Source organism: Vibrio lamellibrachiae, from assembly GCF_050337265.1.
In the GTDB taxonomy this organism is placed as follows: domain Bacteria; phylum Pseudomonadota; class Gammaproteobacteria; order Enterobacterales; family Vibrionaceae; genus Vibrio; species Vibrio kyushuensis.
In genome coordinates this window covers 403,701-519,043 of record NZ_JAKJSU010000005.1, presented here as the reverse complement: position 1 = coordinate 519,043, position 115,343 = coordinate 403,701, and the positions used below count along the sequence as shown (strand labels likewise).

At 42.3% G+C, this 115,343-nt stretch carries 106 protein-coding genes (2 of these 106 cut by a window edge); 77 read left to right on the top strand and 29 right to left on the bottom strand.

Annotated features, from left to right (window positions below):
• Positions 1-717, bottom strand: partial view of a PEGA domain-containing protein gene (locus L4C54_RS07915; RefSeq protein WP_428807738.1) — the 5' portion only. 387 nt of this gene lie to the left of the window's left edge; 717 of the gene's 1,104 nt are visible here — the first part of the coding sequence; the start codon lies at positions 715-717; the stop codon falls past the left edge of the window.
• 427 nt (positions 718-1,144) lie between these two features.
• On the opposite strand from L4C54_RS07915, the gene L4C54_RS07910 reads away from it, so the two are divergent.
• The 6 genes from L4C54_RS07910 (at position 1,145) to L4C54_RS07885 (ending at position 8,646) form a co-directional block, all read left to right on the top strand.
• Positions 1,145-1,972: an AraC family transcriptional regulator gene (locus L4C54_RS07910; RefSeq protein ID WP_428807737.1), complete on the top strand. Its 828-nt coding sequence runs from the start codon at positions 1,145-1,147 to the stop codon at positions 1,970-1,972.
• Positions 1,973-2,156: 184 nt separating this feature from the next.
• Positions 2,157-5,270 carry a bifunctional proline dehydrogenase/L-glutamate gamma-semialdehyde dehydrogenase PutA gene (putA, locus tag L4C54_RS07905; protein ID WP_428807736.1) on the top strand — a complete coding sequence of 1,038 codons (3,114 nt, stop codon included), beginning with the start codon at positions 2,157-2,159 and terminating at the stop codon, positions 5,268-5,270.
• Between the two features lie 10 nt (positions 5,271-5,280).
• On the top strand, positions 5,281-5,979 hold the full coding sequence (locus tag L4C54_RS07900; RefSeq protein ID WP_428807735.1) for a 1-pyrroline-5-carboxylate dehydrogenase: 699 nt from the start codon (positions 5,281-5,283) through the stop codon (positions 5,977-5,979).
• Between the two features lie 88 nt (positions 5,980-6,067).
• The gene (gene putP / locus L4C54_RS07895; protein ID WP_428807734.1) at positions 6,068-7,558 is read left to right on the top strand and encodes a sodium/proline symporter PutP; all 1,491 of its coding nucleotides are present in this window, start codon (positions 6,068-6,070) and stop codon (positions 7,556-7,558) included.
• A 286-nt stretch (positions 7,559-7,844) separates the two neighbouring features.
• On the top strand, positions 7,845-8,075 hold the full coding sequence (locus L4C54_RS07890; RefSeq protein ID WP_428799753.1) for a hypothetical protein: 231 nt from the start codon (positions 7,845-7,847) through the stop codon (positions 8,073-8,075).
• 94 nt (positions 8,076-8,169) lie between these two features.
• Complete coding sequence (locus L4C54_RS07885) at positions 8,170-8,646, top strand: Lrp/AsnC family transcriptional regulator (RefSeq protein WP_428800730.1); 477 nt, start codon at positions 8,170-8,172, stop codon at positions 8,644-8,646.
• A gap of 101 nt (positions 8,647-8,747) precedes the next feature.
• Here the strand turns inward: L4C54_RS07885 and L4C54_RS07880 are convergent, their stop codons facing one another.
• On the bottom strand, positions 8,748-9,452 hold the full coding sequence (locus L4C54_RS07880; RefSeq protein WP_428807733.1) for a DUF445 domain-containing protein: 705 nt from the start codon (positions 9,450-9,452) through the stop codon (positions 8,748-8,750).
• A 270-nt stretch (positions 9,453-9,722) separates the two neighbouring features.
• Between L4C54_RS07880 and L4C54_RS07875 the strand changes: the two genes are divergently transcribed.
• The 3 genes from L4C54_RS07875 (at position 9,723) to L4C54_RS07865 (ending at position 12,495) form a co-directional block, all read left to right on the top strand.
• A complete protein-coding gene (locus L4C54_RS07875; RefSeq protein ID WP_428799755.1) occupies positions 9,723-10,676 on the top strand; it encodes a M23 family metallopeptidase in 954 nt (317 codons plus the stop codon).
• Positions 10,580-11,095: a bactofilin family protein gene (locus tag L4C54_RS07870; RefSeq protein WP_428799756.1), complete on the top strand. Its 516-nt coding sequence runs from the start codon at positions 10,580-10,582 to the stop codon at positions 11,093-11,095. Before L4C54_RS07875 ends, L4C54_RS07870 begins: the two co-directional genes overlap by 97 nt.
• Positions 11,096-11,325: 230 nt before the next feature.
• On the top strand, positions 11,326-12,495 hold the full coding sequence (locus L4C54_RS07865; protein WP_428807732.1) for a tetratricopeptide repeat protein: 1,170 nt from the start codon (positions 11,326-11,328) through the stop codon (positions 12,493-12,495).
• Positions 12,496-12,576: 81 nt separating this feature from the next.
• On the opposite strand, the gene L4C54_RS07860 is transcribed toward L4C54_RS07865, so the two are convergent.
• The 4 genes from L4C54_RS07860 to L4C54_RS07845 all read right to left on the bottom strand — a co-directional run bounded on the left by L4C54_RS07860 (position 12,577) and on the right by L4C54_RS07845 (position 19,390).
• Positions 12,577-13,035, bottom strand: coding sequence for a CopD family protein (locus tag L4C54_RS07860; RefSeq protein ID WP_428807731.1), 459 nt, complete (start codon positions 13,033-13,035; stop codon positions 12,577-12,579).
• A gap of 5 nt (positions 13,036-13,040) precedes the next feature.
• A complete protein-coding gene (locus L4C54_RS07855; RefSeq protein ID WP_428807730.1) occupies positions 13,041-14,372 on the bottom strand; it encodes a sigma-54-dependent transcriptional regulator in 1,332 nt (443 codons plus the stop codon).
• Positions 14,373-14,404: 32 nt separating this feature from the next.
• A complete protein-coding gene (locus L4C54_RS07850; protein WP_428807729.1) occupies positions 14,405-16,930 on the bottom strand; it encodes a PAS domain S-box protein in 2,526 nt (841 codons plus the stop codon).
• Between the two features lie 111 nt (positions 16,931-17,041).
• Positions 17,042-19,390: a HEAT repeat domain-containing protein gene (locus tag L4C54_RS07845; protein WP_428807728.1), complete on the bottom strand. Its 2,349-nt coding sequence runs from the start codon at positions 19,388-19,390 to the stop codon at positions 17,042-17,044.
• 390 nt (positions 19,391-19,780) lie between these two features.
• Here L4C54_RS07845 and L4C54_RS07840 point away from each other — a divergent pair, with 390 nt between their 5' ends.
• The 6 genes from L4C54_RS07840 to L4C54_RS07815 all read left to right on the top strand — a co-directional run bounded on the left by L4C54_RS07840 (position 19,781) and on the right by L4C54_RS07815 (position 26,544).
• Positions 19,781-20,872, top strand: a complete 1,092-nt coding sequence (locus L4C54_RS07840; protein WP_428807727.1) for a cytochrome-c peroxidase — start codon at positions 19,781-19,783, stop codon at positions 20,870-20,872.
• A gap of 10 nt (positions 20,873-20,882) precedes the next feature.
• Positions 20,883-22,127: a cytochrome-c peroxidase gene (locus tag L4C54_RS07835; RefSeq protein ID WP_428807726.1), complete on the top strand. Its 1,245-nt coding sequence runs from the start codon at positions 20,883-20,885 to the stop codon at positions 22,125-22,127.
• Positions 22,124-22,723, top strand: coding sequence for an arsenate reductase (azurin) small subunit (locus tag L4C54_RS07830; protein ID WP_428807725.1), 600 nt, complete (start codon positions 22,124-22,126; stop codon positions 22,721-22,723). The genes L4C54_RS07835 and L4C54_RS07830 overlap by 4 nt, the downstream gene beginning before the upstream one ends.
• Before the next feature lie 2 nt (positions 22,724-22,725).
• Positions 22,726-25,422, top strand: coding sequence for an arsenate reductase (azurin) large subunit (locus L4C54_RS07825; RefSeq protein ID WP_428807724.1), 2,697 nt, complete (start codon positions 22,726-22,728; stop codon positions 25,420-25,422).
• Between the two features lie 114 nt (positions 25,423-25,536).
• On the top strand, positions 25,537-25,848 hold the full coding sequence (locus L4C54_RS07820) for a c-type cytochrome (RefSeq protein ID WP_428807723.1): 312 nt from the start codon (positions 25,537-25,539) through the stop codon (positions 25,846-25,848).
• Positions 25,849-26,034: 186 nt separating this feature from the next.
• Positions 26,035-26,544: an RNA methyltransferase gene (locus tag L4C54_RS07815; protein WP_428807722.1), complete on the top strand. Its 510-nt coding sequence runs from the start codon at positions 26,035-26,037 to the stop codon at positions 26,542-26,544.
• A 48-nt stretch (positions 26,545-26,592) separates the two neighbouring features.
• Here L4C54_RS07815 and L4C54_RS07810 read toward each other — a convergent pair whose 3' ends face one another.
• Positions 26,593-27,492 (bottom strand): LysR family transcriptional regulator, encoded by a 900-nt coding sequence (locus tag L4C54_RS07810; protein WP_428807721.1) that lies wholly within the window; start codon positions 27,490-27,492, stop codon positions 26,593-26,595.
• Between the two features lie 104 nt (positions 27,493-27,596).
• On the opposite strand from L4C54_RS07810, the gene L4C54_RS07805 reads away from it, so the two are divergent.
• Both L4C54_RS07805 and L4C54_RS07800 read left to right on the top strand, forming a co-directional pair.
• Positions 27,597-28,979, top strand: a complete 1,383-nt coding sequence (locus L4C54_RS07805; RefSeq protein WP_428807720.1) for an MATE family efflux transporter — start codon at positions 27,597-27,599, stop codon at positions 28,977-28,979.
• A gap of 50 nt (positions 28,980-29,029) precedes the next feature.
• On the top strand, positions 29,030-29,257 hold the full coding sequence (locus L4C54_RS07800; protein ID WP_428807719.1) for a hypothetical protein: 228 nt from the start codon (positions 29,030-29,032) through the stop codon (positions 29,255-29,257).
• 78 nt (positions 29,258-29,335) lie between these two features.
• On the opposite strand, the gene L4C54_RS07795 is transcribed toward L4C54_RS07800, so the two are convergent.
• Positions 29,336-29,686 (bottom strand): DUF3316 domain-containing protein, encoded by a 351-nt coding sequence (locus tag L4C54_RS07795; RefSeq protein ID WP_428807718.1) that lies wholly within the window; start codon positions 29,684-29,686, stop codon positions 29,336-29,338.
• 516 nt (positions 29,687-30,202) lie between these two features.
• On the opposite strand from L4C54_RS07795, the gene thrS reads away from it, so the two are divergent.
• The 4 genes from thrS to rplT all read left to right on the top strand — a co-directional run bounded on the left by thrS (position 30,203) and on the right by rplT (position 33,381).
• A complete protein-coding gene (gene thrS, locus L4C54_RS07790; RefSeq protein ID WP_428807717.1) occupies positions 30,203-32,131 on the top strand; it encodes a threonine--tRNA ligase in 1,929 nt (642 codons plus the stop codon).
• On the top strand, positions 32,128-32,685 hold the full coding sequence (gene infC / locus L4C54_RS07785; RefSeq protein ID WP_428807955.1) for a translation initiation factor IF-3: 558 nt from the start codon (positions 32,128-32,130) through the stop codon (positions 32,683-32,685). The genes thrS and infC overlap by 4 nt, the downstream gene beginning before the upstream one ends.
• Positions 32,686-32,792: 107 nt before the next feature.
• Positions 32,793-32,987 carry a 50S ribosomal protein L35 gene (rpmI, locus tag L4C54_RS07780; RefSeq protein WP_428799773.1) on the top strand — a complete coding sequence of 65 codons (195 nt, stop codon included), beginning with the start codon at positions 32,793-32,795 and terminating at the stop codon, positions 32,985-32,987.
• Between the two features lie 40 nt (positions 32,988-33,027).
• Complete coding sequence (gene rplT / locus L4C54_RS07775) at positions 33,028-33,381, top strand: 50S ribosomal protein L20 (RefSeq protein ID WP_017034714.1); 354 nt, start codon at positions 33,028-33,030, stop codon at positions 33,379-33,381.
• Between the two features lie 65 nt (positions 33,382-33,446).
• Here rplT and L4C54_RS07770 read toward each other — a convergent pair whose 3' ends face one another.
• The gene (locus L4C54_RS07770; protein ID WP_428807716.1) at positions 33,447-33,608 is read right to left on the bottom strand and encodes a CCGSCS motif protein; all 162 of its coding nucleotides are present in this window, start codon (positions 33,606-33,608) and stop codon (positions 33,447-33,449) included.
• 212 nt (positions 33,609-33,820) lie between these two features.
• On the opposite strand from L4C54_RS07770, the gene L4C54_RS07765 reads away from it, so the two are divergent.
• The 4 genes from L4C54_RS07765 to L4C54_RS07750 all read left to right on the top strand — a co-directional run bounded on the left by L4C54_RS07765 (position 33,821) and on the right by L4C54_RS07750 (position 36,133).
• Positions 33,821-34,519: a pseudouridine synthase gene (locus L4C54_RS07765; protein ID WP_428807715.1), complete on the top strand. Its 699-nt coding sequence runs from the start codon at positions 33,821-33,823 to the stop codon at positions 34,517-34,519.
• Between the two features lie 81 nt (positions 34,520-34,600).
• Complete coding sequence (locus L4C54_RS07760; protein ID WP_428799776.1) at positions 34,601-34,915, top strand: YkgJ family cysteine cluster protein; 315 nt, start codon at positions 34,601-34,603, stop codon at positions 34,913-34,915.
• A gap of 145 nt (positions 34,916-35,060) precedes the next feature.
• Entirely contained in the window at positions 35,061-35,543 is a 483-nt protein-coding gene (locus tag L4C54_RS07755; RefSeq protein WP_428807714.1) for a YehS family protein, read from the top strand.
• A 164-nt stretch (positions 35,544-35,707) separates the two neighbouring features.
• Positions 35,708-36,133, top strand: a complete 426-nt coding sequence (locus tag L4C54_RS07750; RefSeq protein ID WP_428807713.1) for a nuclear transport factor 2 family protein — start codon at positions 35,708-35,710, stop codon at positions 36,131-36,133.
• A 4-nt stretch (positions 36,134-36,137) separates the two neighbouring features.
• Here the strand turns inward: L4C54_RS07750 and L4C54_RS07745 are convergent, their stop codons facing one another.
• Positions 36,138-36,419 carry a hypothetical protein gene (locus L4C54_RS07745; protein ID WP_428799779.1) on the bottom strand — a complete coding sequence of 94 codons (282 nt, stop codon included), beginning with the start codon at positions 36,417-36,419 and terminating at the stop codon, positions 36,138-36,140.
• Positions 36,420-36,553: 134 nt separating this feature from the next.
• Here L4C54_RS07745 and L4C54_RS07740 point away from each other — a divergent pair, with 134 nt between their 5' ends.
• Together L4C54_RS07740 and L4C54_RS07735 are read left to right on the top strand one after the other, a co-directional pair.
• Positions 36,554-36,781, top strand: a complete 228-nt coding sequence (locus L4C54_RS07740) for a DUF1289 domain-containing protein (RefSeq protein WP_428807712.1) — start codon at positions 36,554-36,556, stop codon at positions 36,779-36,781.
• A gap of 365 nt (positions 36,782-37,146) precedes the next feature.
• Entirely contained in the window at positions 37,147-38,889 is a 1,743-nt protein-coding gene (locus L4C54_RS07735; protein ID WP_428807711.1) for an Ig-like domain-containing protein, read from the top strand.
• Positions 38,890-38,941: 52 nt separating this feature from the next.
• Here the strand turns inward: L4C54_RS07735 and L4C54_RS07730 are convergent, their stop codons facing one another.
• Together L4C54_RS07730 and L4C54_RS07725 are read right to left on the bottom strand one after the other, a co-directional pair.
• Entirely contained in the window at positions 38,942-40,048 is a 1,107-nt protein-coding gene (locus L4C54_RS07730) for a mechanosensitive ion channel family protein (protein ID WP_428807710.1), read from the bottom strand.
• A gap of 219 nt (positions 40,049-40,267) precedes the next feature.
• Positions 40,268-40,711, bottom strand: coding sequence for a DUF2850 domain-containing protein (locus L4C54_RS07725; RefSeq protein WP_428800731.1), 444 nt, complete (start codon positions 40,709-40,711; stop codon positions 40,268-40,270).
• A 367-nt stretch (positions 40,712-41,078) separates the two neighbouring features.
• Between L4C54_RS07725 and ppnP the strand changes: the two genes are divergently transcribed.
• Entirely contained in the window at positions 41,079-41,375 is a 297-nt protein-coding gene (gene ppnP / locus L4C54_RS07720) for a pyrimidine/purine nucleoside phosphorylase (RefSeq protein WP_428807709.1), read from the top strand.
• Between the two features lie 224 nt (positions 41,376-41,599).
• The gene (locus tag L4C54_RS07715; RefSeq protein ID WP_428799784.1) at positions 41,600-41,875 is read left to right on the top strand and encodes a hypothetical protein; all 276 of its coding nucleotides are present in this window, start codon (positions 41,600-41,602) and stop codon (positions 41,873-41,875) included.
• Here the strand turns inward: L4C54_RS07715 and L4C54_RS07710 are convergent.
• A complete protein-coding gene (locus tag L4C54_RS07710) occupies positions 41,872-43,044 on the bottom strand; it encodes a diguanylate cyclase (RefSeq protein ID WP_428807708.1) in 1,173 nt (390 codons plus the stop codon). The genes L4C54_RS07715 and L4C54_RS07710 overlap by 4 nt on opposite strands.
• Before the next feature lie 148 nt (positions 43,045-43,192).
• Positions 43,193-44,356: a DUF3541 domain-containing protein gene (locus L4C54_RS07705; RefSeq protein WP_428807707.1), complete on the bottom strand. Its 1,164-nt coding sequence runs from the start codon at positions 44,354-44,356 to the stop codon at positions 43,193-43,195.
• Between the two features lie 297 nt (positions 44,357-44,653).
• Here L4C54_RS07705 and L4C54_RS07700 point away from each other — a divergent pair, with 297 nt between their 5' ends.
• Positions 44,654-46,018 (top strand): diguanylate cyclase, encoded by a 1,365-nt coding sequence (locus tag L4C54_RS07700; RefSeq protein ID WP_428807706.1) that lies wholly within the window; start codon positions 44,654-44,656, stop codon positions 46,016-46,018.
• A gap of 51 nt (positions 46,019-46,069) precedes the next feature.
• Here L4C54_RS07700 and L4C54_RS07695 read toward each other — a convergent pair whose 3' ends face one another.
• Both L4C54_RS07695 and L4C54_RS07690 read right to left on the bottom strand, forming a co-directional pair.
• Entirely contained in the window at positions 46,070-46,588 is a 519-nt protein-coding gene (locus L4C54_RS07695) for a GNAT family N-acetyltransferase (RefSeq protein ID WP_428807705.1), read from the bottom strand.
• Positions 46,589-46,986: 398 nt separating this feature from the next.
• Complete coding sequence (locus L4C54_RS07690; protein WP_428799789.1) at positions 46,987-48,501, bottom strand: DUF3612 domain-containing protein; 1,515 nt, start codon at positions 48,499-48,501, stop codon at positions 46,987-46,989.
• A gap of 246 nt (positions 48,502-48,747) precedes the next feature.
• Between L4C54_RS07690 and L4C54_RS07685 the strand changes: the two genes are divergently transcribed.
• Together L4C54_RS07685 and L4C54_RS07680 are read left to right on the top strand one after the other, a co-directional pair.
• Entirely contained in the window at positions 48,748-49,308 is a 561-nt protein-coding gene (locus L4C54_RS07685) for an aldolase/citrate lyase/malate synthase family protein (RefSeq protein ID WP_428799790.1), read from the top strand.
• 84 nt (positions 49,309-49,392) lie between these two features.
• Complete coding sequence (locus L4C54_RS07680) at positions 49,393-49,926, top strand: ATP:cob(I)alamin adenosyltransferase (RefSeq protein WP_428807704.1); 534 nt, start codon at positions 49,393-49,395, stop codon at positions 49,924-49,926.
• Between the two features lie 167 nt (positions 49,927-50,093).
• Here L4C54_RS07680 and malK read toward each other — a convergent pair whose 3' ends face one another.
• Positions 50,094-51,215 carry a maltose/maltodextrin ABC transporter ATP-binding protein MalK gene (malK, locus tag L4C54_RS07675; RefSeq protein WP_428799792.1) on the bottom strand — a complete coding sequence of 374 codons (1,122 nt, stop codon included), beginning with the start codon at positions 51,213-51,215 and terminating at the stop codon, positions 50,094-50,096.
• 789 nt (positions 51,216-52,004) lie between these two features.
• Here malK and malE point away from each other — a divergent pair.
• From malE to malG, 3 genes are all read left to right on the top strand, one after another.
• Positions 52,005-53,186: a maltose/maltodextrin ABC transporter substrate-binding protein MalE gene (malE, locus tag L4C54_RS07670; protein ID WP_428799793.1), complete on the top strand. Its 1,182-nt coding sequence runs from the start codon at positions 52,005-52,007 to the stop codon at positions 53,184-53,186.
• Between the two features lie 82 nt (positions 53,187-53,268).
• The gene (gene malF / locus L4C54_RS07665) at positions 53,269-54,843 is read left to right on the top strand and encodes a maltose ABC transporter permease MalF (RefSeq protein WP_428799794.1); all 1,575 of its coding nucleotides are present in this window, start codon (positions 53,269-53,271) and stop codon (positions 54,841-54,843) included.
• A gap of 11 nt (positions 54,844-54,854) precedes the next feature.
• Positions 54,855-55,745 (top strand): maltose ABC transporter permease MalG, encoded by an 891-nt coding sequence (gene malG / locus L4C54_RS07660; RefSeq protein ID WP_428807703.1) that lies wholly within the window; start codon positions 54,855-54,857, stop codon positions 55,743-55,745.
• Positions 55,746-56,212: 467 nt separating this feature from the next.
• On the opposite strand, the gene L4C54_RS07655 is transcribed toward malG, so the two are convergent.
• From L4C54_RS07655 to L4C54_RS07645, 3 genes are all read right to left on the bottom strand, one after another.
• The gene (locus L4C54_RS07655) at positions 56,213-56,458 is read right to left on the bottom strand and encodes a hypothetical protein (RefSeq protein ID WP_428799796.1); all 246 of its coding nucleotides are present in this window, start codon (positions 56,456-56,458) and stop codon (positions 56,213-56,215) included.
• A 189-nt stretch (positions 56,459-56,647) separates the two neighbouring features.
• Entirely contained in the window at positions 56,648-57,133 is a 486-nt protein-coding gene (locus L4C54_RS07650; protein ID WP_428799797.1) for an acyl-CoA thioesterase, read from the bottom strand.
• A gap of 294 nt (positions 57,134-57,427) precedes the next feature.
• Positions 57,428-57,703: an FxsA family protein gene (locus L4C54_RS07645; RefSeq protein ID WP_428807702.1), complete on the bottom strand. Its 276-nt coding sequence runs from the start codon at positions 57,701-57,703 to the stop codon at positions 57,428-57,430.
• 283 nt (positions 57,704-57,986) lie between these two features.
• On the opposite strand from L4C54_RS07645, the gene hcp reads away from it, so the two are divergent.
• The 17 genes from hcp (at position 57,987) to L4C54_RS07560 (ending at position 74,159) form a co-directional block, all read left to right on the top strand.
• Positions 57,987-59,654 carry a hydroxylamine reductase gene (hcp, locus tag L4C54_RS07640; RefSeq protein ID WP_428807701.1) on the top strand — a complete coding sequence of 556 codons (1,668 nt, stop codon included), beginning with the start codon at positions 57,987-57,989 and terminating at the stop codon, positions 59,652-59,654.
• A gap of 80 nt (positions 59,655-59,734) precedes the next feature.
• Positions 59,735-60,784 (top strand): FAD-binding oxidoreductase, encoded by a 1,050-nt coding sequence (locus L4C54_RS07635; RefSeq protein ID WP_428807954.1) that lies wholly within the window; start codon positions 59,735-59,737, stop codon positions 60,782-60,784.
• 385 nt (positions 60,785-61,169) lie between these two features.
• On the top strand, positions 61,170-62,009 hold the full coding sequence (phnC, locus tag L4C54_RS07630) for a phosphonate ABC transporter ATP-binding protein (RefSeq protein WP_428807700.1): 840 nt from the start codon (positions 61,170-61,172) through the stop codon (positions 62,007-62,009).
• A gap of 52 nt (positions 62,010-62,061) precedes the next feature.
• Complete coding sequence (gene phnD, locus L4C54_RS07625) at positions 62,062-62,985, top strand: phosphonate ABC transporter substrate-binding protein (protein ID WP_428807699.1); 924 nt, start codon at positions 62,062-62,064, stop codon at positions 62,983-62,985.
• Between the two features lie 79 nt (positions 62,986-63,064).
• A complete protein-coding gene (phnE, locus tag L4C54_RS07620) occupies positions 63,065-63,940 on the top strand; it encodes a phosphonate ABC transporter, permease protein PhnE (RefSeq protein ID WP_428807698.1) in 876 nt (291 codons plus the stop codon).
• Positions 63,937-64,803, top strand: a complete 867-nt coding sequence (gene phnE, locus L4C54_RS07615) for a phosphonate ABC transporter, permease protein PhnE (protein WP_428799803.1) — start codon at positions 63,937-63,939, stop codon at positions 64,801-64,803. Before phnE (L4C54_RS07620) ends, phnE (L4C54_RS07615) begins: the two co-directional genes overlap by 4 nt.
• A 572-nt stretch (positions 64,804-65,375) precedes the next feature.
• The gene (gene phnF, locus L4C54_RS07610) at positions 65,376-66,071 is read left to right on the top strand and encodes a phosphonate metabolism transcriptional regulator PhnF (protein ID WP_428807697.1); all 696 of its coding nucleotides are present in this window, start codon (positions 65,376-65,378) and stop codon (positions 66,069-66,071) included.
• Positions 66,072-66,518 carry a phosphonate C-P lyase system protein PhnG gene (gene phnG / locus L4C54_RS07605; RefSeq protein WP_428807696.1) on the top strand — a complete coding sequence of 149 codons (447 nt, stop codon included), beginning with the start codon at positions 66,072-66,074 and terminating at the stop codon, positions 66,516-66,518. It abuts the gene before it with no gap.
• A gap of 119 nt (positions 66,519-66,637) precedes the next feature.
• The gene (gene phnH, locus L4C54_RS07600) at positions 66,638-67,258 is read left to right on the top strand and encodes a phosphonate C-P lyase system protein PhnH (protein ID WP_428807695.1); all 621 of its coding nucleotides are present in this window, start codon (positions 66,638-66,640) and stop codon (positions 67,256-67,258) included.
• Complete coding sequence (locus tag L4C54_RS07595) at positions 67,243-68,355, top strand: carbon-phosphorus lyase complex subunit (RefSeq protein WP_428807694.1); 1,113 nt, start codon at positions 67,243-67,245, stop codon at positions 68,353-68,355. Before phnH ends, L4C54_RS07595 begins: the two co-directional genes overlap by 16 nt.
• Positions 68,352-69,287 carry an alpha-D-ribose 1-methylphosphonate 5-phosphate C-P-lyase PhnJ gene (locus tag L4C54_RS07590; RefSeq protein ID WP_428807693.1) on the top strand — a complete coding sequence of 312 codons (936 nt, stop codon included), beginning with the start codon at positions 68,352-68,354 and terminating at the stop codon, positions 69,285-69,287. Before L4C54_RS07595 ends, L4C54_RS07590 begins: the two co-directional genes overlap by 4 nt.
• Positions 69,284-70,096 carry a phosphonate C-P lyase system protein PhnK gene (phnK, locus tag L4C54_RS07585; RefSeq protein ID WP_428807692.1) on the top strand — a complete coding sequence of 271 codons (813 nt, stop codon included), beginning with the start codon at positions 69,284-69,286 and terminating at the stop codon, positions 70,094-70,096. Before L4C54_RS07590 ends, phnK begins: the two co-directional genes overlap by 4 nt.
• An 83-nt stretch (positions 70,097-70,179) precedes the next feature.
• Positions 70,180-70,911 (top strand): phosphonate C-P lyase system protein PhnL, encoded by a 732-nt coding sequence (gene phnL, locus L4C54_RS07580; RefSeq protein ID WP_428807953.1) that lies wholly within the window; start codon positions 70,180-70,182, stop codon positions 70,909-70,911.
• Between the two features lie 12 nt (positions 70,912-70,923).
• On the top strand, positions 70,924-72,057 hold the full coding sequence (phnM, locus tag L4C54_RS07575) for an alpha-D-ribose 1-methylphosphonate 5-triphosphate diphosphatase (RefSeq protein ID WP_428799810.1): 1,134 nt from the start codon (positions 70,924-70,926) through the stop codon (positions 72,055-72,057).
• 2 nt (positions 72,058-72,059) lie between these two features.
• Complete coding sequence (gene phnN, locus L4C54_RS07570; protein WP_428807691.1) at positions 72,060-72,752, top strand: ribose 1,5-bisphosphokinase; 693 nt, start codon at positions 72,060-72,062, stop codon at positions 72,750-72,752.
• Position 72,753: 1 nt separating this feature from the next.
• Positions 72,754-73,518 carry a phosphonate metabolism protein PhnP gene (phnP, locus tag L4C54_RS07565; protein ID WP_428807690.1) on the top strand — a complete coding sequence of 255 codons (765 nt, stop codon included), beginning with the start codon at positions 72,754-72,756 and terminating at the stop codon, positions 73,516-73,518.
• Positions 73,515-74,159 (top strand): DapH/DapD/GlmU-related protein, encoded by a 645-nt coding sequence (locus L4C54_RS07560; protein WP_428807689.1) that lies wholly within the window; start codon positions 73,515-73,517, stop codon positions 74,157-74,159. Before phnP ends, L4C54_RS07560 begins: the two co-directional genes overlap by 4 nt.
• Positions 74,160-74,275: 116 nt before the next feature.
• Here L4C54_RS07560 and L4C54_RS07555 read toward each other — a convergent pair whose 3' ends face one another.
• Positions 74,276-75,139, bottom strand: a complete 864-nt coding sequence (locus tag L4C54_RS07555; RefSeq protein WP_428799814.1) for a MurR/RpiR family transcriptional regulator — start codon at positions 75,137-75,139, stop codon at positions 74,276-74,278.
• Between the two features lie 79 nt (positions 75,140-75,218).
• Entirely contained in the window at positions 75,219-76,472 is a 1,254-nt protein-coding gene (locus L4C54_RS07550) for an amino acid deaminase (RefSeq protein WP_428807688.1), read from the bottom strand.
• A 196-nt stretch (positions 76,473-76,668) separates the two neighbouring features.
• On the opposite strand from L4C54_RS07550, the gene L4C54_RS07545 reads away from it, so the two are divergent.
• From L4C54_RS07545 to L4C54_RS07515, 7 genes are all read left to right on the top strand, one after another.
• Complete coding sequence (locus L4C54_RS07545; RefSeq protein WP_428807687.1) at positions 76,669-78,105, top strand: N-acyl-D-amino-acid deacylase family protein; 1,437 nt, start codon at positions 76,669-76,671, stop codon at positions 78,103-78,105.
• A gap of 66 nt (positions 78,106-78,171) precedes the next feature.
• A complete protein-coding gene (locus tag L4C54_RS07540; protein WP_428799817.1) occupies positions 78,172-78,564 on the top strand; it encodes a RidA family protein in 393 nt (130 codons plus the stop codon).
• A 190-nt stretch (positions 78,565-78,754) separates the two neighbouring features.
• Positions 78,755-80,272 (top strand): sodium:solute symporter family protein, encoded by a 1,518-nt coding sequence (locus L4C54_RS07535; RefSeq protein ID WP_428799818.1) that lies wholly within the window; start codon positions 78,755-78,757, stop codon positions 80,270-80,272.
• Positions 80,273-80,345: 73 nt separating this feature from the next.
• Positions 80,346-81,299, top strand: a complete 954-nt coding sequence (locus L4C54_RS07530; RefSeq protein WP_428807686.1) for a sugar kinase — start codon at positions 80,346-80,348, stop codon at positions 81,297-81,299.
• A gap of 90 nt (positions 81,300-81,389) precedes the next feature.
• A complete protein-coding gene (locus L4C54_RS07525) occupies positions 81,390-82,019 on the top strand; it encodes a bifunctional 4-hydroxy-2-oxoglutarate aldolase/2-dehydro-3-deoxy-phosphogluconate aldolase (RefSeq protein WP_428799820.1) in 630 nt (209 codons plus the stop codon).
• A gap of 174 nt (positions 82,020-82,193) precedes the next feature.
• On the top strand, positions 82,194-82,889 hold the full coding sequence (locus L4C54_RS07520; protein ID WP_428807685.1) for an oligogalacturonate-specific porin KdgM family protein: 696 nt from the start codon (positions 82,194-82,196) through the stop codon (positions 82,887-82,889).
• A 92-nt stretch (positions 82,890-82,981) separates the two neighbouring features.
• Positions 82,982-85,432: a family 20 glycosylhydrolase gene (locus L4C54_RS07515; RefSeq protein ID WP_428807684.1), complete on the top strand. Its 2,451-nt coding sequence runs from the start codon at positions 82,982-82,984 to the stop codon at positions 85,430-85,432.
• 196 nt (positions 85,433-85,628) lie between these two features.
• On the opposite strand, the gene L4C54_RS07510 is transcribed toward L4C54_RS07515, so the two are convergent.
• The 3 genes from L4C54_RS07510 to L4C54_RS07500 all read right to left on the bottom strand — a co-directional run bounded on the left by L4C54_RS07510 (position 85,629) and on the right by L4C54_RS07500 (position 88,925).
• Positions 85,629-87,083: a glyceraldehyde-3-phosphate dehydrogenase gene (locus tag L4C54_RS07510; protein WP_428807683.1), complete on the bottom strand. Its 1,455-nt coding sequence runs from the start codon at positions 87,081-87,083 to the stop codon at positions 85,629-85,631.
• A gap of 366 nt (positions 87,084-87,449) precedes the next feature.
• Complete coding sequence (locus tag L4C54_RS07505) at positions 87,450-88,493, bottom strand: porin (RefSeq protein ID WP_428799824.1); 1,044 nt, start codon at positions 88,491-88,493, stop codon at positions 87,450-87,452.
• A gap of 9 nt (positions 88,494-88,502) precedes the next feature.
• Positions 88,503-88,925, bottom strand: coding sequence for a hypothetical protein (locus L4C54_RS07500; protein ID WP_428807682.1), 423 nt, complete (start codon positions 88,923-88,925; stop codon positions 88,503-88,505).
• A 116-nt stretch (positions 88,926-89,041) separates the two neighbouring features.
• Here L4C54_RS07500 and L4C54_RS07495 point away from each other — a divergent pair, with 116 nt between their 5' ends.
• On the top strand, positions 89,042-91,690 hold the full coding sequence (locus L4C54_RS07495) for a hybrid sensor histidine kinase/response regulator (RefSeq protein WP_428807681.1): 2,649 nt from the start codon (positions 89,042-89,044) through the stop codon (positions 91,688-91,690).
• Between the two features lie 125 nt (positions 91,691-91,815).
• On the opposite strand, the gene L4C54_RS07490 is transcribed toward L4C54_RS07495, so the two are convergent.
• Positions 91,816-92,259 (bottom strand): dCMP deaminase family protein, encoded by a 444-nt coding sequence (locus L4C54_RS07490; RefSeq protein WP_428807680.1) that lies wholly within the window; start codon positions 92,257-92,259, stop codon positions 91,816-91,818.
• A 937-nt stretch (positions 92,260-93,196) separates the two neighbouring features.
• Between L4C54_RS07490 and L4C54_RS07485 the strand changes: the two genes are divergently transcribed.
• Positions 93,197-94,216, top strand: a complete 1,020-nt coding sequence (locus tag L4C54_RS07485) for a lactonase family protein (protein WP_428807679.1) — start codon at positions 93,197-93,199, stop codon at positions 94,214-94,216.
• A 107-nt stretch (positions 94,217-94,323) separates the two neighbouring features.
• On the opposite strand, the gene L4C54_RS07480 is transcribed toward L4C54_RS07485, so the two are convergent.
• Positions 94,324-95,517, bottom strand: coding sequence for a DEAD/DEAH box helicase (locus L4C54_RS07480; protein ID WP_428807678.1), 1,194 nt, complete (start codon positions 95,515-95,517; stop codon positions 94,324-94,326).
• A gap of 147 nt (positions 95,518-95,664) precedes the next feature.
• Positions 95,665-96,285 carry a 3'-5' exonuclease gene (locus L4C54_RS07475; RefSeq protein ID WP_428807677.1) on the bottom strand — a complete coding sequence of 207 codons (621 nt, stop codon included), beginning with the start codon at positions 96,283-96,285 and terminating at the stop codon, positions 95,665-95,667.
• A 143-nt stretch (positions 96,286-96,428) separates the two neighbouring features.
• Here L4C54_RS07475 and L4C54_RS07470 point away from each other — a divergent pair, with 143 nt between their 5' ends.
• The 13 genes from L4C54_RS07470 to citC all read left to right on the top strand — a co-directional run bounded on the left by L4C54_RS07470 (position 96,429) and on the right by citC (position 111,901).
• Positions 96,429-97,352: an arginase family protein gene (locus tag L4C54_RS07470; protein ID WP_428807676.1), complete on the top strand. Its 924-nt coding sequence runs from the start codon at positions 96,429-96,431 to the stop codon at positions 97,350-97,352.
• 95 nt (positions 97,353-97,447) lie between these two features.
• Entirely contained in the window at positions 97,448-97,882 is a 435-nt protein-coding gene (locus L4C54_RS07465; protein ID WP_428807675.1) for a hypothetical protein, read from the top strand.
• Between the two features lie 160 nt (positions 97,883-98,042).
• Entirely contained in the window at positions 98,043-99,695 is a 1,653-nt protein-coding gene (locus L4C54_RS07460) for a methyl-accepting chemotaxis protein (RefSeq protein WP_428807674.1), read from the top strand.
• 320 nt (positions 99,696-100,015) lie between these two features.
• Positions 100,016-101,899, top strand: a complete 1,884-nt coding sequence (locus L4C54_RS07455) for an ATP-binding protein (protein ID WP_428807673.1) — start codon at positions 100,016-100,018, stop codon at positions 101,897-101,899.
• Positions 101,892-103,247 (top strand): sigma-54-dependent transcriptional regulator, encoded by a 1,356-nt coding sequence (locus tag L4C54_RS07450; RefSeq protein WP_428807672.1) that lies wholly within the window; start codon positions 101,892-101,894, stop codon positions 103,245-103,247. The genes L4C54_RS07455 and L4C54_RS07450 overlap by 8 nt, the downstream gene beginning before the upstream one ends.
• Before the next feature lie 220 nt (positions 103,248-103,467).
• Complete coding sequence (gene phnD, locus L4C54_RS07445; protein WP_428807671.1) at positions 103,468-104,508, top strand: phosphate/phosphite/phosphonate ABC transporter substrate-binding protein; 1,041 nt, start codon at positions 103,468-103,470, stop codon at positions 104,506-104,508.
• A 102-nt stretch (positions 104,509-104,610) separates the two neighbouring features.
• Positions 104,611-105,381 carry a phosphonate ABC transporter ATP-binding protein gene (phnC, locus tag L4C54_RS07440; protein ID WP_428807670.1) on the top strand — a complete coding sequence of 257 codons (771 nt, stop codon included), beginning with the start codon at positions 104,611-104,613 and terminating at the stop codon, positions 105,379-105,381.
• Positions 105,369-106,184 (top strand): phosphonate ABC transporter, permease protein PhnE, encoded by an 816-nt coding sequence (gene phnE, locus L4C54_RS07435; protein WP_428807669.1) that lies wholly within the window; start codon positions 105,369-105,371, stop codon positions 106,182-106,184. Before phnC (L4C54_RS07440) ends, phnE (L4C54_RS07435) begins: the two co-directional genes overlap by 13 nt.
• Positions 106,184-106,987 (top strand): phosphonate ABC transporter, permease protein PhnE, encoded by an 804-nt coding sequence (phnE, locus tag L4C54_RS07430; RefSeq protein ID WP_428799839.1) that lies wholly within the window; start codon positions 106,184-106,186, stop codon positions 106,985-106,987. The genes phnE (L4C54_RS07435) and phnE (L4C54_RS07430) overlap by 1 nt, the downstream gene beginning before the upstream one ends.
• Positions 106,988-107,395: 408 nt before the next feature.
• Positions 107,396-108,385, top strand: a complete 990-nt coding sequence (locus L4C54_RS07425; protein WP_428799840.1) for a tripartite tricarboxylate transporter substrate binding protein — start codon at positions 107,396-107,398, stop codon at positions 108,383-108,385.
• A 101-nt stretch (positions 108,386-108,486) separates the two neighbouring features.
• Positions 108,487-108,981 carry a tripartite tricarboxylate transporter TctB family protein gene (locus tag L4C54_RS07420; RefSeq protein WP_428799841.1) on the top strand — a complete coding sequence of 165 codons (495 nt, stop codon included), beginning with the start codon at positions 108,487-108,489 and terminating at the stop codon, positions 108,979-108,981.
• Positions 108,982-108,993: 12 nt separating this feature from the next.
• Positions 108,994-110,505 carry a tripartite tricarboxylate transporter permease gene (locus L4C54_RS07415; protein ID WP_428807668.1) on the top strand — a complete coding sequence of 504 codons (1,512 nt, stop codon included), beginning with the start codon at positions 108,994-108,996 and terminating at the stop codon, positions 110,503-110,505.
• 310 nt (positions 110,506-110,815) lie between these two features.
• The gene (gene citC / locus L4C54_RS07410; protein WP_428807667.1) at positions 110,816-111,901 is read left to right on the top strand and encodes a [citrate (pro-3S)-lyase] ligase; all 1,086 of its coding nucleotides are present in this window, start codon (positions 110,816-110,818) and stop codon (positions 111,899-111,901) included.
• Positions 111,902-112,015: 114 nt separating this feature from the next.
• Here citC and citX read toward each other — a convergent pair whose 3' ends face one another.
• Complete coding sequence (citX, locus tag L4C54_RS07405) at positions 112,016-112,540, bottom strand: citrate lyase holo-[acyl-carrier protein] synthase (RefSeq protein WP_428807666.1); 525 nt, start codon at positions 112,538-112,540, stop codon at positions 112,016-112,018.
• A 320-nt stretch (positions 112,541-112,860) separates the two neighbouring features.
• On the opposite strand from citX, the gene L4C54_RS07400 reads away from it, so the two are divergent.
• The 3 genes in view from L4C54_RS07400 to L4C54_RS07390 are tightly spaced (at most 29 nt apart) and all read left to right on the top strand, a layout consistent with a single transcriptional unit that may run on beyond the window.
• Complete coding sequence (locus L4C54_RS07400) at positions 112,861-113,103, top strand: OadG family protein (RefSeq protein WP_428799845.1); 243 nt, start codon at positions 112,861-112,863, stop codon at positions 113,101-113,103.
• A gap of 29 nt (positions 113,104-113,132) precedes the next feature.
• The gene (oadA, locus tag L4C54_RS07395; protein ID WP_428807665.1) at positions 113,133-114,944 is read left to right on the top strand and encodes a sodium-extruding oxaloacetate decarboxylase subunit alpha; all 1,812 of its coding nucleotides are present in this window, start codon (positions 113,133-113,135) and stop codon (positions 114,942-114,944) included.
• Between the two features lie 9 nt (positions 114,945-114,953).
• Positions 114,954-115,343, top strand: partial view of a sodium ion-translocating decarboxylase subunit beta gene (locus tag L4C54_RS07390; RefSeq protein WP_428799847.1) — the start only. It continues 915 nt past the right edge of the window; 390 of the gene's 1,305 nt are visible here — the first part of the coding sequence; the start codon lies at positions 114,954-114,956; its stop codon lies beyond the right edge, outside the window.

Below are 115,343 nucleotides of genomic sequence, written 5' to 3'. Positions count from 1 at the left end.
TTGGATGTGAATATTAAGCTGAACACCTTTAAGGTTTTGTTTCGCGATCACTGATTCAGTTAGATTGCCAAGCAACTTAGCTCTAAACGATTTTACTGCCTTTTGTTTAGTTAAGTGGCTACCTTGATTTGCACATTCGCCAAGTGTCATTGTTGTTGAACAAGTAGTTTTATAACTTGTTTCAAGAACATCACTTTCACGAAGCTCTGACTGAATTCGCTTAACTCTCGCATCGACACGAAGTTCTCTCAAATTTGAAAACTCAGTATTAAGGCGAGCTTGCTTTTGTTTTACTTGAGAAAGACGCATTTCTGCTTCAGTTATGGCTTGCTCGTTTTCAAGCTTGCTCGATTGGTTTTCTTTAACCGCAGCCCAAGACTCCTGATACTTCTTCTGGAAAGAAATAAGATCAGTTTCAGGATCATCAAGCAAGCGACTGTATTGCTTGTCTAGCGCAGATTTAGCTCTGTTGCGCTTCGCATTAAGTTCTTTCTCATTGCGATTTAGACGAGCTTGCTCGTTTTTAAGCTGTTGAAGTTTGCTACCTTCAGCTTCAAACTCTGAAGAGATAGTATTCAGTTCGTTTTGCTTAATATTAATTTTTTCATCGATAGCGGCAACCGGATCGATCTGGTTGGCTTCTTCCGCGTTCACCGATAGAGATACCCAAAAAGGGATTAGCGCAAGCAATAGCGCTGGGATTCGACGTTTGATCATAGGTCCCTGCAACAAATTAACGTGTTAACCCACTTATTCATCAGTGGAAAAGACAAACTTTTGACGGGCTTTTGACTGCCTCATAACAAATATTTTGTTTCTATTTGTACGGAAAATTTATCAATAACAAGTCGATAGAAAAGTTTGGTAGATAAATTTTAAGTCGTACAACGTCCATTCTGGTCTTTATCTTAAAATATGCAAGCCTATAATTTGATGCAGCATCCATCTATATCGATTGAATAGACATGAACCGTAATTAATGTGCACTCGATCATTGTTCCTTTTACTGTGGTGCTCAAATAAACATCAATTCCTATTGTGAGTGTGCCTATGTGTTCATATTGTTATTCGTTAGCTACTCCTCATGCAATTTGCGATGGTTTTGCTGTAATATGCGATATAACTACAGAGTCGAAAGCCTTAAATGAAAGATAATAATAAGACGACCAAATCAGATTTAATTGGCAGAGCCAATCTTTTGTCGCCAAAGCCTGCGGAATTAGTCACTCTACCGTCGTATATGGACTGTCATGACCATCAATACACTCAAATTGTGATTGGGCTAAAAGGAAAAGCCGAGTTTGAAGTCGCCGGTAAAGGCAACCTAGTCGGCCCAGGACAAGGTTGTGTTGTGACATCAGGAAGTGATCATGCTTTTGGTGCTGTCGTTGGTAATTCACAAATATTGGTCTTGAATATGCCAATGCCTAGTGACGATGATCCTCTAATCTTGCAGAAGCTCAATCAACTGGCTAATTCGGACACCTATTTCCAGTTAGATGGGCAGATTCAAAAAATCATTCAAATGTTGACCGTCGAAATGCAGTTGAACCCCGATGACCAGTTATTAAGCAGAGCATGTAATGACACGGTCATTGCGCTATTTCAGCGCCATATTTCTCATTTTGAGCACTCTAAAAAAGACTCTCGCTTTGATTTGGACGCTATTGAACGTTATGTCGAACAGCACTTGACGCAAAAGATCTCGGTCGCTCAGCTCGCTGGCAGCGTGTTTTTAGCTGAAAGCCAATTCCATCATTTATTTAAGGAGCAGATGGGAATTACCCCTCATCAATACGTATTGGGTAAGCGAATTGATCGGGCCAAATCTCTAATTGAAAAAGGGCAATACTCTTTAGGACAAGTGGCAGAGCTATCTGGGTTTTCTGGGCAAAGTACCTTCACTCACAGCTTTTCAAGGTTGCAAGGTATGTCACCAAGACAATATAAAAATATACATAATGTTAAGTGAAGCCAAATAATCCGCACATTACATTGCTTAAATGAATGTGATTTTGTTTATGTTCTGTTAATTATCGTAGAAAACAGCAAAATACTCGGAGTTTTTGACAAGTAATCAACTCAAGCTCAAAATACACTGCCAGCCATGGTAGGAAATCTAAAGATTCTCTTTGGATGTGAGATTGAGGAAAACCATGTTTACAGCTACTGAAGTGTTGAAAGCAGAGTTTATAGATCAGCCACTTGATACTTTGTGGTCACTGATCTCGCCACTCTATATGGTCGATGAATCCCAATGGCTTGAGCAATTATTACCTCTAGCAACGTCTTCTAATAACGAAAAACAGCAAATTGAAGAAAAGACGACGCTGTTAATTGAAGCCATTCGTGCGGATAAAAAATCGATTCAAATGATTGATGCGTTGCTACTTGAGTACAGCTTAGATACTCATGAAGGCATTTTATTGATGTGTTTAGCTGAAGCTTTAATGCGCATCCCTGATAGCGCTACCGCTGATGCATTAATTAAAGACAAATTAAGTATTGCTGATTGGAAGTCACACTTAAAGAATTCAGACTCTGTCTTTGTTAATGCTTCTACATGGGGCTTGATGCTCACTGGTAAGGTTGTGGGATTATCTGGGAAAGAATCCAGTAGCCCGACCCAAGCGGTGAATCGCTTAGTGAATAAATTGTCAGAGCCGGTCATTCGCCAAGCCATGAATCAAGCCATGAAGATTATGGGGCATCAGTTTGTTCTTGGTCGAAGCATCGAGCAAGCACAGAAGAACGGCAAGCCACTGGTTGATAAAGGTTATAGTTACTCTTTTGATATGCTAGGTGAAGCCGCTCTAACCACAGCAGATGCGAATAAGTATTTCAAAAGCTACCTTATGGCAATCGAGTCTGTAGGGCGTCAAATACAGAGTCAAGCAAGCGGTTTACCTTCTTCTGTTTCGATCAAACTTTCAGCTCTTCACCCTCGATACGAAGTGGCTAATTCAGAACGTGTACTGACTGAGCTTTACGACACGGTCATGCAACTACTAGATCGCGCTGTTGAGCTAGACGTCGCTATATCGATTGATGCAGAAGAAGCCGACCGTTTAGAGTTATCACTGCACCTATTTAAAAAGCTGTATCAAAGTGACAAAGTAAAAGGCTGGGGTAAACTGGGGATCGTTGTTCAAGCTTACCAAAAGCGTGCATTGGCGGTTCTTGCGTGGTTAACGAAGCTTGCAAAAGATCAAGGCGATCTCATTCCACTTCGTCTGGTTAAAGGCGCGTACTGGGACACGGAAATTAAGTTGTCACAACAAGGTGGCTTTGCCAATTACCCAGTTTATACCCGTAAGGAAGCGACAGACGTTGCTTATTTAGCCTGTGCTCGCTTTTTATTAAGTGACACAGTGAAAGGCAATATTTTCCCTCAGTTTGCTAGTCACAACGCTCATACCGTTACCGCTATTTCAGTGATGGCGACTCATGATCAATTTGAGTATCAGCGACTGCATGGTATGGGTGACTCGCTTTATCATCATGCGAAAGAAGCTTATAAACAGTCTGTTCGTATTTATGCTCCCGTTGGCAGCCATAAAGATTTGTTGCCATATCTCGTTCGTCGATTGCTAGAAAATGGTGCCAACAGTTCTTTTGTCCACCGTCTGGTTGATGCTCGCTGCCCTGTTGAGAGTCTAACTCAGCACCCGGTTGATATGCTCCTTGCGTACGACTCTTTAGGTAACCATAGCATCCCACTGCCTGGTGATGTTTTCCCTGAAAGAAAGAACTCTGCGGGCGTCAATATTGATATCGAAAGCGAAGCTACTCTGTTTGATGAACAAGTTGCCTCATTCCTTGATAAACAGTGGCACGCTAGCCCAATCATTAACGGTGAGGATAAGAGTTCTATAGACGTTGTGACGGTTACTGCACCGTATGATCGCCGTATCGATGTCGGTAGTGTTGGTTATGCTAGCCTTGATCATGTTTCCGAGGCGATTGAGTGTGCCTCTGCTGCATTTAAAGGGTGGAATGAAACCGATGTAAGTGAGCGTGCTCAAGCGCTAGATACGCTTGCTGAACTGCTTGAAAGCAACCTTCTTGAACTTGTTGCACTTTGTCATAAAGAAGCGGGAAAAACGATTCATGATGGTATTGACGAAGTACGTGAAGCGGTTGATTTCTGTCGCTTCTACGCAAAACAAGTTGAGAAATTAGGTCCAATCCAAATCGAAGGATTTGACGGTACTCAGCAGATTGCTTCTAGAGAAGGCTTAGGCGTGTTTGTTTGTATCAGCCCTTGGAACTTCCCACTCGCAATATTCTTAGGCCAGATTACCGCGGCTTTGGTTGCTGGTAATACAGTGGTTGCAAAACCTGCGGAACAAACCAGTTTAATAGCAGATTTTGCGGTTAAATTGATGCATCAAGCAGGCTTTGCAAAAGACGCGATTCAATTGCTGCCAGGTAAGGGTAGTGAGATTGGTACTGCTCTAACCACGCACTCGGCCATTGCGGGGGTCGCGTTTACTGGTTCAACCATAACAGCCCAACGCATTAATCAATCTCTAGCAAAAAGAGATCAATCGCCAGTTCCATTTATCGCTGAAACCGGCGGCCAAAACTGCATGATTGTTGACAGTACGGCTCTGCCTGAGCAGGTGGTTCGTGATGTTATTCGTTCAGCATTTGCCTCTGCGGGTCAACGATGTTCAGCACTTCGCGTTTTATACGTTCAAGAAGACATTGCTGACCGTATCATTTCACTGATTCAAGGTGCGATGAATGAGCTCAGTGTTGGCGCTCCATATCTACACAGTACCGATGTTGGACCTGTCATTGACACCTTGGCTAAAGAGAAATTACAAGCTCATATCGATCAAATGATGGTGACGTCGAAAAAAGTTGCTCAATTAACACTGGATGAAACGTGTGAGTTTGGTGACTTCGTTGCGCCATGTGCATTTGAAATAGAGAATATTTCAATTTTGGATCAAGAGCACTTCGGGCCAATTTTGCATATCGTCCGCTATAAAGCGCAGGAGTTAGCTCAAGTGGTTGAACAAATCAATCAGACAGGCTTTGGTCTAACAATGGGTATCCATAGTCGAAATGAAACGACATATCGATGGATAGAAAACCACGCAAGGGTCGGAAACTGCTATATCAATCGAGATCAAGTTGGAGCTGTGGTAGGTGTGCAGCCTTTTGGTGGTCAGGGCCTTTCAGGTACTGGACCAAAGGCGGGTGGGCCTCATTACCTTTACCGCTATACACAATTGAAACTCACGGAAACGTCGGTTTAGGAGAAAGAACATGATGCATCAAATTACTCGTTACTCTGACTCCTATCTCGCGTGGGAAAGTTGGAACCAAGTCGATTATAAACTCAGAAGTGAGTACCTGCTATCAGCACAGGCAGAGATTGAAAAGGCAAAACCATCTCTGAGTGCTGTAATCAAGTTTCACGAACAACAAGCTGCTAACTTTCTAAGCCAGTCGCATCAGTTGGTGGGGCCAACTGGAGAAACAAACGAGCTATACACTTCTGGTCGTGGAGTGGCGCTTATCATCCATGACAGTACGATTGCCAATTCTCGACTAGCCGTTGTTGCGCAACTATCAGCAGCATTATTGGCTGGCAATAGTGTGATTATGTGTAGTGATGATATGGAGTTGGTGTCGCTGCTAGAAAAGTCGTTTAAAGCGGCATTACTGCCAAGTAACGTATTGCAGTTTGAATCGCTAGAAGCCTACCAACCGTTACTTGAGACCAATATTCGAAGTGTTGGGTACATTGGTTCCATTGATACTGAAATTGGGATTAATCGCAAGCTGACAGCCCAAGAAGGCGCGATTGTATTACTGACAACAGAAACGGACATGTCAAAGCTAACAAGTGCGCAAGATCCTGCTTTATGTTTGCGCTTTATTACCGAACGAACTCGAACCATCAATATCACCGCAGTGGGCGGCAACGCGACATTGCTTGAGCTTGGAAACGAAGCTCACTAATAACGACAAGCAACAAGCTCTTTCAAAATAGCGCCCCGAACTATTGGGGCGTTCATGGAAGATTATTTTTATATAAGAGGAACAAAACATGGAAAATAGCTTTGCTATTACGACCACTTTTATTGCATATCTGATCATGATGATGGCAATAGGAATCATTGCATACCAACGTACGAAAAATTCTACCGATTACTTTTTAGGTGGCCGTTCATTGGGGCCGTGGCCCGCTGCACTTTCTGCAGGCGCGTCGGATATGAGTGGTTGGTTATTGCTTGGGTTACCGGGCTATGCTTATGCCGCGGGTATCGAAGCGGTTTGGCTAGCGGGAGGCCTACTTCTAGGTACATGGGCTAACTGGTACATTAACGCTAAACGCCTTAGAACTTACAGCATCACAACTGATGCTCTTACATTACCTGAATTTTTATCGAGACGTTTTAACGATAACTCGAAGCTGATCCAGACTATATCTGCGTTTTTCATTTTGTTGTTTTTCCTTTTTTATACAAGTTCAGGTTTAGTAGCTGGCGGTAAATTATTCGAAACAGTATTTGGCTTAGATTACACCTACGCGGTGATTATCGGTACGTTATGTGTTGTTTCGTATACATTATTTGGCGGTTTCTTAGCAGTATCCTGGACCGACTTGGTGCAAGGGTTGTTAATGGCAGCAGCATTGATGATCGTTCCTGTAGCAGCTATGCAGGGTGGGATTGGTCAATTAACAACGGATCTATCTAATATCAACCCGGAGCTACTAACACTGTGGAATGACACGAAAGGAGAGCCACTGTCAGCCATTGCCATTATTTCATTGGTTGCGTGGGGCTTAGGTTACTTTGGTCAGCCGCATATTTTGGCTCGTTTCAAAGCGACTCGTTCAAATAAAGACCTGACTACAGCTCGCCGTATCGCAGTGTTATGGACAGCATTGTCGATGGTCGGCGCGTTACTTGTAGGGTTGGTTGGTCTTGTTTATGTAACAAACTCGCCAATGGAAACCTTAGCCGACGGTGAAACAATATTTATGCTTCTAGTCGATGCCATTTTCCACCCGGTTATTGCTGGTATGCTTCTCGCTGCGATTCTAGCGGCAATTATGAGTACTGCAGATTCACAATTATTGGTGTCATCTTCTGCTTTAGCCGAAGATTTCTATAAACAAATTATTAATAAACAAGCAACGTCTGAAGAAATTGTCCGTATTGGTCGTTTTGCTGTTGTAGGGATATCTCTAGTTGCTCTTTTCTTAGCAATGAATCCAGATAGCTCTGTGCTTGATTTAGTTTCTTACGCATGGGCAGGATTCGGTGCAGCATTTGGCCCTGCGGTTGTACTTAGCCTTTACTGGTCGAAAATGAACCGTAACGGCGCATTGGCCGGCATTATCGTTGGTGGTGTGACCATTGTAGTGTGGAAGCAAATAAGCGGTGGATGGTTCGATGTGTATGAGATTGTCCCAGGGATTATTCTTTCAACAATCAGTATTGTGGTTGTTAGCTTAATGAGCGGAGAGCCTGAAGAAGAAGTGGTTCAATTACACGCTAAATTTGAAAAACAGTTGCAAGAATTAGACTAATAAATGAATGAACTGACGGGCTATTGTCAAACTTGAAGAAACAATGACCACAGCCTGACTGTTTAGACCGTTTTGCGTTTTAGTATCCACAATGTCCTGTTTATAGCAGGACATTGTTGTATTAAATATGAGACCCAGACGGTTTAGTCATTGTAATTAACGAAAGTACGGATTTTCTTTTTGAACTTCGCTCACGTTTTTCAAACTAATGTTTGGGTCAATTGAACTTACACATACACAATGTGTCAATTATCAATAACCCTATTATTGTTCTGGAGAAATGAAAATGTCGAAGGTCTACTGCAATTGTTGTCGCAAGCCAACTCACCACAAAGTTGTTATGAAGCGTTGTCAGTCAGAGAAACAAGAATCGACATTTCAAGGAATTCAAATGCTGTTTACCAGCTTATTCCAAGGCGATCATTACGTAAAAATGGAAAAGCAGGGTTTTTGCCGTGACTGCAATAGTCGTTCAGAATTAACGGCTACCAATTTTTCAGATATAAGAGTGATCTAAGCCACGCTCTAACGCTGATTGTGCATGTGTTTAGCGTTAACTAGGTCTGCTTAGTATATTATCAAAATCAAGTTTGATAGATATGCGTATGAAAATGGACTTAGATCGAATTGACCGCGAAATATTAAGAACGCTTCACCTTAAGGGGCGTTTGTCGGTAGTAGAACTGGCAAAGCAAGTAAACCTCACCACCTCACCGTGTTCAGACCGTGTTAAGCGCCTTGAAAAAGAGGGCTATATAAACGGTTATCATGCTGAACTAAACCCTGAGAAACTGGGGTTAGATGTGCAAGTATTTATCCATATCCGTCTCGACCAGACAAGCTTCTCTATCTTTGAAAAGTTTTCAGATGCCGTATCCGTTATGCCTGAAATAGAAGAATGTTATTCGCTATCAGGTGATTTTGACACCATGATAAAAGTGCGTGTAAAAGACATGAAAGCATATCAAGTCTTTATGTCGAGCAAACTGGGGACTTTACCCGGAGTGATTCAAACACGAAGTGAAGTGGTTATTGAAGAGCATAAGCATGGCCTTGGTGTTAACCCTGAGCTGCTTTCGACGTTATAAGCCTTTAACTAAATAAACTCGTTTCGATATGAAAGAAAAAAGGAAAATACCTGAATATTTTCCTTTTTAAGTTTAAGTTGTTTTTTTGATTGGCCGTTTTGTTAAAGGACCAATGAAGAAATGATACCGATAAGACCACCAAAAATACCACCCCAAACGACAAGCCAACCTAAATGGGTTTTGATCATGGTTTGAACCATAGATTTAACCAGTTGAGGCGTGAGCTCATTAAGTCTTTGGTCGATGATATTTTCAATGTTGGTGGTGATCTCGCTCATCATTTCTGGTGATTCAAATTGTTCTTTAATAGCTTGCTTAACCGTATCGCTTTGGCTGATTTCAACAACCGATTGCTGCATTTTTTCAACAAACGGTTCTTTGAGTGGGACTAATGCTTCTGTACCACCAAACATCGCTAACATTCCGCCAAATGAAGAGTTTGCGATAACCTCAACGAGTGAATCAAATGTTGGGTTGAAGTCTATCTTCTCAAGTATTGGTTCGAGGTTTAGAGATTTATCTCCGGCCATCTCTTTATTCAAAAAGCGATCGATGTTCTCTTCTGTAAAAAACTGTTCCATCATGAGCGTTTTTATCGCAGCTTTAAATTCTTCAAAGCGAGCTGGGATGATACCTGAGCCATAAAGCCCGGGTACCTTTTCAAATAGCATGTGCACAGCGAGCCAGTTAGTGACTGCTCCAGAGAAGGCAAACAGCCCAGCAAAAAAGATGATGTCGTTATCGAAGTAGTAACCACCGATAAGAATAATCAGCGCGATTAGGTTAGTAAGTAAGCTTTTGTTCATAGTTTTCGCGAAAAAGTAAATTATGGGCCGATATTAAGAGATCTTTTACCAATAAAAAAGGGTAGAAGTGCTTTTGTCCCTAAAGGATGAAAAATAGTTAGAATTTATAAAAACTTATGTCAATTAAATGCAAAACTCGACTAGTAACAAGTCACATAGTTGGCAATAAAGCTGTGAGGTTGATGTAATCATAAACAGGACTTTGTTTTGTTAAGCTGACTTGTTTGCTAGAATCCTGATAATTTTTTAAGCAATTGCACTGATGGAAGTATGGAAGAAAGAGTAGTAGTTTCAGTTTCGTCTATTCACGGAACTCGACATTTTCATTTAGGAAAGTGGATCCGCCACTTTCTAAAAGGGCTAGGCTATTTCTCGTTAATTGCGATTGTAGTGACAGCAGGTGTGATCTATCACCTGGTAGATGAGGTCGACTTTGCTAAGCTTAAGCAACGTGAGCTAGAAACAAAGTCAATGTCATTGACGGAAGAGGTCTCATCTCTTCAAGAATTAAAGCTAAGTCTGGAGAGTGACCTAGTGGTTCGTGAAGAACGTATGAACTTGGTCTCAGATAGGTTGGGAGACTTGGAAAAGGTTCTCGGTATGAGTGATACTGAGAACGAATTTGAACTGGAGTCACGCTTAGACACAGCAGCGATTACATCTTCGGTCAGAATGGTGATGTTGACTCAGATTCCAAGCGGTGCGCCTGTTCATAACGCTCGAATTTCGTCAGGATACGGGAAACGAATACACCCAGTGACGGGTGTGGTTAAAACACACCGTGGACAAGATTTCGCTGTGAATACTGGAACGCCAGTTTACGCACCAGCTGACGGTGTCGTTGAGGTCACAAGACCAAGTAATAAAGGTTCGGGTAATTTTCTTCGACTTCAACACAGTTATGGATTTACCAGTTCTTATTCACATTTAAATAAATTTTTGGTTAAAAGTGGCGATTTTGTTCAGAAAGGGGACTTAATTGCTCATTCAGGAAATAGTGGATTGTCTTCAGGTCCACATTTACATTATGAAGTTAGATTTGTTGGTCGTGCATTAGATCCTAGGCCCTTCGTGGATTGGGGTGTGGATGAATTTGAGACCATATTCAGTAAAGTAAGAGGTATCCGATGGGAATCTTTAGTAAACAAGGTCGAGTTAAGAGTCAGCAGTCAGCTACAACTGTCATCGCAAAAGGCTGTTCGATTGAAGGACAACTCAGGCTAGAAAGTGATCTACAAGTTGATGGTGCTGTGGATGGTGAAATCCGTGCAGAGCATACATTAACAATTAGCGAAACGGGCATTGTTAGCGGAGAAGTCTACGCAGAACGTGTTCTAGTGAATGGAAAGTTTGAAGGTACTTGTCACGCTGAGACAATTGAAATCCTTGCTCGCGGTAGTGTCGTTGGTACCATTTACAGCGATAACCTCAGCATTCAACCTGGCGGTAAATTTACCGGTGTGACTCACGCGACACCTGAACAACAAGTTGTTGAGCTTAGCGATGCAAAAAAGTTGGCTGACAATAATGTTGTGGAAAACAAAGTTGTTGAGAATAAGCTAGCTGAAAAGAAAATCGCCGATAAAAAAATGGCTGAAAAAAAAATAGCTGAAAACACTCGTCAGTGCAGTAACGCTAAGTAATCGATCTTTTTACTACTCAATACTATCCAAACCTCGCATTTATGCGGGGTTTTTTGTTGAAATACCCCCTAGAAATTGTCTATGTGGTATTTTAAACGCAAGACTATAGATAAGGTTCTTTTTCATATATCTACGTATAATTGAATTAGAGAAAGTAAAAAGTGTCGGTATTTCTCAATATTTTCATCTAATGACCGATAACTAAGCATCATAATATAAGAATTCGACGTATGAGTATTATAGGGATTGCGATTGGCGCAACCGGTTTATCATTGATTCTAGCCTTTCTGTGGATGCTTTCACTATCACTTCGCAGGAAGAGACTAGACGAAGAAAGAAAGCAACGAGAAGTGGCTTATCGTAAAGCGCTAGAAAAGTCTCGCCAGCTAGAAAGACAAGAACGTTTAGGTAAAGCTGAAAATGGTCATATTCCCACTATTCTTTTTCTAGCGAAAGAAGCGGAAAGAACCAACGTAAAAGAAGCATTGTATTGGTACGATAAAGCCGCTGAACTTGATAACGTAACGGGCATGTACGGTGTTGTTCGAATAAGTCAAAAAATGCGTGAAGACCTTATTCTCAAAGAAAAATCGAAGTTTTGGCAAACTTGTATCACAGCACTAGAAGGCAGTACCAAAGCCAAATTTGATATGGGGATGGCCTTGTTGAAAGGTAAGGGGACAGCGATTAATGTAGATAAAGCTTTGGAGATGATTCGAAACTCGGCGGAAGACAAACACCTGCCTGCAATACTATTTATGGGGGATTGGTGTACTTCACCAACTAACCCAATGCCTAGCCCGAAAGATTCAAATTTCTGGTACACAAAAGCTTCAAAGTTAAATAGTTCAGAAGGGCGGATGAAACTTGGTCTTAACTATTTGAATGGCATTGGGGTCGGTGTAGATCATAGTAAAGGGTGTTATTGGCTAGAGCGCGCTGCTGAAAAGGGTCATGCCCAATCTATGTATCACGCAGGAGAGGCTTGGATTGATAGAGGAAAAACAGGCAACGCTATAGCCTATATTTGGTTGTTTTTGTCAGCGCACTTTGGATATGAACCTGCGAAAGTTTTGAGGGATAAAGTTGGAGGCAACATTGGTGTAGATTCAGTTGTTGGCCTTCAATCACTTGCTAAGCCATTGATCCAAAAGATCACCGCAAAGAAAGTGGGTAAACATTCAATCATTAAAGCTCTGAATAAACTGTATAAGCGCGGTGTCTACCTTCCTGAGAAGGCTGTTCGAGTTGGTGCAGAGACAGAAACTAACGATGTGAGTATGGCTGTTCCAGTCGAAAGTCATTCAGAAAAACTGGATGGAACAGAAAACAGCGCGAGCAGTGAGGTAAGTCATGATTTTGATTATTCTACGAATCAAATGGATAAACCAATAAACTAACGCTCACTGCGTATCGAGGGTAGATGAATTTAGATGCAATCGCGAGATTAAACTCGCGGTTGGTATTCGTATTTAAAACGGTTAATAGAACCACCCTGTCCTAAATGATACCCCGACTACTACAAATAAAATCGAAATTATGGTGACAGGAATGATATGCCATGCCATTAACGGCAGGATTTCTTTTCCTAATTTAGGGTCACTTAGTTTCGGAACAACACGAAATCGAGCGCTTAGAGCAAAACAGAAAGTAACGAGAAGCAGAGTTAGCTTTAGCCAGATGACATGAATCAATGGATTGGAAAAGTCGAGCCAAAGCATAAAGTCTGGCGCTTTTTGATAGGCAAGAGAAACCCCTGTCACTATTTGTATTATGAGTGCAGGCATGCCGATTTTTTCGAATACAGACTCGAACTTAAGCAGTTCTTCGGGGCTTTTTTCTTTGAGGATCCTTGGCAGAACGACGAATGCCAATACAATGTGCCCTCCAGTCCAAATGGTGGCACCTAAAATATGTAACAGTAATAAAAATCCAAACACCTGAGTTATCCTTCACTTTTTTCTAAAATTCGTTGCAGTCTTGGCCTGCTAATTTTGAGAATATCGCAAGCTTTCCCTTTATGACCAGAAACACTATTGAGCACACGTAATACGTGGTGGTATTCGTTATTTTGCAGGCTAAGGTTTGGTTCTTCAAATAGTTTATTCTGGTTTAGTTCAACTGTAGGTTTAAGTTCAGCAAATAGGTCAGCGCTAAGTCTATTACCCGGACACAGAGCTATCGCTTTGGTTAAGGTGTTTTCTAACTCTCGAACATTACCCGGCCAATGGTATTGGCATAGCAGCTCCATGGCATCAAGCGCAACTTTAGCCACTTTTGTACCCAGCTCTTTATTGGCGCGAGCGAGTAAGGCTGGAATGAGATCTTCTAGGTCTTCACGTCGATCTCTAAGTGGTGGAATGTGAATACGCACAACTTGTAGGCGGTAGAAGAGATCTTCTCGAAATTCTTTGTCTTTGATCGCTTGCTCAAAGTCAACATTGGTTGCCGAGATGATTCGAGCAGACGTTTTTACGGTTTGTTTAGCCCCAATTGGTGTGAACTCTTTCTCTTGTAACACTCGCAGTAATTTGGCCTGTATTTGCGGAGTCAATTCACCCACTTCATCGAGAAACAGTGTGCCCTTGTTGGCAAGTTCAAATTTACCGGGCTGGTCAGAAACTGCACCTGTAAACGCCCCTTTCTTATGGCCAAACATTTCTGACTCTAATAGGTTTTCAACTAGGGCTGCACAGTTGAGAGCAACAAAAGGTGAGGTGGTTAATCTTCCTGCATTGTGAATGGCTCTGGCGACCATCTCTTTGCCTGTACCTGATTCACCGGTGATCATAATTGAAGCGTTAGTTAAGGCGACACGGCCTATGGTCTTGTAGACCTCTTTCATTGCATGAGAAGACCCCACCATAGAGTGGCCAAAGGCTTCAGGTATAATGACGGCATCAAGGTCATTGGAGGCTTGATATTCAAGCGCTTTAATCACGGCCTGATCAAGCTCATCAATATCAATCGGCTTGTGGATATATTCATCCGCCCCTTTTTGCATTGCTTGAATGGTGCTGTCCATATCATGAAAGGCGGTGATCATGATCACTCGAGCTTCTGAGCATGCAGCCTTAAACTCGGGCAGTCCGTCAATCCCTGACTTTCCCTCCATGCGAATATCTAAAATAATCACATTTGGTTGCAGTGATAGCGCAAGTTTAACGCCGTCATCAACACAGTGTGCGATCTCAACGGTGTGTGATTGGCTTTGGTAATGGAGCTGTAAAGTTCTGCTAATACCAGAATCATCATCGACGATTAATATTTTACTCATGTCATTATTCTCGCAGTCCTTTGTTCATTAATTCATGCTTCTTGTACGTCTAAGCATTCTTGCTCATTTGTTGTTGGTGCAATTGTGGTTCGTGGTGGAGATGTTGGAATTCTAATTCTGGTTTGCGTGCCGGAAGGCATTATTGGACTTAAATGTATTTGCCCTTGGTGTGTGTCAATAATTCGTTTTACTATTGCGAGGCCAAGCCCAGTCCCTTTAGCTTTCGTAGTAAAAAAAGGTTCAAACACTTTTTCAGTTAAGCATGGATCAATGGATTGTCCGTTATTTTCGATGTCGATAAGAAGCTGAGTCGATGAATCTGTGATCATAATGTTAGTACAGACTTTCACCTGAGCTTTGTGCTTTGTGGTTGATTGCGAGGCTTGTATGGCATTGACCAAAACGTTTTGCATTGCTTGACGCAGTTTTATTGGGTCAGCATACACCGTGGGAAGGTTTGGTTGAAATAACAAAAGCAGTTCAACATTTGATTCTTGAGCCATCTTTTGCTGGCTTGCAATTAAGGTTTCCAAAAGCTTATTAATATCGATCCATTCTGGTTTGAATTGATCGGGGCGAGAATAAGTCAATAGCTCTTCAAGTATCGCTTCCATATAGCGTACTTGCTCCAATGAAATATCAAACATCTCATTTTTCTCGTTACGAGCATGGATCTGCAACACCATTTTAATGGAGCTGAGTGGATTTCTAAGGTCGTGGGCAATCATGTTCACTACCTTACCTACTACAGCGAGTTTTTCGTGTTGAATGCGCTCTTTAGTTTGTCTTTCTACCTCTTTCGCAAGTCGCTTCTCTTCAGTAATATCTTGTTTAACCGCAACGTAATAGAGTGGTCGACCTTCGACATCTTTTACTGGTGAAATGCGTGCTCGCTCCCAATAGAGTTCGCCATTTTGCTTTCGATTTTGAAACTCTCCACGCCATTCATTGCCGGTTTTGAGTGTTCGCCACAGTAATTCGTAACCTGAGTCAGGCATTTCCCCTGATTGTAAAAATTTCGGACTTCGACCTATCACTTCATCTCTTGAGTAACCAGTAAGTTCACAAAATACCGGGTTTACGTAGAGGATACTGCCATCAAGATCGGTCACCATCACAGAGTTTTGGCTTCTCTCCACAACATGGCTAAGCTGCTGTAATTGATCTTGGGCCATTTTTTGCTCAGTAACATCTTCCCCTAAAAGAGTGAGGCTTATAGATGCGTCATTGGATTCGGTAAAAGTCGATGTCCATGAGACCAGGTGTATCTCTCCTGATTTACTTAATACTACGCTTTCACTGTGCGGCTGATGAGCTTGATGGCGAATGGCTTCTGTTAGTGCTTCTTGAGCCTGAGCCTGAAGGCGTTTAGGGATAAATCGTTCAATCCAATTAAATCCAACTACCTCGTTTTTGCTGTACCCCACCATATTCAAAAAGAAATCATTACAGAAGGTTATGACTCCTTTATGGTTGATACTCACCGCTGCTAGTTGAATGTTTTCTAACGTGTGACGGAATTGCTGTTCATAGCGCTGTTGTTGTCTTAGGTATCGAGTATGCACTCGGTAACGGCTAAATGAGATCGTGGATATGGTGGCGATGAGCAAAGCCAAAGCGTATAGCAAGGAGTACTGATTGCTGAAGGCGAGGCGAGAAAGATTAAAGCGGGCTGTTGGAAAAACCGAAACGACGGTCCAGTTACCATTGTTAGGAGCACTTATCTGGGCGTAGGTGTAGTAATCGGTTTCAAATAGGTTCTGCCCTTCACCTCTTTGCTTTAAAAGCTCTAAGGCTTCTGTAGAGATATCTCGATTGGCATTAATGGCAAAGTTGGCTTGCCCATTGTCGCTAGGGTGAATAACAGCAACGCCCTGTGGATTATAGAGATAGACATGATTGGTAAAGCTCGGCGCGACAGTAAAAAGCTTATTGATTAACTGGCTCCCTTTATAGTTGAGGATAATAACGCCGAGTCTCTTTCCGTTATTGTCAAATACAGGAGTACCAACACGTATGGTTGGCTTTAACGGTTTTTGGATCTCTCCGCCTTCAATATTGAGGTCCATTGGAGAGATATAAACTTGACCAGAACCGAGCTTGCTTGAATGTTGCCAGTAATATCGGTGTGCTTTGTTTTGCAACAGTGCCTGAGGCACCAAATGGATCATGCCATCGACATTGTTAATGCGAAGCTTTTCATCACCGAAGCTATCAATGTAGCGAATTTGGTCGTAGTTATGGTTATTAGAGCTTAACTGGCTAAAAAACTCGGCTAATGCTTGAGTTTGATTGGAGTTGGTAGAGATCAGTTCACTGGTAATATACGACAGGTTTTTCGCATCGGCGCTCATTCTAACGAGAGTTTCACCAAGGACTTCTTTAATCAAGTCGACAATCACACGCTCATTATGTAGAGCGTATTGTTTGTCGTTCTCTACGCTAAGTAAGTAGTGAAAGCTCATAATTACAGCAAGAGCAATATACGCAGGGATCGCCCATATTAACCATTCGGTAATAAAAGCGCGTTTTGTTGGTACGTTGATATCGTTATCCATAACGTGAATCCCTGAGAATATAGCATTGATAATACTAATAAAACGGGAGGCGAACATCTGTGCCGTCTCCCATCTTTTTTGGATTTAAGTTACAAGTTTTTTGATTAAGATTTAGGTTAGCATTTCACCCAATAATTTAATGGCGTTAGGTTGTCTTTGATCGGCAAGCGTCATGAGCTTTTGATTAATTAACATTAAGATCGGCAATTTAAAGCGTTTAAACATCGTATTAGCAACGCTGTGTGACTCTTCATCATTTAATGCCAGATTTAATAAGGGTTCTAATTGCTCGGGTGTAATTATCTCGTCTTTTAACCTTAAGCAGCAAAGTCTCAAAGCCTGCTTTCTGACACCGCCCGCAGGGTCTTGAAGTGCTTTATAGATTGCTACTTTAACTTCGTCTCTGTGAGTGAGCTTGATTTTATCTAGATGTAACTCCAAAGAATTTAGACAGGTTAAGCGAACATGTTCATTGTCATCATTAAGGCCAACGAGTAGTAATGGAATCGCCTTACTGGTTGGCATGGTTGATAGAAAATGGCCAGCCGCCTGTTTGAGTAGTGGATCGCCGTGATGGATTGCATTACCCGCTGCCCCAATGCCGTTATCGATCTGTTTATCTTTCTTGTTACGTTTTTTTTGTAGCGTTAATGCTTGGAATATTTCACGCATTTCATTGGGCTCTGCCCCTAGAATAGATTCAACTAACCACCGGGTGGCAAGTGGGTGATGCGATTGACCGAGAGCTTTAATCCCAATTAAGCGATTGTCTAAGTTAGGCAGTTTGGCAATTTTTCTGCGGTTCATATCTAGGTGTTCTGCGCTATCAAAGTGCGCTTTCACAATGTTCGCATAGTTCTCTAGATCCCCGTCTAGCTCTTCGACCATCTCAACGATATTTTTTTGCTGATCTTCATGCTTCTTATCACTGCTTTGATTAGGCTGAACCAAAACAGACTCGACGTTTGCTTGCTGGATCATCCCCAGAGTTGAGGTCGGAGAGTTAGTATTACTCATCGGCTCAGCAAATTTTTCGTTGTGTTCATCGAGCAGTGCAGCTAACTCTGCTTGCTGCGCTTCTTCGGCTGAAGAGATTTCTGTTTCTTGTTTGTCGTCAACAACGGTAACGTCAATCGTATTTGGATAAGCTTGTGCACCAAAGAGTGTGGTTTTTAGCATATGTTCGCAGCTTGGATGAGCTGAATGGCTAAGGGTATCGAAACAAGCCTGTCGTATACTGGATTCGTAAAATGGATGGCCATTTTGTTCATCTTCACGATGAATGAACTTTTCTAGTAGAGTAAGTGAGTACTCTTCATGATCTTGAAATAGGGGAAGTTGACGAATGAGCTGGATCTGAACATGTGTTTCGGTTCTAAGGTCGGCTAAGTGAGTAATAAGACAATCAAGTAGTGTGCTTTTATGCTGGAAATTTAAGGTAATGCTATCCCAGTGTGATAAAAGAGCAGTGAGAGCGTGTGGGTTCGAACTGTTGGCTTTTTCTACTATTCGATCAATGTCATTCACACTAAGTTTCTGATTAAGGCACAGCTTTAATAGTTCTGGGTAGGCATTTGAAGAAGCATTTTCTAAATACCCAATGAGACGCCCGGTATCTAGGTTGTCTACTTGAGAAAAGCTATCCAAGGCCAAGATAGCTTGCTGTTGAACAAGTGTTGAGTCGTCTTGTAAGCATTTCACAATATCCCAGAAATACTCGCTCGCTTGTTTATTAGCTAGAGCAGCAATGGATGTTTTTCGAATAACAGCATCGTTATCGCGTAAATGTTTATACAGAAAAGCTCTCGCTATCTGGGCGTTGGAATGATTTAGTGACTTAAGCAATTTACGCTTTTTCATCAATGGAGCATTTGCTAGCTCTTCGATGATCCAGTCAGGATCTAGCTTCGCAATACCGTTGTAGATAAGCGCTTCAAGTTCCGGCTCTGGGTCAAGCTCAAGGATCTGTTTCAGTAACGGTAAGCTATTTTTCGTTGCATGTTCTACTAACACTGAGACTGCTTTTATTTGGATATCCCACCAATCGTCCCAATCACTTGCTAGCCCCCATTGGTCGTTTTGTTGTCTGCCAAGGGCAAAGTCCTCAAATAAGACTCTGACGCTTGCATTTGAAAAGTGGTGGCTAAGTGCATTCAACGCTGCTAGTCGAGCATCACCCTCTGGATGGTTTCTTGCTACATCTTCTAAAGCGGAAACATCACCACTATTTAGCTGGGCTAGCGCATTGACACAATCAACGACAACGTCTGGGTCGGCATGATATAAGCTCTTGTTAAGTTCTGCTTCGGCTGCTGTTATTTGACTTTGGCCAATTGCTCTTGCGCTGTAGCACTTCTGTGCTTCGTCACCGCTGGCGAGTAATTCGATGAGTAACGATTGAGATTTTTGGTTAGCGGCTTCGATTTCCACTTCTTTTAGTTCAACATCATGCATTCTCATATCCCTATACCTTGATTGGTCTGCTGTTACTTATATGTCACTAGCTCTCTTTGCTTATATGCATTTAAGCAGTTTCCATGCCTACTCTGTTGGTGGCTGTATATTTAAATGAAAACAACAACTTAGTTGGGTTCTGCTGCGTAATGGCATCGATACTGAAGCAAGATTTAACGTTTCGTTCAGATTCACTATTGAGAAATACCACAAAACGTTCAATTTCCACTGGTGAGATCTAGCTCACAGTGGCCGTAACTGGTTGTTTTTCCGGAATAAATGAGGCGATCAAAAGTTGGCTCAATTTATGCTCTAGCTAGCTTGGAAAAATATAAAAATGTTGCATAAGGAATTGGAACCGAGTGCAACGATAGCTGGAAGCTAAGGAGCATAACAATGAGAAAAATGCTAATCCTTGCTGCGACTGTAAGCCTCTCTTTTTCAACTTTAAGTCAAGCGGATACCAATCAGTTTGGACCGTTACCTGAAGTTAAAATAGATGCAGCAAAAGCAGAGTTGGGGAAACGCCTATTCTTTGATACTCGTTTATCGGGTAACACTGCGCTGTCGTGCGCATCTTGTCACAACCCAGGAAGTGGTTACTCATATCCAGAAGCATTGGCCCCCGCTTACACGGGAAGCAAAGGCTTTAGAAACGTGCCTACTTTAATTAATACAACCCACAAAAAAGTGTGGTTCCATGATGGTCGTATTGGAACTAACTTAAATGATGTAACGCGTGAAAACATTACCGAAGATTGGTTAATGAACATGGACATGCGTTTGATGCAAGAGCGTCTTAAACAAGACCCAACTTATGTGAAAATGTTTAAGGAAGCGGGTTACGGTGAGCCGTCTAATGGCAGTGTACGTAAAGCGATTCCTGAATACTTAAAAACTCTTACCTCGACATCATCGGCATTTGATACCCAGCAATTGAGTGATCAAGCGTCCGCCGGTTTTGCGCTATTTAAAGGTAAGGCAGGGTGTGCATCGTGTCATAACGGTCCGCTATTTACCGATCAAAACCCTTACAACACGGGTGTACCAGAAAACTTCGATATCTTCCGTGATCCTAGCCGTCACCATACGTTCATTGCATTTAACATGTTTATGGGTAATGAAAATTACATGAACCTAAAACGTGACGTTGGTGCGCATGTTCAGACGCACAAAGCAGATGGCACAGATATGGGTAAGTTCATCACTCCAACGTTGCGTGAACTCAAATACACCGCACCTTATATGCATAACGGGATGCTTGAGAGTTTGGCTGATGTCGTGGCGTTCTATAACCATGGCGGTGGTGATGATTCAAATAAGGATCCACGCATTAAGCCGCTTAATCTAACGTGGAAAGAGCAAAAAGCCTTGGTGGCATTCTTGGAGTCGTTGTCTGGTGAGCCATTGACGACTGAAAAGCATGTTTGGATGAAGTCTGACTACAACTATGAGCTGATCACTGATTGGCGCAATGTGAAGAATTAAGGAGGACAGCATGAAAACGAATGCAATCAGCTTGTCTGCAATGGCTGCGATGTTATTGACCATCACTGCATTGCCAGCTTGTGCGAAACAAGAAGCGAAAGAGGTTGAAACGAAAATAACGGCTGAAGAAGTAGCGGCAGCGTTACCTGCAATTGAGCTCGATGGGAAGCAGTATCCAGCATTAGCTCCGTTAGGTGAAGTTCCGACACCTTTAGATAACCCGACAACACCTCAAAAAGTGGCGTTAGGATATCAACTGTTTTTCGATGGCCGATTAGGTGGGGATATGTCGTCGCCATGTTCTGCTTGTCACAATCCTGCGCTGGGTTGGGATTTTCCAGCGGATCTATCACTTGGTTACCCTGGCACGGTTCACTGGCGTAACAGCCAGACCATTGTTAACTCGGCTTACTACCAAAAGCTGTTCTGGGCGGGATCTTCTAAGTCGTTAGAAGGTCAGGCGAAAAGTGCAGCAAAAGGTGGTGTAGCGGGTAACGGTGAAGACGACATTATGGAAGCGCGTTTGGCACTCGTGCCCGAATACGTCGAACAGTTTAATGACATCTTCGGTGATAACTATCCAAAAGTCAGTAATGCATGGAAAGCCATCGCAGCCTTTGAACGTACTTTGGTTCAAAAAGATACCCCATTGGACAAATACCTTCTCGGTGATAAATCAGCCCTGAGTGAGCAGCAACTTGCTGGTAAAACTTTGTTTGAAGGTAAAGCGAAGTGTATTGCTTGTCATAACGGTGCACTCGCATCGGATCAAAAAAACTACAACGTAGGTGTGCCAACAAACTTGCGCTGGGAAAACGATCCAATGGCACAAATTACTTTCCGTTACGAGCTATATGCTAAAGGCTCTAACGAGAAGATGTACCGTGAAACTAAGGCTGACCCCGGTATTTATTTCCGTGGTAAGCGAAAAAACATGAAAGGTAAATTCCGTACACCAAGTATCCGTTACACCAAATACACTGCGCCATTCATGCATAACGGAACCATTGCAACACTCTCTGATGTCGTGGATTTCTATGACCGTGGTGGTGTAGCCGCTGATGGTCGTTCAACGGATTTCCCTCAAACTAAGAGCCCGTTAGTGACACCTCTTGGGTTATCGGCAGAGGAAAAGTTGGATTTACTCGCGTTCCTCGATGCCTTCTCTGGAGAGAAGCTTGTTATGGACTATCCGGTAATACCTGAAGATAAACGTCTGTTCAGCGAGGAAGAGCTGATGGAGGTGAAAAAATGAGTATCGATCAAGATAAATCAAATAAGAAAGAGAGTGCGTCGGAACATCGCAAATGCATGATGTCACGAAGAGACTTCTTAATGTATTCAGGCGCAACTGCCGGAACGGCAAGTGTCATGTCATTAACGCTCTTCCCGGGTACAGCCCAGGCACAAGGAACTCAAGCTCGAGTTGTAGGTTACCCAAGAAAACTATTGGGCAAGTTAAGTGAGCTTAAAGAGAACGAACCTATGTATTTTAACTACCCAGACGATGGCCCTAATTCACAAGGTCTACTCGTTAAGATGGGTGTGCAGGCGGGTGGGGGTCTTGGGCCTAAGCAAGATGTTGTTGGCTTTTCATTAATGTGTACGCACCAAGGCGGACCTATGAATGGTCAGTACAAAGTCGTTGGCGAGCATCGTGTGTTAGGTCAGTGTCCTTTCCACTTATCGACCTTTGATATGCGTCGTCACGGCATTATCGTCTCAGGCCAAGCTTACGAAAGCTTACCTCAAGTGCTTCTTGAACTTGAGGGTGATGAGATCTATGCCGTGGGCATTATGGGGCTGCTATTTGGTCGAACGGATAACATCATTGCGATGCAGGAGGCGTAACAATGACCACTAACTTTTATATTCCAGAAGATCACGCTCCGCTTCCCCCTAAGAATGCCGATGTGATCACAACCGCTTGTGACTATTGTGTCGTTGCTTGTGGTTATAAGGTTTACCGCTGGCCGTTAGAGCAGGCCAATGGTGGACAAAAGGCTGATGAAAATGCATTTGGAATTAACTTTCCAAGTGCGCCTCTTCAAGCGTGGGTTGCACCTGCTCAGCATAATGTAGTAATGCACGAAGGCAAACCACATAACGTTATTGTTGTACCCGATAAAGACACCAAAGCCGTAAACAAAATGGGCGATTCGTCTATGCGAGGTGGCTTGTTGGCTCAAAAACTCTATAACCCGTCAACGGGTACACGTGACCGTTTGACTCAACCACTGGTTCGAATCGGTGGCAGCTTACAACCTGTACCTTGGGATTTTGCGTTAGATATCGCCGCAGAGGTTGGTCAGCATGTTATTGATACTCACGGTACTAATGCATATGGCGTAAAAACTTTCTCATATCAGTATATTGAGAATACCTACGCGATCACCAAGTATGCACTTCGCCATGTGAATACAGCTAACTTTACCTTCCACGATACCCCATCAGATGTAACGTCAACACCGGGTTTCCGTGACGCGGGTTTTGATAACTTTGGTCCAAGTTACGATGATTGGGGCGCTGCTGACACCTTGATGATTTGTGGTACCGACCCATACGAAACGAAAACCATTATTTTCACTCAGTTCATTATGCCTGCAGTTCAACGCGGTATGAAAACAGTCATGCTGAACCCACGTGAAACGGCTGGTATTGCGTGGCTTAAGAAACACGGTGGCTTGCATATCGACTTAAACCCAGGTTCCGATAACTTGGTTGTTGGGGCGATTATCCGAGTGATCCTAGAAAATGGCTGGGAAGACAGTGAGTGGATCCAAAACTGGGTAAACAATAAATGGGAATCCAGTTCCGGCTTTGGTCAAGGTACTCGTAACACACCTTGGCAATGGCGAACCACTTGGGGCAAGTTCCAAACCGATGGCTTAGAAGGCTACAAGAAATGGAACTTCGATCAGAAAGAGTTTGATCCAATCTACGCGGCTGGAATGGCCGGTATAGATGTCGATAAGATCTATAAAGCAGCAGAAATGTTAGCTAAACCAGTCGATGGCGTACGACCTAAAACCTCTATTGGTATCGAAAAAGGTTTTTACTGGTCTAATAACACGGGTAACACCAACGCTATCTCTTCACTTGCGACCATTGTTGGTGCGGGTGGACGGGAAGGTCGTGTTGTTGGTCGTTTCGGTGGTCACCAACGTGGAGGTCAATCAGGAGGTAAACTGCCAAGAAACAAGTCACCAGAGAAAGTACCAGGACGCCGTCGTCGTTCGATTGATACTGACCGTTATTTGTACTCAGGTCATACTCGGTTTGCGCATGTTATCGGCACAACGTGGATCCAAGCGATGTGTGGCAGCCAAGGTTTGCAGAAGAAATTCTGGGAGCTGGTTACTGCGAATCCACATCAGGTCTATAGCTACGATAAGCAAGAGATTATTGATACGCTGAAAAAACGAGCGGATTCAGGCGGTATGGTAGTTATTAACCAAGATATCTATCTGCGCGATCCTATTGGAGCCAAATTTGCGGACATCGTTTTTCCAGCAGCAACATGGGGTGAAGAGGATTTCATGCGTGCTAATGGTGAACGACGTTTACGTTTGTACCAGAAATTTGCAGATGCGCCGGGTCATGCAAAACCAGATTGGTGGATCATTTCCCAACTAGCGACCCGTATGGGTTATGACGGTTTTGATTGGAATAACTCGAACGACGTGGCTGAGGAAGCGTCTCGCTTTAGCCGCGGTAGTCGTAAAGACTTCCATATGATCAAAGTGGCTGCTCACGCAGAGGGTAAAACTCTGCATGAAAAGCTCAGAGAATATGGGACGGATGGTATTCAAGGGCCGGTGTTCTATAACTACGACACCAAAGAGCTGGTTGGCACCAAGCGTCTACATGACACTGAAATGACTCAAGCGGAGTTAGATAAAAAAGGGTTAGCGGATGGCCCGCAAGGCGCCAATGTATTGAAGAAACAGCTCACCGGGTTTAACAGCCAAACAGGTAAGGTCAATCTGCAGAAACACCCTTGGGATCTGTTTAGTGATTTTTATGCATGGCTGCAACCGAAAGAAGATGAGTTGTGGTTCTCGAACGGTCGAATCAATGAGATTTGGCAGTCAGGTTTTGATGATGTTGAGCGCCGTGCTTACGTTATTCAACGTTGGCCTGAGAACTGGGTTGAGATACACCCTGAGGATGCCAAGAAACGAGGTATCGAATCTGGTGATCAGGTGATGATGTACTCTGATCGTGTCGCTAACTTCAAAGACACTATTTTGGGTGTTCATGGTGACGACTTCCAGTTCAGTAGCCTGATGAAAAATGGGCATATTAAATTGGATAAGGCCGCTGTAACTGCTGTTGCTATCGTGACTCCAGCCGTTAAGAAAGGCGCGCTTTATGCCAATATGATTGATATGCGCCAACCCTCTAACTCGCTGACAACACGTGTTGTTGACCAAATCAGTGGCAACTATAACTTTAAGATCGGGGTCGCCAATATTAAGAAGCTTGGTGAATCCAAATATAAAAATGAGTTCCGTGCATTCTCGTTTGCACCAAGGAATATCGTTTAATGAAGGTACATAGCTAAAGGGAGGCGCCGAATGTGTAGGGCATTCGGTGCTTTTTCTTTTTTGGATTCAATAATTAAATGTTGTCTAAATAATAAAAGAGACAAGGAGAAATCAATGAAAAATGGTCTAGCCTTAGTAATCGCAGCGTCTGTTCTTGGGCTTGCAGCTTCGGGTTCAGCGATTGCAGCAGACGCCAGTGCAGGTAAAGCAAAGGCGGGCACTTGCATAGCGTGTCATGGTGCAAATGGCATTTCACCAATGGATTCATATCCAAATCTAGCGGGTCAAAAAGCAGGGTATTTAGTCAAGCAGATGAAGGCGTTTAAAGACGGCAGCCGTAAAGATCCAACTATGAACGCAATGGTCGCTGCATTAAATGACGATGATATAGCCAATATTGCGGCGTTCTATGCTGAGATGAAATAAGCCATTACTTCATCATGTAGTTTAAGTGTCTTGGCAGCTTTGTGGTGAAGCTGCCTTTTTTATTGTCTTTCTTCATCTTCCACAACAAATATCCTTTTGCTAGAATGCCGCCTCAAATTTGTAACCTGTTTTGATATGCTCAAGCAGTGTGTCACCAAAGCCACTTGTAGGCTGTAGAGATCAATTATGACAAAATCACGCGTTACCATTGGGCTGACTAACCCTAAAAGCCCATCAAATGTCGGTGCAGTAATGCGTGCAGCAGGGTGCTATCAAGCGGACGAGGTTCAATATACCGGTCAGCGCTATGAAAAGGCCTCTAAGTTTCAAACTGACACAAAAAACATAACCAGTAAGATCCCATTGAATGGCGTGGATTCGTTTCTTGATAATCTATCAGAAGAGACTCACATTGTTTGTGTGGATTTTGCAGAAGGTGCAACACCACTACCTGAGTTCGATCACCCTGAGAATGTGATTTATATTTTTGGTCCTGAAGATGGTTCAATTTCTCAAGACGTAGCAGATAGAGCGCATCATGTGGTTTACGTACCAACCATTGGTTGCATGAACTTAGCCGCTTCGGTCAATGTTCTGCTATATGACCGCCTTGCTAAGTCGTCTACCATGGATACGAGTGATACGTTAATTAAATCAAGCCGTGATAATCGCAATCACCTTGTTGTGAAAGGCTAACTCGCGAAAATAGATATAATGTCGCCAAACGTAATCGCCGAGTACAACTTACTCGGCTGATTGAAAGAAAGTTTTAGCCAGTTCATCACACCACTTTTTAATGTGTTGAATGGTACTGCTCTGTTCTTGACCTATCTGATGGAAATAGCCAAACCCAATCTTTACATCGTTAGCTAAAATATTGCTCTCTAACTTTGTCAACTTCACTTTATTCACTTCATCGTTTGCATAATCATTGGGTAAGATCGCCCAGCCATCGTTTTGTAAAAGGTGGACAATAAGACGATTGCTGCTGACCTGCCGTGTCTGAGATGAGAACTCTTTTATAATGCCATCAGCCTCCCATGCATTTTCGCTAAGGTACTGAGTCTCAAATTGCCCATCTTCAAGTGTAAACACAGTTTTGTTCGCTAATCGGGAATGTTTGCCGACATACAAGCCGTAGGATATGTACCCAAGCAATGTAAATTGCAAAGGGTATTCAGGTTCAACTCGATTTCGGGTCGGTAAAATAGCGAAATCTAATGTTCCTTTCGCAATTAAAGGAACACCCTTTAGGCGAGTGGTTTTTCTCCAATGTACAGTTAGGTGTGGATACTTGCCATGTAGTCTTCGTTCTAGCTCCGCAATAAACTCGAACGGAAAGTCAGCGTCATATCCAATATTGATGATGCTTTTAGGCGTGGTGTATATAGATTTACTGTATTCGGTCAGCTTGGAGTTCTGTCTAAGAACTAAGTAAGCCTGTTTCACTAATTCAGTTGCGTAGGGAGTGGGGTGAGCTTTTCTCCCTTGGATCTCAAATAAAGAGAAACCAAGGTTGTCCTCGTATGATTTAACCAACTCTCTAATTGTAGTTCGGTCTTTATTTAGCTTACGCCCCGCAGCGCTATACGATTTTTGCTCAAAAACGGCAATGAAAGCGTGAAGTTGCTCTAAAGTATGCATGAATTGCCCTCTCTTGAACGTAATACCCCTGCATAAGTGGGTTTTAATGTTGAATCATTCGAATCATAATTGCGAGCGATTTTTATTTTAGCTGGAATGGTATTGTGTCGACTTCTTATTTAGCAGAGCAAAAAAACAGGTGGTTTGATAAGGCATTACTCGTCAGTATATTGAGTATTGCGATTCCTGTTACCTTGCAAACCATCCTTTTTTCAAGCAAGGGATTGATTGATCTGATTATGATCGGTCAGTTGTCTGAGCAGGATATTGCAGCCGTCGGTGTGGCGGGTCGTGCTTTGTTTGTCGCAACGATATTATTGTCGGGTGTTACAACGGGTGGGGCGATGCTAGCCGCGCAATATTTTGGTGCCAAAGACTACCTTGGTGTTACTCGTAGTATTGCGCTGAGTTGGATGATGGCATCGGTTGCCGCTCTTATACCATTAAGCCTGTTTTGGCTGGTTGGTGATTTTATCATTGGGCTCTCTTCTTCATTGGAGCTTGTTCAGCAACTCGGTCATGAATATCTTCAAATCACCGGATTGAGTCTTTTTTGTGTCGCCTTTTCGGGCAGCATCGCGGCGGGTCTGCGTTCAGCTCATCAAGCGTCTACGAGCACATGGCTTAGTGGGATTGGTGTAGGTCTTAATATCTTTTTAAACTGGGTACTGATCTTTGGTCATTTTGGAACTCCAGCTTTAGGTTTGAAAGGGGCGGCTATTGCAACGGTGATTAGTAGCGTCTTAGAAGTATTGATTACCATTGCCTACCTGCGTTATCGCAAGCACATATTGTGCTTTGGGATTAAGGACTTAAAAGCCGCACTTTGTTCAAAGCGCATTCGTCAGTTTACAAAGCTCGCATTTCCAACAACGGTGAATTTCCTATTATGGTCAGCGGGCTTATTTGCATATACCGCCATTATGGGTAGAAGTGGTGAACAGGGGTTAGTGGTATTTGCTGTTATCACGCCAATTGAGGCGTTTTCACTTAGCTTCTTGGTTGGTATTGCAAATGCGTCTTCTGTCATTGTTGGCAATCAACTTGGTGCTAACAAACCAGAAGCGGCTTATTCGTTGGCGATACAATTTACCATCATTGCATTTTTTGTCACCGTAGCAGTTTCTCTCGGACTGTACCTTTGTAAAGACCTAATTCTTGGAATGTTTGGGGCATTAGAAGAGGACACAAGGCAGTTAGCTGACAAGTTCTATTCCATTCTTTGTATTGGTATTATTTTGCGATCTCTTCCGACGACAATGGTTGTTGGAGTCTTACGTGCTGGTGGGGATGTGAAGTTCTGTTTGTATCAAGATTTGTTTACCCAATGGCTGTTTGGCATTCCGCTAGCTGCGATTGGCGCGCTTGTTTTAGGGTTTACCCCCGATATTGTCTTTGCAATGTTCTTCCTAGAAACAATATTTAAATGGTTTGCTTGTATCTACCGATTCCGTAGCAAAAAGTGGATTAATTGTTTAGCAGATTAATTGTTTAGCAGATTAATTGATTATTAGATTGAATTTATAAGGTTATTACTATGAATATTATGAGTTTATATGAAGCGTATGGTGTGACGATTGCGTTTGCTGTGTTTTTGGCAATCTATGTATTTATCCATATCAAGTACATTCGCCATCATGAAGCGCATAAACGCTTCTTAGCTGCACTGTGGGAGCTGATGAAAAACACTATTCACGGTGAGCATATCCGTACCATGGGCTACAAGCACGAAAAAGAGCAACAAAAAAGCGGTGAAAAAAGCTAGCCTTATCAACGTATGTTTGTGAACAAGAGTTTGAAACAAAGCCCCAGATAATCGCTTATCTAGGGCTTATTGGATTTATCAGCTATTACGGCTTTCGCGGTATTTATATTGATAATCAACTTCCACAACTGCGCGGTATTGTATTTTTCCACGCTCCTCAGAAAATTCTTCGATGGTTACCTTTGTGTTCGTGACCTTTACCGTTGGGCGCTGAACATTGTTTTCATAAATCGGCAACTCTTGCATAAGTTGATTAGTTGGCATTACTTTGAACTCGTCCATGAGATCATACCCTGCGTGATAGGCTTGCTCTTGGGTTGCAAACGCATCTGTTTTGAACTTGCTTTCAGAAGTTTGAGTGTTCACTGCAGCAAAGCTGGTTGAGCTAACCATAAGTGTTGCGATAAGTAGGATTTCTTTTTTCATCATAATTCTCCGGTTAATTCCTCTGTCTACAAGATAAGAGGGGAATGTCCAATGAGTTGGCAAAATTGATACTACGCATTGCTTTGTAAGGGGTCAGTCAAGTTAAGTAAGGTTTCATCTAGTTTTGGTAATGGGTTTACTGACATTGATTGCCTGTATGTTAAAGAGTTGTGTGCACAACAGTGAATGTCAGCATGGCAACAAAATTAGGAATGTAGTTCATTAGAAGTTGGTGATAGATGATTTACGTATCGTGAGATATGCGACTTTTGTTATCGAAGAAAACGTATCTAGCGTAATCACTCGCTAACTTACACAGGTTTATGCCGAGTGATAAATTGTGACATGGATTGTTATTTTATCTCTTTGAGTTACAATGCGCGTTCGTATTTTTTTAGGTACATTCGTATTTGTATCGACATCAATATTGAACTCTAATTTAGACATGTTTTGTTGCTAACAAAACATATTACTGAACATGTGTTGCTTGGTATGCAACACCACTGTAAAGGACAAACAATGCCTATTATTACTCTTCCTGACGGCAGTCAGCGCCCATTTGAAAACCCTGTATCAACTTTAGACGTTGCTCTATCTATCGGACCTGGTCTTGCTAAAGCAACCATCGCCGGTCGTGTAGATGGTAACCGTGTTGATGCTTGTGATCTTATTGAAAATGACGCTAGTCTAGAAATCATCACAGCTAAAGATGAGAAAGACGGTCTTGAGATCGTTCGCCACTCATGCGCTCACTTACTGGGTCACGCTGTAAAGCAACTTTTCCCAGAAGCTAAAATGGCGATTGGTCCGACAATCGACAATGGCTTCTATTACGATATCGATTTAGAGCACTCTTTAACGCAAGACGATCTAGATAAGATCGAAAAGCGTATGAAAGAGTTGGCTAAGACCAAATATCAAGTTGTTAAAAAGACAGTCAGCTGGCAGGAAGCACGCGATGCGTTTGAAGCTCGCGGTGAAACGTACAAGATTGAAATCTTGGATGAGAATGTTTCAAAAGACGATCGTCCAGGTCTTTACCACCATGAAGAATACATCGATATGTGTCGTGGTCCACATGTTCCACATATGGGTTTCTGTCAGCACTTCACTCTACTTAACGTAGCGGGTGCTTACTGGCGTGGTAACAGCGACAACAAAATGCTTCAACGTATCTACGGTACAGCATTCCACGATAAGAAAGCACTTAAGGCGCACTTAACGCGTCTTGAAGAAGCTGCTAAGCGTGACCACCGTAAGATCGGCAAGCACTTAGACCTTTTCCACATGCAGCAAGAAGCGCCGGGTATGGTCTTCTGGCATCATAATGGTTGGTCTATCTTCCGTGACCTTGAAGTATTTATTCGTGAAAAACTGACTGAATACGATTACCAAGAAGTAAAAGGTCCATTAATGATGGATCGTGTTCTTTGGGAACGTTCTGGTCACTGGGACAAATACGCTGATGCGATGTTCACGACTAACTCTGAGAACCGTGAATACGCAATTAAGCCAATGAACTGTCCTGGTCACGTTCAGATTTTCAACCAAGGTTTGAAGTCTTATCGCGATCTACCGCTACGTATGGCTGAGTTTGGCTCATGTCACCGTAACGAACCATCAGGTGCACTACACGGTATTATGCGTGTACGTGGCTTTACTCAAGATGATGCACACGTATTCTGTACTGAAGAACAAGTACAGCAAGAAGTGAAAGCGTGTATTGAGATGGTTTACGATACTTACACAACGTTTGGTTTTGAAAACATTGTTGTGAAACTATCTACTCGTCCTGAACAGCGTGTTGGTTCTGATGAAATGTGGGACCGTGCTGAGGCCGATCTAAAGCTTGCTCTAGAATCGATGGATATCGCTTTCGAAATCCAAGAAGGTGAAGGCGCATTCTACGGACCGAAAATTGAATTCACACTGCATGATTGTTTAGACCGTGCATGGCAATGTGGTACAGTTCAGCTTGATTTTGCATTACCAGAACGTTTGGGTGCAACTTATGTGGGTGAAGACAACGAGCGTCACACGCCAGTTATGATTCACCGTGCAATTTTGGGTTCTCTTGAGCGCTTCATCGGTATTCTTATCGAAGAATACGCTGGCTTCTTCCCAACTTGGTTGGCGCCAGAACAAGCTGTTGTCATGGGAATTACTGACAAACAAGCCGAATATGTGCAAGAAATTACAAAAAAACTGCAAAAAAGTGGATTTAGAGTAAAAGCGGACTTGAGAAATGAGAAGATAGGCTTTAAAATCCGCGAACATACTTTGAAACGTGTACCGTTCATGTTGGTTTGTGGTGACCAAGAAATGGAAGCCGGTGAAATCGCAGTTCGTACTCGTAAAGGCAAAGACCTAGGCAAATTTAAAGTGGATGACTTTATTTCATACATCCAAGCCGAAGTTTCAAGCCGTAAGCTCAATCTGGAGGAATAGCTATTAAAGGCGGAAGACGTGGCCAACAACCGGCCAAGCAAAACCAGCACCGTTTAAACGGTGACATTCGTGGCGTTCGTGAAGTTCGTCTAACTGGCGCTGACGGCGAAGCCGTTGGTGTAGTATCAATTGCTGAAGCACTTGAAGCTGCTAATGAAGCTGGTATGGATCTCGTAGAGATCAGCCCTAACGCCGAGCCGCCAGTCTGTCGTGTGATGGACTACGGTAAGTTCCTCTTCGAGAAGAGCAAAGCTGCGAAAGAGCAGAAAAAGAAGCAAAAGCAGGTCCAGATTAAGGAAATAAAATTCCGTCCTGGGACTGATATTGGAGACTATCAGGTAAAACTACGCAACCTGACTGGTTTCCTAGAAGACGGCAACAAAGTGAAGGTAACAATTCGCTTCCGTGGCCGCGAAATGGCCCACCAAAGCATCGGTGTTGACGTTCTTAATCGTTTGAAAGCGGATACTGAAGAATTTGCAGTAGTCGAATCTTTCCCAACGAGAATAGAAGGTCGCCAGATGATTATGGTATTGGCGCCGAAAAAGAAGTAATTAAAGGCCTTACAAGTAACTAAAATGCATCTGCTGTTTCAGTGGATGTGTTTTGTTCGCCCTGATTACTATGTTATTAACTACTCAACAATGCGGAGTTATTCATCATGCCTAAGATGAAAACCAACAAAGGTGCTGCTAAGCGTTTCCAGAAAACTGCTGGTGGTATTAAGTTCAAGCACGCTGGTAAACGTCACATCCTGACTAAGCGTACTACTAAGAACAAGCGTCAACTACGTCCGAATGCAATCCTTCCTAAATGTGAAGTGGCTGCTGTTCTACGTATGATGCCATACGCTTAATTCTTTTTAGTTTAATAATCGTTTATTTAGGAGAAGCATAATGCCTCGCGTAAAACGTGGTGTACAAGCTCGTGCACGTCATAAGAAAGTTCTAAAACAAGCTAAAGGTTACTACGGAGCACGTTCACGTGTTTACCGCGTAGCTTTCCAAGCAGTTACAAAAGCTGGTCAATACGCATACCGTGACCGTCGCAACAAGAAACGTCAATTCCGTCAACTTTGGATTGCTCGTATCAATGCTGCGTCTCGTCAAAATGGTCTGTCTTACAGCCGTTTCATCAACGGTCTTAAGAAAGCGTCTATCGAAATCGATCGTAAGATCCTTGCTGATATCGCTGTATTCGACAAAGCTGCTTTCGCAGTACTAGTTGGAAAAGCTAAAGCTGCTCTTTAATTAGCAGTTATAGTTACGAAAAAGGAGAGCCTCGGCTCTCCTTTTTTATTGCGTCAAATATCTTCCTAAGAGCATGATCCACAACAGCCTGTTGGAGAGTCGTGCTTTGTTTTTTTCTCCTCTTTAGTTTCTTCAACTGAACGATTCTCTGCACTCGCTTCTTGTGTTTGAACTGCTTTAGCTTCTTCGTCTTTTCCTGAAAATATCTTTTTAATAGAAAATGTCATTTATGATTTCCTGTCTATCTTGATTAAGTAGCCAATTTACTCAATACAGTATCAGAGTGATTTAGTCAGGTATTTGCGCCTAATCAATTTAAACCCAAAACATTCCTAGCCGTGATGATTCTTCTTTATGTATCTCCTATCTCGATATATTGCCAAATCTACGTAGGTGAGGATAATGCCTTATCCAATTACGTCTATGGCTGTTGTTTAAAATGCGACTTGATAAATTTGTTTGTAAAAGTACTGAACTCACTAGAAGTGAAGCCCTAGAGCAGATCCATTCAGGGGCCGTTTGTGTTAATGATAACGTGACGACCGACGAGGCAATCCAAGTCCATGAAAATAATGAAATTAAAATGAATGGCATTCGATTGGAAGCTCGCGACTTTCGATACATCCTCATGAACAAGCCTTCAGGAACGATATGTTCAAATATTGATGAAGCGTATCCCTCTTTATTCAATTACATAGACGTCGACAAAGCATCTGAGCTTCACATTGCGGGGCGTTTAGATGCGGATACGACAGGGTTAGTGCTGATTACAGATGATGGAAGGTGGTCGTTTAATATCACAGTACCGAGTAAATTGTGTAAAAAGGTTTATCGGGTTAGTTTGTCTAAAGCCATCGCTGAAGATGTTGCACATAAGTTTGAACAGGGCATTAAACTACAAGGAGAGAAGCACCTGACTGCTCCGGCGACCTTAAGGGTGATTAGTCCTCAAGAGGTGTTACTAACCATAACGGAGGGAAAGTTCCACCAAGTAAAGCGTATGTTCGCGGCGGTTGGTAATCGAGTTGTTTCACTACATCGCGAAAGCATTGGCGAGGTCTTGCTTGATGTGGGTGTTGGTGAATGGCGATATTTGACGTCGGATGAAGTAAAGTCGTTTAATAATCATAATAGTTAATTTAAACAGTTATGAAAACGAACTTCGAATTAGTCGTCACTTTGGAGTACTATGCAGCAATTGAGTTAATAGTAGATACTTATGACCATACCGATTAAAAACATAATTCAGGAAGAAGATAAAGCACCAGAGATTTTATGCTCAAACTGCCAAGCGTGTTGCTGCCGTCTCGAGGTAATGATCCTTACAGATACTGGAGTTCCAGAAGAGCACATTGCTTATGATCAGTGGGGTGGTGAGACGATGCTCCGCCTTGATGACGGGTGGTGCTCTGCGGTCGACCGTGAAACGTTAATGTGCACGATTTATGAGAACCGACCTTTAATTTGTCGAGAGTTCGAAATGGGTTCATATGAGTGTCGTGACGAAAGAGATGAATTACTCCCCCCTACGTAAAATTAAGTGCCTAAGAGTAGTTAGCACTTATCGATAATCAATGCTTAAAGATTTAATAGGGGCGTAAAGGCAAGTCTGCTAGAATCCTCCGCTCTTCCAGTAATCGTATTGATTGCACTGGGCTTACCTAAGACTAGGAACTATTTTGACCAATAATGATATTGTGCGCCGTATTCGCTACACATTCAATTTTAAGAACAGCTCGATGATTGAGATCTTTTCTCTAGCAGACATTGAAGTGACGGAAGAGCAAGTTGTAGGTTGGTTGAAAAAGGAAGAAGACGAGTCATATATCAAGCTTGAAAATACGGATCTGTCTTCGTTTTTAAATGGTCTAATTAACTTAAAGCGTGGTAAGCGTGAAGGGGAACAGCCAAAGCCTGAAAGTAACTTAAACAATAACATGGTGTTTCAGAAGTTACGTATCGCCCTGAACTTGAAGGCGGAAGATATCATAGAGATCTTACAGCTAGTTGATTTCCGATTGAGTAAGCATGAGCTAAGCTCGTTTTTCCGTAAACCGGATAATAAGCACTATCGTGAGTGTAAAGATCAGATTCTGAGAAACTTCCTGATGGGTGTACAACGCCAATTACGTCCAGAAGACAAGAGTGAGTTCCAAGACTAATACCGCTTTCCAGTGAGCAGTCGAGATTCTTTCACCTGTTAGATAAAAGGCTAGATTCTTTATTTTTTGAGTCTAACTTTGTGTACCGCTCACAAATTTCCCCGCGTTTAATCCACACTCCCAGTATCAGTCACTACACTCCTATTAATTAGGGAGTAATCAGAATGTCTGAGCAACTGAAAATCATCGCAACGTTAGAGAGCTACGCACAAGCTTATTGCAATAAAGATATAAGCGCATTGATGGATGTCTTCGATAAAAGTGAAAGTATCTCTGTTATTGGGACAGGAGCCGATGAACTATGTACCGGAACCGGAGCGGTTAGAGGCCTCTTTTTAAGAAACTTCTCTGAAGCAACGGCGACTAAGTTTGAATGGAAGTGGTGTGACGTTATTGTGAGTGATGATCATGCTGTGGTTGCTCAAACACTCATTATTCATTTAATGGCTGGCAATGAGTTATTACAAGTACCGGTAAGGTGGACAGTGACTCTTAAAAAGGCTGAACGATGGTTATGGATTCATCGTCATGCATCTACGGCAGCAGGCTCTCAAGAAGAGGGAAGTGCGTATCCGACAGTAACGAGCTGAAACACTATGAATTGACCCGACCATTTCTTACTAAAGCTCGGCGAACATTTTTGCATAACTTACCAAAGCGATCTAATTCGTCAAAACCTGGTGATATCCCTCGATTTATTTGATGCTGCCAATACGACAACTCACCATCAACCAACTCCATCAACTTTTTAGGGCAGCCCATACAGCTGTTGTCGACACCACAGACAAATGTATCAGATTGATAGAGTGGGAACTCAGCTGTAACAGCGTCGATAATTTGTTGCATAGCATCAATTCTGTTTGGCTTGTTTGTCATAATAAACTCTTCACTAGCAAGTTGGTTATTTTAGTCCCAATATCCTCAATGCCAACCCCTAAAAAGGGTTAATCAATGTGACCTAATAGAGCCCGTATATAGACATATTTCGCCGCTACGACTAAATTTCGAGTATGGAGGGATTTATGAACAAATCAAAGCACACAATAGGCTCAGATTTGGAGACTAATAATATAGATTCTCCCTGTATCCGGCATTGTTGTCTAAATGAAGACGATGTTTGTTTAGGCTGCTATCGAACATTGGAAGAAATACTTGCTTGGAACTCAATGACACCGATAGACAAACAACAGGTATTAACACTCTGTAAAGACAGGAAAAAACCTTCAAATCGGCTGTAAATATATAAAAATAAAAGAATGCCACTCATATAACGATCTTGGTTCAGCTTAATGGATTGATTCTCATGGGGTTATTTACAGTGAGTGATCTTAATTCAATTAAAACTGGTTAGTATGAGGTTTGGGTTGTGAAGCTCAACTAATCACGAATTACAAAATAGATAGTTATATCAATTCAGTGTCAACTCGATGCGATCCGCATATGCATCTATTGATTTCATCCGACTCACTTATCCTTTGTTATAAATATTTATAGTCTTTTAGTTCTTATCTATTCACCCCTTTGATATCTAATTAAGTTCGGCTTTAGTATCTCCGTTATGTATTACATGAAATTAGATATAACAAAAGTGAGATAGATAAAGATGAATTCGATACAAATGAAAGGTGCTGCGTTAATAGCCAGTGCTATGCTCGCATTAACGGGTTGTAACTCTTCTGATACTACCGACACAGTTAATAGCCCCAATCCACCTTCTACGCCTGCACTAACCGAACTGGTAGTTACAGTAGATGCTTCGTATCTTCTAAAAGGTACGAAACGTACAGTCATTAATCCTGGCGTTAATGTATTAGTAGCTTCGACTGGTACATTATCAGATGGCAGCAAAACTAATGTTACTCATGAAGTGCAATGGAAGCTTAATGATGAGGATGTCGCTTTACACCAAGGTACAATTCATATTCCTAACGATTCTTCTGGCGTAGTAACTATAAGTTCAAATCACGACAGTATTGAATCTAATGTCGTGTCATTGAACATTAACTCGTTTCCAATTGAATCCGTTTCGATCGTACCCAATGGACAATATCATTACCAAGGTTCAATGCAGCAATACGCTGCTTATGGGCATTATTCCGATGGAACATCTGCAGATATTACTCCTCAGGTTCATTGGGAGAGTTCAAACAACACGAGCACAGTGATTAATGAAGACGGTTTTGCCTTTTCTATAAGCTCAGGCAGTAGTGATATTGTCGCTAAAATAGAAGGTGTTTATAGTGATCCTGTCTCTCATGTCGCTGAAGAAGAACAGGTTCAGACTGATTCAGATGTAGTTGGTGTTGTTATTTCAAATGGTCACGCGGTGATTGAAGTTGAGAATACATTTAACTATCGCGCAGTTGCAGGCTTCACTAACGGAGATCTTCGTTATGTTACAGATGAAGTAACTTGGCACAGCAGTGACTCGTTAGTTGCGAGCATTGAAGAAGGTGGTCAAGCAACAGGTATCAAACCGGGCACGATCGAAATTTCAGCATCACTTGAAGACAAAGTAAGTGACTCTGGCACTTTGATCGTTTTAGGCGATGCAATTCACGACTCGATTGCTGAGCTATTCGTGTCACCGGATAATGCGACGATTGCTGAAGGCGATAGCCGCCGATATGTGTCTCGAGTAATCTATCATGACGGCTCAACTGCCAATGTGACAGACATTGTTGGCTGGGTAAGCACTAATGAAAACGTAGCGAGCATGTCATCAAAAGGGTTTGCTACAGGGGTTAGTCAAGGCTCTACACAAGTTTATGCAACTTTAGACGGCTATGAAGGTAAACCAGTTAGCTTGTTTGTAAGTAATAGTGCTATTGACGACATTACCATTGAAATTGACACGCATAACATGCGAGTTGGCACTACAAAGCAGTTAAAAGCGTTTGCCCATAACTCAGATGGTACTTCAGAGGATATTACAGATATCGCTAGTTGGACAGCAGGTAACCCTAGCTTGTTAACAGTTACAAATGACGGATTAGCTTCTGCTCATGATGCTGGCTTTACGACCGTTTACGCCGCTCTAGATGGTGCGAGGAGTTCATCGCTACCTATGTATGTTAACGATTCCGATATCCTAGATCTTGTATTGAATCCGGGCAAACCAATTATGGAAATCGGCGCAACTGTACCCGCTAAAGTAACGGTATTTTACTCAGATTTTAGTTCCGAAGAGGTACAGGATGGTGTGACATGGGTAAGTAACAACAGAGATGTTGTGACCGTTACAAGCTCTGGCATGTTACAAGCACAAGGTACTGGGACCGCTGAGGTTACGGCAATGTTCGAACATGCCCACAGTGATCAACCTATCCAAGTAACGGTTAAGTAACACAGTGTAATATTTATATAGCCATACTCTCAGTGAGTATGGCTATTTTTACTTAACGTATATCCATGCTGTTTAAGTGAGTATCCAGCCCTGCATTTCGAGGATCAAACTGAAGCGTTTGAGTCGGGAATGCAATGTCAGCCTCATGTTTATGGACGATAGCCAATATCTGCATTAACACGTTCTGTTTCACTTCATGGTAACGAATCCAATTGACCGTTTTGGTAAATGTATACACCATTAAATCGAGTGAAGATGGACCAAACGCATTAAAGTTAACAATTAATGTTTGTTGATTATCAATATCAGGATGGTTTTGAAGCATTGATTTTATCTCAGCGACAATGAGTTCCAAGCTTTTGCTGTCTTTGTATCGAATACCAATATCTTCTTTGATGCGTCGGTTGAGCATTCGAGACGGATTTTCAACCACGATGCTGCTGAATACGGAATTTGGAACATAAAGAGGGCGTTTATCAAAAGTTCGAATTATCGTCATTCTCCAACCAATACGCTCTACCGTTCCTTCAATTTGACGATCTGGAGAGCGAACCCAATCACCTACTTTAAATGGGCGATCAAAGTAAATCATCATCCCACCGAAAAAGTTCGATAGTAAGTCTTTGGCTGCTAGACCAACAATCAAGCCACCTACACCACCAAACGTCAAAAGACCAGATAAGCTCAAGCCGAAGGCTTGCATGGTCGTAAGTAGTCCTATGGTGACAAAAAATAGTCGAGCTACCTTTGCGATTGCTTGAACAGTCGTTTCATCGCGTTTCTTTTGACTTAAAACATAATGTTCAACGTTGTGTATGAATCGTAATGTAATCCAAACAAAAATACTGATGACCAAAATGAGCTTTAACGTATTCAGCCAATTTAGCTGACTATTAAAGTGATCTTGCAGTAAAACACCAAGTGAAATGGTCGCGGGCCAACACCAAATTAGGGTGCTAATCGGTGTTTTTAGTGCACTTAGAGTTAAATTATCCCACTGGAAAGAAGTTTTTTCTGTGAGTGCTTCTAAACGAGTATACGAGATACGCCACGCTACCCACGCCACCAAACTAGCAGCAGTAATAAAGTAAATACTGTTTCCTTCACTTTGCAGTAATGCTTGAGTAAAGATCTGAATTTGAGTCAGGAATCCATCCATAGGAATATTCTATATTGGTAAATAACGGTATTAATTATAAAACGTTCTCAAGGTTTTAAAAATCAAACAATTAACATAAAGAGAAATTAGTGTGATTGTTTAGAAGGGAGGAGGGAAAAAGAGAGGTTTCATGTGAATGAGACTGAATAATGCTGAAAATATGTTTCAAATTCACATTTTAGTTAATAGTTATATTGATCACACAGATATGGAGTTGGGCTATTTTTTGCTATTAAAGTGCTCAGATAGCGCGGCTCGCCGATTTTTACCGACCCCCGCACTATCACTATCGACGGTATGCTCATAGCCTTGTTTGATAAATCGCTTTATTGGGCCGCTTGGGTGAACACGTTTAATTTGTGGGGAATTAGGCGTTCCAGACAGTTGATAGATGAACTCACCTTGACCAGTATTGAGGTTGATTTCTTTACCGTCAAAATTAAATGTAGTGGTAATCAATCGTTTGTTGCGAAAAACGCCGTCAGCGGAGAGCGTGAGAATGTCTGTATCGTATTTAGGTGAGCCAATCTCTATCCAGCTGCCATAGACATGTTCGGGATTCACGTACTCTTGGTAGCTAAAATAGGTTAGCGAACCAAACGAAATGCCCAGAATTGTTAAGACTGTAAATAGGGCACTTCTAATGAACTGCTCTCTTGTCATCATGGACTTATGTTTTTGTTTTGGGGATGTTTTTGCTGGACGTTTCCCGCGGACCACAGCCATTAGTTTTCCTATAAATATATTTGATTGAAAAGTTAGGTTGTACTATCTGTGAGGCTCAATCAAACGGTGGATGAAAAAGTATGATCTTTAGCCCAAATGAACTAGTTAAATGATAGGTCTAAAGTTAAGTTTTGTCTGAAGACATTAGCACAGGTTATCAGTTTGCAACGACGTGAACAGCATAAGAATCTGATTGTTGTATTAAAACTCTCTTGAGATTAATTTCGTTTTTGGTTAAAACATTAATCTAAGCAGTTAAAGGCGGTATGCCTTTATGGTATTGAATGATTATAGGGAAGTAACAATGAATACAGATACGCAAATAAACGTAAATGAGTATTTTGAAGGAAACGTTAAGTCATTGGGTTTTTCTCAACAAGAAGCTCAAAGCAGTGTTGGTGTAATGGCAGTAGGCAGCTATACGTTTGGTACAGCAGCAGCAGAAAAAATGACGGTTGTTAAGGGGGGATTGACAATTAAACGTGTTGACGACAACGATTGGGTCACGTTTTCTGATGGTGAGTCATTTGACGTCATTGCTGATTCGTCGTTTGATGTAAAAGTGTCAGTGCCAACTGCCTACCTATGTGAGTATTTATAGCTTATGTTTAGATGCCCAAAGAACAGATCTGTTCTTTGGGTTACTCCGCATAGAGCATAGTCATGAATAATCTGGTCATGGATAATAGTTCGACTTGGCGAGAAATTTGCTAGGTATCAAGGATTACCTGTTGAAAACATGAGCTAATTAACGTTGTTTAAAGCAGAGTTTACTACACTATAAGTAACGCATGTAAATATAGGACAGTTGTTAAGGAGGAGATTATGGCTGTTGTACCTAAGCATTCAGACGCTCAACGTTACGATCCAAGCAAAGAGCTAACGACTGAGCAACGACACCGATTTACTGATGTTGCGAACAAAGCTCAGCTGCGCAGAGACCAATACGAAAAAAATCCCACTATTATTTCTGCTGCACGAGCCGCCGCTATAAAACCTGTGATTCAACCTAAGAAAGGCAAACCGAATAATGCTAGATATATAATCTGGCTAATTGTGCTCGCTGCCGTCAGCTTGTGGGCAATGTACATGGCGGGTTAAGTGTACGGCACGCTAGTTTTTTTTAGCGGTGTTATGTTACTTTGGTCATCAGTTTCTTGTTGTACTTTTTCTTTAGTAATATCATCATGATAATAGCAATACTGGTTCTTGCCTCGGTGTTTAGCTGAGTACATAGCTTTATCGGCACATCGTGTTAGCTCTTGTAAGCTTGTTGCATCTGTCGGGTATATCGCGGCTCCAACACTGACCGTTAAAGTGTTTATACGCTGTTCAGTTTTGTAATTATCAGTAAAGATCTGACAGACCCTCTCTAGTATTCCGTTTAAATCCTTGCGCGATTTTACGTCATATAGCAGAACAACAAACTCGTCTCCAGCAAAGCGAGCTATTGAGTAATCATATTTATTTGTTCGACGATCCTTAGTTCTAATGTTGTTTTTCAAACGTCCTGCGAAGTGTTGTAGTACCCGGTCTCCGACATCGTGACCATAGTTGTCGTTAATCTCTTTAAAGTTATCAATATCGATAAATATAAGTGCAGTTAGTGTTCCAGCGCTTTGTGTATCTCTTAACTTATCTACTGCCCAGTTCTCAAAGCTCCACCGATTGGCAAGCCCAGTGAGTTGATCCATGTAAGCGAGATCTTCGATCCCCTCCTTGTAGAGGCTCTGGATGTAATTGACCGCTTTTGCGTAGTAATAAGATGAAACATTACAGATCAATAAAAGGGTAAACAGGCTAAGTAACAATCGATCAGTAGAGAAGTCAGTTGGAACGATGACGCTCTCAGGGAACAAGACAGAAAAGAGTACGATAAAGAAGAAAGAGCAACTAAATAGAAGACCTACTTTAAATTCATTGATGAAAGTAATAGAAGCAATTATTGGGAACAACCATAAAATACGGTTTGCTATGCTCTCACCGTAAAGGAGAAGCACTAAAGCTTGTAGCAGCAGGACGCCACTTAGAATTATCTCAGAGTAATTAGACTGTGGGTGCTTTAATAAATATGAGACATTAATAATGACAATAGATAAACAGCCAAGATTAAATAAACCAAAAAAGTAGTGGCTGTTACTCAATTGTTCTATGGCGTAGTAAAACAGGAGTAAAGCAACGATTAGAGAAGAAATGAGCACGATTCTTCTCTTTCGAGATGTACGCATATTGGCCATTTCTTCTAAATGTCGTCCTACCAGCTGTGGCATTTTTTTCACTTATTCAAATTTCACAATCACTCGATTAAAGTCTAGGTGAAAAAAATTAGTTTGAAGCAAGTCTACGAATTTTGAATGTGACAGCTATCACGTATCAGATGTTTTTATGTAATCTTCTACTTTTATTTGCCTTGTGAATCTATTTGCTTGTTAGGCCAAAAGGAATATTGGTAAATACTCTAGGGTGCTTACTTACGTATGGAGCAGCATTTGGTGATTGCCAATCAAGTAACATAATCGCGAGTACATTTCGATGTTCCCCGTAACTTAAATCAAAGTCCCCTTTAATTGAGGGAATCATTCCCTTCTCTTCAACAATGGAACCCTGAATAGCTTGACGTGTTTTCTCTACGACAGGATCGTCTTCCAATCCAGCTAGTAAAAAGGCGATGCCTACCTCAGCAATGATGTCTTCTTTGGTTCGAAGCAAGATAGTATCGATGTTTTCACGGAAGTAATCATAGACCCACTGATGATCTTTTTCTTGGATGGGCCTTTGATAGTATTGTGAGTCTGCAAAAATGATGTGTGTCATACCGTAAATTTTATTACCGTATTGTTGTGGTGATAATGCTTTATCTTTTTCATCAGGATAAACGGATTTGAATGTATCGGTAAATTTTTCTACGACATCTTGCTCATTTAACTGTCTTAACCAATAGACTTGATTGGCGAGTTGGGCTGCCCATGCTTTGATCATCTCTGGGTTGGTGACAAAGGGTTCAAAATCGTAGCGTCGTAATACCTGTCTAAGCTTTTCATCTTTTTTATGTTTTAAACCATATTCATTAGCACGAGCCATTGAGCCTAATAAATCGACGCCCAGATAAAGGTATTCAGGGTGATGGACAGTTGTCGTATAGCGACGAACGCTACGTTCATCTGTTTGCCCTTTGTATCCAGATAATCGCTTTTCTGAGTAGACCAAAATGTCTTCGGCTGTATTTACTTCTGATGAAAATTGGTTCAATCGGCTTGCCACTCTCGCCATATCACTCCATATAGCGGCTTCATATTTTTTGTCTAATGTTTGACGGTACATTCGTAAGCCATAATGCCCCTCTTTAAACGCTGGAAGAGTATAGAGTTGGCTCTCATAGGTTTGCTTAATTAAGTTTGCTGAAGATTGATAGCTAACTGTGTTATCACTGGAAATACCTTCAACAACATTGACATCACTCACCGCAGCGTAATTCACTGACGAATCCGCAGCGAATTCGGTGTTTGCTGCCCTAACCGAAAGAGAACTTGCAAGAAGTGTTATCGCTAGGGTAACTAGGTTGAATTGCTTGGTGTTGCGCATGGTGAACCTTTCCTTTGGTGATGTATAACTTCAACTTATCAGTGGTTTTAATTGTCACTGTGAGCTTAATGTCAGAGTTTAGCTTGAAATGATAATCAGTGAGGCAGGTCTAATGAAACTGCATCAATCGCCGAAGAATACTACTGACGACTTTGTCATTAATGTAGATGAAATCTACGCAAATTGAGATTCGAGAGCTATCCTAAAGAAGCGCGTTTGTTAAGTGAATAATGATGGAAAGGGCAGAGGATATTGCTCCTAGTTTGGTCATCATTGCGAGTATGACTTGAGGTATTAATGAAGTCTACAGAGCACAATCGTTTTTACATAAGCACGATATTTTTCCTCTATATTGTCTCAGCCATTGCATCCATAGAGTGGATCAATCGGGGCCAGGTTGACTATTTACGCAGTGAGCATTTATCACGAGCAAAGGAGGAGTTGTTAATTGTTCGGGCTCAGCTTGAAGCGGCTATTGTGTCTGACGCATATGTTGCTAAAAGCCTATCTGCTTTGGTTACCGTTAATCCCAATATTGAAATAGAAAATTTGAAAGATATTGCTAGCTATGTTTTGCGTGAAGGGAAGCATATTCAAGTTATTGCCCTTGCTCCGGATGATGTTGTTCGTTTGGTTTACCCTGAAACGGGAAACGAAAACATAATTAATCTTGATTATAGAGACATACCTGAACAGTGGACTTCGGTAAAAAAGGCTCGTGAGATCCAGCAGGTATTTATTTCAGGTCCAGTCGATCTGATACGAGACGGGCAGGGGGTTATAGTCCGAGTTCCTATTTTTACGGACCCTCCTTACAATACGAATTACTGGGGGTGCAGTAGTGTACTCATTGATCTTGATTCTCTATTTCATGAGGTTGGTGTTGACTCATTGAATTATAAGTACAACCTAGCCATCCGAGGTGTGGATAGCAAGGGTCTCGATGGTGAGATCATTTTTGGGTCTTCAGACGTTTTTAATCAGGCATTTGAAATTCAAACAGTGTACTTCCCTTATGGGAGCTGGGTGTTAGCTGCTTCAGTTCGTGAGAATATATTAGCTCAAACCCCTTGGTATCGCGTCAACATCGCTCGTCTACTCGGGTATCCTATTACTCTGCTCTTAATGCTTTCATTCTTCGTAATCTATCGCCAATACATTAATGCTTATAATCGTTCGCTTCATGATGAACTGACTTCTTTACCAAATAGACGCTACTTTATGTACACGTTAAAAAGCTTATTTCTAGATTGCTCACAAGAAGATTGCGTCGACGCTTTTGCTGTTTTGAATATTGATTTAGACAAATTTAAAATGATTAATGATCATTACGGACACGCTGCTGGTGATAAGGTTCTTGTTGCCTGTGCTGAAAGGCTAAAAAGTGTTTTGCGCTCATCTGACTTAGTTGCGCGAGTTGGGGGTGATGAGTTTCTGGTTCTTTTAACCCGAATTTCAAATACAAACGATGTAGATGTGGTCAATATTGAGCTGCAAAAAGCACTTTGCCAAACGCCTGTGATTTATGGGAAGCATCTAATTAATATTAATGTAAGTATTGGCTATGTACTGTACCTTCATGACTATCCAGATATAGATAGTATTTTAAAAGTGGCTGATGAAAGAATGTATCAGCAAAAAAGTCGTCAACTTGAGAGCTAACTCTAATCTGATTTTCGTCTATTTTGAGATGAATATGGATGCAATCAATGTCTAATATGCGATGATTTTCTGATACTCAATGCAGTGGATGAGGACTCCTTTTAATCTGGTGTAATTGGTATGAGTACGAGTTTTAACAAACCCGTTATTTGTTAGAACTCGTTGTGAAGCAATGTTATCAGTAGCGGCTAATGCGATTAAGGACTCAAGCTGAAAATAACCTTTACACAACTCAATCACCTTTCGTGAAGCGGTGGTTGCTACTCCATTTCCTATCGCATTTTTTGCGATTCTATAACCAAGGTGCGCAGTACGTTCATCTAGGTCGATACTGTGTAGATTGATTCGACCAATGATGTGACCAATATCGTCCTTAATTAGCATAGGTAACATCTCATCTCTTTCATGAAGGTCTAAGCACTCACTAATATGTTGAGTCATACCTGATTCCGTATAAAAGCCAGTTTCGCGAGGTGGAACATAGGATTCAAACCAAGACTGATTAACTCTTTCAAATTCGAGTAATGATTGATCATCTTGATGAGAGAGTAATTCTAAGTTGAGCAGCACTTAAGGATCTCGAAAGGATAAACTTCATAAAACTGTAGCACGATTTGCTAATAGTGCGGTTAGCTAGAAAACGAATGAGTTGTAAATATTCTTAATTTGCGTTCGCATTTTGCAATTGACTTGCATCTTGCAATCGCCTTATGCATTGCGTTTGCATGAAACTGGTCGTTAATTCATCGGTTTGTATGCATTTAGCACAAAATAAAAGTTGGCACACTAACTGCATTATCTATATTGACCCTTCTTAAGCCGAGGGTCACCTAGCCAACTGACGTTGTTAGTGAACCCAATTTTGTTCACAGATATATATAGCCAATCCCCACATATTTTGGGATTGGCTTTTTTCTTTTTGGGTGACTACTCTTCTTAGCACAACACTGCTTGGATATCCTTAAACCCTAACCTTCACATTTACTATAACAACTTGGTTTACGTGGGCATACTGCACCGCGAGAGCAAATTACTCGAGCGTCTGATTCAATTCCCCTTTCAATCCAATTAATATTCAAGATTTTGGCGATGGTTGTGAACTCTTTCTTAATGTAATTTGGTATAGCGGCACTACCACCGTTTGACACACATAACGACTTCAGATCTTCCGCAATTGAGCGAGCGTCACCGCCTTGCGCATCAATGGCCGGGTTAAGATCAATACCAGCGCAGAGTACTCGATTATTTCCTGCTGGATCGGTCATATTCACTGACTCACAGCAATAGATTCTTGGCTCATCTCCAACATTTAGAATCGAAATCTGTGCGGAGCTGTGGTCTTTTGGTTCTGATAGTCGTCTAAAGACTGCCCAGTGCTGGCAAGGATCATTCACTTTCCGCATATTTCCCCACGGAAGCGGAATGCCATTTCCTCGATACACTGCTTTAAGTTTGTTTTGCCCATAGGCATCAAAGTAATGCCAGTGAGGGTATGGAGAAACAACGGTCATACGACGCATTGCAACAGAAGGGGATACCCCTGCTTTCTGGTGAACATCGATCTCATAGCCACTGCGGTCAAGGAGCTGTCTAAAGGGTACTTTCGGGCATAGTAACGCACCAGCAAAGAAGCTAGATTCGAAATCCCGCCACGCTTGTAAGATATCCTGTGAATTTAGCTCAGAGGTGGTAGGGCTAGAGGCGTCTTCCCAAGTGTTGGTATGGCCAACCGATAGAACGCTTTTTAGCCCCTCTTTACGATGTAAAATACAGTGACCGATGTACACCGCCAAATCATATTTTAGTCGTGTAGGGTAATCTCTTAATATTTCGTTGAGATAGATAGTGCTCGGTGATTCAAAAAATGACGTGACTAACTGTTTCGCACTGACACCGAGTTCATCAACGACATCCTGCGGTGTCCGTTTGATCCATCGAACCCTTACCCCTAAGCTTTTAGCGATATCCATAAGATCTTCGATGGCGAGGTTCAGCCTCTTAAGCCCAACTTCTTCGGCAGCTCGTTCTAAATGAGGGAAATGGTTCTGATTGCTTTCCTGATGAGCTCGAATGAGAAGATGAGCGAATTGACGGCCAGTAATGCCCGTCTGAGAGAGCATTTCCGGAATAGCAATCTGCAAAATATCATTAGAGAACAGAAAACTGGGCTCGAGCGCCATGCCGCTAATGCCCCCCCGATTCCCTTTATCTGGTGTGATAGCACTTTGTTCTGGTTCGTCATCAAGAAACCATCGCGGATCTTTTTGAAAAACTTCTGCGACAACTTCTAACATATCGACGCTAGGAACACGTTTTCCACGCTCTATCATCGAGAGGTAAGAAACCGAAGGCGCGTACTCAGGATTAACACGGATACATCTCGCAGAGAGATCTTCCATCGTTAAGTGATTGCGTTTTCTCAGGTTTCTAATCTTAGTACCTAAGAAATGGGACTGGCGAACTAAGCTTTTTGATAGAGACATTTTGTAAAATTCACATTGTAAAATTTTTGTTGTGAAATTGTAGTCAAAAATTAGCTAATCTTCCAAGTAAGCAAAGTCACATATTTACAGAGAAACGAAAGTAAATTTTGAATATTTGCTCTAAATGAGATTTTACACAGTAGTAGCTATCTATTTTGCAGGAGCGATCCAATTCAGTAGTAGCAATCTATTTCAAGAGTGCAGAAATTGTTACCGAACTTAATTGGATAAACAGAGGGAAAGACTATGAATATGCTTAGATTCGATAAAAAAGAGATGAACACAAACAATAAACCATTTATCGCTGAAGCCGTCTTTGCCGTCGAGACTATCAGTGCGAAACAACAGAGTGAAAAACAAACTAAATCAAAGCAGCTGCTTGATAGTCTTTTTCCCCTACAAAATGGCTCTCATCAAGACGTAACCGCTTATATGATTGATTACAGACATATGGTTGCTTACTTCAAAGATGGTACACACAGTGGCTTACAGAGCAATAAACACTTTGTTGCCTACACAGGAGAGAAAGAAGATCCATGTTCAATTCTTTTAAAAGATGGTAATGGCAGCCATGTGGAAGTGATATTTGGTTGTCATAAAGGGACAGGGTGCGTTGAGCTGGTGGAAATAGATGATATTGAATTAGAGACCTGTACAACGTTTACTCAAGAAATGGTAGCGATGCGCCACTGGATTAGCTTGGTTCAAGGTGATGAGAAAGGGAAACCAAGAGCGTGTAGCGAAGACAAAGAGTTTAAAGCAAAAAGTGGCGAGGACTACACCTTAGAATATTGCTATAATATTTAGCTAAGCCTTTGTTTAAATATTAAAAATATTTGTTAATAAACGCTCACTTATCAGTGGGCGTTTTTGTGTGAGTAAGGGAAGCGAGTGAAACCTGTTAGCAAAAAGAACGGAGAGATCTGTTACCCATTTATCTATGAAGATAGCCCCATTTGCGACTTCGAGATCATCTCTGATGAGTTATGTAGTCGTATTGGCTTAGTGTTAACGCTTGATTTAGATGATGTTAGCCGTGACGTTTTACAGCGTTTGCAGCCGAATGTTTATCATCTCAATGGATCGGTTCGTGGAAAGCTAGCGATCACAGAAGATGAACTTGAAGAGTTGTATCGGGATTATGACCTTTTGCGTTCACTGTTAGATGGTGGCTTCAAAGGCTTCGTTCTTCCTGGTGGTCATAAAATAGCGGGTGAACTTCACTTGTGTCGGACCAATGCGAAGAAAGTGGTTCGAGCTCTTGTGGCGATAGAACATGCTGGTAAGAAAAGCCCTGCACCTATTCTGTTTCGTTACGCAAACTTGATTGCGAACGTAATGTATACATTAGCTTCTTATACTAATTTCATTACTGACACTCAAGAAGTCGAGTTTGTTAGTAAAAGCTATTCGATGCCTAAGTAGAAGGTAGATTAAGTAGCTAGTGTGCCAGTAAATAATGCTTCAGCTACTTACATTTTAGAAAGCAAAAACCCCTAGCAACCTCATTTACTTAATTAGTAAACAGAGTATTCCTAGGGGTTACATTGAGTTATTGAATTGTAATCAGTCAAAGATAGATATATATCTACTTAAGCATTCAGTTCAACACCCGCTTCTTGGTGTAAACGACGACACGCTCTGCCATCACTATGGAATAGATGACAACGATGAGCTGGAATACCTATCTCTAATTTGTCACCGACTTCAACTGGAAGTGTATCTGGTTGACGATAGTTAACATCAGCATCTGCGCCTTCCAAATTAAGATAAACTTGAGTTTCGTTACCTAATTTTTCAACGATCATTACTTCACCTTCGATGGTCGCATCACCGTCAGTTGCAGCAAGAAGATGCTCAGGACGGACACCCATTGACATGCGGTCACCTCGGTTAACCGTTGTACCATCAACTGGAATCCAGAAAGACATGCCGTTGGAAAGTTGTACTTTGACACGCTCGGCTTCAACTTCGTCAATAAAGACGCTCATGAAGTTCATCTTTGGAGAGCCAATGAAGCCCGCAACAAAGCGGTTCTGTGGGTAATGGTATAGCTCTAGAGGCTTACCGACCTGAGAGACAAAGCCATCATCTAATACCACAATTTTATCAGCCATAGTCATCGCTTCAACTTGATCGTGAGTTACGTAGATCATGGTGCAACCGAGTTTGCGTTGTAACTTGGTAATTTCAGAGCGCATCTGTACTCGAAGTGCGGCATCCAAGTTTGAAAGTGGTTCATCCAGTAAAAAGACATTTGGTTGAGAAACAAGAGTTCGACCAATGGCAACACGCTGACGCTGACCACCAGAGAGAGCTTTAGGCTGACGTTCAAGAAGATGAGTAAGCTGTAAAATATCGGCAGCGTGAGCAACACGCTTGTTGACTTCTTCTTTATCTGCTTTGGCTAGCTTTAGACCAAACGACATATTGTCAAATAGGTTTAAGTGAGGATATAGCGCGTAAGATTGAAACACCATACCAACACCACGTTTGGATGGTTCAATGTCGTTCATTCGCTCATTACCAATGTACAGATCACCAGAAGTGATGTCTTCTAGTCCGGCAATACAACGAAGAAGAGTTGACTTACCGCAACCAGATGGACCGACGAATACAACAAATTCGCCTTCGTGTATCTCTAGATCAACATTTTTAGAAATCAAAACGTCGCCATACGCTTTACTAACATTTTTTAACGTGACATTCGTCATCTAGCTCGTCCTCAATCAATCATATTTATTCGTTACTGCCTAGTCATGTAGGAATATTGGCAGTAATTATTGTAATTTGTTGGATGGAATACTTAACCGTCTGATTCCATTACCTTGAAGCCTATGTACCTTGAAGTAAAGTCGGCATTAGGGCAAGAAAAAGGGGTGAGAGCACTTCTTTATTGAATCGAAGCATACTAACACCCATCAAAGCCAATATTTGGTTTCCATCCCCCGTTAATATTTGATGTTTCCCCCAAATTATTCATCAATTGCTATTGCTAGTTCTCAGCAAGTAGAGCAAGAGATAAACATAGAAAACAAAACGCAAACATCTTTTTAATAACTGGAAACCAAATCGGCATTGTAAACCAGAGCTATATTCCGCCATTAACCTTGAGGTAAATATCGCATTAGTCTCTGGAAAGGGTTCCTACCATCCACTCTTGGATGATTTAAGTGTCGTATTTAATGCCAATTGATACATCCTCCTAGGTGAAAATTGTCTAGGGGGAGTAGAAAAGGAGGAGGCTGAAGGGGAGGAGAAACCTATAGAGCGATCAAGCTCAAAGAAATATGCCACTCATGAGTGAGAACTGTCACATAAAGTGCCTATTTTGTGACGGCGTACGACATAGTGAAATGCTAAGGATCACGAAAATGCGCCATAATAGCAAGGGCGTAGGGAGTAGGAGGATGAGCTAGCTTGGTTTTTCTAACATTATGTATGTCGAAATACGGCAAACCTCTTGGTAAGCCCTACAACACAAAAATAAAAAGGATATAGACATGAAAAATGCCCTAAGCACTGTAGCGCTAAGTACATTAGTTGCTCTTGGCTCTTTTGGTGCAAACGCTGCTATCGATGAAGGTCAACTTACTATCTGGATTAACGGCGATAAAGGTTATAACGGACTTGCTGAAGTAGGTAAGATGTTTGAAGAAGAGACGGGCATTAAAGTGACCGTTGCTCACCCAGATGGTTTGCAAGACCGCTTTCCTCAAGTAGCTGCAACAGGCGATGGCCCTGATATCGTGTTTTGGGCACATGACCGATTTGGTGGTTATGCGGAATCTGGTCTATTGACAGAAGTTAACCCTTCAAAAGAAATTAAAGACGGCATCGTTGATTTTGCATGGGATGCGGTTAAATACAACGGTAAGCTCATTGGTTACCCAGTAGCAATTGAATCACTTTCTCTTATCTACAATAAAGATTTAGTACCAAACCCACCAAAAACATGGGAAGAAGTTGAAGCGCTTAACGCTAAATTAGCGAAAGATGGCAAAACTGCGATCATGTGGAACCTAAAAGAACCATACTTCACATGGCCTCTAATGGCTGCTGATGGTGGTTATGCATTTAAATACGGCGCTGAAGGCTACAACGTAAAAGATGCAGGTATTGCTGTTGATGGCGTGAAAGACTCCATGAATTTTGTAAAAGGTCTAGTCGATAAAGGTGTTATCTCACCAGATATGGACTACTCAGTTTCAGAGTCTGCCTTTAACCAAGGTAAAACTGCAATGACGATTAATGGCCCTTGGGCTTGGGGTAACATTGAAACATCAGGCATTAACTACGGTGTTACAACGCTACCTAAATTTAACGGTCAGTCTTCTAAGCCATTCGTTGGCGTACTAACTGCAGGTATCAGCACGGCTTCACCAAATAAAGATTTAGCGGTTGAGTTTATCGAGAACTACCTACTGACTAACGATGGTCTACGTAAAGTTAACGATGATAAGCCACTAGGCGCCGTTGCACTAAATTCATTCCAACGCGAACTTGATTCGGACAAACGTATTGCAGCGACAATGGACAATGCAATGAATGGCGAAATTATGCCAAACATCCCACAAATGAACGGATTCTGGGAAGGCGCGAAGAACGCAATCATCAATATTGTTGATGGTCGTCAAACTGTTGATGAAGCATTAGCAGATGCTGAAAAGCAGATGACACGATAACAAGCAACACCATTTTAAGGAGAGGGTAACCTCTCCTTCTTTTCTATTTTTATATCTATATCTATCGTTAGTAGGTTCCTCTATGCAGTCAGTTCAAGGTACAGATGCTATGACATCAGCAACAACGAATTTGCCGACAAGCAAGAGTGTATTCATCAAATGGGCACTTTTAGGTTCACTCGGTCTCGTTAATGGTTATGCCACCATTTTAATGTACTCTCGTGGTGAAACCGCGTTCGCACTTTTAACCGTCATTCTCACAGCATTAGCACTGTATATTTTTGGTAGCAAAAAAACTTACGCTCATCGCTATATCTACCCAGGCATTGCTGGGATGATACTCTTTATTATCTTCCCTTTGGTGTACACCGTAGGGCTCGCGTTTACTAACTACAGCGCAAAAAACCAACTCTCTTTTGATCGCGCCCAAAGTGTTCTATTAGATAGAACTTATCAAAGTGGAGAGAGCTATCCATTTACTCTATATAGCACCGATAATGGTCACCGAATTGCGATAAAAAAAGGTGAGCAGCTATTAGCAACCGATAGTTTTGATCTTGCAACTCTCTCGATCACTGATATGGATTTGTCTGTCGTTGATTCAGTGACTGGTGACAAAGAAAAAATCAAAACCATTATTCAAAATCGAAGCAAGCTTAATGGAGTCGATTTACACCTACCAACGGGTGAAGATATCCGCATGAGCGGGCTGAGAAAGTTTGCCGCTGTTGTTCCTGTTTATACTCTGCAAGAAGATGGTGAATCATTATTAAATAATGAAACGGGCGACATACTTCGCGCTAATATGGAAGTCGGTTTCTATCAACCGGTTGACGAAGCAGGAGAGTTTACAGGCTCAACCGTATCACCAGGGTTTATCGTAGGCATTGGCACACACAACTTCGAACGAGTTTGGAAAGATGATGGAATTAAAGAACCATTTATCAGCATTTTTATCTGGACGGTTCTGTTTTCGGTAGTTTCGGTCATTGCAACCCTAGTCATTGGTTTGGTTCTCGCGAGTATTGTTCAGTGGGAAGCCCTAAAGGGACGCGCAATTTATCGCGTGCTTCTTATCTTGCCTTACGCTGTACCTGCGTTTATCTCTATCTTGATCTTTAAAGGATTGTTTAACCAAAGCTTTGGTGAGATCAATATGGTCTTACAGTCGATATTTGGTATCAGCCCTGCGTGGTTCTCTGACCCATTCTTAGCGAAATCGATGGTGCTGATTGTGAATACGTGGTTAGGCTTTCCATACATGATGATTCTATGTATGGGACTACTTAAGGCGATTCCAGAAGATCTTTATGAAGCGTCGGCGATTGATGGCGCGAATTTTATTCATAACTTCACCAAAGTAACGCTGCCGTTGATGATTAAACCATTAACACCGCTTCTAATTGCAGCTTTCGCGTTTAACTTCAATAACTTTGTAATGATTCAGCTGTTAACTCAAGGTGGTCCAAACATGATTGGCACTTCTGAGCCAGCAGGTTACACCGATCTATTAGTGAGCTACACCTACCGAATCGCATTTGAAGGCGCTGGTGGCCAAGATTTCGGCTTAGCAAGTGCAATCGCAACGTTGATTTTCCTACTTGTTGGTGGACTCGCACTACTCAACTTACGCTTTACTAAGCTATCTCAAGATTAAGGATATTTATAATGGCAATGGTACAAGGTAAATCCTTAAAATATCGTGTTTGGGCGACGCATATCGCACTGTGGCTATTCTTAGCGATGATCATATTTCCACTCTTAATGGTGATTGCAATTTCGTTCCGTGAAGGCAACTTCGCAACGGGTAGCTTGATCCCTGAGAATCCATCGCTTGAACATTGGAAGTTAGCGTTAGGCTTTACTGTTACTCATGAAGATGGGTCAGTAACACCACCGCCGTTTCCTGTTTTAACGTGGTTATGGAACTCTATCAAAGTGGCGGGAATCACCTCTATTCTAATAGTGGCGCTTTCGACTACATCGGCCTACGCATTTGCGAGAATGCGTTTCAAAGGCAAGAACACCATCTTGAAAGCGATGATGATCTTCCAAATGTTCCCTGCGGTACTGGCATTGGTGGCGATTTATGCGTTGTTTGACAAGCTTGGGCAATACATCCCATTCCTTGGCTTAAATACTCACGGTGGTTTGATCTTCTCTTACTTAGGCGGCATTGCGTTGCATGTGTGGACCATTAAAGGCTACTTTGAGTCGATTGATAATTCGCTAGAAGAAGCGGCGGCACTCGATGGCGCAACACCGTGGCAGGCGTTTAGACTGGTATTATTGCCGCTTTCAGTACCAATCCTAGCTGTCGTGTTTATATTGTCGTTTATTATGGTAGTCGGTGAAGTTCCTGTAGCATCTTTGTTACTTTCTGATGTAAACTCGTACACACTAGCGGTTGGAATGCAGCAGTACTTGTACCCTCAGAACTACTTATGGGGTGACTTTGCAGCAGCAGCGGTACTTTCTGCATTACCTATCACTATTGTATTTTTGCTTGCGCAGCGTTGGCTTGTCGGAGGACTTACAGCCGGCGGTGTGAAAGGATAATAATGATAAGGGCGACCCTTACGGATCGCCCATTTGTTCGAAGCTTAACACTTTCAGGTTTGGCCGCCGATCCGTTAAGTCTAAGAGCAGTTCTGGCGTTACGCATAGCTGGCTGTTAGCTTGATTCCTTACTAAAATTTTACTAACAGTTTTTGTAACCAAAACCCGAGCATTGCTTGGGTTTTTTTATATCTAATGCTTGAGTAGGGCTTTAGATACGTAGATTCACTTATACCAAAGTTACTTGGCTAACCAGATCCTAGTTTAATTAGAAAAAGTAAATTAGAGACTAAATGGAACTGTAATTAGAGTGAATGGTAACAACAGGAATGAGTATAGGGTGTTGTAACAAACAGAACAGCCTTCGGATAGGAGCATGCGAGTGATCATCAAAATGAATATGTAATGAAGGGCTGAGTTACATATGAATGTGATTGAGTCGGTATTTCGGGATAATCGATTTAAGTTTACAGCTCCCGGTTGGAAGGAGCACAGCCAAGGTATTGCAAAAGAACGTAGATACTTTCTTGTTTTAAAGCAACTTTTCGAAACAGATCGGCAAAAGTGTCATCACCACCAAAACAGGTTTGAATGTAATGGTTGATCTCAGAATCGTTATAGCCTCCAACGTACATAGTACGGACCCATTGATACTCAACCGCTTTAAGGTTGTTAATTGTGGCTTCACTTAATGTGGTTTTTCCAAGTTTCAAGTAGTTGTCCTTTAAATCGCTAGCTCGACATTGATAGCAAATTAAAGCAAACCTAGATGAAAGAAAAATGACAGATAGGGTTATTGACACAAAATTGAAAAATAAAAACCCAAGTTATCAAGATAATGAAGTGCTTGGGCTTTCTAGTGTTCGGTTTTAGCTTATCTATTCCAATAAATAATGAAAAGGCTATTTTAAATACTTAACGTGAGCTTCCATCTCTTCGCCAATCTCTTTTCGCATATTGATCAGTCGAAGGGCAGAATCACGCAAGTGAATATCTTCTTCCGTTGTTGGAATCCATTCTGGGACCTGGGTTGAGTTCCCATTTTCATCGACCGCTACCATGATCACAATACAATGGGTCGTAAGGCGGTTATTAAGCTCTTTAGGATCGCTCGCTTGTACGTCAATGGCAATATGCATAGAACTTCTGCCGGTGTATATTACCTTCGCGCTAACTTCAACTAAGTTCCCAACATGAATCGGTGCAACAAAACGAATCCCGCCAGCGTACGCCGTAATACAATATTTACCGCTCCATGCAGCAGAACATGCGTAGGCGGCCAAATCGATCCATTTCATGGCCGCGCCCCCGTGGACTTTACCACCAAAATTTACATCACTCGGCTCAGCTAAAAATCGCAATGTTATTTCTCTTTTTCCACTGCTCATACTTCAATCCTTTATTGTTATATGTCTACTAACATTCAATACACCCATTTAGGCGCTTAAAAGTTAACAAACTGTAACATATTCATGGCCACCTGGCTGTTAGGTTTAATGTTGTGCTTAAGGTAAAGCGTAGTTTATTTGAGGGGTTTAGGGATAATCGATGAAACGGAGAAAATTCTAGAGAGCTTAAGAGGGAAGAAAAGAGCCTACCTTTTATTACGTCCTATTCAGTAAAAACGTAGCGAAGTTAGGCTCATTTCAGGGGGAACTGTTTTAGTGTGAGTACTAAAAGCGTTATGCCTTTTTGTTTACTTCTTCATATTCGCCATCAATCGTATTTGTATTGTTGTTTACAGTTGATTGGCTATTCATATTTGAATGGGCGTTGGCGTATTGAGTCTGGCCATCAAAACTGAAAGTACGATTATTCATTTGATTCTGCATCTGCTTCTGAAGGCGTTTACCTGTGATCAGTGCAACGATAGTTAATGGAATAGCCATCACCAATGCAAACACTAGAGTGAAAAAACCTGTGATTAATGCCAGCGTGCTTACTATCAATCTATTCATTTATATTTACCTCTTACGTGATTTAAGCATTCTAATGGATAGTAGATGAATGAAAGATGAACGGTTAAAGTGAGTCAATATGACTTTATTGGGTTTATTTTGTATGTAGATATATTGGGTCATATTGACATTGTTCTATATGGGGTCTTTAGTAAGTTGTTGTTTTTATAATAATTGTAAGGTTGGCATGTATCGTGCTCTATAGGGCTAGCGCTAAAGAAAGAAAAATAATAGCGATAATCAAATTGAGCAAGTACGCAATATAACAACACTGGAGCCTTAAATGTTCTGTATTCAATGTGAACAAACAATTCAAACCCCTGTTTCTAAAGGGTGTTCTTACACTCAGGGTATGTGTGGTAAAACGTCTGAAGTTTCAGACCTGCAAGATGTATTAGTACACTCACTGCAAGGTGTCTCATTTTGGGCCGATTTAGGCCGTGCTTGTGGTGTGATTGATACCGAGATTGATGAGTGGGCGCCAAGAGCTTTCTTCGCAACATTGACCAATGTGAACTTTGACCCTGAACGAATTGTTGAATTTGCACAGCAATCTCAAGCGTATAAAAAGCGCTTAGAGCAAAAAGTACAAGCAGCTTCAATTGTAACAGGATTTACTATTCCTGAGCTATCGGTAGCGGCCAAATTTAACCTACCTGAAGACGTTGAATCTTTACTGGCGTTAGCACCGATGGCAGCGGTTAACCGTGGTCACGATTCTCAGCATGAAGATGTGATTGGTCTTCGTTTACTATGTCTTTATGGCTTAAAAGGCGCGGCGGCTTATATGGAGCACGCGTTAGTTCTAGGTCAAACTGATACCGAGATTCAAGGTGAATACCATGAAATCATGGCACTTCTAGGGACTGATCCAACAGACCTACAATTGCTTTTAGATACATCAATGAAAATTGGTTTGATGAACTACAAAGTAATGGAGATGCTTGATAAAGGCGAAACCCAAACTTTTGGTCATCCAGAACCAACAAGCGTGAATGTAAAAACTATTAAAGGTCACTGTATCTTAGTTTCTGGTCATGACCTTCATGATCTTGAAAAGATCCTTCAACAAACTGAAGGTAAGGGTATTAACGTTTATACCAATGGTGAAATGTTACCGGCACACGGCTACCCAGAATTGAAAAAATACCCTCACTTAGTGGGTAACTATGGCAGTGCATGGCAGAATCAACAGAAAGAATTTGCTAACTTCCCTGGTGCGATTGTGATGACATCTAACTGTCTTCTTAACCCAGATGTTGGTCAATACCGAGATCGCCTATTCACGCGTAGTATCGTAGGTTGGCCGGGTGTTGCTCACGTAGAAGGGGATGATTTCTCACAAGTTATCGATTGTGCTCTAGCGCAACCAGGCTTTACTCAAAATGAGATTGAACAGAACATCACTGTTGGCTTTGGTCGTAATGCACTTATGGCTGCTGCTCCTGCGGTTATTGAGCAAGTTAAGGAGGGCAATATTAAACACTTCTTCCTTGTTGGTGGTTGTGATGGTGATAAGTCAGAGCGTAGTTACTACACTGACTTCACAAGCCAAGCGCCAGATGACACTCTTATTCTGACACTTGCATGTGGTAAATTCCGTTTTAATAAAAACCAATTCGGTGACATTAATGGTATTCCTCGTCTTCTCGATGTGGGCCAATGTAATGATGCGTACTCAGCAATTCAGTTGGCGTTAGCGTTAGCGGATGAGTTTGACTGTGGCATTAATGAACTGCCACTGACGCTTGTTCTTTCTTGGTTCGAGCAAAAAGCGATTGTTATTCTATTAACTCTGTTTGCTCTAGGTGTTAAAGGTATCTATACCGGTCCAACAGCGCCTGCATTCCTGACAGAAAATCTATTGAAGATCATTCAAGATCAGTTCGATATGCGTTCAATCTCAACAGCAGAAGAAGATCTAGCGACTATTTTAGAAGTTAACGCTTAGTCTTTAATTTAATAGAAGCCTCAGTTCGCTGAGGCTTTTTAGTATGTGTCCAATCGTTTATAAAAGTGAGTACTAAGAGTATGCAGGCTTGGTCAAATAATGAGTCAATCGAACTTATCTGTTTAAAGAAATGGCATGAAACTCCTGATACGGTCAGCCTCGAGTTGGGCAGTCGAAGCTCAGAGTTAACCTTTGATTTCAAACCGGGACAATTTATTACGCTCGGAGTGAATATGCCTGATAAGCGAGATTACCGTGCTTATTCAGTAAGCTCTATCCCTGGTGATAATTCGTTAAAGCTGACGGTTAAGCGTGTTGAAGGAGGCTTAGTCTCTAACTATATCGTCGATCATTTAGATGAAGGGGATGAAGTCGACGTCTTAAAACCAGCTGGAAAATTTAATAATGTAGACTGTTTGCCAACAAGTTCGAATAAAGTGACGTTGGTGAGCGCAGGGTGCGGAATCACACCCGTCACAGCAATGGCACAAGACTGGCTTTCAACCAATGGCGATATCGAGATAGATTTTATCCATATGGCCCGTAACAAAGAGCAGGCTATCTATTATCATCAGCTTGTCGAGTTAGATAAGCAGCATCCAAATTTCAATTTTAAACTATTGCTTAAAGACAATAACGATACGCCTTTTCCACAAGGGCGTTTAGATAAAGAGTGGTTACTTACTTTAAGCCCTGAAATCAAACAAAGTACCGTCTATTTATGTGGCCCAGTAGGCTTTATGAAAGATGTTGAACGCTACCTTGGACAGATTGAATTCGATATGTCTAAGTTTCATCAAGAGAGCTTCACTCCCGAATTTGAATCAGCGACACCTTTAGATTCTGCAATAGCGGAAAGCAATGCGTCAGTAAAAGTTATGGTGCCAAGTTTTGGTGTTGAACTAGAAGCAGATAAGAACAGTCCCCTAATTGACGCTTTAGAAAAAGGTGGAGTCCCTGTAATAGCAGCCTGCCGAAGTGGTATTTGCGGATCATGTAAATGTAAGGTGACCAAAGGAAGCGTGACCTCAACGAGTACTGAAACACTCAGTGAACAAGACTTAGCCGAAGGTTTTGTGTTGGCATGTTCGAGTAAAATTGATGGTGATGTAGAGATTGCATTGAATTAACAGATTATTGTTCACTATCAACCCGATAGAAGGCATCTTCTAGTATTAAAGAGTTTTCAAGGAGTCAGAATATTCTGACTCCGTCTCCTTCAACTCGTTACAGCCAGCCCTTTCATACTTGAAGGAATTAATCACGAATATTAACGCGCTTTATAATCAATTAAATACCTCAATCCTATCTCTACCCATTCCCAATGGATCTTTTAAAACAGCCATAACTAAAAACGACGACATTTAAGCATGACCAATGTGTAGATTAATGGGGCTAGTCCCTTTATTTGTCGATGCCTTTAATTCATAAATTGGTCATAAAAACATCGAAAATACGTCAAATAACTGCGTTGTAATACCGTTCAATTTGTAAATAGTTACTTGGAGAATGGGTATGGCAATGAGCGCCCCTGAGTTGTCGATTGTCTCAGACAGCTTTGAGCAGTTACAGCAAGATTTTGGTCGAAAGGTTTTAGAAGTTGAGAATCTTTCTAAGTCTTATCAAGAAGGAAAGGTCGTATTAGACGGCGTGAGCTTTGAACTGCGAGCTGGTGAGCTTGTCGCGATTGTTGGGCGATCTGGTGCAGGTAAATCGACGCTACTTCATACATTAAATGGCACTATTCCGGCAACGGATGGCAGTATTTTCAATGTTCATCGTGATCAAACCGTCGATAACGTATTAAGCATGAACCGTAAAGGACTGCGCGAGTGGCGTACTCATTGCGGTATGATCTTCCAAGACTTCTGCTTAGTTCCACGCTTAGACGTCATCTCAAACGTTTTGCTCGGACGTCTTAGTAATACCTCAACCTTAAAATCGCTATTGAAAATATTCAGTGACAAAGATCGAGCTCAGGCTATTCAACTATTAAAGTGGCTCAACATGTTGCCATATGCATTGCAGCGAGCTGAAAACCTCTCCGGTGGTCAGCAACAACGTGTAGCGATCTGCCGAGCGATGATGCAGAACCCAAAGATCCTTTTAGCCGATGAACCAGTTGCCTCTCTTGATCCGAAAAACACTATTCGCATTATGGAAGCATTGCAGAAAGTCAGTAACGACGGAGTTGCTGTCATGGTTAACCTCCACTCAATCGAATTAGTTCAACAGTACTGCACTCGCGTTATTGGCCTTGCAAAGGGGCAAGTTATTTACGACGGACACCCTTCTGGACTCAATGAGCAAGTGTTACATCGCCTCTATGGTGACGAGATCGACCAAATCCACTAATTATTTAATCAATCCGATATAGACAATCAGACATTACATTTAAGGACAAAAAATGAACAAGCTTCTATCAGTTGGTATTGCAGTGGCGTCAGCGCTAACTTTTAACGTGAATGCAGCAGCGCCAACCGAAATTAACCTTGGTATTTTAGGTGGACAGAACGCGGCGGATCAAATTGGTGATAACCAGTGCGTCGCCGAATTCATAAAAGCAGAGCTTGATGTAAAGACAAACATTCGCAACTCGACAGATTACAACGCCGTTATTCAGGGGCTCCTTGGGGACAAAATAGATTTGGTGATTAATATGTCACCTAAATCGTATGCTGAAATATATCTAAATGATCCTACAGCGGTTGATCTAGTCGGTATTACGGTCGATAACACCGATAATTCTCGTGGTTACCACTCGGTTATATTGGTCAAAGAAGAGAGTGAATACCAAACAATTAGTGACCTGAAAAACACGACATTTTCATTTGCCGATCCAAACTCAACGTCTGGTTACTTGATTCCAAATAACCAACTAGAGCAGACGCTAGGTGGCAATATGGACAACAAATACAATGGTTTCTTTGATTCAGTGAATTTCTCTGGTGGTCACGAGCAAGACATTGTCGGTGTTCTTAACGGTCAGTTTGACGCTGCAGTTACTTGGACGTCGATGGTAGGAAAAAAAGAAGAGGGCTACAGTGCTGGAGCATTAACTCGCTTTGTCGAGCATGAGCCTGATTTGATGAAGAAAATCCGTATCATTTGGGAATCACCACTTATTGCCAACGGCCCAACCATCGTTAGTAACCGACTAGACCCTGACTTCAAAAATAGCCTTGTTGCTACGGTTAAAAAGTTAGCGAGCGAAGAAAATGAATGTTTTAGTAAAGCCGCTGGTGGTTCACTTCACCTAGCAGAAACAAGCGTTGCTGAGTACCAGTCAATTATTGATTTGGTCAAAGCGACTAAGTTTGCTCACCGCTAAACTCTTTCTTATCGCCAAAACCTTTCTCTAAATAAGTTGGTTGTCTTTCAGCCAACTTAATACTTGTACGGTCTCATACATGAAATTTGAACAATATTATCAGCAGGTAAGTCGTAAGAAAAAAACGGACGCTTTGATGTGGTCTTCGGTTTTTATGTTGTTCTATCTGCTCTCTGGGCATTACGCCGAATTCAGCTTATTTACCATTATTAATAATGCCCCTGCGTTGTTTGATTATATCTACGATACGCTGCCAAACCTCTCTTGGGATGTCTTGTTTTCTGGCAGAGATGAAAATGGTAGGGCGGTACCCGGCTCTTTAATCTATTGGGGTTACAGGTTACACATTCAAATCCCTCTTCTTTGGGAAACCATCAATGTAGCCATTGCTGCAACGCTAGTCTCTTCTGTCATCGCCATCGTACTAGCATTTTTGGCCGCTACAAACGGCTATGCCCCGACATCGGTTCGAGTGGGTGTTCGCTCGTTTGTGGCGTTCTTACGTACAATGCCTGAATTGGCATGGGCGGTTATGTTTGTAATGGCTTATGGGGTTGGTACTTTTCCCGGATTTGTTGCGCTTACGCTGCATACAATAGGCAGTTTGACCAAGCTATTCTACGAATCGATTGAGACGATCTCAGATAAACCAGTGAGTGGTTTGACGGCTTGTGGTGCAACCCCGATTCAGCGGCTAAGGTTTGCGTTTTGGCCTCAGATAAAGCCAACCGTTTTATCGTATGTGTTCTTGCGTTTTGAGATTAATTTTCGTTCGTCGACCATTCTTGGTTTAGTCGGAGCGGGCGGCATCGGTCAAGAGTTGATGACCAATATCAGTTTAGGTCGACATGACCAAGTCAGTATTACACTACTCTTGATTATCTTGGTGGTCGCGCTGATCGACACCACTTCCGGTGCGCTTAGAAAGAAAGTGATCAGTGGGGATGTAAAATGACGCAACTGACTTTAGATCAAATCAAACTCGACAATAAGGCTATCTTTGCTAAACAAAGACGTTACCTAACATGGGTATCGTTAGCCGTAATGGCGGTCGTAATTTACTACATTCTATTTTTCGGTTTTTTCGGTGTTTCCTCAAAACAGTTTGAGTTGGGCAATACCAAAATCATGAGTTATTTTTTACATATGTTTGTTTGGCGAGACTTCTTTGATTGGCCATTTGGATATTATTTTAAACAGATTGGTATCACCTTAGCTATTGTGTTTGGTGGCACACTCACAGCATCTTTGGTTGCACTTCCGCTCTCATTTTTTGCAGCAAGAAATGTGATGACTGGGCCTTGGGGAATCGTGGCAATCGCAATGCGGCGTGTATTTGATGTGCTACGCGGCGTTGATATGGCAATCTGGGGGATGATTTTTGTTCGTGCAGTCGGTCTAGGTCCATTAGCGGGTGTGATGGCTGTATTTGTCCAAGACTTGGGGCTGTTTGGCAAATTGTACGCAGAAAGCCATGAAGCTGCAGACAAAAAACCGTCTCGTGGGTTAACGGCTGTCGGGGCAAATAATCTCCAAAAGCATCGATTTGGTATTTTTACTCAGTCTTTTCCTACGTTTTTAGCGTTGAGCCTGTATCAGCTTGAATCAAACACGCGTTCAGCTGCAGTACTTGGTTTCGTTGGGGCTGGTGGTATCGGTTTAGTCTATGCCGAAAATATGCGTTTATGGAATTGGGACGTGGTGACGTTTATCACGCTTGTTCTGGTTGTCATCATTATGGCTTTTGACAAAGTCTCCAGCATTCTGAGAAATAAATACATAGTGGGTGAAAATATCCCATTGTATGAAAAGCGTTAGATCTTTAATGTGAAAATAGTTGGCCTATTTCTGGGCCAACTTATTTTACATTCTATATTCCCCCAAACGACACTCTAAATATTGCCTTCCCTATGCTATTTCCTGAAATAGATTCCTTTCTGATTTTTAACACCTAACACCTAACACCTAACACCTAATACCTAGCGATATATAAATTCTAGATGGCCTTATGAAAAGGGAGCGTGTGGCTAGGAAATTAGTTAGGTGTTTTTAGGTTCACTTACGCTATAAAAACTGACGTTATAAAGTGCATAGTTCATCACATTACAATGAATAGAGTACCTATATAAGTTAGGCGTTCACTTTGTGGTTTGTTCATTATTTTCGATAAATAACAATGGCTTGATGTTGTCTAGACAAGTTGCGTGTCTAGTGTTTCTATCTTCATTTTGTAAACTTTTCGACACCAAACGTTCATCTTTGCACGTCAAAGTGTATCTACACCCCAAAACGCCGAACGGAATTAAAGTTTTAATAATGATGCCAAAGATAATTTCGTGGTTTATTCGCACTTGTCTAGATAAGTGAAGATGGAATTGAGTGAGAACACTATGCCAGTTTATTTACAAATAGCATCTCAGTTAGAGCAAGAAGTAAAGGTTACCTTTACGCCGGGGGATTACCTTCCTTCGGAGTCGATATTGGCAAAGCGTTTCGAGGTAAATCGACACACTGTTCGACGAGCCATTGATGAACTCGTGAGTGGTGGATTAATTCAGCGTCATCAGGGTAAAGGCAGCATGGTGGTGCGCCAGCCTAGTGAGTACCGAGTTCACTCAGGCGCACATTTTACCAAAAACTTAGTGGAACTGGGTGAAATGCCTCGTTGTGAAATGCTGAAATCTCGCCTAATCACCGTGCCACCAAAAGTTGCGGGTTACTTGAATATCGAAGAAGGAAGTAAGGTTATCCACATTCGTACATTTCGTAAAACCAACGATACCCCCAGAACTATTATTGACCATTATCTGCCTGATTTAACGTGGTGGCCAGTGCTCAAAAACTTCACTAACGGCTCGTTACACCAATTTATTAAAAGAGGGCTGGGCATCGAGTTAGAACGAAAAGAGACGCGAGTAGGCGCGAAGATCCCTTCTGGTGAGGAGTGTCGACTATTGCAAATCAACACCGGCACACCGCTGCTAAAAATCAAAACAAAAAACGTAATTAAAGGTACGGCGACGATTGCTGAGTTCTCAAGCTCAAATACTCGCGCTGACGTAACAGAAATAGTAATGGAGCATTAAATGAAAGCTGCAACCAAGCGACAACATTGGATGTCAGTTCTAGCGAAAACTCAGTATTCAGAACTGAAGGGTCGTTGGGAGGAACTCAATTTGACACCAGATTACGCCATGGTACGCCAACCAGAAATTGGCTTAGCGCAAGTGCGTGCACGAATGGGCTCAACCGGGCGTCAATTCAATATTGGTGACACGACTATTACACGTGCTGTCGTGAAGCTCGATTCGGGTGAATTAGGCTACAGCTATTTACAAGGTCGAAATAAATCGCACGCTGAAATTGCGGCTGTTATCGATGCATTAATGCAGATGCCACAACATGAAGAGTCGCTGAGCACACAGCTAATTGAGCCGCTTGCCGCATTGAAAAAGCAGCAGCATAGCCTACGAGCTAAGGAAGTGGCGTCAAGCAAGGTTGATTTTTTCACTCTTGTACGCGGGGAAGATTAGTGTTCACTAAAAGTGTGAATGCATCATTGTTACGAGTTTATATTGGGTTTGATAACGCTATTTAAACACCATCAATCCAGCTGAAAATTAAATAATACGAACAGGTTTAAACAAATTAAATGAGTATGATTTCTCCAGCATTTGAAGATGCAGTCCATGACAGTCAGCAGTGCTTTCGCTTGCTACTTAAAGCGATGTCCGAGCCGGGAACAATCGTAAAGCTCGATAAATGCGATGGCTTTGGCAACATGATGAGCGGAGCGGCACAAGTCTTATTATCGATGGCCGATAACGCAACCCCTGTTTGGCTATCCTCTGCTTTTAGCCAAGACCGAGCAGTAAGTGAAAACATCAAATTTCATGTCAGTGCCCCAATCGTCAATACATTGTCAGAAGCTGGCTTTGCTCTCTTTTCACAACATGATTTATTTGATCAGGAGTGGAATACGCTGTCGTTCAATCTTGGTAATGAAGAGTACCCAGACACATCAACCACGGTTGTTGTTGAACTTGATAGTTTAACTGAAGGGAATGAAATAGTACTGACCGGGCCGGGTATTGAAAACGAACAGTGCATCGCTATGAAAGGATTACCCAGTGCATTAATTCAATACCTTACGACACGCCAAAACCGATCGGCATTTCCTCTAGGCATCGATTTTATTTTTGTCGCTGGTCAGCAAGTGCTGTGCCTACCAAGAACAACCAAAGTTGAGGTTTCAGTATGTACGTTGCAGTAAAAGGTGGCGAAAAAGCGATTCGCCAAGCGCACCAGCTTCAAGCTAACAAGCGTCGTGGGAATCCAGAACTGCCAGAATTAAGTGTCTCTCAAATCAGTGATCAGCTATCCGGTTCAGTCGATCGTGTTATGACTGAGGGTGGTATTTATGACAAAGAACTCGCGGCACTTTCAATCAAGCAAGCGGCCGGAGATTTAGTCGAAGCTATCTTTTTATTACGTGCCTATCGCACCACATTGCCTCGTTTAATCACAGCTGATCCAGTCGATACGTCAGCTATGCGGATTGAACGTCGTATTTCGGCCACCTATAAAGAACTTCCAGGTGGTCAGGTATTAGGCCCAACCTATGATTATACCCATCGCTTGCTTGATTTCGCTTTGCTAGCCGAAGGGGAGAGCCCAAGATCAGAGAAGAAGCAAGATACGGCATTACCTGACGAAGAGAATGCATTAGACGTGTGCCCACAAGTGATGAGCATTCTAGAAAACCTCGACATGATGCTCACCGAAGACGATAACCAGCAAGAGCCCGAAGATATCACATTATCACCGGTGAATTATCCCTGCGATCGCAGTGCTCGCCTGCAAAACTTAGTGCGTGGTGATGAAGGCTTCTTACTGGCTCTTGGCTATTCCACTCAGCGTGGCTACGGTCGAAACCATCCGTTTGCCGGTGAAATTCGTTCAGGCTTTGTCGACTTATCGATTACCCCGGAAGAGCTCGGTTTTAGTCTCGACATCGGTGAAATTGAGCTCACTGAGTGTCAGATGGTCAATGGATTTGTTGGTGGTAAAGCCATTAAGCCAAAACTGACGCGTGGCTATGGCTTAACCTTTGGCGCAACAGAGCGCAAAGCGATGTCAGTCGCCCTTGTTGACCGATCATTACAAGCGCCGGAATATGACGAAGCGGTGGATGGCCCAGCTCAAGATGAAGAGTTTGTGCTTTCTCATTCAGATAACGTTGAAGCTGCAGGTTTTGTGTCACATCTAAAACTTCCCCATTACGTTGACTTCCAAGCCGAGCTTGAGTTACTGCGAAAAATGCATAAAGAGCACGATGAAATAACAGCGCAACAAGGAGAGCAGGCATGAGTCATTTAGACGGTAATCAGCCGAGTGTAGAAGGTTATAACTACGGCTATTTGGATGAGCAAACAAAGCGAATGATTCGTCGATCCTTATTAAAAGCGGTCGCGATTCCCGGTTATCAAGTCCCTTTTGGTGGGCGTGAAATGCCAATGCCTTATGGATGGGGAACCGGTGGCGTTCAGATCACAGCAGCTATTATTGGCAAGCCAGATACCCTAAAGGTAATTGATCAAGGTGCCGATGACACCACTAATGCCGTGTCTATTCGTGAATTTTTCAAATCGGTAGCGGCGGCAAAAACGACCGAAAAAACGACTCAGGCGAGCATTATCCAAACCCGACACCGTATTCCAGAAGTTGCCCTAACAGAAGATCAAATATTGGTTTATCAAGTTCCCATCCCTGAGCCATTGCGTTTTATTGAGCCAAGAGAAACAGAGACACGCAAGATGCATGCGCTGCAAGAGTACGGGATCATGCATGTGAAGCTTTATGAAGATATCGCGCGATTTGGCCACATCTCTACGGCGTATGCGTATCCAGTGAGAGTCAATGATCGTTACATCATGGACCCGTCACCTATTCCGAAGTTTGATAACCCTAAAATGGACCACATGCCCGCTTTGCAGCTATTTGGTGCTGGGCGTGAAAAACGTATTTACGCGATTCCACCTTATACAAAAGTGAAAAGCCTCGACTTTGAAGATCACCCCTTTGAAGTACAGAAATGGGATGAGCCATGTTCCATTTGTGGTTCAACAGACACCTTCCTTGATGAAGTCGTTATGGATGACAAGGGAACCCACTTATTTGTCTGCTCGGATACAGATTATTGCTCGGAACAGGTACAGAGCGCTGAGGAAAAACAGATGGTTGAGAAGAACTCCTCACTTCAAAAAGAGCAACCGCTAGAACAGAAGGAGATATTCGCATGAGCGCAGTAATGGCAGCCGTTCACGATCAACCGCTACTTACCGTGAATAATCTCACTAAGTTGTACGCACCGGGCAAAGGCTTTCAAAATGTTTCCTTTGAGTTGTTCCCGGGAGAAGTCCTCGGCATTGTTGGTGAATCTGGCTCGGGTAAAAGTACCTTGTTGACATCACTCTCTGGTCGTCAAACCCCAGACAGTGGCGAAGTTCTTTACTTAAAGGGCGATAGCAATACACAAATATCTCAACTAGAAGATCTTTACTTAATGGCGGAAAGCCAGAGAAGGCAGCTATTACGAACAGAGTGGGGTGTTGTTCATCAGCATCCTATGGATGGTTTACGTAGCAGAGTCTCAGCTGGAGGCAATATTGGTGAACGCTTGATGGCGGTCGGTGAGCGCAATTATGCAAACATCCGTGAGAAATCGTCAAAATGGTTAGCGGATGTTGAGATCCCTCACGATCGAATGGACGATATGCCAACCACGTTTTCTGGCGGGATGCAGCAACGTTTACAGATCGCACGTAACTTGGTCACCCATCCCAAACTCATTTTCATGGACGAACCAACAGGTGGGCTAGATGTGTCGGTGCAAGCGAAGCTATTGGATCTGCTTCGCCGTTTAGTAAATGAGCTTGACCTTGCTGTGGTGATTGTCACTCATGATCTTGCAGTCGCGCGCCTGCTTGCACACCGCTTAATGGTGATGCGACGCAGTGAAGTAGTAGAAAGTGGGTTAACCGACCAAGTACTTGATGATCCGCAGCACCCTTACACCCAGCTATTAGTCTCTTCCGTATTACAGAATTAAGGATGATCAACGTGAATAATTCATTAACGGGCACTACGCAACGAACTACGCAACGAACTAATCAACGAACGCTCAACGCTCAAGTGACAGGCCAAACCAAGCTCCGAGTAACGGACGTGAGTAAAACCTTCGTACTGCACAATCAAAACAGTGTGGAGCTTTCTGTGTTAACTCATGCTTCACTAACGGTTAATTCGGGCGAGTGTGTGGTACTTCATGGCCATTCTGGTTCAGGTAAATCAACACTGCTTCGAGCGCTGTACGCCAATTATTTAGTTGATACCGGTTCTATTGAGGTTGAACATCAAGACCAATGGATTGATCTCGCCAGTGCAACGCCTCGTGACATTATCAATGTTCGAAAGCACACCATGGGTTGGGTGAGCCAGTTTCTTCGTGTCATTCCCCGCATCAGTGCATTAGAGGTTGTGATGCAGCCAATGTTAGAGATGGGCGGGGATTTCACTGAAGCGGAAACACGAGCAAAGAGTCTATTAACACGGCTGAATGTACCGGAACATTTGTGGAACTTGGCGCCGGCAACGTTCTCTGGTGGTGAGCAGCAACGGGTTAATATCGCGCGTGGGTTTATTGTTGATTATCCGATTTTATTGCTTGATGAACCAACGGCTTCTCTTGACGCGACAAACAGTGCCGTGGTGGTGAAATTAATTGAAGAAGCCAAGTCTAGGGGGGCGGCAGTCGTGGGTATTTTTCATGATGAGCAGACTCGAGATCTAGTGGCTGATCGTTTATACGATGTAAAAAACCATCAAGATGTTGTGACTAACACACTGACCAGCGTTTGCGCTTAGTAGGAACCCAAAATGATTATTACCAATGTCAATCTAGTGCTTAAAGATGAAGTCATTCGTGGTTCGGTGGAGTTACGTGATGGTGTGATTGTGAGTGTGTCCGATACCACCAGTCAGCTGCCAAGCGCGTTTGACGGCGAGAATGGTTACCTTACGCCGGGATTAATTGAACTGCATACCGATAACCTTGAAAAGTACTTTACGCCAAGGCCCAAAGTCGACTGGCCCCCGCTCTCTGCAATGAGCGCCCATGACACCCAGTTGATCGGTTCTGGTATTACAACAGTGTTAGATGCGGTTGCGTTAGGGGATTGTCGTGATGGACATCGTCAGCATAACCTTGATCTGTTTATTAATACCGTCGCTGAGAGTCAAAAACGCGGGCTAACCCGGGCCGAACATCGCTTGCATCTTCGTTGTGAAGTTCCAAATGAGAGTACGGTTAGTTTGTTCCAGCGCTATGCCCATTTACCAGAAGTACAGCTTGTCTCTTTGATGGATCATGCGCCCGGTCAGCGTCAGTTTGTTAATTTAGAAAAGTACCGCACCTATTATCAAGGCAAGTACAATTTAAGCGACGCCGAAATGACCAAGTTTGAATGTGAACAAGTGGCTCTGTCAGAGCGTTGGTCAAAGCCCAATCGTGATGCGATTTGTCAGCAGTGTCGTGATCTGAACATTCCACTGGCAAGTCATGACGATGCAACGGAAGCGCACGTAAATGAATCAAAAGAACTTGGTATGGTCATCGCAGAGTTTCCAACCACAGTCGAAGCGGCGCAACAATCCCACCAGCTTGGGCTCAAAGTGATGATGGGCGCACCAAACGTGGTTCGTGGTGGTTCTCACTCTGGTAATGTTGCAGCGCATCAACTCGCTTCACTTGGCGTGCTTGATATTCTCTCTTCAGACTACTATCCAGCCAGTTTGCTTGATGCAATTTTTAAGCTGTCAGAGGATGATCGCAACACCTTAAATCTTGCTCAAGCGGTTCAATTGGCAACCCGTAATCCGGCACAATCACTAGGCTTAGATGACAGAGGGGTGATCGCAGAAGGAAAACGTGCGGATCTGGTGCTGTCGCATACGGCAGATGATCATCATTTAGTCTCTCGTGTTTGGCGTGAAGGAAAGAAGGTGTTTTAGTCATGTCTCAACATGTTATTTCAGACCCTACTTTGGAACATACTGCAGAACCTATTGCACACGATCATCTTTGCTCCGGTTATGAGTTAGTCGCTGAAAGTGTAAACAAAGGGCTCGTTTATTACGTCATTGGGCCATCCGGTTGTGGTAAAGACTCTCTGATCACGGCGGTTAGGAAAGCTTTTGTTGATGATATTGTGATAGCACATCGCTATATAACTCGCCCCGCAGATGCGGGGGGAGAAAACCATATCGAGCTAACAGACACTGAGTTCAATATTCGTTATTCACGAGACATGTTCGCGATGAACTGGGAAGCACATGGTCTTCGTTATGGGATTGGTCAAGAAGTTCACTATTGGAATGATCTTGGGTTGAATGTCGTAGTCAATGGTTCTAGAGCTTACCTTGAGATCGCAAAAGAGTTGTTTGGTGAGCGATTGATTCCGGTTGTTATTCATGTCGAGCTTGGGGTTTTGGAGGCTCGTTTAATAGGGCGGGGAAGAGAAACCGTTGAGCAGGTTGCTGAACGATTGAAAAGAGCCAATGACTATCGCGTTACCGATAGTGCAGAAGTTTTTTACATCGACAATAGCGGCACGATTGAGCAGAGCCTAGTGCAGTTTTCACGACTAAAAAGTGAAAGGGAAAATGAACTGAAAACAAACGCTCTAACCGCTACATTGGAGAAATAACGTGAAACTGACGCTTATTGGCACAGGTAACAGCGCAACGATTCCCGTTTATGGATGTGATTGCTCTGTTTGCAGCAAGGCCACGAAAAATCCGAAGTTGAGAAGAGAGAAAGCGTCGGCGTATATCGAGCATCAAGGGAAAACCTTGTTGCTTGATGCCAATGCGCCAGACTTAATGCAGCGGTTTCCAAGGGGAAGCATCGATGCGATCTTACTGACTCATTACCACATCGATCATGTACATAGCTTGTTTGATCTCCGTTGGGGAGTCGGTGAGTATATCAAAGTGATTTCGCCGGATGATCCCCTTGGGTGTGACGATCTGTACAAACATCCGGGGATTCTCGACTTTTCCACTCGTACTCAGCCATTTCAATCATTTGAATGGCAAGGTATCACAGTGACCCCGCTGCCACTCATTCATTCAAAAATATGCACAGGCTACTGCTTTGAATGGCAAGACCAACGTATCGCGTATTTAACCGACACGATTGGGCTACCAGAGCCCACACTACAATGGTTACAAAAGCGAAAGATTGACTGGATGATCATAGATTGTAATCACCCACCCATTGAGTGCGAAGAGCAGAGGGCCAAAGCGAACCACAATGATTTTAATCATGTATTGGCAATCGAAGAAGCGGTCAAACCTAAGCATGTTGGTCTGACACATTTAGGCCATCGCATGGTTGAGTGGGCCGAAAATAACCCTCAATATTTTACCAATTATCGACGCCTGCTTAACGATGGCGAGGAGATAGAATGACGACTCAACCCCTTTCTCAAGTGTTAACTTCAGAGCCGAATATCGACGAGAGTAGCAAGTTGCATGACGTGGTATTGGGTCGATGGACTGAAATTGCCGAACGTTGCATTTTGAATAATGTCTCGGTTGGAGATTACAGTTACATTCAAAATGACTGTAATTTGATGTTCGCAGAAGTCGGAAAATTCACTTCTATTGCTTCATCGGTCCGAGTGAACCCTAGTAATCATCCTTGGTGGCGTCCAACACTGCACCATTTTACTTATCGACCTGGAAAATTTGGCTTTGGCTCAGAAGCTGAAACTTTAGATGAAGAGGTCTTTTCGTGGCGTGAAGAAGATAAAGTGATCATCGGGCATGATGTTTGGATAGGGCACGGTGCGATTATTCTACCGGGAATTACCGTTGGCAATGGCGCCATTGTTGGCGCGGGAAGTGTTGTTACTAAAAACGTTCCTGCGTATTCGATCGTCGTGGGAAATCCTGCAAAGGTACTACGCCCAAGATTTGAAGATACTAGTTACGCAACCCGATTAGACAAATTGGCATGGTGGGATTGGAGTGATGAAAAGATCGCTGAAACTCTTCCTTTGTTTCAAAAAGATTGTGGTGAGTTCCTAGAGTCTGTGGAACCCGTGTAATTTGTGGAATGAAAAAAGCCACTGCCTGTCGTTCGATTAAGAACGGTGGGAACAGTGGCTTTATCGTTTTGCCAATTATAATAGATTAGCCGATTATAATAGTTTAGGCAGCTATATTAATCGCCGAGTGGCTGACGCTCTAAGCCACCTCGATGGGAGTCTAACGCCATCTTAAGTCTTCTTAGTTTGTCTCTAGAGCTGCGTTTATGAGCGACGGCTAACTCAAGAGATATCACATCCACCAAAGCCAGCATCGCATAGCGAGAAGCAGAGGGTTTATAGATGAAGTCTGTCTCGTCGTGTTGAATTGGCAGAACCAGATCAGCGCTTTGGGCAAGTGGCGTGTTTACGGGGGTAATCGCAATCACTTTCATGCCGTATTTCTTGATAAGCTGAGCTGTTTCTACCAAAACAGGCGTATAACCGGTTGCAGAAATGATCACAAATACATCATTCTTATCCGCGGTTGCCGCAACCATTTGAGCCAACATACCATCGTTGTATGCAACAACCGCGTAGCCGAATCGGAATAGACGGTGTTGCAGTTCTTGAGAGGCGATAGTTGAACCGCCGCCCATGCCAATTGAAACGATTTGTCTTGCTTCGTGAAGCCAAGTGATTGCCGTTTCAATATCTTGCTCATTGATTAAGCTTCGATTGATGTCCAAGGACTGTTTTATAGATTCATAGACGCCTTGGTAACCCGTTTGATCGGGCGGCTCCAAGATAAATCGCTGGCCAATAGTAAGAGACTGCGCCAACTTGAACTTCATATCTCGCACGTTGCTACAGCCAATCGCTTTAGCAAAGCGGGTGATCGTTGCTTCGCTAACCTGTGCATTTTCTGCTAGCTCAGTAATGCTCGCATTGGCGGCGAGATTAATGTCATCCATGATCAGCTTAGCCACTTTTTTCTCGGCGTCGCGCAGCGCACTAAAACGCTCGGTGATCTGAGAAACAATATCTACTTCAAGAGTCAAAATTACCGTCCTTCTATTTGATATCTTGCTGTAGATATCGTTCTTCGATTTTTATATCAGTATTGGTAAAACATGCCAATTAAAAGCAAGTTTCAACCCAGTGAGTGACCATAAATTCATCATCACAAACTGCAATATGACGCCATTTATCAAAGGTTAAGCAAGGGTGGGAAGTCGAGAAGGCAATCATGTCACCCACTTGAATATCGTTCTCAGCGTCAACTTCAATGAAGGTGTGCTGGTCCATCACGTCAGTTGAAGTGATACCGGCCACTGAAATTGGTTTTCCGTTACTGTAGCCACGCTCTGCGATAGGTAAACCCGCATCAAAAGCCACATCGCGTTTTCCCATGCCGACGATCGCTTTCGTTGGCTCTGGTCTTGAAATGACATACGCCCAAATCTCTAATGAAGATTCAAGATCGCCACCGAGTTCGCAAGCGTAACCATTGTTCGCTTGAGCGCGGTTCATCACTTTGCTTTGCGCATCGAGATAGATCCCTGTGTCATGAATGGCGTAGCAGCCCGGGCGAATGATCGCGGTCGCGTGGGTTAGGTTTGAAAAACACTCAGCAACGACGTCATACCATGCGGAACCTGCCCCCGTGATAATTGGCTTCTCACTGATTAAGTTGTCATTTGACAGTGTTTGAACCAACGCGAGTGTGTCGTTTAAAAAATCACGAATCAGCTGCTCTTGGTTTGGGCCTTGAATGACGCCCTCATAAACTTCAATACCGGCTAATTTGAGTGATGACATTCCTTGCATAGCGTCAGCGAGTTCGAGTAACTCTTCTCCGCTACGGCAGCCACAGCGCCCACCTTGTACGCCACGTTCTAATAGAACATTAAGCGTATGGTTAGTTTGAGCAAAGAAGCTATCCAGTTGATCGAGGTTTATCATCGAATCGGCGCAGCAATAGAATTCGACATCAAACTGTTCAATCAAATTCGCAACGAGCGCCATGTTTGCTTTACCAACAAGCTGGTTGGCCATGATGATGTTCTTTGCACCCGCTAGTGCGGCTACCTCTGCTTGAATAGGGGTAGCAACTGTGACCCCCCAAGCGCCATTTTCTAATTGCTGCTGAATAAAATCTGGCGTCATTGAGGTTTTACTGTGTGGCGCAAGCTGAACATGATGGTGATTAGCAAAGCGTTGCATCCATTGTAGATTATTCTGCAGTGACGACTGCTTTACCACGGCAGCAGGTAGCGAAATATCTTCGTTAATAAGGCTGTATTGGACTTGCTCTTCTAGCGTTGCTGCACGGCCCTTTTCTCCTAGCGCGTTCAGTCCAAGTAGGTCTTTTTGATAGTTTCTATCATTCATTATTGTTGTTTCTCCGGCGTTTAAAGCAAACTAACATACGTTAAGTTGTTGTTTTTTTGTATTTATTGGCTTTTATATTGCCATTTATGTTAGAAAGTATCAAACATTGCCTTTGTTTTTGTGTGTGTTATCACTGAATTAATTCGGGGGAATTATTAAGATAGCTACAGTAGAAATGAGGCTTAAGAGAGTAGACATGTTATTCGATACCATCATAAAAAATATAGAGGTGTTCGATGGCTCTGGTGAAGAGGCATTTTTCGCCGATGTTGCAATCCGCGATAACCGTATCGAAAAGATAGGTAAACTCGATCTGGAAGAGTGCAGTCATGTCATTGAAGGTCATGGCCTTGCATTAGCACCGGGTTTTATTGATGTTCATACTCATGATGATACTAACGTTATTCGTTACCCAGAGTGCTTACCAAAGATTAGCCAAGGTGTAACGACCGTTATCGTGGGGAATTGTGGCATTAGTGCTTCACCTGCGGTATTGGAAACCGCGCCACCAGATCCAATGAACCTGCTTGGTGAGCAAAAAGATTTTAAATACCCCTCGTTTATCGCGTATGCGGAAGCGGTGGAGAAAGCAAAACCCGCAGTCAATGTTGCAGCGTTAGTTGGCCACACTACCTTACGAAACCAAGTAATGGATCGCTTAGACAGAACCGCTACTGACGGTGAAATTGCGCAGATGCAATCGTCGCTAACCAAAGCGATGGAGCAAGGTGCATTAGGTTTAAGTTCTGGTCTTGCTTATGCGAGTGCTAAACAAGCCACGGCAAATGAAGTTATGCAGTTGTCTGAGGTTTTAGCTGAACATGGTGGTATCTACACGACTCACATGCGTACTGAATTTGAAGAAATCATCAGTGCGATGGACGAAGCGTTCGAAACCGGAAAACACGCTCGCGTTCCTGTTGTTATCTCACACCTAAAATGTGCGGGCGCAGGTAACTGGGGTAGAACGGTAGAGGTGATTGATCACTTAGAAACCGCGTCAAAGCATCAAGATGTTTCGTGTGATTGTTACCCGTATTCAGCGAGCTCATCAACATTAGATTTGAAGCAGGTTACTGATGAAATTGATATTTTCATTACATGGTCTGAAACCTTGCCACAATATGCGGGCAAGATGCTTAAAGATATTGCTGCTGATATGGAGTTGCCATTAATCGATGCAGCGAAAGCGTTGCAACCTGCAGGTGCTGTTTATCACTGCATGGATGAAAATGATGTGAAGCGTGTGTTGAAATACAAACTCACAATGGTTGGCTCTGATGGTCTTCCTAATGATCCTCATCCGCACCCTCGTTTGTGGGGAACTTTCCCTAAAGTACTAGGGCACTACAGTCGAGATGAAAAACTATTTTCCATGTCGGAGGCCATTCACAAAATGACAGGGCTATCGGCGAAACGTTACAACTTAGCGCAACGTGGAACTATTAAAGAGGGAGCTTATGCTGATTTGGTTATATTTAATCCAAATACGGTTAAAGATACCGCAACTTTTGAAAATCCTATATCAGCTTCACAGGGTATAGAATATGTTTTTGTAAATGGTGAGCTGTCATATTATAAAGGGGCAGTGCAGAGCAAACGGTCTGGTGTATTTATATTTAATAACAATTAAACAAATACATATCCAATATTAATTTAACAATGAATAATCTTTGATTATTTTAACTGGAGTAGAAAAATGTCAATTAAACGTTATGGTGTAGAAGGCGGTACTGGTACAGGTGGTCAACATCTACCATTTGCAAGAGCAACTGAAGCTGCTGGTTTCTTGTATGTATCAGGTCAAACACCAATGACAGATGGCGAAGTAGTTGAGGGCGGCATTGTTGACCAATCTCGCCTAGCGATTCAAAACTGCGTAGATATTATGACTGAGTGTGGCTATGAACTTGAAGATGTAATGCACGTTAAAGTAGTGCTAACGGATTCTCGTTACTTCCAATCTTTCAACAAAGTATTTAAAGAGTTTTTTGGAGCAAACCCTCCTGCTCGTATCTGTATGGTTTGTGATTTAGTTGTTGATGTGAAAGTTGAAGTTGATGTTACTTGTTACCGCAAAGACCGTGCATAATAAGTAATAGATAAAGATCCAATATAGATATTAGGTGTCAATGCAATAATATAAGAAATTGTAAATGTTGCGCCTAATATCTAATTCCCTACAAATATAATCGAAAAGAAATATTAAATATAAAGTTATTGTTGATTATATTACTCAATAAATAAACGAATGATAAATTCGTATATTGGAGATCTGCACAATGGATAGTTCGTTATTTCTTACATGTTTTGGCCTGTATGTCTGTTTTCTTATTTGGTTAGGTTGGTTCGTGTCTCGAAACCAAAAATCAGGTGAAGACTTTTTACTTGGTGGGCGTGGCCTACCTATGTTCTTAGTACTAGGTACTACTGTTGCAACCATGGTCGGTACTGGCTCAAGTATGGGCGCGGTTGGTTTTGGTTACGCAAACGGTTGGGCGGGTGCTTTATACGGCATCGGTGGTGCAATCGGTATTTTATTACTCGCGCTTTGGTTTGCTCCAGTTCGTAAGCTCAACTTCATGACCATGAGTGAAGAGCTTGCGTATTATGTTGGCGCGAACAAGATCGTTAAAAACGTTGTTGGCCTACTTATCTTCATCGCTTCTATCGGTTGGTTAGGTGCTCACATTCTAGGTGGTGGTATGTACCTAGCGTGGATTGCTGATATTGACCTTAATCTAGCAAAAATCATTATCGCAGCAGCATTTACGATTTATGTAGTGATTGGTGGTTACACAGCCGTAGTATGGACAGATACGATTCAAGCAGTCATCCTTTTTGCAGGTTTCATTTTAATGGCTGTTATGTCGGTGGATTACATCGGTGGTTTAGACAATCTTTACGCAGCGATGGACCCAGCGGCAACAAGTTTCTTAGCGATTGAAAAACTAGGCATCATCCCAGCAGTATCACTGGCTGTGGTTATCGGTGTCGGTGTACTAGCAACGCCTTCATTCCGTCAGCGTATTTACTCGGGTAAAGACGTATCAACTATTCGTCGCTCGTTTGTTGCTTCAGGTATTCTTTACCTATTCTTCTCAATCATTCCTGCAATCATCGGTATGGCTGCGCATGCGATTGACCCTACGCTTGATAACCCGAACTTCTCATTCCCTTACATCGCAGCCACTATTTTACCTGTCGGTGTTGGCATGATTGTTCTAATTGCCGGTCTATCTGCAACAATGTCTAGTGCAAGTTCAGACGCAATTGCTGGTGTTTCAATCTTACTTCGTGATGTCTACGTGATGTTTACTGGTCGAGTGCCGAACAAAGAGTCAATGTTGAACTACTCTCGCTTAGCGTTGGTTGTTGTTATCGGCTTCGCACTAATATTCGCTCTAACATCTAACGATATCATTGGCTACATCACTAAGATGATTTCAACAGTTATGTCTGGCATGTTTGTTTGTGGAATGTTGGGTAAATTCTGGAGCCGTTATAACTGGCAAGGTGCTATTGCAACATTAGCGGGTGCTTCAATCGCTTCATTCACAGTAATGCTAAGCTCTGACTTCACGGCTTTCTGGGGTAACCCTGTAATCCCGTCTTGCTTAACGGCTCTAACTGCTGGTGTGATTGTTAGTTTGCTAACGCCTGCGAACGAAGTAACACCTGAAATGGCAAAAGCTATTCTAGATGATGAACGTGCACTAATGGAGATGAGCACATCTGATAAAGGGCAACTTGATAAAGATGACGCATCATCAAACCGCCCAGCCGTTCAAAATAGCTAATAACTATTAATATTGAGGCTCGATTCAGAGCCTCATACTCCCTTCAATAAAGCGAATAAGAATAAGGTTCAAAATGGTTAATCAGACGACATCAAATCAACTTAAAATCGCCTTTTTTGGTGAGTGTATGGTCGAACTAAGTGGTTCACCGATTCGCAAAGCTTTTGGTGGCGATACGTTAAACACTGCACTTTATCTTTCTCGCCTTACGGCTAATCAAGCGGTATCAGTATCGTACGCAACAGGGTTAGGGGTTGATGAGTTATCAAAAGAGATGATTCAACAATGGCAACAAGAAGGCATTGATACCAACCTTGTGACTCAGTTTGAAGACAAACTACCAGGCTTATATATGGTAGAGGTTGACGATACTGGCGAGCGTCAATTTCTTTACTGGCGCGATAATGCTGCGGTGAAATCATACTTTAGCGGTCAGCAAGTTAGCGCTCTAGAAACAGAAATGCAGACTAAGAGCATCGATGTGATTTACCTGAGTGGCATTAGCTTTGCTATTTTGGATATCGTATCTCGTCAGCACCTTCTGACTCTTATTGAACAGTTTGCTCAACGTGGTGGCAAGGTGGTTTTTGACAATAATTACAGACCTCAACTTTGGTCGGTTACTGATGCAAAGTATTGGTACGGTAAGTTACTTCCATTTGTTGATATTGCACTAATCACTGAAGATGACGACGTGTTGGTTTGGGGTGAAGAAGAGAGTGTAGAACATCGATGCTTGCGTCTTGGCTGTAAAGAGATTGTTATTAAGCGTGGATGTGAACCTTGTAAGCTTGTACTTAATAACGCTGATGGCCTTGCTGAGCATTATGTATCTGCTGAGAAAGTAACAAACGTCGTGGATACCTGCGCTGCCGGTGACTCTTTTGCAGCTGGCTATCTAGCAGCAAGACTGACGGGTAGCAGTGCCATTGAATCAGCAGAGCTAGGTCATAAAATGGCGTCGATTGTGATTCAACATCCCGGAGCTATTATTCCGCGCTCTGCCATGGATGCTTTAGTAAGATAAAAGACGGGTTAAATAAAAAGGCTGATTAAGTAAGCGCTAGCTCATCCGTTTCAATGTTAAGCAAGATAATGAAAAATAAGTGGTAAATTTATGTCTCAAGAAATGATCAATCAACTTAAGCAATACAAAGTGATCCCTGTTATTCAAATCAACAAGGTTGAACACGCTGTTCCGCTAGCGAAAGTGCTAGTAGAAAATGGTTTACCCGTAGCTGAAGTCACATTCAGAACCGATGCAGCGGCAGAAGCTATTCGTCAAATGCGTGAAGCGTATCCTGAAATGTGTATCGGAGCGGGTACTGTATTAAATGCTCAACAAGTTGATCAAGCAAAAGAGGCGGGATCAGAGTTTGTGGTTTCTCCTGGTCTAAACCCGAATACTGTTCGTTACTGCCAAGAAGTAAACATGCCTATCGTACCAGGTGTAAATAACCCAAGCCAAGTGGAACAAGCGCTAGAGCTAGGTCTTAACTTTTTGAAGTTCTTCCCAGCAGAAGCTTCTGGCGGCATCAGTATGGTGAAGTCTTTGCTTGCACCTTATGTTGACGTTAGCTTTATGCCAACGGGTGGTATTGGTAAGAACAACGTCAATGATTATCTTGGTATTGACCGCATTGTTTGTTGTGGAGGTACGTGGATGGTTTCCCCTGCGTTGATTGAAAGTGAACAGTGGGATGAGATCGGTCGTTTGGTCCGTGAAGCGGTTGAACTCGTAAAATAACACTCCAAAACCCTATCTGCCGTATTAGTTTATTATTCATATTAATACGGCATTAAATATAAATACTAAAAATGTGCTTTGAAGAGTAGGGATACTCACACCATAAAGAATGGATTCTACGATATTTAAATAATTACCCCCAATTAATAATAATGATTATATAAGTAGTGAATCATGAAAAAAATATTACCTGTTTCTTTATTAGTACTTCTTCCAATTACAGCAACTGCTGGTGGTTATGTCGATCTTCGTACCGAGCACCGTACTACAACAGATCAATATAACAGCCGTTTTATCATCGGAAATCACTTTGACAATGGTTACGGATTGGAAACGTTAACCAATATTCGTCACGCAGCGGGTGCATACGATGAGACCCGAGTAATCAATACTGAGTTTACTCACTATTACACTCATGCAATCAACGATAATTTTATGCTGAATCCAGGTTTGGTGATGAACTTTCAAGGCTCCAACACTTTTTTAATGCCTTACCTAAAGCTGAATTATAACTTTGATAACGGTTTGTTTGTACACGGTCGCTACCGTTACGATTTCTCGACGGAAGCGTTAGAGAATGATTACGGTAATGAAGAGACAGCTAAGCGTCACCGTTATGATATCTGGACAGGATACAACACAGACAGCTACCAAATCTCTTACGCATTTACTTACTTTGATCAGATTACTCACCACACCAATGAGCTGGCGACTGGTGATCTTCATGCACGCGAGCACACAGTAAAAGCGGTCTATAAATGGAAATCAAACATCCGTCCGTATGCTGAAGTTGTCGATGCCGATACCATAGCCTCAGAAAATGATAAAACCGATTGGCGTTTCCGTTTAGGTGTGAATTTCTCTTTCTAAATTAATGAAATATTTAAATTGTGATTTAAGTCTATAAATGCAATGTATCTAAATTAAATATGTAAAAATTATATATTATAGGAATAAATAAAATGAAAAAAACGATATTGTCTTTATTAATATCAAGCTCAATGGTTTCTCCTATGGCATTAGCAATGGCACCAAATACAGATTTAAACCTTATGCCTTATCCACAAACTGTGGAATTAAAAAAAGGTCAGGTAACAGTTGATAGTGAATTTAAAGTCTTTATTAAAGGCTTTAATTCAGACCGTGTTGAATATACGGCAAAACGTTTTATTGACCGTCTTGAAAGACAAACAGGTGTCCCTACACTGAATTGGCAGGCTGAGAATGAAAAAGAAGCCAATTTAGTTATCGACATTAACCGTGCTCCTAAGACAGAAGTTCAAAATATCGAATCAGACGAGTCTTACCGCATCACTACTCGCGGAGACCGCATTGTACTCACTTCTGAAAGCCCATACGGAGCGATTCGCGGTATTGAAACCATTCTCCAGCTTGTCCAGTCAACGTCGACGGGTTACCACATTCCTGCGGTAAGCATCGTTGATGAGCCTCGTTTCCAATGGCGTGGTGTGTCTTACGATACTTCTCGTCACTTCATCGAATTTGACGTTTTGATTCGTCAGCTAGATGCAATGGCCTCGGCGAAAATGAACGTCTTCCACTGGCATTTCTGGGATGACCAAGGTATCCGCATTAAGACTGATTCGTGGACACGCTTATGGTCTGAAAGCTCTGATGGCAACTATTACACCAAAGATCAGGTTCGTTACCTTGTTGAGTACGCACGTAACCTCGGTATTCGTGTGATTCCTGAAGTCTCGTTACCTGGTCACTCTTCTGCGGTTGCTGTTGCTTACCCTCATCTTATGTCGGGTGGCGAAGGTCAATCTTACGAGCAAGAGCGTGAATGGGGTGTATTTGAGCCATTAATGGACCCGCTAAACCCTGAACTGTATGACATGCTGGGTGATGTGTTTGACGAAGTTGTCGCTCTTTTCCCTGATGAGTATTTCCACATTGGCGGTGATGAGCCAAATTACTCACAATGGATCAACAGTGAAAAGCACCAAGCTTTCATTGAAGAGAATAATATCGATGGAGAGCGTGGCTTACAGTCTTACCTAAACGTTAAAGTTGAAAAGATGCTTGAAGAGCGCGGTAAGAAGATGACTGGTTGGGATGAAATTTGGCACAAAGATCTGCCAACTTCAATTGTAATCCAAAGCTGGCAAGGTCACGACAGTATTGGCCGTGCAGCGAAAGAAGGTTACCAAGGTATTCTATCGACAGGTTACTACCTAGATCAGCCTCAACCAACCAGCTACCACTACCGTAATGATCCGATTCCAAAAGGGATCACGGTAGATGATTCCCTTCATGCTGGTGAGAGCTTTGTTAGCTACCAGTGGGAAAAGCCGCGCACTAAGGGTGGCCCACGTAAGGGACTACTTACTATCATTGAAGCGAAAGATGGTACGCCACGTGCGTTTGTAGACTACAACGGCAAATCTCGTGAAGAAGTGTTCATTAAAGAGTATCAGGCTGGCAAGTCTCTAGTCGCTTACTTTGATAACTTCATGTCATATACAGAGTTTAATTTAAACTTAGATCAAAATGGATTTAGCGAAGGTAGTTACCAGCTTATTGGTAATGTTCGTTGGCCAACGACAGCGGAAATCGTTGCAAGCAGCTCAATGGAAGGCAGTGTTATCCCTGAGCCAAATGGCGGTTACCCAGCAGAGCTTACTGAGAAAGAGAAAGAGCTTATTCTTGGTGGTGAAATCACTATGTGGCTAGAAAATAAAGACACGCACACAGTAGAGCAGTACCTATGGCCACGTAGCTACGCGATTGCTGAGCGTTTATGGTCAGATGCTTCATTGACTGATGAAGAGAGCATGTACCAACGTATGAGCGTAATGGATACTTGGTCTGAGGTTTCAGTAGGTCTTCGTCATCATGCTGACGCTGATATGCTATTGAAGCGCCTTGCTAAAGGACAGAACATTCAATCACTTCAAGCGTTAGCAAAATACATTGAGCCAGCTCAGTACTATGCTCGTAACTGGGAGAAGTGGATTTCTACGGAGAATCATGGCGATCTTTACAATCAGCATGAACGTCTAAACCGTTTTGTCGATGCGCTAGTGGTAGAAAGCTACGCGGTGTATGACATGGACAAATTGGTCAGCGATTTTGCTGCAGGAAACAGTGCTTCATTGGTTGAATTAGAAACTCACTACCAAAATGTTCGTCAAGCTGCTGTTGCATCGAAACCAATTTTTGCTGACCACATCGCGTCGGTTGACAGCGTTGTGATTGCAGAGAAAGCGGAGCTGATTGCTGATTTAGGCTTAACGCTGATTGAGAAAGCAAAACAAGGTGAGACAATTCGATCTGAAGATGCACAGGCTTACTTAGCTGTGATCAGTGAGTCTGCAAAAATCTACGACGAAGCGATTGTAGCGATTGTTCGCCCAACGGAAGCGTTAGTGCGTCATTTGACTAAATAGTCACAATTCAAAGTAACAAAAAGGCCGCTAGAACTCGGAAACGGGTACTAGCGGCAAATCAACGAGAAGTACTAACTCATCCATGAATTGTTAGTGGTTAAAGACTATCAATTACAGGGTGAGCTTTTTTATTATTGTAGTTGTGGAGGCTTAATTTATTTGCGTGCTCAACTTACTATTGTTCGTACTCAACTTATTATAATGAAGCAGGATACGTCTTGTAGCGAACACCCATCATCTGTTCCATACAGTGAACAACTTGGCAGCTGTAGCCAAATTCGTTGTCATACCAAATGTAAACAACACAGCGGTTATCTTGTGCAATGGTGGCAACGCCATCAACAATACCTGCATGACGCGATCCTACGATGTCGCTAGATACCACTTCCGTTGAGTCTGTGTAATCAATTTGTGCTGAAAGCGGTGATGTAAGGGCCATTTCACGTAAGTAAGTGTTCAGCTCCTCTTTCTCTGTATTTGACTCAAGGTTTAGGTTTGCAATTGCCATGGACACGTTTGGTGTAGGCACTCGAATCGCATTACCGGTTAGCTTACCTTCAAGCTCTGGTAGTGCTTTAGAGACCGCTTTAGCAGCACCAGTCGAAGTAAGCACCATGTTCAATGAAGCACTACGTCCACGGCGATCGCCTGAGTGGAAGTTATCAATTAGATTCTGATCATTGGTAAATGAGTGAACAGTTTCGATATGACCAGAGATAATGCCATATTTATCGTTAATTGCCTTTAACGTAGGAGTGATTGCATTCGTCGTGCAGCTAGCCGCAGAGATAATTTTATCTTCAGGAAGAATATCGTTCTCATTCACGCCAAAAACAACGTTTTTAATCGTATCTTTACCTGGAGCGGTAAGTAGGACCTTCTCTGCACCTTCACAAGCTAAGTGTTGGCTGAGGCCTTCGGTGTCTCTCCATGCACCCGTATTATCAACCACTAACGCATTACTAATGCCGTAATCGTTGTAATTGATCTCTTCAGGCTTATTGGCGTAGATAAACTGAATGTAGTTACCGTTGGCAATGATGGCTTTACGTTCTTCGTCAACAATGATGCTGCCGTTAAATTGCCCGTGAACAGAGTCGCGACGCAATAAGCTCGCACGTTTTTCTAAATCACCTTTCTTACCACCACGAACAACAACGGCGCTCAGGCGAAGTGGGTAACCCGGTCCGCTCTTTTCTACCAATAGGCGAGTCAGTAGGCGACCGATTCGACCAAACCCATATAGAACCACATCACGAGGCTCTGAGATTGTCTTGCCATCCATCGCTTTTAATAACGCAGTATGAAGAAAATCGTTCAATGCGTGTGTGTCGTCGTGATCTTTCCAGTATTGCTGAGCAAGCTGACCAACATCGATTCGGCTAGGAGATAGCTCCATGGCGACGAGGCATTGAATAATAGGGAAGGTTTGTTGAGGAGTCAGTTGTTGGTTAGTAAAGTGGCGAGAAAGTCTATGAGCCTTGATGATATCGATAGTGTCTGCGTTGACGAGGGTTTTGCCAAAGAGGATAACTTCGACCCCTTTCTCTCGATATAACTGACCTAACAAAGGGGAAGTAGATTCTGCAATCGTTTGGCTAGTCTGCCAATCAAGAAGGTGCTTCTCAGCGTTCTGTTTTGCTAAAGGCATGGTAGTGGGGGACCTTTTCGTTATTTGAGCTTATGTTATTGGAATGTACGCATAGATTTTTAAACCTTGAGTACATAACTAACGGCTCTCTTTGGGGGAAGATGAACAGCTAGTATTATTGTTGTAATTATTATGGGGCAGGATTGTAAATGCCAATGCGTTATTCTGCTAGGAAAAATAACCGCGAGATATTCGACTGGTATTGGGTTGATTTCAGGAGTTTAGTGCCAACATTAGCGGTCTAATAGCTAATTGACTTTTTAAAATAGCGCGACTTAATTTTAGATGATATCGCTCTGTAGCACGGTTTTAATGAATCTATTTCATTCAATTAAATATTTTTGCGATCTAGATCGTTTAAACAACTTAAAAAGTAAACGACATGCCAATAGAAACGATATTTGCTGAGTGTTCGTAAGAAGATGTCATTTGCAGCTCGGTGAAATGACTATTGATCATTTCTTTTCGGCCTACAATGTATTGCCATTCGACGTTCAGGTTGAGTTGACGTGTGATGTTGTATTTAGTTCCAATCAGGTATGACTCACTTTTTAAATTACTACGTTGCTGCCCATACTGAATATATGGCTGCCAGTCACCTAATGGATAATCTAACCCTGCATACCAGTTTGCATCAAAATCATCGGCAAATAAGATTTCAGTTTGGAAGTGAAGTAAGTCTAAGTAGTAACTCATTCCTAGCGTTAATAAGTCGATATTATATTGGCTCGTGCCAATAGGCTGAGGGGCAGTTAAAGTAAGATCGGTACGTATATAGGTAAGTTTGAATTCATTCTCGTTGTAGTAAATTTGAGAGCTAATTCCGCCACTATGTCCTGTCTCTATGTGACTTTCTAACCCATAAAGCACCTGTGTGCTGTTTGAAGATGATGTATAAAACGGAGTTATAATCAGTTGCACTTCATCTGAGAGATCGACATTCCAATCTAGCCTTGCACCATCAAAATGTGTAATGCCTAAGTCAAAAGAATAGACATCAATAGGTAGGCGAAGCCAAGGATAGGCTGAGGATACGTAATAGACCTCAGAATACATATAAAGTGGCAGTCTTAATCTGCCGACTTTGATTTGATAATTGTTATTCGCATACTCAACAAAGGCTTGTTCAAGCTCAGGGCTAGAGAATTCATCCTGTGGGCGTTTTACTACTTGCGCCGAAGCTCGCCAAAGGTCAGTGAAATCAACATCAAGCTGCAAGCCGAGTGTAGTATCACAATCAAAACACCAATCCTCGGTGATCTCTCGGTTACCAATGACTGGGGTTTGTGTATCAACTTTGGCGGCGGACACAGTACCAAAACCACTCAATCGAATAGAGTCTGTTAGGTTAAGCTGCGCAGCGGAAAAAGGCGCATATAATAACAATAATAATGTATACCAAGCCTTCATATTCTAGCCTTAATTATCTGTTTTATAGAGAATATTCATATCAATCGTAACGTTGCCAATCGGTAAGTAGGCGATGCCGTTTTTGTGTTTTTTGAGCCATTGAATAATATCTAACGGGCTCTCTGACGCGAGTTCAAAAGGCGCTTTGGCCTTTCCTGAGAAAATTTGCCTAGCCCAGATGGCATTCATTTGAGAAGGGTTTTTTCCTAAAACCTTTTTGTAGAACTCTTCGCGTTGTTCTGAAACAGAGGGTAAGTCTACTAACCGCATGCGTGTGCCATTTATTGAGGTAAGCCGTCCCCGATAAAGCATCTTAACTTGGCTAGTTCTTAGTGAAGGGAAGTCGTGATTAAGCGAGACAACGGCATATTCATTGGCTATTGAATGAAAGGAAATCAAATAGAGAACAAATAGGCAGACAAATCGACTCAAGAACACTCCTTTGAAACTGAATCTGATGAAAATATGTTAAAAGTCTTATATGCAACGCAATATTGACTACTATTAAACATAGGCTAGGAACTGATAGTTTCAAGGAAAATAACTACATGCTTTTAACAAAATTGTCGATAAAACTTAGGCTTATCGTTTTATGTTTAGTCCCGTTGGTGATTATTATAGGCTTCTCATACTCGTCAATTGGTATGATTCAGGGGCGGCTACACAGCTATACAATAACGACAGAGAAAGTCGAATCCCTCGAACTACTGTCCGGTATTAGCAATAAAATTTACCAATTACTTACCTCAAAGTTACAGCAAGATACAGCTACATCTGCGATGAAACTTAAAGAGATTGATTCAGAGCTAGACACACTCGCTTCTATTGCTCATACCGGTGAACATAGTCACCACGGCATGCAAAGCAGTAACTTAGTTATTCTTCAGATCGAAGATTTAAAGTACCTAGTTCAGGATCTTGAACAATCGGCTAATGATGAAATGATTGATTTGGGCAATCTGATATTTGAAGTGGTTTACGAGCTTAATAGTGAACTACACAAAGCCAATAGCCATGCATCCTCATTAAGTATTCATGAACTAGAGTTAGTGTTTAGTGACTTAAACTGGTTTTTATTTTGGATGCAACGAGAAGCTTGGCTTGTACAGGCAATCGCTTATCAAAATTTGTCATACGCAGATTATCGTCATGATTATTTCCAAGTGTTTGAGCGTCAGCAATTCTATTTAGATAAATTCATAACTGGTGCCGATAGTGGACAATTAAAATCATTGGTTTCTCTTTTTGCTCGAAAAGAGTTTACTCAAGGCAGTATGGTTAAGGAGAAAGCACTAAACGATCAAATAACTGCCAGTGGGCTAAAAGGATATATCAGTAATATTGAACAACGACATAGTTTGGTTAAACAGCAAATTTCCATGTTTACTGATTTATTGTCTTCTAATTTAGAAATCAGTGTTAAGTCGGCCAAGCGACAGATATTGGCGATCTCATTAGCTGGGCTTGTTTTTGTGGTGTTTATGTTCTTTTGGGGTACAAGTACCCTTTACCGAATTAACACTAAGCTTAAGAGAATATTGACAACAATGGGGTCAATTGGTCAATCAAAAGTTGATTTGATTGTTACGGATGGAAACGATGAGTTTACCCGATTTGCTCATGGGTTAAATAGAATTATTGCTGAGCAAAAAGAGCACGAGCAAAAGCTAATTCAGGCAAAAGAAGCAGCCGTTTCAGCTAATAGGGCCAAAAGTGCATTTCTGGCGAACATGTCACATGAGATTCGTACCCCTCTTAATGGCATCATAGGCATGACGGAAATTTTGTCTGAAAGCCACCTAAATACAAGCCAAAAAGATGTCCTTGATGATATCGATACATCATCTCAATCACTCCTTGTTCTTCTTAATGATATTTTGGATTTATCGAAAATTGAGTCTGGTAATTTGGTGTTATCACCAAATGACATTGATATTAAAGAAGTTGTGTATGAATCGGTTAATATGATGACCGGAAAATCAATCAGTCAATTGGTCGAACTTGCCATCGAAATCGATGAGAACATTCCTGCTCGAGTTCAAGTTGATGAATTTAGATTAAAGCAGATCTTGATGAATCTACTATCTAATGCCGTAAAATTCACAACTCGCGGATTGGTGACCACCAAGCTGAATATTTTTATGGAAGGCGAACAATCATTTATAAAAATTAGAGTGATTGATACAGGTGTTGGCATCGATAAATCGAAACTTAACACGATCTTTAATCCATTTACTCAAGAAGATGGAAGTATTACCAGGAAGTACGGTGGTACGGGGCTTGGTTTAGCAATATGTTGTCAACTTATCGAATTAATGAAAGGAACATTAACGGTAGAATCAACGAAAGGGCTTGGTAGTAGCTTTGAATGTAAGATCCCCATTACGGTATCGGAAACTCAGCCAGAACCACAAAATATTGGGTTACGTGCATTATTAGTATCTAACAGCTCAAACTACGCTGATATGATCAGCCGAGAATGTCAGCAATATGGAGTCGCTGTTACTCATTACCTCGATGTTGAAAAGTGTAAGGCAGATATAACACCTTATGAGTTGATCCTTTATTGTAAGTCGGGGGATGCAAGTGCTCATCAAGACGTTACAAAACTAAGAGATCAATTCCCTACGGCAGAAATAATAGCTTGCCAACATCACCTTCATATCTCTCCAGATCTTGCTGCTTTAGTCACGGCCAGTATAACGCTACCCATCCTGGGGCGTCGATTCGCTAATACGTTATCTAAATGTGCCAGTAACCGTACGTCGGCTTCTGCTACGCTGATTGAAGCCGCTTCTATGTCACAACCACCGTATATAGGTAATCGTGTATTAGTGGTTGAAGACAATTTAATGAACCAGAAGATCGCGAGCTTTTTCTTAGACAAAATAGGAATGGAATACAGTATTGCGAGTAACGGTTTAGAGGCAGTAGAAGCTATAACGAGAGGTGAAACGTTTACTGCAATTTTAATGGACTGCATGATGCCTGTGATGGATGGACTGACCGCAACTAAAAAAATCAGGGAGTGGGAGGTTAAAAATAGTAAAGCTAAGATGCCAATTATTGCACTCACCGCGAGTGTATTAGATGAAGAGATTGCGAGTTGCTTTGATGCTGGTATGGATGCCTATTTGCCCAAACCATATAAATCACAGCAATTGTTCGATATTTTTACTCAGTTGAAGCTTGCGTAGATTTAGCACTAAGCACTAAGCACTAAGCAGTAAACACTAAGCGAAAAATGAAAAAGTCTCGTTTAAGGCACTAACCTTGAACGAGACTTTATTATTTGAAGTGATAAATAGCGTATTTAATATAGCTACTTCAGCGAATCTAACGGAAGCCAATTCACCTTAACGCCTGCTTGCAAGAACATATCTTGGCTTATCTTAATCTTGTCGCCCCAACGTGATAAAAAGTCTTCTGTCTGCTCCGGGCAATGAACCGCAGACATACCTGTTTGAATGATCTTTGCTGCACAATTCGGGCAAGGAAAGTGGGTCACCCATACTTCACATCCATCAAGGTCTCGTTTTGCGAAAAGAATGGCATTCTCTTCTGCATGCAGAGTCTTCAAATACTTCATATCACGGTCATCCGTATCTGCACTATCAGAGATACCATGAGGGTAACCATTAAATCCAACAGAGACGATGCGATTGTTTTTCGTAATCACGGCACCAACTTGAGTTGATGGGTCTTTACTCCAAGAGCCGACCAGTTCAGCCATTTGAAAAAAACGTTGTGACCATTTTGAGACCATTGAAGCTCCTTAATTGAAAATCTAATTGGTGACGTCTGTGACCAGTATATCGTCTTAATGATGCTATTCATCTAGTAATTTAAGTGAATATCGTATCATCCGATGACAATCTTGTATGCAAAATGACCAATTGAAAGAAACACTTTACCTAGGGTTTTCTAGTTTAGCGATTAGGCTTGTGCGAGATCTCTTACAATGCTGTGAGATTATAGAAGCATCGTACGAAGATAACTGCAGTGCTGTAACTTTAAGTTATTGTTATTATTGGGTATGTATATTATTTGCACTATTTGGATGGCGCGATTTGTGTAATACGATAATTGCCCGAGAGTAGGGATAAGCGTATTCTAACCATGTTGTCAGCAGGGAGCAGACACGGAACAGGAAAGACCCAAGGATTGGTCATCTTCAGGACGAAGATATGATTATTCAGGATGAGTAATCAGCAAGGATTGCAAAGGACATTAGCTGGATGCTAGTAACTTGGATGGTTACCGGATAGGTTAATGGACGCTTAAAGGAATAAGATAAATCTTTATCAGGATGATGAAGTTAGGACACTACTCAAGGATTGGGTGATGTGAGTTAGCGAGGATAGCTAACGGGCAGGATTGCCAAGGACACCGCTAGGATGGCGATGATAAGGAAAGCGCTGAAGGAATCAGCCTACTATCAAGGATTCGATGCAGGGAGCATCATTTGTAGCCGGATTGCTGCGAGTAAGAACAGAAAACCCACTAAGTGAAAGCTTAGTGGGTTTTTTCTTTTATTATTCTGAAAAATTCCTATCATCAGAAAGTGTTCAAATCCGACAAAATTTCATATCAAATCACTTTTATTTCACAGAATATTGAATCTAGCTCACCCTATTAATTTGAATATTTATAGTAGACTGGAGCTATAAGCTCTTCTAACTAAATAAAAATTAAGGGAATGAATGGATTTTAATATCGGATGCTATAGCGATGGTCTTGAGTCTAGTGAGGGAATGCTTCGTGTGGAGTTAAACCAGAACACTGGTAAATTGATACACAAGCATGTGATGCTACAAACTAAAAATCCTTCTTATGTTACAGCGACAGCACAAGCCGTTTATACCGCCAATGAAGTAGAGAAAGCCTGCCCACCACAATTACATACGTTGATTGGTTCTACACTACATACCATTGACTTAATTGGTGACTCTCCTTGCCACTTAGCGATAGACAAGCAGCAGCAATTCATTGCGATTGCTCATTATGGTTCAGGGAACGTTAATATTTGTACCCTTGATACTAATGGACAGCCACAAGAGTTAGTTGCGGATCTTTTTGTTGATGGTAGCAGCGTTAATCTCGATAGACAGACGTCTCCTCATGCTCACCAAGTTACTTTTCTTTCAACTCGTGATCAGTTAGCGGTTGTTGATCTTGGCGCTGACGTGATTCACTTTTATCAATACGACCGTTCCACCCTCACGTTTAATGCCACGCCAGTTCAAAGTGTAGCGATGCCTACGGGTAATGGTCCTCGTCATATGGTGTTTAATGCTTTAGAGCAAACCGCATATGTGGTGTGTGAGCTTTCAGAGACCCTAATTACATTAAAAGATATTGATGATGAATGGCTAGTCGTTGATGAAACCGACTTGCTGCCTGAACAAGAAAAAGGTGAAGCGGCATCTGCGATAAAGTTATCACCTGATGAACAGTTCCTTTACGTATCGTGTCGTCATCAGAATCAGATCTCGATATTTTCAGTTGATGGGTCGCTGCCTAAGTGGCAAGAATCTGTATCAAGTGAAGGGGAGTTTCCTAGAGACTTTGCTATTAGTAGTGATGGCTTATGGTGCGTGGTGGCAAATCAGAACTCCAACTCGTTGGTGAGTTACAAGCGAAACGTTGAAACAGGATCGTTAACGTTTAGCGGGAGTACTTTAGAAGCAGTTATGCCAGTTTGTGTCTGTCAGTCGAACTAGACTAGACCGCTGACTTAGAGAATCAGTCCATAGATAGCAAAAGAGAGCGATAATTCGCTCTCTTTTTAATTTACAGTACGCCCGACTAGCGTTGTTCTTGTTTACGCTTAATCTCTAGGTTCGCGCTTATGCTTAGGCACGTAGTTTAAAATTGAAATCGGTACTTCTTTGCTTGGTTTGAATCCTTCAATCTCACGACGCTCGATTAAATGGCCTAAACGGCTTTCAATCATGCACAAGTTCTTAAAATTGTCTCGTGACACAAATGAGATCGCCTCACCTTTAGCGCCCGCACGGCCCGTACGACCAATTCGGTGAACATACTCATCTGCTGGGAATGGAATGTCGTAGTTCAACACTCGAGTGAGGTTTTCAATATCGATACCACGAGCAGCAACGCCTGTAGCGACTAAGAACTTGATGTTGCCATCTTTAAAGTCAGTAAGCAGTTGAGAACGAACGTCTTGGCTTCGTCCACTGTGGAACGACTCTGCAGGAATGCCACGCTTTTCAAGTTGTGATACAAGCTTGGCTGCGCCTTTCTTCGTTTCAATAAAGATTAGGGCTTGGTCCCAATCGTTCTCTTGGATTAGGTGGCTCAGTAGCGCAGATTTTTTATCTTTATCAACGGTAATCAACCACTGCTCAATACTGTCTTTTGATGCGCTGTGCTTAGCAATAGAAATTTCAGCTGGGCTATCAATTGCTGTTCTAGCAAGCTCACGAACAGGATTAGACAATGTCGCAGAGAACAGTAAGTTTTGAATGTTTTGAGGCAGGCGAGCAATGATCTTATTGATGTCTTCAATAAAGCCCATGTCGAGCATTCTATCTGCTTCATCAAGAACAAATGTTTCCACTTCTTCAAAGTGAACTGCGTGTTGACCGTACAGATCCAATAGACGACCTGGAGTTGCAACTAGAACATCAATGCCATCAATCAGTAATTGCTTCTGAGGCTTTTCGCTCACGCCACCGTAGATTGCTGTTGAGGTTAGGTTAAGGTGCTTACCATATTCGGTAATGCTGTTATTAACCTGAATCGCCAGTTCGCGAGTCGGTGTCAGGATCAACGCACGGATGCGTTTCTTACGCTGTGTTTCACCTTTACTCAGCATTTCTAGAATAGGTAATACGAAACTTGCTGTTTTACCAGTACCAGTTTGAGCCGCAGCAATCAGGTTTTGCCCTGATAGAACAAGCGGGATCGCCTTTTGTTGAATCTCGGTTGGTTTGTCGTAACCCAGTTCATTGATGGCTTGTAGAAGTGGATCGCTTAATCCTAATTTAGAAAATGGCATTGATTGTCTCGGTATAAGTAATTGGTATAGATAAAAGAGCTAACTCGATTTTTAGCAATCTAGCTTTTGGCAAAACAGCTAAGCCGCGCAGTGTAACACGCGTGTATGGCATTCCAAGTGCTTTCAGCCAATGGAGCTAGAACTGAACTATTGTTTCGCCTTATGCAGCAGCGCATCAACGGAAGCCTTTTTGGTTTTACTGATTGTTTTCATAAACGAAAAACTGGCTTCATCGGAAGTCACCGATTCAACATCATTCACCATAGAAAGCCACAATTTGGCGGTCATTTCTGAATCGGCTAACGCTCTGTGAAAAACGCCGTCATTTTCTATTTGGCGATGCTTAACCAGCTCACCCAGCTTATGGCTTGGAGCGTCTTGAATTAACCGTCTTGCGACTAATAAAGAGCAAACAAACTCACCGTTGTAATCTCGATTGATTAACTCTAGCTCGGCATCAAGAAATCGTTTATCGAACGAAGCGTTGTGCGCGACCAAATGGCTGTCTTGAATAAAATCGCAAAACTCATTCATGACTTGAGCGTTACTAGGCGCTTGCGTCAACATGTTATTGGTAATGCCAGTATAGTTTTCAATAAAACTGCTTACGCGAAATCCTGGGTTCATCAGTTGCTGGAAGCTATCGACAACCTGACCGTTTTCAAGCTTCACCGCACCAATTTCAATGGCTCTATCTCCCATGTTTGGTGATAAGCCTGTGGTTTCGAAATCGAGAATAATAATGGATTTAGCGGAGGTGGGGATCATTAGACGCCTGTCGTTATTTAGAAAATGAAATTTCATGAATTCGGTGCGAATTATAGCAAGGATCGCATCGCTTAAACTAGCGTTTTACTTACTTAGCATTTCTGAATAGATTGAAGGTAGATACCCTTAGGTAAGGCAATGGAATGAAAAGGAAATTTGATATTATTGGTGCGCCGTTTAATCTTCTGGGCTGCCACCCTACAACAGAAAACACGGTAGATGGACTCAGAGAACTTAATGAACAGAGTTGGATTGGACTAACTGACTGGATCCATGTTCGTAACACGCGTTGGGGGGCAGATATTAAGGATGTAGGAGATATCATTGCGTCTTCGGAAGTCATAGAGCTCATTGACCAAGATAGTAAAGAGCAAGCACTAGCCACTTATTGTCGTCAACTCCAACAGCGTATCGAACGTAGTTTAAATGATGGGCGTGTTCCTATCACCGTTGGTGGTGATCATTCTATTGCTTTAGGAACGGTGCAAGCCATGCTAACTCACTACCAACAAAAGCAGGGAGAAAAGGTCGCCGTTGTTTGGGTCGATGCTCATGCTGACTGCAATGATAGCTTGGCGAGTCATTTACACGGTAAGCCGCTTGCGTTGCTAATGGATCGCTATCCACACCACAATTGGCATGTGGCCCCAGACATCACCTTATCTTCAAGTGATGTTTATTATGTCGCTGTCCGTGATTTAATGCCCAATGAGCATCAACTGATAGAGTCATTGGGCATCACTAACTACAATATGCAGCAGATAGACGAACGAGGATTCTCTGTGGTGCTCCGTGAGCTAATGATTAAATTAGAACGAGAGTATGACCGAATCTATTTATCGTTTGATTATGATGCTTTGGACGGCTCAATCTTTCGTGCAGTTGGTTCGCCTAATGTTGGTGGTTTAACGGCAAGAGAAGCTTTAACTTTGGTACATACGCTGGCACAGAGTCCAAAATTTGTTGGTGCGGATTTTGTCGAATACCTACCTAGCTTAGACAAAGATGGCGTATCCAAAGAGTTGATGGTTAAGTTAATTGATGCTGTGTGGGGCTATAGAACTTAGTTGGTGTATCAGGGAGTAAGATAATGCCAGCTAGTATTGAGAAATAAATGCGCTGAAAACCAGTATATTGATGAGCAAACAGAGTGATGAGAAATATGACTAAAGAACAAATCTATTTACAGCTGTTTCACCGTGAATCAATTAGTTCTCCAGCAATAGACGTTGATGCTGTCGATCGCCAATGGTTAGAGAGAGAAGAGTATGAGCAATGGCTAGGGACTAAAAGCGATATTCAGAAAAATGAAGTGCTCGAATCTCTTTGGATTAAATCCTGTACAGGTGGCTATATTACAGAGCTGAATCTTAAATCTGATGGAACGTTAGATGAGTTCAAACTGTTCGATCGTTTACATACCACAGGGGAATGGGTGCTGGTGGATGGAATGCTCACAATTTCGATTGTAAAAGGCGATAACCGTTATCAATTCAATGTGATTGGGTCGAGCGAAAACAGCATTTACTCCGCTATTGAGTATAAAAACGGCGAGCTACACTCATACCTTAAGGTTATGCCAACAAGGGTTAGATGATATTGGGTGTAAGTTTTATTCATTAAATTTATTAAATTCATTGAGCTTATTGAAAGTGTTAAATTCATTGGTAAATCGATGCTGGTTAGAAAAATCAGAATAATATTCATGCTATCTTCGCCTCTAAATTAAGTTATGGAAGTCTTAAGGAAAAGAGTCAATGTTAGCCAATCGATTTACCCTACAGTCACGATTGATATTTGTGATTTTATTACCCTGCTTAGCATTAATCATCGTCGGCTTAGCCAGTTTCAACAGCATGTCGAAAATCCATAATCAGTCCGAACAACTCTACTTAAATACCTCAGCGCCAATGCGTTCAATGGCGGAGGTGGCGTCTCGGATCCCTCGTATGAGAGTGGGCATTGATATGATGTTACTGCAAGATCAAGACACCTTATTACGTGATGAAAAGGGGGTGCTAACGAGAGTTAAAGAGACGCGTGTAGAAGATATTCCAGAGATGCGTCAAGCCATTGAACACGCGGTGAATGCTCAAGTTGATCCACAAAACAAGAAAGAAGTAGAGCGATTATTAAGTAGCTTTGAGTTGATGGTTCAAACTGAGCTTAACCCTATGTTAGTAGCATTTGAAGCGGGGGATATGGATGCGGCTCGTCAGGTTTATCGATATAAATACGCAAAGACCTATGGCGTTTTACGTAAACACGCGAATGCAATTTTAGACTCGCTTCTTTTGCAGGCTGAGCAGCAGAATCAAATTAGCCAACAGCAATACCAATCGGGTAGAGATGCCATGATTGCCATTATTGCTATCGCGATGCTTCTCTCTTTCTTCACGTCAGCCTCTATGGTTATCAGTCTTAAAAAGCGTGTCGCCTTTCTGCAGCAGGCGATTGCGACTGCCGCAGAGAAAATGGCATTGGATACTCGTATCGATTTGAAAGGAAAAGACGAGTTAACGGCAATCAGTAATAGCTTTAATGCTTTTATTGAAAAGATTCATCAGTCAATTAAAGAGGTCGCTAAAAGCTCGAATGAATTAGCGACCACGGCAAATGAAGTATCTGAACGCGCTCAGCTGACGCAAAATAACTGCGCCTCCCAGCGAGATAGTACGGTACAGGTTGCCACTGCAATACATGAGCTTGGTGCAACGGTGAGTGAAATCGCCAATAACGCCGCTCAAGCTGCGGGTGTTGCAAAGCAGGCAACCAATCAAGCTGAGAGTGGGCGAGGAGTGGTTAACGAAGCGCGTGAGCAAATTACCGAATTAACCGATGATCTTGATCAAGCGACGCAAGTCGTTGTATCACTGGCGGGCCAAGTAGAAGACATCAGTTCGATACTAGACACTATTCGAAGTATTTCAGAGCAAACCAATCTGCTTGCACTTAATGCTGCAATAGAAGCAGCCCGTGCAGGTCAACAGGGCAGAGGCTTTGCAGTTGTGGCAGATGAAGTCCGAAACCTAGCGAGTCGCTCTGCAAGCTCTACTGAAGAGATTCAAGGTGTTATTAATCGGCTACAAAGTGAATCTAATCGAGCAGTTAGTGCGATGTCTCAAGGTAAAGAGCAGAGCTTATTAGTGGTTGAGCACGCAGATAACGCTAATCGTTCACTTCATCAGATCAGTACTCATATTGATCACATAAGCGATCAAAACATTCAGGTAGCGACGGCCACAGAAGAGCAATCAAGTGCGGTGCATGAAATTAACCGCAATATTGAAGGAATAAATCAATCGACGGTTGAAACGGCGGAAGTGGCAGAATATCTGACAACGAGTAGTGTTCATTTAAAACAATTATCAACTCAGCTAGACACATTGGTAAGTCAATTTAGATTGTGACACTTTTGACCCATCCACTTTTTCGTTAGTAAAAGGGAGAGTTTAAAGCTCTCCTTTTCCTCAACATCCCCATTATCTACTTCGTTATTTTTAAATCCAACCTCATTCATATGATTCTCTTTTGTACATTTTTCTAAGCGAACTTGTCGCTAAACCATCTCGTCGGTAGCACCCCGTTGAAAATACGTATTTGTGACAGTGCCATTACAGGATGTTAATTTTTGGTGTTATAACAATCCTGATCTAATTTACTCGAGAATTGGTTGGGAGGGATTGATGAGAAACTGTGATACCTATAGATCTGGTGTTAGGGCTTTTATATGAAGTGGTCAGGAATTGGTTTTCGACTCATACTTGCGTTTGGTGTGCTCTCATTGACGACTCTACTAGTCGCGACGATGTCTTTTCATACCTTCAAAGAGACTCAAGCACGGCTGACCAAAATTCAGGAACAAGACATGGCGGCGCTGGATGCGGCTTCGCGGCTTAATGAGATGGGTAGACGAATCATCGCGACATCATCGGTTATTCTCTCTTCAGAATCAAACATAGAACGTAATAAAGCGATAAAGGACATAGAGTCATATATCGAGACCATGAATAAAATTATGGTCAACTTCCCTGATTACAATAATTACTTTAAAGAGCTGATCACTCAGATCGGTAACAGCCTCAATTTACTTTATCTAAGCGAAGCGAAATCCCAACAATTGAATAAAGAGTTTAGAAGCTTACTCGATGGGCTTTTTCCTTTGCTGTTTGAATCGGTGCAATTATTGCGGCAACTCCCCGGCGGCGACCAATCAAAAATAGACTACCCTCGTTTGAAAGCACTGTTGTATTACCAAGCGGGCTTGGCAGAAAAGCTCTATAACGACCCAACCTACAATGAATTAGATAACACTATGATAAGGCTCGAAGAGCTAGGTGCGGAGTGGTTAGCTCTGTGGAATCATGGGAACTTAGCCCAAAACTACCCTGATCTGAATGAACGCTTAAATACAATGATCAACGTAATGTCGAGAAAGGGCCGATTGTTTGAGCTGAAAAACCAGCTTTTGGATCTTAGCTACCAAAAAAGCTTTTTACTTGATAACAGCCAAACGCATTTGCATCAACTGGCGGTGCAAATAGAAAGCTATGCCGCGAGAGTGAACAAGAAAATAGACTCGGCTATCGCCCTTACGGGGAAAGAGCTGACTCGAAACAACCGCTTGTCGCTTATTCTTGCACTATTCAGTCTGTTGGCGGCAGCAGGGATTTCTTGGTTCTATGTAAGAAAGAATATCCTAGAGCGGGTTAAAGCGTTACAACTGAGTATGCGTTCTATCGCCTCCGGCAAGCTTGATACCGAAGTTGAGCTGAAGGGGCGTGACGAAATGACCGAAATGGCGAAAGACGTTCGATTTTTCCAGCAAACCGCTCAGGAATTAGAGCAAACCAATCACCAGTTATTGTCCACGCAGAACGAGCTCGTACAGGCGGGTAAATTGGCCGCTTTAGGGGAGTTAAGTGTTGGTATTACTCATGAGATCAATCAACCATTGACCGCGGTTAATAGTCACTTACACAGCGCATCTTTGTGGTTAGACAAGGGGCAGCCAGAAAGAGCCAAAACCAATCTGACGAAGATCGCTAAGCTCATTGAAAAAACGTCCACCATCACCCGTCACCTCAAGTCTTTTGCTCGAAAATCCGATGGCAAACTGGAACAGGTTAATGTCAGAGCGGTGACGCTTGAAGCCTTAGAGTTACTGGAATCTAGAATTAATGAGCTGAACTGTCGTATTGAGATGGCCACTGATTCAGAACCTGATGATCATGTGTCAGTACTGGCAAATGGAATACGCTTTGAACAAGTCATTGTGAATGTGCTGGGTAACGCATTGGATGCGGTAGAAGAGAGCGAGAACCCAACGATTCGGATTCAAATCAAGCAGCATTCTCAACAGGTTATATTATTGATTAAAGATAACGGAAGCGGTATCGACCCCGATGATTTGTCTCATATTTTTGACCCCTTCTACACCAGTAAAAGTGTTGGCAAAGGGCTTGGGTTGGGGTTATCCATTGCTTACAACATAATCAGAGATTTTGGTGGTAGCTTATCGGCTGACTCTCAACTGGGGGAGTGGACGGAATTTAGCATAGGGTTACGTAGTTATGATTCAGCCCAAGGGCAAGGAGAGCAACAAGATGATTAAGCAGGTGGTATTAATCGACGATGAAGTTGATGTGGTTGACGCCTTGAGTGAAATGCTGGAACTCGAAGGTTTTGCCGTCAATGCTTTTACCAATGCAAAGCAAGGGCTGACCTTTCTAAGACCCGAAAGCCCTGCCGTTCTACTATGCGACGTTAAAATGCCTGAAATTGACGGTTTATCTTTACTGAGCTTGGTTCATGCACGAGTGCCGGGGTTGCCCGTGATTTTAATGAGTGGGCATGGAGACATCCCGATGGCGATCGAAGCGATGAAAATTGGCGCTTTTGATTTTTTAGAGAAGCCTTTGTCACCTCACGTGTTGGTGGCAAAATTAACTAAGGCGTTAGAGAAGCGTCAGTTTGAATTAGCTCAGGGAACAACGACTAATCGCGACACAGAAACCATTGAAGAGGTGGTTATTGGAGACTCTGCGGCGATGGAGTCTATTCGACAGCAGATCTTAGTACTTGCCAAAACAGGGGTGGATACCATTATTAATGGGGACACAGGAACAGGCAAGGAAGTTGTCGCCCAAGCCTTACACCGCTTTAGTCGTAGAAAAAACAAACCCTTTGTGGCGATAAACTGTGGGGGGATGACAGAAAGCATTATTGAGAGTGAGCTATTTGGTCATGAAGCGGGCTCATTTACCAGCGCCAACAAAAAGAGAATAGGGAAGATAGAGCAGGCCAATGGTGGAACGCTTTTTCTTGATGAGATAGAAAGCATGCCAATTTCCGTCCAGATAAAATTGCTTCGGGTACTTCAAGAGCGAGTGGTGGAACGTGTTGGTGGCAATGAACTGATCCCCGTTGATCTGGTGATTGTTGCTGCTAGTAAAGCCGATCTTGCGAAGCTTGGTGAAACGGGGGCCTTTCGCAAAGACCTTTTCTATCGACTTAATCTCGCCTGTATTAACTTACCTAAGCTTAATCAGCGACTGGAAGACTTGCGTCCACTATTCAAACATTTCGTCCTGCAAGCTTGCCACAAATATCAATTAGAACAGCCTGAATTTCACCCTGAGCTTTTAGGGCAGCTGAGTAAGCACGACTGGCCGGGAAATATCCGAGAGCTACGAAATGTGGTTGATAGGTTTGCGTTAGGTATTGTGGGAGATGGGTTTAATCTGGACAAGGGCGTGCAATCCCCTCCTGGGCAAGAGCTGGATTTTGAGATGCAAATGGACAGCTACGAAAGAGAGTTGCTCACTCAGGCTCTGCTCGACACTCAGGGAAACATTAATGCGTCAGCAGAAAAGCTCTGCTTGCCAAGAAAAACGCTGTACCGAAAGTTGAAAAAACACAATATCGATAAGCACGATTTTAGAACGGGGACTTGTGATTAGAGTGAAAAGTAACAAATAAATATTCCCTGAAAAAGCGAGTGGACATAAGTGACCCAAATAACCAATTTAAAACGGGACATAAGTGACTCAAATCAAGATGAAACTTATTGGTTTGATTTTAACTGATTGATATTTATTATAATTTAAAGTTGGCTTGCTAGTTGCAATAAGCCATGTTGATTAACGTGAAACAAACATTTAATTAACATAAGGAAGTAAAATGAAAAATGTTACCAAAGGATTCCTACTAGCCAGCTCATTGCTATTGCCTTCGCTTTCCTACGCAGAAACTTGTTCTAACCATGGCGTTTTAGACGATAAGTTTTGTGATGAAAATAATGATTTGGTTGCTGACACGCCCAAAAATCCAGATGAGTGGCGTGATCCGAGCACACTGGTTTTCACTTATACACCGGTAGAGGACCCTGCGGTTTATAAAGATGCGTTTGCTGATTTTCAGGCTCACCTTTCGAAGGTGACAGGTAAGAAAGTCATTTATTATACCGTTCACTCAAACTCTGCTCAGGTAGAAGCCATGCGTTCGGGTCGTCTTCATGTTGCTGGTTTTTCGACAGGTCCTACGGGTTACGCCGTTAACCTCGCTGGCTATGTCCCAATTGCAGTTAAAGGTACAGCAGATGGTTTCCAAGGTTATAACCTCATCACCATAGCTCGTAAAGACGGCCAAGTTCAGGAGATGTCTGATCTGAAGGGCAAAAGGGTTGCACATACTTCTGCGTCATCAAACTCTGGTAACCTAGCTCCTCGTGCTCTATTCCCTTCAGAAGGAATTGTTCCAGACCAAGATTACAAGGTTCTTTACTCGGGTAAGCATGATCAATCAATTTTAGGTGTATTTAACGGAGACTATGACGCAGCACCCGTAGCATCGGACGTCTTTGATCGAATGGCGGATGCGGATCGTGTTGATGAAGAAGAGTTAAATATTATCTATCGAAGCCCCCGATTCCCTACATCTGCCTTTGGTTATGCACACGACTTACACCCAGATTTGGTAGCGAAGATAAGAGAAGCATTTAATACCTATCGATTTACTCCTGAAATGTCGGCGACGTTTAAAGGTGCAGACCGCTTTGCTCCAATCACTTATAAAGAAGAGTGGCAAGTAATTCGAGATATCGCTCACGCTACGGGTACCGCTTATACCAAAACGGGCCTTAAAAAATTAGCTGAGAAAGATGCCGCTAAGCGCGCGAAGAAAAAAGCAGCAGCGCTCGCCGCGGAAGCTAATAAAAGTTAAGACTAGAACAACCTAAATTAAACCAAGCCAGTTCCTTTTAAATGTGTGCCTTAACCGGTAGGGCACTGGCTTGCCAAAATTAAAAAATAAAGGATTAAAACAATGACGGTGATGAGTTCTAATGCAATTCAAATCAATAACCTACATCACGAATATATAGTAGGGAAACCTGTGCTCAAAGGTATTGATATTGATATTAGTGAACCAGGTATTGTCGCAATTATAGGCCCGTCTGGGACAGGGAAAAGTACACTATTGAAGTGCATCAATAGGCTCAATGATCCTATTGACGGCGAAATTATGTTTGATGGGGCAGATCTGACCAAAGTCAAAGGTAAAGAATTGCGTAAGCTGAGACGCCATATTGGCATGGTCTTTCAGGAATATAATTTAGTTGAACGCTTAACCGTACTGGAGAATGTATTAAGTGGGCGCTTAGGTTATATGAGTTCTTGGAATGCTTGGCGTCGAAACTACAGTGCAGAAGATTTAAAGCAAGCGTTTGAGTTATTAGAGTTTGTAGGTTTGAGTGAGTTTGCAAACCAAAGAGCAGACAGCCTGTCGGGCGGTCAAAGACAACGTGTTGGTATTGCAAGAGCTGTAATGCAAAACCCTTATATATTACTGGCAGACGAACCCACCTCATCACTCGATCCAAAAACGGCTGTGGAGATCATGGAGTTAATGGAGGTGTTCTCAGAACGAAATGACATGCCCGTACTAGTTAATATTCATGACGTGAAGCTGGCGCAACGATTCGCCAAACGCATCATTGGCATGTGTAACGGAAAAATACACTTTGATGGTGCGCCGAGTGACATCACTGAAGAAGATCTGAAAGTCATTTATGGGGGTGAGTCATGGATGGATTAAGGCAAACCGCTTCGATAGATAAAAGTAACACCATCGACAAAGAGAACCCTTTTAAACCTTCGCTAGTGAATAAGGCTATTTGGATAGGAATTGCTGTTTACTTGGTCTACAGCTTTAGCACGCTAGGGTTAACAGTCGATAGGGTTTTAATTGGTTTCGGTGAAAGTGAGCGCTTATTAAGTCGCATGTTCCCGCCAGATTTCTCCCGTACTAGTCTTTTAATTGGGGGCTTGTTAGAAAGTTTACAAATCGCCATTATTTCAAGCTTTTTCGGAATTATGATCTCATTGGTATTAGGACTACTAGCTGCTAGAAATATGATGCCTGCGATTGTGAGCACACCCGTTCGTTTGTTCATCGCACTGTGCCGATCTTTCCACCCAGTCATTATTGCCATCATTTTTGTTAAAGCGGTGGGGTTTGGCGCGTTAGCAGGCATATTAACGTTGATTATTGCCTCTATCGGTTTCATCGCAAAATTGTTTGCAGAAGCGATAGAAGAAGTCTCGTTTAAACCGGTTGAAGCGATCAAAGCCACGGGTGCGAGCTACATGAGTGTGATTTTGTACGCGGTGATGCCTCAAGTATTCACTCGATTTATTGGCTTTTCTAGCTACCAATTAGACTCCAACCTTCGTAACTCAACCATGGTTGGCATAGTTGGCGCAGGTGGGTTAGGAGGAACGCTATTCTCTGCTTTCCAACGTTTTGATTATGATTTTGTATCCGCCATTCTTATTACTATTATTGCCGTCATTTTGGTCGGTGAGTTTCTTTCTAATCTGGTCAGGAGGATCTTCTAATGACAACTGCGAGTATAGATAGAGAGTGGCAGAGGTTTACTCTGTCGGAAAAGCTATCCCGATTTTCCGTGTACTTTGCGATTGCCGCAGCGTTGATTTGGTCTTGGCAAACCGTGGAGGTTATTCCTGAGTTTCTTTATGACGCACCAGAGCAGTTCGTGGATATGTTTAAACGCATGACGCCAGTAGATTATGGCTTCTATCCGACAACGGTGCATGCGGCTCTAATTGAAACCTTACATATCGCGACGTTAGGCACCTTATTTACATTGGTACTAGCGGTTCCTTTGGCGTTGTTGAATGCCCCAAATATTACCCCCAATAAAACCATAAACTGGTTAGCTCAGGTGGTACTCGTGTCCACTCGTTCAATCAACTCACTGGTTTGGGCACTGTTATTTATTGCTCTTTTTGGACCGGGTGTTTTGGCTGGGATCATGGCGATCGCAGTACGAAGTATTGGTTTCGTTGGCAAACTACTTTCGGAAGCATTAGTTGAAGTTAATATGGGCACAATCGAAGCTATTAAAGCCACGGGTGCTCCTAAGGCGAGTATATTAATGAAAGGGTATTGGCCTCAGGTAATGCCCGCTTTTTATTCAATAGTACTATTTCGCTGGGATATCAACGTACGAGAGTCTGCGGTATTAGGGTTAGTGGGGGCTGGAGGCATTGGTGTGGTGCTTAATGATGCTCAAAACCTATTTGAATGGCAAAAGGTGTCTATGGTTCTAATCAGCATCTTCGCTGTTGTTATTATTGCTGAAGCGATAGTCGTGCAAATTCGTAAGCGCCTATTGTAGATAATCAATATTGTCATATCTATTTCAATAGATGTACCTAAAAACAAAAAACCGGGCTGAAGCTCGGTTTTTTGTTTTCTACGAATGGGATAACAATGTTTCATATAATGAAAAGAAAAGTTACTTAATATATAAGCAAGTCAATTTAAATGATTGTTCTTGTGAACCTATATAGGTTTTTTTCCTAGAAAGGAGAGCTCTATGCTCTCCTTTTTATTTATCAATTAGTTATCAATTTCATTAAAAATCATTAACGCCATATCCGCCTTTAAACAACTAATTTATAGAGTTTTGAATCACATTCCCTATTACCTATTCAGGGAATAATTACTTCATCAATTTGACGCTGAATATTATTAACAACAGCAAATAATTGAATTCAGGGAAATAACAATAATAGGTAATAAAATGAACATGAAACTTAAAAGTGTAATGATCGGAGCCGCAATGATGTCTGTCGCAGCTATTCCAGCAGGTGCTGCATTTGCGAAAGATTACCCGCCAAAAACATTATCGTTTGTTGCACCGTCTGGTGCTGGCGGTGGTTGGGATTTAACTATTCGTACTGTTGCTAAAACACTAAAAGACACTGGTCTAGTAAAAGCAAATATGCCAATCACAAACCGTCCTGGTGGCGGTGGTGCGGTTAACCTTGCCTATATGCAAACACAGCAAGGTAGCGACAAATTAATCTCTGTTTACTCACCACCAATTCTGCTAACAAACCTTACCGGTGCAAGTAAATACAGCTACCAAGATACAACGCCATTGGCTCGTTTAATTACGGATTATGGCGCATTCGTTGTGTCTAAAGATTCGCAATACACATCTATTAACCAAGTAATGGAAGCACTAAGCAAAGATCCTAAGAGTGTTAAGGTTGGCGGAACATCTGCAGCCGGCAGTATGGACCACATTCAGTTTCTTATGATTGCAAAAGCCGCGGGTGTACCGAATCTTAATCAGATAGATTACATCTCCTTTCAAGACGGTGGTGCTGTGGCTCAAGTATTGGGTGGACACGTTGACCTCATTTCAACCGGTCTTGGCGACGTTGCTCAGTTAGTAGAAAGTGGTCATTTATCCGCTCTTGCACATACTGCTGACAAGCGTGTTGGTAAAGGCGCAGTTGCTGAAATTCCAACGGTAAAAGAGCAAGGTATCGACGAAACATTTGAAAACTGGCGTGGTCTGTTCGCTCCAAAAGATATGCCAGCTTACGCGGTTGAATATTGGACTGAAACGTTAGAAAAAATGGTTGAAACACCAGAATGGGCTGAAGCGCGTGAGCGTAACGGTTGGGATGATGCATACCAAAATGGCGCTGAATTCACTAAATTTTTGGCTACAACCAATGAAGATTATAAAGAAATCCTAGCTGAAATCTTTAATAAGTAATTCATCATTCGTTTATTAATAATAGAGCGCCTGATGATTGGCGCTCTCAAATATATTCGAGTCCTCGTTAGCCTTAATCATTATTAGAGAAAGGATATTATATGGAACAGCAAAAAATCCGACCAAATTGGGATGCATTTACCGGTTTATTCAGCATTGCATTTGGCCTTATCTATGGGGGCATGACTTACGCTATGCCAAGGGCTGCGTTTGGCAATCCTTTAGACCCACTATATTTCCCGGCGGGCGTAGCTATTTTAACGCTAATTGTAGGTGTCATTTTATTGCTTCGAAGCAATATGAAAGCCTCAATACAAGCTTACGTCAACCTTATCAATGAAGACGAAACTAAGAAGTACGATCGTAAAAGAATTTTATACACCTGCATAGTATCTATTGGCTACGCGATGATATTCGACACGCTTGGCTATGTGATCAGCACATTCTTATTCATGTTCGCGATGCTTACTATCACTGGTGGTAAAGAAGTTTGGAAGAGAAGCACAGTCGTCGCACTTGTGTTTGCCGTGACCGTATTCTTTATCTTTAGCACGCTGCTAAGCATCAGTCTTCCACCATTACCATTTATGGAATAGGACGAAATAACTATGAGTGAAATTTTAGCTAACTTAATGAATGGTTTCGGTGTGGCTCTCCAGCCTTACCATTTATTACTAGTAACTGTGGGCGGTGTACTTGGTACTATCGTTGGTATGCTTCCGGGTCTTGGCCCTGCAACGGGCGTTGCGGTATTACTACCAATGACGTTTGCAATGGGCCCAACCGCTGCTTTGATCACAATGACTGGTGTATACATCGGTGCAATGTTCGGTGGCTCGCGCAGTTCGATTCTAATCAATACCCCCGGGGACGGCGCTGCACTAGCCGCCACTTTCGATGGCTATCCCATGGCGATGAAAGGGCGAGCAGAGTCTGCATTGGCTATCTCGGCAATAGCATCACTGATTGGTGGTACGATTGCTGCGGTACTAATGACACTACTTGCTGAACCGGTTGCTGGCTTTGCTTTGAAATTTGGTCCTGCTGAGTATTTCTTGCTAATGGTTGCGGCACTGTCTATGACGGCATCTATGTCAAAAGGCAACATGCTTAAAGGCTTCCTATCAATGGTGATTGGTCTTGCCATCGCAACCGTTGGTATTGATGCACAGTCAGGTACAGAACGCTTCACATTTGGCAACTTACACCTTCAAACAGGTATCGACTTCTTAGTTGTTATCATCGGTATTTACGCGATGGGTGAAGTATTCAAAAGCTTTAGCTCTCTAAGTAAAGGCACCAAGAAAGCGCAAACTAAATTCAAACGTATTTGGATTGAAGGCGACGATTGGAAACGTTCTAAGTGGGCTATTCTACGTAGTGCTCCAGTCGGCTTTATCATCGGTTCACTGCCTGGCGCTGGTGGTACGATGGCTTCGCTTATGTGTTACAACAATGAAAAGCAGCTCTCTAAACACAGCGATGAGTTCGGCCAAGGTGCAATCGAAGGTCTGGCTGCTCCTGAGTCAGCAAACAATGCCGCTTCTATTGGTGCAATGATCCCAATGCTATCACTAGGTGTACCGGGTTCAGGTACAACAGCGGTAATGATGGGCGCGCTATTAATGTTAGGTATTCAACCTGGTCCACTACTGTTTGTTCAACACGCTGACGTTGCATGGGGTCTAATTGCTAGTATGTTTGTTGCAAACATTATTCTAGCAGTTGTGAACATCCCTCTAGCAGGTGTGTTGGTTCGAGTACTGGCAATTCCGCCTAAAGTTCTTTACCCAATTGTACTAGGCCTTGCGTTCATCGGTTGTTACGCAATCAGTAACTCAACGATTGAGTTCTACATCTTAGTAATCCTGGGTGTGGCCGGTGTTGTAATGAAGCGTACAAACATCCCAACAGCTCCAATGATTCTAGCGGTAATTGTCGGTGGTACGATGGAGCAATCATTCCGTCAGGCATTTAGAATCTCAAACCAAGACTTTGCTATCTTTGGTAGCTCAACAGTGTCTCAGGTTCTTATTGCAATCACTGTACTTTCGATTGGACTTCCGCTACTTGGAATGTACAGAAAAAGCAAAGCTGAGCAGAAAGTTCAAACAGCGTAATCGTTAGGCACATCGTTTAACATTTCGTTAAGTAATCTACTGAAAGCCAATTCTTATTAATTTAAGGGTTGGCTTTTTGATATACGTTCATTTTATATATGGACTGGATATGTGTTTGGCTGAAAGTATCTGTACGGCTTATTTGTTGTGGTGTTTTTGGGTTAAGTTGTTAATAACTAGAGAAAATCGAGATTAAATCATTTACGTCATTTAAATTCATAGTGTGCTACTGGAGATATGACTAAACTCAACTTTTATACGTCCAATAAATCCGATAATTTAAACGTGAATTTTCTAAAGAGAAAGGTCAGTGCTCACTTCATACAGTTTTGAACAAATCAATAAAACCAATGCGAGAAGAATGGAAAAGGTTAGAGCCTTCTTAAGCATTATGGGGTTGGGAGTGGATTTGGATGTCGAACTCTTTGTTATTGCTTACGCGAATGGAAAAGTGATTGCCTGCGGTGGACTTGCGGGTAGCACATTAAAATCGATTGCCGTTGATTCTGAATATCAGGGGACTGGATTATCGACTAAGTTGCTGACGGAGCTCGTTACAAGAGCCTATGATTTAGGCCGTTACAACTTGTTCATTTATACCAAACCTGAGAATTATGCGATGTTCCACAGCGCAGGGTTTTATCAGCTTACCTCGGTTAAAGACCGAGTCATCTTGCTTGAAAATAGCAAGACACGTTTGTCGAGCTATTGTTATGACCTGTCTCAGCACAAGAAGCCCGGTGGCATGATTGGTAGCATTGTAATGAATGCAAACCCTTTTACTAATGGCCATCGGTATTTGGTTGAACATGCAGCGAAGCAGTGTGATTGGGTTCATCTGTTTGTGGTAAAAGAAGACCGTTCGTTTTTCTCCTATAAAGATCGACTCACAATGATTCGTGCTGGCCTCAAAGATCTGACCAATGTGATCATTCATGAAGGTTCTGATTACATCATTTCACGTGCAACCTTTCCAAGCTACTTCTTAAAAGATGAAGGCGTTATCAACTACTGCCATACTGCTGTGGATTTACAGCTATTTCGGTCTTATATTGGTCCGGCTTTGGGGGTAACTCATCGCTTTGTCGGGACAGAGCCTATTTGTGCGGTAACACGTTTTTATAATCAGCAAATGCAGCAGTGGCTATCAACCCCAACACTTGATGAACCTGCAATTTCTCTGGTGGAATTACCGCGGACAGAGTGCACCAGCGAGCCTATCTCAGCGTCGTTAGTTCGCAATTTACTGTTCGACAACCAGTGGGATATGATTGCTCAGTTAGTGCCTGAGAGCACCTATAATCATCTAGAGCAACTCTTCAAATTAGAAACGTCTGTTTACCAAGTAAAAAGAAGAGCAATGACATTAAAAGAGAAACAGAGCGCTGTGGCTTAGGTTCAAATTTAGATATTTAGTTTATACAAAAAAACGCCAACATTGAGTTGGCGTTTATAATATCTGCATTGAATATTCTATTTATCTAAAGCGTGTTGCCATTAACGAGTTGGTTCAAATAGGACTTACATGTTTATCAGACAGCGATAAAATCATCGTCTGTATTTCCTCTAGAGAATGACGATTGTTTCGACTACAAGATTGTGCTGATTGAGAGCAAATAGGACACTTGCGAGTGATCATATTGCACGACTTTCTTGAAATCATCTTACCTTGATGGTTCATTACGTCGAGATTGAACAGTGTACCTAAAGGGTGAGTACGCTCAATCTCCATCATATGTTTTTTAATATCATTCGCTGATTGAGAGTCCATCACAAATAGAGCCTCAGAGCCCAGTGCACTGTGGGTGATTTGCCGAGTGAGTATATCGAAATTGAGTTCAGAAACTTTAGCTTTAATCGCATCTAAAGCGTCATGAAAAATAATATCTGTGTACTTTTCTTTTGCCAATGAACTAGGGATGTTTAACGTTAGCGTCATTATTGGTTTGCCAAACTGTCTTAACAAATTGCTCTGCTGCTCATTTCGTATAGCTATATCGTTGAAATATTCATTTATATTATTTGTGTTTCTCATACCAATCTCTTTATCCATCAGGTGTCCATCTAAGGACCATATCTATTTCTTCCTAAAATATACTCGAGATCAAAAGCAGTTATTAACGACGTTTGAGTTTTAAATGGTGTTAATGGGGTTAACTAAATACTGGGATTTTTGATGGTTTTTATTGGGGTAATTTGTGGTTAATTAATTAAATAAAAACACCTCAAATAATTAAATTAATTAACGCCATTTAAGTTGTTTTGCCGTGTAATTTGAATGATGGGCTTCACGATGTAGCATCAACTTGACCAGTAGACTCTACAAACATTATTCAACACGGATTAAGAATGATTATGAGTCAAGACCCAATTATTTATGAAGGTTTCACTCTCATGGCGTTAGGCATGGGGTTTGTATTTTGCTTTTTATGTCTATTGGTAGGGGCGATTCGCGTACTAACCAAAGTCTCTTCCTACTTTGTACCGCCAGCAGAGCCAGCTCCTCCGGTTTGTACTCAAGTACCAACAGCATCAAACGACACTCTTGTCGCCGCAATCTCAGCTGTACTTCATCATCATAAGAAAAAATTTAGTTAATTACTGTTTTAGAACATAGGGAATTTTCAATGTCTAATATTAAAAAGCCGCTTGGAATCACAGATGTAGTTTTGCGCGATGCTCACCAATCACTTTTTGCTACTCGTTTGCGTCTAGACGATATGTTACCCATCGCGTCAGAATTAGATGAGATCGGTTACTGGTCACTGGAAACGTGGGGTGGTGCTACTTTTGACTCGTGTATTCGTTTCCTTGGTGAAGATCCTTGGCACCGTCTACGTGAACTTAAAAAAGCGATGCCTAATACTAAGCAGCAAATGCTGTTTAGAGGACAAAACATTCTGGGTTACCGTCACTACGCTGATGACGTGGTTGATAAATTTGTAGAACGTGCTGTGTTTAACGGCATGGATGTATTCCGAGTGTTTGATGCACTCAATGATGTACGCAACATGAAGCAGTCAATCGCAGCGGTAAATAAACAGGGTGCGCATGCACAAGGCACGATCTGTTATACAACCAGCCGAGTTCACACAATGCAGTCGTGGATTGACGTTGCTGAGCAGCTTGTAGAGTGTGGCGTTGACTCAATTGCAATCAAAGACATGGCAGGTGTCATGACCCCGTATGAAGCATTTGAATTAGTATCGACCCTTAAAAAACAGCTTGATGTAGATCTTCATCTGCATTGCCATTCTACAGCAGGGTTGGCTGACATGACTTTGCTAAAAGCTATTGAAGCGGGTGTTGACCGTGTTGATACGGCAATTTCTTCAATGAGCGGAACCTATGGTCACCCATGTACTGAATCGATTGTTGCAGCGCTTGAAGGTTCAGATCGAGAAACGGGTCTGAACATTGGAAAGCTTGAAAACATCGCGGCATATTTTAGAGAGACGCGTAAAAAGTATCACGAGTTTGAAGGCCAACTAAAAGGCGCAGACTCTCGCATTTTGGTTGCTCAAGTGCCTGGCGGCATGCTGACGAATATGGAAGCACAATTAAAGCAGCAAAACGCACTCGATAAGATGGACCAAGTATTAGAAGAGATCCCTCGTGTACGTGAAGATCTTGGCCTAATCCCATTGGTAACGCCGACATCTCAAATTGTAGGTACACAAGCTGTCATCAACGTCATGATGGGTGAACGTTATAAAACGGTCACTAAAGAAACGGCAGGTGTTTTAAAAGGTGAATATGGCCAAACGCCAGCGCCTGTAGATAGTGAACTACAAGCAAAAGTGTTGGATGGAAGCGAAGCCATCACATGCAGACCTGCTGATCTGATAACCCCAGAAATTGAAAAACTTTCATTAGATGTTCAAGAGCAAGCGAAAGAGAAGGGTATCTCACTCTCTGATGACATTATTGATGATGTGTTAACCGTTGCGTTATTTGATCAAGTAGGTTGGAAGTTCTTAGAGAATCGTAATAACCCTGATGCATTCGAACCGTTCCCCGTTGAAGCCGATCCAGTGGCTAACTCAGCGAAAGCGACTCAAGTGAACAAAGAAGATGAAGCGATTTATACCATCAATGTTAATAACCAAAGTTACGTCGTACAGATAAACGAAGGTGCTGATCCTGAAGTTCTAGCCGCTTCCGTTTCAAACGCTATCCCCCAAGCAGCGCCTGCTTCAGCACCCTCTAGTGCTCCTTCTGGAAATGCAGAAACAGTCGCTGCACCTCTTGCTGGTAACATTTGGAAAATTCCAACGAAAGTCGGCCAAGAGGTGAAAGAAGGTGAAGTACTTCTAATTCTAGAAGCAATGAAGATGGAAACTGAAATTCGTGCATCTCGTGATGGCGTAATTGAAAACCTAACGGTATCTGAAGGTGATTCAGTACAGGTAGGTGACTCACTACTCGCACTAGCGTAAGGGTAAATTATGGACAGTATTTTAGCCTTAGTAAGAGACTTCGGTTTCCTACATTTGCAAATGGGCCAAGCAGCAATGATCGTTATCGGTCTCGGCCTGCTTTATCTTGCGATTGTTAAAAAGTTTGAACCACTACTGCTTGTACCAATTGGCCTTGGTGGCATTCTTGCAAACTTGCCAGAAGCGAACCTAGCAGTCAGTGGTGTGGAAGCGGCTATTTATGCAGGTAAAGCTGAAGTTATGGCGGGTTTTGCAAGTATCTTGGAACTTGCAGATGCGTCGCCGGATGTCATTAAGTACGCGTTAGATTCTGCCACACCTCAGCAAAAGATGGGCTTACAGCTATTGGCTGAACAGTTCAAATACAGTGATGGTATGTTGTATACCTTCTACAACGTA

Excerpts from the sequence above, each read along its gene's own strand:
- malE (WP_428799793.1), top strand. The coding sequence starts at position 52,005 with ATGAAAAATGCCCTAAGCACTGTAGCGCTAAGTACATTAGTTGCTCTT.
- L4C54_RS07450 (WP_428807672.1), top strand. The coding sequence starts at position 101,892 with ATGATTAAGCAGGTGGTATTAATCGACGATGAAGTTGATGTGGTTGAC.
- phnH (WP_428807695.1), top strand. The coding sequence starts at position 66,638 with ATGAGTATGATTTCTCCAGCATTTGAAGATGCAGTCCATGACAGTCAG.
- phnE (WP_428807669.1), top strand. The coding sequence starts at position 105,369 with ATGGATGGATTAAGGCAAACCGCTTCGATAGATAAAAGTAACACCATC.
- putP (WP_428807734.1), top strand. The coding sequence starts at position 6,068 with ATGGAAAATAGCTTTGCTATTACGACCACTTTTATTGCATATCTGATC.
- L4C54_RS07730 (WP_428807710.1), bottom strand. The coding sequence starts at position 40,048 with ATGGATGGATTCCTGACTCAAATTCAGATCTTTACTCAAGCATTACTG.
- L4C54_RS07460 (WP_428807674.1), top strand. The coding sequence starts at position 98,043 with ATGTTAGCCAATCGATTTACCCTACAGTCACGATTGATATTTGTGATT.
- L4C54_RS07465 (WP_428807675.1), top strand. The coding sequence starts at position 97,448 with ATGACTAAAGAACAAATCTATTTACAGCTGTTTCACCGTGAATCAATT.
- phnE (WP_428799839.1), top strand. The coding sequence starts at position 106,184 with ATGACAACTGCGAGTATAGATAGAGAGTGGCAGAGGTTTACTCTGTCG.
- L4C54_RS07765 (WP_428807715.1), top strand. The coding sequence starts at position 33,821 with ATGCGACTTGATAAATTTGTTTGTAAAAGTACTGAACTCACTAGAAGT.
- L4C54_RS07735 (WP_428807711.1), top strand. The coding sequence starts at position 37,147 with ATGAATTCGATACAAATGAAAGGTGCTGCGTTAATAGCCAGTGCTATG.
- rplT (WP_017034714.1), top strand. The coding sequence starts at position 33,028 with ATGCCTCGCGTAAAACGTGGTGTACAAGCTCGTGCACGTCATAAGAAA.
- L4C54_RS07830 (WP_428807725.1), top strand. The coding sequence starts at position 22,124 with ATGAGTATCGATCAAGATAAATCAAATAAGAAAGAGAGTGCGTCGGAA.
- L4C54_RS07715 (WP_428799784.1), top strand. The coding sequence starts at position 41,600 with ATGGCTGTTGTACCTAAGCATTCAGACGCTCAACGTTACGATCCAAGC.
- ppnP (WP_428807709.1), top strand. The coding sequence starts at position 41,079 with ATGAATACAGATACGCAAATAAACGTAAATGAGTATTTTGAAGGAAAC.
- L4C54_RS07525 (WP_428799820.1), top strand. The coding sequence starts at position 81,390 with ATGTCTCAAGAAATGATCAATCAACTTAAGCAATACAAAGTGATCCCT.
- malG (WP_428807703.1), top strand. The coding sequence starts at position 54,855 with ATGGCAATGGTACAAGGTAAATCCTTAAAATATCGTGTTTGGGCGACG.
- phnC (WP_428807670.1), top strand. The coding sequence starts at position 104,611 with ATGACGGTGATGAGTTCTAATGCAATTCAAATCAATAACCTACATCAC.
- L4C54_RS07710 (WP_428807708.1), bottom strand. The coding sequence starts at position 43,044 with ATGCCACAGCTGGTAGGACGACATTTAGAAGAAATGGCCAATATGCGT.
- L4C54_RS07770 (WP_428807716.1), bottom strand. The coding sequence starts at position 33,608 with ATGACATTTTCTATTAAAAAGATATTTTCAGGAAAAGACGAAGAAGCT.
- L4C54_RS07820 (WP_428807723.1), top strand. The coding sequence starts at position 25,537 with ATGAAAAATGGTCTAGCCTTAGTAATCGCAGCGTCTGTTCTTGGGCTT.
- phnD (WP_428807671.1), top strand. The coding sequence starts at position 103,468 with ATGAAAAATGTTACCAAAGGATTCCTACTAGCCAGCTCATTGCTATTG.
- L4C54_RS07425 (WP_428799840.1), top strand. The coding sequence starts at position 107,396 with ATGAACATGAAACTTAAAAGTGTAATGATCGGAGCCGCAATGATGTCT.
- L4C54_RS07885 (WP_428800730.1), top strand. The coding sequence starts at position 8,170 with ATGGACTTAGATCGAATTGACCGCGAAATATTAAGAACGCTTCACCTT.
- L4C54_RS07645 (WP_428807702.1), bottom strand. The coding sequence starts at position 57,703 with ATGAATAGATTGATAGTAAGCACGCTGGCATTAATCACAGGTTTTTTC.
- L4C54_RS07635 (WP_428807954.1), top strand. The coding sequence starts at position 59,735 with ATGCAGGCTTGGTCAAATAATGAGTCAATCGAACTTATCTGTTTAAAG.
- citX (WP_428807666.1), bottom strand. The coding sequence starts at position 112,540 with ATGAGAAACACAAATAATATAAATGAATATTTCAACGATATAGCTATA.
- L4C54_RS07825 (WP_428807724.1), top strand. The coding sequence starts at position 22,726 with ATGACCACTAACTTTTATATTCCAGAAGATCACGCTCCGCTTCCCCCT.
- L4C54_RS07415 (WP_428807668.1), top strand. The coding sequence starts at position 108,994 with ATGAGTGAAATTTTAGCTAACTTAATGAATGGTTTCGGTGTGGCTCTC.
- L4C54_RS07515 (WP_428807684.1), top strand. The coding sequence starts at position 82,982 with ATGAAAAAAACGATATTGTCTTTATTAATATCAAGCTCAATGGTTTCT.
- oadA (WP_428807665.1), top strand. The coding sequence starts at position 113,133 with ATGTCTAATATTAAAAAGCCGCTTGGAATCACAGATGTAGTTTTGCGC.
- L4C54_RS07530 (WP_428807686.1), top strand. The coding sequence starts at position 80,346 with ATGGTTAATCAGACGACATCAAATCAACTTAAAATCGCCTTTTTTGGT.
- phnF (WP_428807697.1), top strand. The coding sequence starts at position 65,376 with ATGCCAGTTTATTTACAAATAGCATCTCAGTTAGAGCAAGAAGTAAAG.
- hcp (WP_428807701.1), top strand. The coding sequence starts at position 57,987 with ATGTTCTGTATTCAATGTGAACAAACAATTCAAACCCCTGTTTCTAAA.
- phnG (WP_428807696.1), top strand. The coding sequence starts at position 66,072 with ATGAAAGCTGCAACCAAGCGACAACATTGGATGTCAGTTCTAGCGAAA.
- phnE (WP_428807698.1), top strand. The coding sequence starts at position 63,065 with ATGAAATTTGAACAATATTATCAGCAGGTAAGTCGTAAGAAAAAAACG.
- putA (WP_428807736.1), top strand. The coding sequence starts at position 2,157 with ATGTTTACAGCTACTGAAGTGTTGAAAGCAGAGTTTATAGATCAGCCA.
- L4C54_RS07420 (WP_428799841.1), top strand. The coding sequence starts at position 108,487 with ATGGAACAGCAAAAAATCCGACCAAATTGGGATGCATTTACCGGTTTA.
- L4C54_RS07490 (WP_428807680.1), bottom strand. The coding sequence starts at position 92,259 with ATGGTCTCAAAATGGTCACAACGTTTTTTTCAAATGGCTGAACTGGTC.
- L4C54_RS07595 (WP_428807694.1), top strand. The coding sequence starts at position 67,243 with ATGTACGTTGCAGTAAAAGGTGGCGAAAAAGCGATTCGCCAAGCGCAC.
- rpmI (WP_428799773.1), top strand. The coding sequence starts at position 32,793 with ATGCCTAAGATGAAAACCAACAAAGGTGCTGCTAAGCGTTTCCAGAAA.
- L4C54_RS07480 (WP_428807678.1), bottom strand. The coding sequence starts at position 95,517 with ATGCCATTTTCTAAATTAGGATTAAGCGATCCACTTCTACAAGCCATC.
- phnD (WP_428807699.1), top strand. The coding sequence starts at position 62,062 with ATGAACAAGCTTCTATCAGTTGGTATTGCAGTGGCGTCAGCGCTAACT.
- L4C54_RS07890 (WP_428799753.1), top strand. The coding sequence starts at position 7,845 with ATGTCGAAGGTCTACTGCAATTGTTGTCGCAAGCCAACTCACCACAAA.
- L4C54_RS07750 (WP_428807713.1), top strand. The coding sequence starts at position 35,708 with ATGTCTGAGCAACTGAAAATCATCGCAACGTTAGAGAGCTACGCACAA.
- L4C54_RS07540 (WP_428799817.1), top strand. The coding sequence starts at position 78,172 with ATGTCAATTAAACGTTATGGTGTAGAAGGCGGTACTGGTACAGGTGGT.
- L4C54_RS07650 (WP_428799797.1), bottom strand. The coding sequence starts at position 57,133 with ATGAGCAGTGGAAAAAGAGAAATAACATTGCGATTTTTAGCTGAGCCG.
- L4C54_RS07560 (WP_428807689.1), top strand. The coding sequence starts at position 73,515 with ATGACGACTCAACCCCTTTCTCAAGTGTTAACTTCAGAGCCGAATATC.
- L4C54_RS07520 (WP_428807685.1), top strand. The coding sequence starts at position 82,194 with ATGAAAAAAATATTACCTGTTTCTTTATTAGTACTTCTTCCAATTACA.
- L4C54_RS07590 (WP_428807693.1), top strand. The coding sequence starts at position 68,352 with ATGAGTCATTTAGACGGTAATCAGCCGAGTGTAGAAGGTTATAACTAC.
- phnM (WP_428799810.1), top strand. The coding sequence starts at position 70,924 with ATGATTATTACCAATGTCAATCTAGTGCTTAAAGATGAAGTCATTCGT.
- L4C54_RS07400 (WP_428799845.1), top strand. The coding sequence starts at position 112,861 with ATGAGTCAAGACCCAATTATTTATGAAGGTTTCACTCTCATGGCGTTA.
- L4C54_RS07470 (WP_428807676.1), top strand. The coding sequence starts at position 96,429 with ATGAAAAGGAAATTTGATATTATTGGTGCGCCGTTTAATCTTCTGGGC.
- L4C54_RS07545 (WP_428807687.1), top strand. The coding sequence starts at position 76,669 with ATGTTATTCGATACCATCATAAAAAATATAGAGGTGTTCGATGGCTCT.
- L4C54_RS07495 (WP_428807681.1), top strand. The coding sequence starts at position 89,042 with ATGCTTTTAACAAAATTGTCGATAAAACTTAGGCTTATCGTTTTATGT.
- thrS (WP_428807717.1), top strand. The coding sequence starts at position 30,203 with ATGCCTATTATTACTCTTCCTGACGGCAGTCAGCGCCCATTTGAAAAC.
- L4C54_RS07855 (WP_428807730.1), bottom strand. The coding sequence starts at position 14,372 with ATGAGTAAAATATTAATCGTCGATGATGATTCTGGTATTAGCAGAACT.
- L4C54_RS07550 (WP_428807688.1), bottom strand. The coding sequence starts at position 76,472 with ATGAATGATAGAAACTATCAAAAAGACCTACTTGGACTGAACGCGCTA.
- L4C54_RS07845 (WP_428807728.1), bottom strand. The coding sequence starts at position 19,390 with ATGAGAATGCATGATGTTGAACTAAAAGAAGTGGAAATCGAAGCCGCT.
- L4C54_RS07535 (WP_428799818.1), top strand. The coding sequence starts at position 78,755 with ATGGATAGTTCGTTATTTCTTACATGTTTTGGCCTGTATGTCTGTTTT.
- L4C54_RS07725 (WP_428800731.1), bottom strand. The coding sequence starts at position 40,711 with ATGACAAGAGAGCAGTTCATTAGAAGTGCCCTATTTACAGTCTTAACA.
- L4C54_RS07685 (WP_428799790.1), top strand. The coding sequence starts at position 48,748 with ATGAATATGCTTAGATTCGATAAAAAAGAGATGAACACAAACAATAAA.
- L4C54_RS07800 (WP_428807719.1), top strand. The coding sequence starts at position 29,030 with ATGAATATTATGAGTTTATATGAAGCGTATGGTGTGACGATTGCGTTT.
- L4C54_RS07760 (WP_428799776.1), top strand. The coding sequence starts at position 34,601 with ATGACCATACCGATTAAAAACATAATTCAGGAAGAAGATAAAGCACCA.
- phnE (WP_428799803.1), top strand. The coding sequence starts at position 63,937 with ATGACGCAACTGACTTTAGATCAAATCAAACTCGACAATAAGGCTATC.
- L4C54_RS07840 (WP_428807727.1), top strand. The coding sequence starts at position 19,781 with ATGAGAAAAATGCTAATCCTTGCTGCGACTGTAAGCCTCTCTTTTTCA.
- L4C54_RS07510 (WP_428807683.1), bottom strand. The coding sequence starts at position 87,083 with ATGCCTTTAGCAAAACAGAACGCTGAGAAGCACCTTCTTGATTGGCAG.
- phnN (WP_428807691.1), top strand. The coding sequence starts at position 72,060 with ATGTCTCAACATGTTATTTCAGACCCTACTTTGGAACATACTGCAGAA.
- L4C54_RS07865 (WP_428807732.1), top strand. The coding sequence starts at position 11,326 with ATGAGTATTATAGGGATTGCGATTGGCGCAACCGGTTTATCATTGATT.
- L4C54_RS07745 (WP_428799779.1), bottom strand. The coding sequence starts at position 36,419 with ATGACAAACAAGCCAAACAGAATTGATGCTATGCAACAAATTATCGAC.
- phnC (WP_428807700.1), top strand. The coding sequence starts at position 61,170 with ATGGCAATGAGCGCCCCTGAGTTGTCGATTGTCTCAGACAGCTTTGAG.
- L4C54_RS07910 (WP_428807737.1), top strand. The coding sequence starts at position 1,145 with ATGAAAGATAATAATAAGACGACCAAATCAGATTTAATTGGCAGAGCC.
- L4C54_RS07900 (WP_428807735.1), top strand. The coding sequence starts at position 5,281 with ATGATGCATCAAATTACTCGTTACTCTGACTCCTATCTCGCGTGGGAA.
- malF (WP_428799794.1), top strand. The coding sequence starts at position 53,269 with ATGCAGTCAGTTCAAGGTACAGATGCTATGACATCAGCAACAACGAAT.
- L4C54_RS07505 (WP_428799824.1), bottom strand. The coding sequence starts at position 88,493 with ATGAAGGCTTGGTATACATTATTATTGTTATTATATGCGCCTTTTTCC.
- L4C54_RS07700 (WP_428807706.1), top strand. The coding sequence starts at position 44,654 with ATGAAGTCTACAGAGCACAATCGTTTTTACATAAGCACGATATTTTTC.
- L4C54_RS07875 (WP_428799755.1), top strand. The coding sequence starts at position 9,723 with ATGGAAGAAAGAGTAGTAGTTTCAGTTTCGTCTATTCACGGAACTCGA.
- L4C54_RS07795 (WP_428807718.1), bottom strand. The coding sequence starts at position 29,686 with ATGATGAAAAAAGAAATCCTACTTATCGCAACACTTATGGTTAGCTCA.
- L4C54_RS07485 (WP_428807679.1), top strand. The coding sequence starts at position 93,197 with ATGGATTTTAATATCGGATGCTATAGCGATGGTCTTGAGTCTAGTGAG.
- L4C54_RS07880 (WP_428807733.1), bottom strand. The coding sequence starts at position 9,452 with ATGAACAAAAGCTTACTTACTAACCTAATCGCGCTGATTATTCTTATC.
- L4C54_RS07835 (WP_428807726.1), top strand. The coding sequence starts at position 20,883 with ATGAAAACGAATGCAATCAGCTTGTCTGCAATGGCTGCGATGTTATTG.
- L4C54_RS07690 (WP_428799789.1), bottom strand. The coding sequence starts at position 48,501 with ATGTCTCTATCAAAAAGCTTAGTTCGCCAGTCCCATTTCTTAGGTACT.
- L4C54_RS07810 (WP_428807721.1), bottom strand. The coding sequence starts at position 27,492 with ATGCATACTTTAGAGCAACTTCACGCTTTCATTGCCGTTTTTGAGCAA.
- L4C54_RS07740 (WP_428807712.1), top strand. The coding sequence starts at position 36,554 with ATGGAGGGATTTATGAACAAATCAAAGCACACAATAGGCTCAGATTTG.
- L4C54_RS07850 (WP_428807729.1), bottom strand. The coding sequence starts at position 16,930 with ATGGATAACGATATCAACGTACCAACAAAACGCGCTTTTATTACCGAA.
- L4C54_RS07475 (WP_428807677.1), bottom strand. The coding sequence starts at position 96,285 with ATGATCCCCACCTCCGCTAAATCCATTATTATTCTCGATTTCGAAACC.
- L4C54_RS07705 (WP_428807707.1), bottom strand. The coding sequence starts at position 44,356 with ATGCGCAACACCAAGCAATTCAACCTAGTTACCCTAGCGATAACACTT.
- malK (WP_428799792.1), bottom strand. The coding sequence starts at position 51,215 with ATGACGAATGTCACGTTAAAAAATGTTAGTAAAGCGTATGGCGACGTT.
- L4C54_RS07815 (WP_428807722.1), top strand. The coding sequence starts at position 26,035 with ATGACAAAATCACGCGTTACCATTGGGCTGACTAACCCTAAAAGCCCA.
- L4C54_RS07870 (WP_428799756.1), top strand. The coding sequence starts at position 10,580 with ATGGGAATCTTTAGTAAACAAGGTCGAGTTAAGAGTCAGCAGTCAGCT.
- L4C54_RS07455 (WP_428807673.1), top strand. The coding sequence starts at position 100,016 with ATGAAGTGGTCAGGAATTGGTTTTCGACTCATACTTGCGTTTGGTGTG.
- phnK (WP_428807692.1), top strand. The coding sequence starts at position 69,284 with ATGAGCGCAGTAATGGCAGCCGTTCACGATCAACCGCTACTTACCGTG.